Genomic DNA, 114289 nt, shown 5'->3' with positions numbered 1-114289 from the left:
GGTAGACGTTCGGTGTGAGGAAGTAGTTGCCCTTGAGGCCCGCGAGGGCGTCTGCCCACGTTGCCGAGTCGTTTCTCTCAACGCCGCCGAGCAGTCCTCCGCTGAACGAGATCGTCGTCTCCGTCGACCAGAGCCGGACCGCGCCCACGACGTCGAGCCGACCATTCGGTCCGTCAATTACCGAATACCCCGCGCCGATCAATCCAGCGAAGGTTTTCGATGTCACCTCGATGTCGTCTGCGACGACGCCGTTCGGTGTGGTCGCAGAATTCGAGAGCTTGGTGTACATGATGTCGCTGAAGATCGAGTAGCGGTCGTATCTGGCTTCTCCGACAGCCATCGCCGCAAAATCGAGGTTGTCCAGGATGTCGCTGAAACGTGCGTCCACGTGCACTTGCGGCAATCCGAACTGGGCGATGTCTCCCTTCATTCCAGCCGCCCAGAAGTAAGGTGCGACAGTGATGGTCCAACCGCTCGGGGTTTCGACCGGCGTTGCGCCAGGCGCCAGCGGCGCCAACGGGTCCGCTGCATTTGCTGCACTGACAGCGATCGCCGCGCCCAAAAGACCGGCTACGAAGACTAGGTGATGTTTCATACCGTCATTCCCCTCTATGAACCGCCCCCGGTTCTGATGCTACTTTGGAAAAAGGAAGGTCATTGCAACGCGGAAGCCCAGGCCGTCCGGGCCGTTGTCAGGTGCAGCAGCCCAATATCGAACGCCGGCCGTTAGGCTGATATGCTGCTTGTCGATCGTCACCAGCTTCGAGACCGTGACGTTGATTGGCACCGCCCACGCGTCGCTCTCCCAGTCGTAGGTCGACTCGGTGTTCAGGGCGAAGGTCCAGGCGGACTTCGTGGTGTACGAGACGAAGGGCTGGAGGAATGTAGAACTGACGTCGCTGCGGTCGCTTTGCCCGGCGAACGACCAGATGTGATTTGCCAGGATACCCAAGGTCCATGGGCCATCCTGCTTCAGCAATACTGCGGTCGGACCCGCCCCCCATTTTCCGCTTCCCAGAAACGCATCGGTTGCCGTTGGAAGCAGGAAGACCGGACCAGCGCCCCAAACAATGCCGCTTTCGGTCGGCTTGGCAGGCGACAGGAAGAAGCTCTGCACCGTGTCTCCCAAACCGAACTGGGTTGCGCTCGGCCCGGCGATATCGTGCTGCGATGTAACGGGGAGGATGGTTCTGGAAATCAGGTTCCAGTCCTCGTCGATCGAGAACGGAATCACGGGCTGGATGTTTATCGTCGCCTTGTCGCCGTTTTCAGAGCCGTAACCATGGTCGTAGTTTGCCTGAAAAGGCACGCTGATAAGGGAGGCGATGGGGTTGGATAATTTTTTGGCGAGCTCTTCGCTCGATTGGGCATTCGCGCCATGCGTGCTGTATATCGACAGCAATGCTGCCAAAACGATCGGGGTGCAAGCGGAACTGGGCTTCATCGGCAACCGCCCTCCAAGCAATCGCACTGCGTCAACCTTACCGTGAATTACGGTTATCTGAACTCAAAGACAGGTAGTGGTCAACGCGATATTGACAGGGCGCGTTGCGCCATCTCCTCTTTCGCGCTTTCGGTGTGAACCTGTTGCAGGAAAACGTCACATTCGCGACGCGTTGGACACCCTGTAGAAGCGGGAGCGGCGAGGAACCTTGTCAGGCAACGGCAGCTGGAAGAGAACGGAATAGTCGCTTTACTGTCGATGCGCCTGGTGCGCACGGCTGGTCTGATCTGGCAATACCGTCGGGTACATTGGCAGTCGTGTCAGCGCGGCGGAAGGCCAGAGGCTTCCATTGCCAAAGTGATGGCGGCCTGTGCTTCAGCGGACACTGTCAGTCCGGCCTTTCTTGCTGACGCGATCATATGAGCCTGGTCTCGTGGCTGGAAATTGCGGGCGTTGAGTTCAGCTACGACGTTTGGCATGAAATCCGGGCGCATCCTCTCGAGCTGCTCACCCTCAAGCCGTGCCTCTTCGATCATACCGGCATCGGCATAGACCACGGCGGCGATTGCATGGAAAAGCGGAAACTTCTGCAAGTCGGCCCGCTGGATCTCCGCGACAGCCGTCTTGTCGTCGTGGAGCATGAAGGCCGCAAGCGCTCTCATGCCATGGTAGTAGCCGGCGCCGCCGGGGTTCAGCAGAAGCGCGCGATCCAGCAGCGCCGCGCCGCGTTGCCATTCGCCGCCCATTGCCAGCCGCGTCCCGAACTCGGCGAGCAATTCGGTGTCGTTGGGATTTGTGGAGAGGGCCTGCTCGCCGGCTTTCAAGGCCTCCTCCACCTTCGCATTGAAGAACAGCGCCGTCATCAATGCCTGCAGTGCGCGGGTGCTGCTTGGATCTAGCTGGACGGCGCGCCGGGCCGCAGCGAGACTGCGCATTATTGGGGAGGACGGGTCCGCTTTCCGGTTGAAATGGAACCGATCCTCGTCGAGGTAAATGGTCGAGAGCATCGCCCAGGCCGTGGCAAAGAACGGATGATTTAACACGGCGTCTTCCAGGCATTCCCGGACCTTGGTATGGCGTTCTGCGCTTAGCTCCGCTCTATAGGCGTAGTAGCGAAGGGTACAGGCATAGGCGCCCAGGTCGTCGGGCGGCGGGTTTGCGATATCCGCTTGCGCGATGATCCCATAGGGCTGGGCGACCGCCGTGGCAACCTTGTTCGCCACGTCCGACTGGATCACGAAAAGTTGGCGGCTGCGAAGATCCTCGTCGTAGATCTGTGACCACAGGATCGCGCCGCTGGCCGTATCCAGAAGCCGGGCCGTCACCCGCACCTTGTCGTTGGAGACCCGAACGCCTCCTGCCAGCAGGTATCGCGCGCCGAGTTCGCCACGGATCTGCATGGGTGCAACTTCGGGAGCCAGAGACTTGGAGGTCTCGCGTCCGAACACCCTGATCTCGCGGAACCGGGGAAGCGCTGTCAAGAGCTCCTCGGTCAGGCCTTGCGTGTAGAGTTCTGCGTTCGGGCCGTCACCGAGATTTGCAAATGGTGCGATCACCAGCGTGGGACCATCGGGGAGCGTCGATGTCCTGCTCGGCGGCAATGGCTGCTCGTCTTCATGGGATCTTCCGAGTGCCCAGAATCCGAGCGTGAGGCCGGCCGAAAGGCACGTGACGCAGGCCACGGCCATCATCCATGCGACCCGCGGCCCCATTCTATCCAGTGGCTGGCCTACCACGCCTTCATCAAGATTTATTTGGCTGTCGCCACGTGCGGGTATGGCTGTTTCTACCCAAAGAAACGCCGGCACATAGCCACCCTTCGGAATGGAAATCCGGATCGGATCATCTCGCCCAGCGGTGAAGTAGTAGCGCTCAAGCGAGCGGCGCAGGCGGGCGGCCTCGATGCGGACCACGGGGTCGTCCTGTGTGAATGTCTCGGTCCGATTGAACACATCGACGCCCACCGTATATCCCTTGATGCGCCCGCCGCGCCCGGCGAGAACCTCTTCGACGACGTAAGTCAGAAACGCGGCACATCGGCCAGAGCCGGGAAAATCCTTGCTCGTCAGAACCCGTTCGAGCTGTGCGCGGATTTGTTCGTTACACGGAGGCGAGCGCTTCGCTTCAGAGCTGCTCTCTGGTCCTAAAGTCTGCATGGCGGGTGCTCCCACTTTCACTACCAGAAATTTTATTAACAATTGCGAATGCAATCTAATATTTCAGGTAATCCGCGTCCATGGCCATTGTGTATGCGCGTCTTCAGATGTCAGCTGATCGCTATTTCCCGCCTGTGGCGAATCGCAACTGGCGGATGAGATCTGCAATTTGGGCGTCTTCCGGTTGAACCTGCGCATAGGTCTCGGCAAGCTTCAGCGTCTCTGGGTACCGATGGAGCTTCAGTCCGAACTGGATACCGGTCTGAAGCAGGCTGGCGTCCGTCGCGCCCCCGGCTTCGGCCTGCGCAAGAAGCGTGAATGCCTCCTGCGTACCGCCAGAGGAATCAAGGGCAATGGCGAGGGTTGTGAGATAGCGTGCATTTTCCGGAGCCAGACGAACAGCCACGCGCAGTTCGTCTATCGCCACCGATAGCGCCTGGCGTCGGACAAGGGCCAGCGCATGACCGTAACGGAGGTCGGCATTCTCGGGTGCGATCGTGATCGCCTCGGCATAGGTCTCCTCCGATCTCTGGTTCCGACCGGTCGCACGATAAAGTTCAGCAAGATTGGCCCGAGCGCCAGACAGCGCGGGATCGAGCGCTATGGCTTGCTCAAACGCCTTTTCCGAGTCCTGCGCTCGTCGCTGTCCGAACAGGAAAAGTCCGTAGCTGGTTTGAGCCTCCGCGAAGTCTGCGTTTGCATCGACGTAGGCACGCAGGTCCTTGACGGCGTCGTCAAACGAACGGCGGCTGTCGCCGAGGAACTCCATGGACGGCGTCGCGCTCAGTGCCGTTATGGCCGCTACGCGGACCGAACCGTAGCGGTCGCCGAGCAGGGTACCGACAGCTTCAAGACGCCGCTCCTGTGGGAGATCTGCAGCGGCCTTCGCAGATCCGAGGCGTAGGAGTGGATCGGTACTTCCCGCCGCTGCCTTGACGTCGGGAGCGACGTCCTGCCTAGCCACCTGCGTCATCGCGGCGATGGCACTCGCCTTTACGATGCCCGACTGCTTGTCGTCTGCAACGAGCGCTCGCAGGGCTGCGATGGATGCCGGGTCGCTTTTGGCGGCGCCCGCGAAAGCATGGGCAATGGTTGGGCGTCTCCGCCAGCCCGTGCCATACCAGCTATCCATGGTTTCCGCCGCCCATGCGTTGGTCTTACCCTCATGACAGGAGGTGCATCCATTCGGCGTGCCGTAGGTCGCAGATAGCTCTGGGCGGGGAATGACCATCGAGTGGTCGCGCCGTGGGTCCACCTTCATGTAGGTACGCTGCGGCATATGGCAGTTCACGCAGTGGCTGCCCGTCGAGCCAATCGGATGATGGGTATGGGCCGGCGTGTCGAAATTGTCGCCAGGTTTGAATTGAGCGAAGCGTTCCGGCGGCGCCTGCGTATGGCACTGGGTGCAGAGAGCGTTCCCGACAGCCTTCACAGTGCCCTCATGTGCGCTGTGACAGTCAAGACAGGTCACTCCGGCCATCGCCATCTTGCTCTGTTGGAAGGAACCATATTCGAAGACTTCGTCGCGGATCTGGCCATCGGGAAAGTAGAGGTCGGTATCGATCAATTCAGGAGAGAAGTGATCAAGGAACGCTTTTCCCGGACCAAAGCCATCAAGCATCTTCACCCTGCGCGAATGGCATCCGAAGCAGGCAGTCGCATCGAGCCTGGGCATGCCGGGATCAGGCGCGGTTTTCTGCGAGGTCTGCGAGGTCTGCCAGGCGACATGCTCGGCCGCGCCGCCATGGCAGGATTGGCAGCCGATGCTGGTTGCGACGTATGTCGACTTGTATTCGAAGGTCGTGGGATCGAAATTCACCTCTGGATCTGTCGAATGACAGTCGATGCAGGTCCGGTTCCAGCGGTAGAAAGGCCCTGTCCAGTGATAGGTGCTACCGGGCTTCGCTGCGGTTCCTTCGCCGAGCCAGAACCATTCACGCTTGTTGGTATCCCAGGCGATGTCGAGAGCCTGCAGTCGTCCGCCGCCGATGTCGACCAGATACTGCTGAAGCGGCTCATAGCCGAAGGTGTACGTGACCTTGAAATCCGCTGGCTTCCCGTCCGGGCCTTCTGTGCGAACAAAGTAGCGATCGTCACGGCGAAAAAAGTTGGCCTGGACGCCGTCGCGCTGAAATTGAACATCGTTGAAGTCGCCTCGGACGGTCCCTTCGGTTGCCGCCGCCATGGCCTTGGCGTGATTGGACTTCGCAAACGCTGCGACCTGATCGGCGTGGCAGCTCCCGCATTTTGACTCCTCGGCGAAACCCTCGTGGATGGCGATCCTTGGATCGTCAGCTTCCCGATGTTCGGCGCTGGCAGTAGCCGGCACACTGGCAATCGAGCAGACCAGGAGAACGATCCGAAGGTGTTTGGCGCGCGCGAAGATCATTCTGGCGCCTGCTGCATCTTGTTGCGAATGTCGACGATTGTCGCCGACGCGGCGGCTGCACCATTCCTGTCGTCGTTGCCGACATGGACGCTCGGCGTTGCGAACTCGATACCGCTCTTGATGAATGCCTCGCGGATCATTGCGTAGGCTTTCCTGCGGATATAGGTCTGCTGACCCGGCACGGTGGTCATCGCGAAACTCAGCACGATGCCGTAGTCACCGAATTCTTCCACGCCCTTCATCTTCAGTGGTTCGAGGAACAGAGGGCCAAGTTCTGGATCGGCCTTCAGCTCTGCACCGATGCTCTTTGCAATCTTGCGGGCCACGTTGAGATCCGTGTCGTAGGCGACGGAGATCCTGAACTTGTCGATCACCCAGTCACGGCTCATATTTTCCACCGCGCCGAGTTCTCCAAAGGGGATCGTGAACACCGGCCCGCGGTGATGGCGAAGGCGAACGGAGCGAAGGCTGAACCCTTCCACCGTTCCCTTGTAGGTCTTCGCCTGGATGTACTCGCCTACGCGGAAGGCGTCGTCCAGCATGTAAAACACCCCGCTGATGACATCCTTGACCAACGTCTGCGACCCGAAGCCGATGGCGACACCGAAAATGCCAGCCCCTGCAATAAGAGGGCCGATCTCGACGCCGAGTTGCGCAAGTATGATCAGGACTGCTGCGACACCAACAGCGACAGCGACAACGTTGCGGAAGATTGGCAGCAGCGTCCGGATTCGACCCCTTCGCGCGGCTTCCGCAGGCAGGAGTGCGGCCCCTTCGGGGGACGCCGCAAGCATCCGGGCAATCCAGGCGCGGATCAGGTGCCAGGCGAAGTCCGCCATCAGAAGCACGACGACGCTCTTTAAGAGGCCGTAGGAAATGACGGTGAGCGTCGGATCGCTGCGGGCAATCGAGTTCGGATTGAAATGCCATGTGGCAGCTATCCATCCGACAGCGGCAAGCACGACAATGGCGCGACTCCCGCGAACAACCAGTACCCGCCGAACGCTGTTGGCCTCTGACGGTATCGCCTCCAACGCAGCGCTTTCGATCGCCCTGAGAAGGCCGGGCAGAACAAGGGTGTAGACGCCCAACCAGAAGAGGCCCGTGAGGCCGACGCACCAGAGCGCCCACAAGGCAACAATGAAGATTGTAAGGCCGATCTTGGTGCGCGACGACTTTTCCGACACCGACCAAACGCTCTCAAGGGCCAGCAGCAGAAGAACGAGGGAGAAGCAGTAGGAGATGGCCGATGAAACGGACGGATCGATCAGGAGGGGACGGCTCAGCACTGCGGCGGAGACCGCTACAATGGCTCCGGCGCAAAACAGTCTTAGACGCCTGCCAACGGCGGGCCGCTCGGCGGCGAGGCCGATGATGGCTGATGCGAAGCGATACCCGACGATGGCAACAAGCGAGACGAAGAGAACGATGCGGGCGAGGGGTGGCCATTCCACGGCGAAGAACACGACGGCCATAACGCCCCCGAAAACAACCAGGGGCAGCAGGCGCCCGGCCGTCGCCGTTGCCGTTGCTCGCTGCCGCCGATAGCGGGTGAACAGAAACTCCGCAATCACGCCGATCGAGACCAGTCCGCTGAGAACGAAGAGTAAGCTGGCATATCCGCCGTTGACGACGTCCTGTCGAACGCGGGCCACCGCAGCCGAGACTTCAGCCGGTATGCGGGGGATCGCGCCGACGATGCCGCCGATCCGCACCCTTGCCTTTGCCTCCCATTTTGTGACGTCGACCTCGGTCTCCTCTGCGCGGCCCGGAGCTTGGGCCTTCTGCGTCTCAAGCCATGTGCGAACCTCTGGATCCTGGAGGAGCCTGACGAGATCATCGACCTTTTGTTGCGATGGAGGTGTCTGCGGGAAGGACGCCGTCGCCGTCACCAACAGAACAATGACTGCGAAAAGCCATCTCATGCTGATTGCTTCCTTTGAATGCTTGGCGTCGATGGGATGACGCTCTCGTGCCGATCACCTTCTTCGAACAGCGTAAAGCAGGTTTGGTGCGTTCACATTGATCTTGCGCAAGCTCGGCATCGACCCGCGGAATGCGCATGGCGATCCATCTGGCTGCTGGAACGACCGGCGTACGGGTGGCGCTCGCAGTCTGTTGGCCCGAAATGGGCTCTGCCGCATTCGATGCGGCAAAGCCCATTTTCCAGTGATCTGAGCCAACGGTCGTCTAGTTGCCAGTCGGCAGCGGAATATCGACGCCTCCGGTCTTGAGTTCCTCCCGCATCCATTGGAAACGCTGGTAGTTCGAAATTGTCAACGGTCCCGTGTAGGTCATGCTTTGCAGCTTGCGTGGCGGGTATTCCACGTAGGTCTTCATCAGGTTCTTGATCGCCTCCGAGATCGTCACCATCGTCCATGTGCGTTCGGTAAAGTTGTTCATGAAGAGATCATAGCGCTCCTGTGGATCCTGCCAGATGTCGAAAACCTGCGGAACAGTTGCAACGTATTTCTCCGGCCCCTTCCATCCGAGGTTTGAATCGACAGCAAGACCACCGGTTTGCTCGCCATTGTCGCCACGAAGGTTGAAAACGGCCTTGTAGTTGCCAACGCGTGCAGCGCCGGGCGACAGTTCGTTCTCTGTGAAGTAGAACCACTCCGTGCGAGGTGACGGTCCCGAGCCGGTCAGGACGGGGGTCATGTCATAGCTGTCGAAGATGATCGGCTTGTCTTCGCGATCCTTGTCGGGAAGAGGGATGCCACCCACGGCGGCAAACGTCGCCATCAGATCGAGGCCGCCGATGATCTCGTGGTCCTTGGAACCGGGCTTGATCTTTCCGGGCCAGACGGCGATTGCAGGAACACGGTTTCCGCCCTCGCGCACGGTCCCCTTTGTGCCGCGAAACGGAGTGTAGCCCGCGTCCGGATAGACATCCTGCCAGGCACCGTTGTCCGTCGTGTAGAAGACCAGCGTGTTCCGGTCCATTCCTGTTTCACGCAGTTTGTCCATGATCCGACCGATGCGCGTGTCGAGTTCGACGATCGAGTCGGCGTATTTGCTTTTCGACATCGATTTGTGTTCGAACTCGGGTGCCGGCATGTTCGGCTGGTGAACCTTCATGAAGTTGACGTTGATGAAGAACGGCTCGTCCGGCTTCTTGGCGGCTTCATCCAGAAAGCCCAGCGCCGCCTTCTCAACGTATCCATCAAAGAACGGGATTCCGACGACCCCTTCCTTGCCGTCGATCGTCGGCGTATCGACGTACTGTCCGTTGATCTTGAAATCTTCTGTCGCGGCCCCACCGGCCTTGCCGGACAAAGCGCCCTTTGTCACCTTCTGGAACATAGCTCGCAATTTGGGGTCCATATCAGGGAACCAGGTCGGATCGCCGTAGGTGTAGGCGTTCAGGTGGTAGAGGCCGGCATATCGCATTTCGTCGTAGCCCTGAGCGATCGGCAGTGCGTAGTCTGCTTCGCCCAGATGCCATTTTCCGGTGAAATAGGTGTGGTATCCGCCACGCTTCAACACGGACCCAAGCGTCCACTCCGCCGCCGGCAAGCCACCGCCCTGTCCCTGGAAGGCAACGGTGGTCATGCCGCTGCGGTTCGGAATTCGCCCTGTCTGCATTGCGGCGCGGCCGGGTGTGCAGCTCGGTTGCGCGTAGAACGAGAAGAAGGTCATGCCATCGTTGGCGAGCTTGTCTATGCTCGGCGTCGGCATTCCTCTGCCTTCGCCGCCGCCATAGGGGCCGAGATCGCCATAACCTGTATCGTCGGAGACGATGAACAGGATGTTCGGTTTCTTCTGGGCATCCTGAGCCTGCGCGACGCCGTTCTGACCCCACAACAACGTTGTGGCAGCAAGCGTGGCCAGGCCGTATCGAATTGATCCGCTGCTCATTCTCATTTCCTCCGTTTGCATCCGGCCGCGGAAGCGATCCGGACTTGGCTTTGACTGGATGTGACGAGCTGTGAAAGGCGGATGTTTGTAAGGCCGATGACGAAGCTTTTGCTGCATCACGGCGTCGGCCCGCGTAGCGCCCTTCAGTGTGCGGGGGTGACGGGCTGGAGTATGGCCCTTGGCGGCGCGCCGGGACAGTAACATACCGTAGGTTACAAGCGAGGAGATCTCGGCTGCCGGTGCAGGAGACGGTTGTTACGGTAACATACGATCCAGAGGGAGCCCGTTGCGCTAAGCTGCCATAATGCTGCAGGTCGTCGCCGTGAACGGCGACCGGAAGGAGCCGCCATGGAGTGCGACACCGGCTTTGCCAAATCGTGCTTTCCCAACCGCGCAACCCTGATCAACGATCTTGCCGCGCGCGACGGTGATTTTCGAGAGTTGTGCAACGACTTCGCCACAGCCGATGCATTGCGGGTCTATTGGGAGACGTCGTCAGATTTGAAGAGACACGCACGTCATGCTGAAGCCGTCGAGCTGTTGGAAAACCTTCGAGCCGAAATTCGAGGCGTGCTCGACAATGCCGCAGTCATACCCTTTCCACGGCGCCCGAAATGATGCCGATCAAGCCTGAGACAGAGCAAGTCCCCATCAAACGAAGGAGTAGTTGTCATGGTCGTTTTCATCCGCGCGTTGCTCGTCGTGCTCTGCATCCCGATGCTCGCAGGCGCACAGGATCTGCCATCGTGGAACGCCGGCACGTCGAGGCAGGCCATCATCGACTTTGTCCAGAAGACAACCAGCGAAGCCGGCCCGGCCTACATCAAGCCGGAGGAGCGCATCGCCGTCTTCGATAACGACGGCACGCTTTGGCCGGAGCAGCCGTACTACGTCCAGCTCGCCTTCGCGCTAGACCGGGTAAAGCTGCTTGCGCCCCAGCATCCCGAATGGAAGGCGAAGGAACCGTTCAAGTCGGTTTTGGCAGGAGATCTGGGAGCCGTTGCGAAAAGCGGCCCGAGGGGCGTGGCAGAACTTGTCGTGGCCACCCATGCGGGGATGACGACAACGGAGTTTGAGACGATTGTGAGCGAATGGTTTTCGACCGCCAAGCACCCGAAGACCGGGAAGCGGTTCCTCGACATGACCTATCTGCCCATGCGGGAGCTGCTCGACTATCTAAGGGCGAACGGCTTCAAGACCTACATCGTGTCAGGCGGCGGCGTCGAGTTCATGAGGCCGATCGCGCAAGCCACCTACGGCATCCCTCCGGAACAGGTGATCGGCAGCACCATCGAGACCAAGTTCGCGATTGTTGACGACGTTCCGGTGCTTAGGCGGCTCCCCAAAATCGACTTTGTCAATGACGGACCCGGAAAGCCGGTGGGCATCAACAAGTTCATCGGTCGCCGCCCGGTCTTCGTCGCCGGCAACTCGGACGGGGACTACGAAATGCTGCGCTGGACGACCGAAGGCCCGCAGCACGGCTTTGCGATGATCGTTCATCACACAGACAGCGTCCGTGAATATCAGTACGATCGGACGTCAGCATTCGGAAAACTCGACAAGGCCCTGAACGAAGCTGAGCTTCGCAACTGGCTCGTGGTCGACATGAAGGCCGACTGGAAGAACATCTGGAGTTCGGGGAATTAGGCGCAGCATCCCGCAGCGGCCCAGGTAGGGATGTCCGACCTGAGTGTCTGCCCAAGAATGGCGATGAATGCGCGGGGTTGAGTGAAGGGCGGCAATCAGATTCTTTGTATTTTGCGACAAATACGGAGAGATCAAATGGCGTGGACACCCTTCACCCGGCGTCACCATGACAGAAGCCGGATGCGCTACGCAAGTGACATGACGGATCGGGAATGGAGCATGATCGAGCCCTTCATGCCATCGCAGCCACTGCGAGGCCGCCGACGCAAGACGTCACTTCGAACGAGGCGCAATGGTCGAGGATTGCAGCTCTTGTGCCCGGTAAGGTCGGCGATCCGGGTCGCACAGGTTCGGATATCCGAAGACATCGACCATGGTGTTCATCCATTCCGAGGGCACTCTATTCGGAGCGTCGTTCGAACAGAGCGCTCTAAAACGCGTCAAGCAGAGGGGCGAGGCAGAAGTAGCATTCGACGGAATACATGGCATGGTGTCTTCCGTGAATCTCTCTGTCGTTGCTGACGCGATCTCGCAGCGGCAGGTCCGGCGTTTGGCACCCTCATCGACCCCGAGCAGCGCAGCGCCGAACGAGGGCGGGCAATCACCCGCATCGAGATTCTCGACGCATGCCGGCCTGCTATCTACCGTACCATCATACCTTCTTTGCAGGTGGTATTGTCCACGACCCATCAAGTATCGAAGGCGATTTGTCGTCGGGCCAGTAAAGCCTCATCATCAGGATGAACTTGCCCTTGGGTGATGGTAGCCAATTGGATTCCTTGTCGGTGCCGGGCGACTTGTTCTGGATGTATATGTCGATCGATCCATCGGCATTGGGCTTCAGGTCTTGTCGTGCGCTTATGGAGTACCGGTTGATCGGATTATCGACGAAGAAGTACTTTTCGTTGTACATCGTTATCGACCAAAAGCCCTTTACCGGCGGCGTCTGTCCCTTTGGAAACGTCAGGACATAGTCCTCGGACCCCGCATAGGCACGAGAAAAAAGTCCGTCCCTGGACTTGCTCGACGTCGGATAGACGGCATCCTCCGGTCGGTTCGCCCCAAGGCCGATCGCCGTAACCAGTGCCCGTTGCACATAGTTGGTCCCATAAATGCCCGTCTTGGTGGTATAGCCCCAGCCGTTTATGTCTGCGATATCGCCATCGCTGAACTTGAAGTGAAGCATGATGCGGCCGACGGCGATCTCGGGGATGCGCTTGACGAAATGGGCGTCCAGTTTGCTTTTGTCGAAATCCTTTCCGGGGACGATGCCGATTTCAGCCATCTTATCGACCATCGGTGCGTCATCCGCGGTCGGCGGGTTCGTCTTCATAAGTTCGCTAAGCAAGGTGAAGTACTCGACGGCGTCCATACGGTTCACCTGTTCGCGTACGGCCGTCTTCATGTCGATCTTCGGATCGACCTTGCCGACCGATGGCTTCCAGTCCTTGCCATAGCTGCTCAAGGGCACCAGCTTGCACGCGTCTTGCAGCTCATGAACCGCCTTGTAGTCCTCGGGCGTTCCGGTGCAGTAGATACGGCCCAGAATCCAAACGATACCGGTCGGCGATTTATACTCCGTGACACCGTCCGGAAGTTTGCCTTCCCATCCGGGTCCGGTGATCGCATATGTCTGCGATTCGCCGCCCGTCGTGCGTTTTCCGGGAACCTGGAATACTGTTGTCCAGCCGTCCAGCATCGGGAATAGGTAGTATCGATCCTTCATTTCCGGGATAGAGAGAACCCAGGGCTCCTTGCCGACATCGACGAACGCGGTCGTGTAAAGCGTATCTGCATTCGGTGCCGTTACGTCGGTGAACGACGCGTTCGGATATTCCCGGAGCTTGATGATCTGTCCCATCGGACCCTTGGTGCCGGCAACCTTGGCGACATTGGTGATGACGCGGCGGGTCATCTCCATGGTGACCAGCGGGTAGCCGTAGATGTAGGCCTCGACCGCGAGCCAGAAATCACTTTTTCCCTCAAAGGGATCGAGGAGTGGATCATCCAAGGCGTGTGCCGGTGAAAGCGAACTAGCGGCAAGCAGGCCGAGAGCGCCGATCGATGCGGTGCGACGTGTGACTTTCATATTCCCCTCCACAGAAAATGGTCTCTCCAGGGCCTGAACCGTCCCTTTGCCAATGTCAGGCTGTGTCAGCCGTGAAATTAGAACATACTAATACAACCAGATATTCAGCAGAAAGTACAACAAAAGGTTATTCTCGAATGCGCAGATCAACCGAAATCACTGCCGCGCATGCCGACGTGGCGCGTAGCAAATGCGAACTCATCGCCCGCGTATTCTTCGGGTAAAAAGTTGTTCGCTGCCCGGATCGTGGTGAGAGCGCCAGCTTTTGCCGTGACCGTGCGCGTCCTGAGGCTGGACTACACGCGTACGCTGGATCGATATCAACCTACTTGTTGCAGCCGTCAACGGCCTCTACAATCTGTCGAAGCTTTCCGTCTGGTGGCTGAGGCTGGGGATCGCGATCGAGCGCATCAAGCCAGGTCACCCGCAGCAGAACGGCCTGCATGTGTCAGGAATGGACATAAAGAAAAATGGCGCACCCGACAGGATTCGAACCTGTGACCTTTGGAATCGGAATCCAACACTCTATCCAGCTGAGCTACGGGTGCATGCCTTGGCGGTTTGAATCGCCGTCCGATGGGTGGTTCTTAGCCTAGCTTGTGGCCGGCATCAATCACCAAAATGAAAAGTCCGCCGTTCTTGTGAGCGGCGGACTTCGATGGCTGAGCATCGTTGCGTCAGAGCCGCATCATACCTGCATGGCGCCGGGGCCGGGGATGGCCTTGGGCGGGACCTTGCCGAGGATGATCATGCCGAGCACTTCGTCCTTGGTGACATCCTCGGTGCGGGCGTGGCCGACCACCTGGCCGTTCTTCATCACCGAGACGCGGTCGGCGAGGTCGAAGACGTCGTGGATGTCGTGGCTGATCAGGAAGATGCCGATGCCTTCCTTCTTCAACTGCTTGATCAGTTCGCCGACCTGCGCGGTTTCCTGCGGCCCCAGCGCTGCCGTCGGCTCGTCCATGATCAGGATGCGGGCGTTGAAGAGGATGGCGCGGGCTATCGCCACCGATTGGCGCTGGCCGCCGGAGAGCGCCTTTACCGGCTCCTTGAAGCGGCGGAAGTTGGGGTTCAGGCGCCCCATCACCTCGCGGGCCGAGGCTTCCATGGCGACGTCGTCGAGCGTGCCCCACTTGGTGCGGATTTCGCGGCCGAGATAGAGGTTGGCGGCGGCGTCGACATTGTCGGCGACGGCGAGCGTCTGGTAGATCGTCTCGATGCCGTATTTCTTGGCGTCGCGCGGGTTGCGGATGTCGGCCGGTTCGCCCTCGATCAGGATCTCGCCGCTGTCGCGCTTGTAGGCGCCGGAGAGGATCTTGATCAGCGTCGATTTGCCGGCGCCATTATGGCCGAGAAGGGCGACGACTTCGCCGGGGTAGAGGTCGATGGAGGCATTGTCGACGGCGTGGATGCCGCCGAACGAGATCGAGATGTTCTTCAGCTCGACGAGCGGCGCATTGCTGGCCTTGGTCTCGTTCTGGGGAGTGCGTTGATCAGTCATGTCAGGACTCCTCTTACTTGGCACGCGAGCGATAGACGGTGTCGAGCCAGACGGCGACGACCAGCACCGCGCCGACGACGACGCTTTGCAGCGGCGTGTCGACATGGGCAAGCACCATGCCGGACTGGAGGGACTGCATCACGAGCGCGCCGAGCATGGCGCCGGCAATGGTGCCGGTGCCGCCCGCAAGCGACGTGCCGCCGATAACGGCTGCAGCGATCGTATAAAGTTCGTCAAGCGTGCCCTGGGAATTGGTGGCGGCGTTGAGGCGGGCGGTGGAGATGGCGGCGGCAATCGCCGCGAGGATGCCCATCAGCGCGAAGATGCGAACGGTCACCCAGCGGGTCTTGATGCCGGCGAGTTCTGCCGCCTCAGGATTGCCGCCGATGGCGAAGACATAGCGGCCGAAGCGCAGCCGGGTGGCGATGAAGGTCATGACGATGCCGACGACGATGGCGATCAGCACCGGCACGGCGAGGCCGTAGGGGATATCGAGGCCGGTGTCCGGCCACGGGATGTTGTTGGTCTCGGCGTATTTCTTGGCGATGTTGATCGGCCAGTAGTAGCTGTTGGCGATCCAGATGGCGCCGAGGATGAGCACGCAGGAGAGGCCGGAGAGAAAATACTCGGCCCAGACCGGACGGCGGGGGAAGCCGAAGCGCTTGCGCTGGTGGCGCGAGTTGACGATGCTGCCGATGACGAACAGACAGGCGACGATGCCGACCACCCAGCTCCAGGTGGCGCCGATCGAGCCTTCTGCGCCGCCGCCCATGATGCGGAACGTCTGGTTCATCGGGGCGACCGTCTGGCCGCTGGTGACCAGCCATGTGGCGCCGCGCCAGACGAGCAGGCCGCCGAGCGTGACGATGAAGGAGGGCACGTTCAGGAAGGCGATGATGACGCCCTGGAAGGTACCGATCAGGCCGCCGGCGATGATGCCGACGAGCAGCGTGATCACCCAGGTGAAGGGGCTGTCGAAGCCGATGAACTCGGGCAGGATCTTTGCCTGGGTGACGCCCATCACCATGCCGCAGAGGCCGAGCACCGAGCCGACCGAGAGGTCGATGTTGCGGGTGACGATGATCAGCACCATGCCCGTGGTCATGATGGCGATGTCTGTCGTCTGGACCGAGAGGTTCCAGAGATTGCGCGGTGTTAGAAACAAGCCGCCGGTGATGATGTGAAAGCCGATCCAGATGATGACCAGCGCGCCGATCATGCCGAGAAGGCGGGTGTCGATTTCGGTGGCGCGGAAGAAGCGGGTGATGGGACTGCTCTCCGCCACGCTGGGTCCGCTTGAAGATGTGGATTTTACCATTTCGGGCATGGGGTGCCGTTTCCCTGCTGTTGGGTCGCCAGTGCTGGCGGTCTTGCCGCGGCATCGATGCGATGCTGCGCATTCTGTGCTCTTGGCCGGCTGTGTTCTTCGCCGGATGTGTTCGTGGCCGGATGTCTGGCCGTATTGGCAGCCGTGTCGCTGTCGGGGTCATCGCGATGGCGCTATCAAGGGGTGATGCCACCGCGATGGTCCGATGACTGCGATGCGGATCGGCGTCAGGCGCTGCAAGGGTCAAACCGCTGCAGCGCCTGATTTTATGCCGTCAGACTGTCGATCAATCGCAAGCCTTTGTCGTGCCGGCCTTGACGCCCTGGCAAGCTTCAGCCTTGCTGATCCACTTGGCGTCGATGACGACGTCGAGGTTGTCCTTGGTGATCGGCAGCGGCTTCAGGAAGACCGATTCCATGGCAACCTTCTTGGCGCCGCCACTGAAGGTCTGGACGCCTTCGATTTCGGTCATCTTCTTGCCACCGGCGAGATCAAGAGCGATTTCGGCGGCACGCTTGCCGAGTTCGCGACTGTCCTTCCAGACTGAAACCGTCTGGGTGCCGAGCGCGACGCGGTTCAGCGCTGCCTTGTCGGCGTCCTGGCCGGAGACCGGAACGGAGCCGGCGAGGCCCTGGGCGTCGAGGGCGGCAATGGCGCCACCGGCGGTGCCGTCGTTGGCCGCAACAACAGCATCGACCTTGTTGTTGTTGGCGGTCAGGAACTGTTCCATGTTGCGCTGGGCATTTTCAGGCAGCCAGCCGTCGGTGTAGGCTTCGCCGACGTTCTTGATCTTGCCAGCGTCGATGGCGGGCTTCAGCACTTCCATGGCGCCTGCAAACAGGAAGTCGGCGTTCGGATCGGTGGACGAGCCCTTGATGAAGACGTAGTTGCCTTCAGGCTTGACCTTGAACACGCCCTGAGCCTGCAGACGACCGACTTCCTTGTTGTCGAAGGTCAGGTAGAAGGCGGCAGGGTTTTCGATCAGGCGGTCGTAACCAACGACCGGGATACCTTCAGCGGCAGCCTTTTCGATGGCCGGGCCGATGGCGTCGCTGTCCTGGGCGAGAATGATCAGCGCGTTGGCACCCTGGGAAATCAGCGATTCGACGTCGGTCAGCTGCTTTGCGGCAGAGGACTGTGCGTCGGCGGAAATGTACTTGGCGCCCTTGGCTTCCAGTGCCTTCTTGATGGCGGCTTCGTCGGTTTTCCAGCGCTCCTCCTGGAAATTCGACCAAGACACGCCGACGACGAGATCGGCAGCCATGGCAGCGGTATGCACGCTCACAAGGATGGCCGCGCCGGCCATCAGCTTCAACATATAATTCATTTCATCCTCCCGAATGGATAGCGGCCAGCCCCAGCCAGTGGTTCCTCCGGCCGCCGCGATTTGCTGTCGGGAAAGGTTTTCATTATTTTCTCGACAGTCGAGAAATTAAGTGTCAGAGAATTTTTCAACTGTCAACACTGCACTACCGGCTAAGTGGTTCGCACCTGAAAGTTGCCGGAGATGTCGTGTGAACGAGGGTGGGATGCACGCAGGGATAGGGCGGCCTTTATGCTGACCAAGTCGAGTACGGAGCTGGTGCGGCAACGCAACAGCGTGCTGGTGCTTGCCGCCCTGCGCCGGCATGGCGCGCTGGCCCATACTCAACTTTCTGATTTCACAGCGCTTTCCTCCGCGACGATTTCCGCCATCACGGCCGACCTCGAAAAGGCTGAGGTGATCGAGAAATCCGAGCAGCAGGCGGCCAGCGGGCGAGGGCGGCCACGGGTCCAGTTCCGGCAACGGCGCGATTGCGGCTATCTGATCGTCGTCATCATTTCGTCGGATGGCGTGCAATATTCGCTGGTGGATTATGCCGGCACGCTGATCGACCGGTTCAGCGAGGAGCGGTCGCACGATCCGGACGGCGCGACACAGTTCGTGGTTGCGGTGCGCGAGGGGCTGGAGCGCATTCTCAGCCGGTCGCGGATCGCCCGCGACAAGATCATGCTGATCTCGATCAGCAGCAAGGGGCTGGTCAGTTCGAACGAGGCGGTGCTGATGTGGTCGCCGATCTTCGGCAGCGACCGGATCGATTTCGAAGCCGTGCTCAGGCCCGACTGGCCGACCAAGATCATTCTGGACAACGAGACCCTGCTGGTCGCGGCAGCGCTGGGCGCCCGCGAGGAGGCGAACAATCCGGACGGGCTGCGTTCGCTGACGGCGCTTTCGCTCGGACATAGCATCGGTCTCGGCATTGTCCGGAAGACGGGGCCGGGCGAGCGGGAGATCTCAGCGCCCAATTTCGGGCACATGCTGCATGTTGCCGGTGGCGGTCTGTGTCGATGCGGCAGCAGGGGCTGCATCGAGGCCTATGCGGGGTTCTACGCGATCCTGCGCATGGCCTTCGAGGTGCCGCTCGACACCATCCCGGCAAAGTTTGTACCGGTCAGCGAGCTCGACAAGATCGCCGCAAGGGCGCGGCAGGGGCATCGCATGTCGGCCTTCGCCTTCCGGCAGGCGGGGGTGGCGCTCGGCAACGGCTTGTCGCGCCTGCTCAGCCTCACCGAGCGCATGCCCGTGGCGATCACCGGGCAGGGGACGCGCTACTATGATCTGCTGCGTCAGGGGATCGAGGAAGGGCTTGCGCAGTCGCATATGGTGCGGATGGAGGGAATGCCGGAGCTGCGCATCGTGTTCGACGAGCAGCTGCTGGTGTTCGAGGGCCATCTGAACCGGGCGCTGTCGGTGATCGACAGCGATATCGTCCAAGCCGGGCTCGGCTGAGCAAAGGGGGGCAGGCAGTTGCGGTCAGACCGCAGGCGCCCGGCGTCTGGTCAGCATCCGGCCGACCTTCTGGCCCTGCATCTCGATGAACCGGTGACCGATTGCCGAGAGCGCGTAGACGATCGGGATGGTGATGGCGATCGACAGCAGGAAGCGCTGGAAATCGCTGATCGAATGTCCATAGGCCTGCATCAACTGGGCGATGACCGGCTGCATGATCAGCAGATGGATCAGATAGGCGCCGAACGACAGTTCGCCGAGCTCATGGCAGAAGCGGTTGCCCATGAAGTCCGAGATGCGGTTCAGCGGACCGGCGAGCGGCCTCGGCAGGTGGGCGTGGAAGATCAGCGCGAAGAAGGCAGTGACAAGCCCGAGCCGGACGATTTCGCGCAGCAGCGTCATGCCGCCGCCGATCGGTATCGCGACAAACATGAGCGCCAGAAGATAGTGCACGAAAGCCCGCTCACGGCTGGTGTTCAATGCGGCCGCCAGCAGCATTCCGGCCGCAAAGACGTGCATCTTCAGCGGCAGGAAGGCCGGCATCGGGAAGTTGATGCCGGCGATGCGGATGGCGGTTGCGAACAGCACGCCGGCGACGACGATACCGACGCTGCCGCGCAGCCAGCCCAGTCTCTGAACGAAAAGCATCAGGAACGGCAGAACGGCATAGAACTGCATTTCCAGGCTGATGCTCCAGTCCGGCAGCGGCGTGCGGAAAGCGTGGCCCGGCGACAGGCCGAACAGGAAGCTGACATGGAGCGCGATGTTTTCGAGGCTGCCGTCGAGATAGCGCTCGGGGAGTTGCGGCGTGACGTTGAGGAAATGGTCGATGACCATGCGGCTCTGGAAGATGATCGGGCCAAGCGCGATGGCGATGGCCAGTATGACGTAGTAGAGCGGCGCGATGCGGAAGAAGCGGCGCGTCCAGAAGCTCGACCATGTCGAAACCTCGGTCCAGGGCTCCCTGCTTTCGCGCAGCTGATAGTGAAACACCATCAGGAAGCCGGAGAGCATGATGAAGAGATCGACGCCGAGATCGGGATCGCCGATCAATGGAAGATGCCAGCCGGTGAGCAGCATGGCGTGGCCGACGAGCACCCATAAAGCGGCCAAACCGCGCAACCCGTCGAGACTGCCAATGCGCCCGGAAGAGCTCGATACATCCGCCATTTATTGGTTTTCCATTTCATCGGAGGTTGCCACAAATGGCCAGAAATCCGAGGGAATCCAATCATATTATTTATATAGCATACTCTGTTACACGCGCCAGACGTGCGCAAAATCTGCTAATGTACCTTCACCAGCAGGGCACTTGCGAGGCCGGCGCCACGGTCGTCTTTGTGATCGACGTGGCCGAATGTTACAGGCCGTTTTTGGCTGGGCAGGCGTGGTGACGGCGATCTGGTCGGCGCAAAAATAAGAAATGGCCGGGTCGGGGCCCGGCCATCTCATTTGCGGCTTTCGGTCGGGAGAAGGCCGTCAGCCGATCTTGATGAGCTTGCCTTCCTTGACGGACTGGAGTGCTGCGTCGGCAAGCGCCAATGCTGCGAGGCCGTCGGCGCCGGAGGGCGAAATCTTGGCACCCTTTTCGATGGCGGCGATGAAGGCTGCGATCTCGTTGGCATAGGCTTCGGTGTAGCGGGTCATGAAGAAATCGTGTAGCGGCGGGCGGGTGTAGCCTTCGCCATTGGCGACCTCGATGGAGACCGGGCGCTGGTTCTCGGCCGAGACCATGCCCTTGGAGCCGTGCACCTCGATGCGCTGGTCGTAGCCATAGGTGGCGCGGCGCGAGTTGGAGATTATTGCCTGCTTGCCTGATCTGGTCTGGAGGATGACCGAGACGCTGTCGTAATCGCCGGCTTCGCCGATCGCCTTGTCGACGAGGACGGCGGCGGTCGCGGTGACGGCGACCGGCTCTTCGCCGAGCAGGAAGCGGGCCATGTCGAAGTCATGGATGGTCATGTCGCGGAAGATGCCGCCGGAGCGCTTGATGTAATCGACGCCGGGGGCGCCTGGATCGCGCGAGGTGATCGTCACCATTTCGACGTCGCCGATGCGGCCATCGTCGATCGCCTTGCGCACGGCCATGAAATGCGGATCGAAGCGGCGGTTGAAGCCGACCATCAGCTTGCCCTTGGTCTCATCGACGACCTTGATGCAGGCCCTGACCCTGCTGACGTCGAGGTCGACGGGCTTTTCGCAGAAGATCGCCTTGCCGGCGCGCGCGAAGCGCTCGATCAGGTCGGCATGGGTGTCGGTCGGCGTGCAGATAACGACGGCGTCGATATCCTTCGCCGATTCGATCGCCTCGATGGTGCGGACGTCGCAGCCATAGGCCGATGCGATGGCATTGGCTGCCTCCGGAAATGCGTCGGCAACGGCGACCAGCGTGGCGTTCGCATCGGCGCTAACCGCCTTGGCGTGAACCTTGCCGATACGACCGGCGCCGAGAAGACCAAATCTGACTGTCATGACTTCCTCCCTTGAATTCGGCTTCCCTGAGTGCGGAATGAATGAACCGAATTTGTATCTTTGTGGAATTTTCATTCCATTTTATCTGTGCGCCGTCAAGTCTGCGGCTCTTTCACATTTTAACAAACCGTCTTAAAGACGTGTGACAGTCTTACATATGGGAATGAGATGCAGCTGATCGATCCGAGCCACCCGGCCTACCGCGCATTGTGGGTCCGCGTCCTTATCGTCGTGGTCTGCTTCGGCTGGACCTTGATGGAAGCCACCAAGGGCGATCCCTTCTGGGCAGTCCTGTCGGCCGGTGCCGGGGTTTACGCCGCCTATGTTCTGTTGTGGAGCTACAAACCGCCGGAGCCTGCGGCAGAGAAAGCCGTTGACGAGACCGAAACGCAGGACGTTTCCAAGGACGCCGAATAATCAGCGGCTCCTGCTGCGGCCCTGGCGCCTGATGGCTTCATCGATCAGCAGGTTGGCGATCGTCATGCGCTTGTTGGCGTTGTCGCGAAACAGCGGATGGACGCCGTCGGGGTGATTGGCCTTTGCGAAGCTGCGACGCTTGTCGCCGAGGCTCTGGACCGTGTCGCTGGCTGAAATGGCGAGTTCGGCGGCGATGTCGTCTGCTGCGGTGCGGGCGAGATGGGCGGGCATCACCGGTTCAGGTTCGGGCTCCGGTTCGGGTGGGACAGGGGCGTGCTCAACCGGCGTCGGCGCTGCCTCGACTTCCAGATTGTCGATATATGCCTGGCCCGGCTGCGCCGAGGGGGCGGAAACGCCTTCCATGACATCGAAGGCGAGGGTGGTGGTGAAGCCGGGGACGCGATGCGACGCAGGGGTAGCATCTTCCGACAGATCCTCGTCTTCCTCTTTCAGACGATTGAGGACCGACTGGAACACCGATTGCCCGAACAGCATGGACGCCTCCCTTTCGCGAAGGCGCATAAGATCCGATCAAGATGGCGCGGAGCTTGTCAAGATGGCGCGGGCTTGTCAGCCATCGCCCGACTGTCCGCGCCGCCTGACTGCGTCAACCGCCGCCCTTGTTGCTTTCCGCCAGCACCAGATCGTAAAGCAGCCGGGCGCTCGGCGGCAGGGCGCGCTCTCTCGCGGTAATCAGGCTGTACGGCCGGACATTGATCTCGAAGTCGATCGGCAGCACGCGGACATCGGAAGCGCGCGAGCGCTGCGTTGCCAGGAAGTGGGCGACGTCGATGGCGATCGGGGCGATCGCGTCGGTCTGGCAGATGATCGCGCAGGTGAGCAGCAGCGACGAGGTGTTGACGATGTTTTCAGGCAGCGCCACGCCGCGCGACAGGAACAGATCCTCGACCGTCCGGCGCAGCAGCGTTCCCGGTGGCTGAAACACCCAGTCGTATTCGGTGAGGTCGGAAAGACTGGCGGTCCCCTTCTTGAGCAAAGGGTGGCCGCTGCGCACGATCAGGCAGGCGCGCTCGACGCCGATCTCCTGCACCTGAAAGAGACGGGGGTTGAGGTCGTCGGGGATGCGGCTGATGATGAAATCGTGGCGGGCAGCCAGAAGCTCGCGCGCCAGCACGTTGCTGGTCTCGACCTGGATGTTGACCTCGATGCCGGGGAGCGCCGTTCGGATCTCCTTGATGGCCGGAACGACGAGGCTCATGGCCGGCGCGGTGACGGCGCCGATATAGACCGATCCGCCCTTGCCGGTGCGCAGTTCGGCGATCTCGCGGCTTGCCTCGCGCAGCTCCAGCATGATCTTGCGCGCACGTCTGGCGAGTGCCTCGCCGAAGGTGGTCAGGACCACGCCGCGGGCGACGCGCTCGTAGAGCGGCGTCTTCACGATCGTCTCCATTTCCGACAGCATTCGCGATGCAGCGGGCTGGGAAATGTTCAGCGCCTCGGCAGCGGCCGAAATCTGGCCGCTATCTTCGATTGCGACGATCATGCGCAGGTGATTCAGCTTAAGTCCCGCCCGTAAAAGGCCGTCATCCCCAAAAATGTCTGTGTGTATATCCACGTTGTCTAATGCCGTATGCCCTGAATTAATCGTCATGGTTGCAGCCTCCCCACTGCGTTCCATCAAAAGTAATACTTTTTAACGATATACCAAATTTGTTATGCCTTTTGCCAGTTATTCTATTTGACAGTTATAGGAATCCATACCAGTTTGCCGCCGTGCGCTGGTTGGCACACAACACGTGTGAGGGCGTGGAGGAGACCTACTTCGTTTCTCACCATCTGAAGTATCATCCAATACGGAACCTGCCACAGTTTCGGGGCGGGCGAGGAGTCGCTCGCGTATTTATTTAACTTAGGGAGAGAGAGATGAAATCCATTATCTCATTGATGGCAGCGGCCGCCTTCGGCGTCGCTTCGTTCGTAATGCCGGCTATTGCAGCCGACAAGGGAACCGTCGGCATTGCCATGCCTACCAAGTCGTCCGCCCGCTGGATCGACGACGGTAACAACATCGTCAAGCAGCTCCAGGACGCCGGTTACACCACCGACCTGCAGTACGCTGACGACGACATTCCGAACCAGCTGTCTCAGATCGAGAACATGGTCACCAAGGGCGCGAAGGTTCTCGTCATTGCCGCTATCGACGGCACGACGCTTTCCGACGTTCTCCAGAAGGCCCATGACGCAGGCATCAAGGTCATCGCTTATGACCGTCTGATCCGCGATTCCGGCAACGTCGATTATTACGCGACGTTCGACAACTTCAAGGTCGGCGTTCTGCAGGCTGGTTCCATCGTTGACGCGCTCGGCCTCAAGGATGGCAAGGGCCCGTTCAACATCGAGCTTTTCGGTGGTTCGCCTGACGACAACAACGCCTTCTTCTTCTACGACGGCGCAATGTCGGTTCTCCAGCCTTACATCGACAGCGGCAAGCTTGTCGTAAAGTCCGGCCAGGTTGGCATGGACAAGGTCGGTACGCTGCGTTGGGACCCGGCAACGGCCCAGGCTCGTATGGATAACCTGCTCTCCGCCAACTACACCGACGCCAAGGTCGATGCCGTTCTGTCGCCTTACGACGGTCTGTCCATCGGCATCATCTCGTCGCTGAAGGGCGTCGGCTACGGTACGCCTGATCAGCCGCTGCCAGTCGTATCCGGCCAGGACGCTGAAGTTCCTTCGGTCAAGTCGATCATCGCTGGCGAACAGCACTCGACGATCTTCAAGGACACCCGTGACCTCGCAAAGGTTACCGTCGGCATGGTCAACGCGCTGATGGAAGGCAAGGAGCCTGAAGTCAACGACACCAAGACCTACGACAACGGCGTCAAGGTCATTCCTTCGTACCTGCTCACTCCAGTTGCTGTCGACAAGACCAACTACGAGAAGATCCTCGTCGAAGGCGGTTACTACAAGGCTGACCAGCTGAAGTAATCTGTTCCAAGTCGGCCGAAACCCGCATCTTGCGGGTTTCGGTCTTCAATTTTATGATCGTCACGCCGAGTTTCCGGTCGCTGGCGTTGGATATTGACTATGGACAATATAATCCTCGAAATGCGGAACATCACCAAGACGTTCCCGGGCGTGAAAGCGCTGGAGAATGTGAACCTCAAGGTTCGGCAGGGTGAAATCCATGCTTTGGTGGGGGAAAATGGGGCCGGCAAGTCGACCCTGATGAAAGTTCTTTCCGGTGTTTACCCAGCCGGATCCTATGACGGTGAAATCGCCTACGAAGGTGACGTGCGTAACTTCAAGGCCCTGAAGGACAGTGAAGAAATCGGCATCGTCATCATCCACCAGGAGCTGGCGCTGGTGCCGCACCTGTCGATCGGCGAAAACATCTTCCTCGGCAACGAGAATGCCAGCAACGGCATCATCAGCTGGGAACAGACCTTCAACAAGACCAAGACGCTCCTCGCCAAGGTGGGCTTGCGTGAATCGCCCAACACGCTGGTGACGGATATCGGCGTTGGCAAGCAGCAGCTGGTCGAGATCGCCAAGGCATTGTCAAAGAGCGTGAAGCTCCTGATCCTCGACGAGCCGACCGCGTCTCTCAACGAAAAGGATTCCGATGCGCTGCTGAATCTCCTGATCGAGTTCCGCAACCAGGGCATCACGTCGATCATCATTTCTCACAAGCTGAACGAGATCCGCAAGGTCGCCGACCAGATCACCGTTCTGCGTGACGGCATGACCGTGAAGACACTCGACTGTCGCACCGATGAGATCAGCGAAGACGTGATCATCAAGAACATGGTGGGCCGCGATCTGGCTGACCGTTATCCGCCGCGCTCCGTGCCGATCGGCGAGACGATCCTCGAGGTCAAGAACTGGAACGCCTTCCACCAGCAGCACCGCGATCGCCAGGTGCTGCACGACATCAACGTCACCGTCCGCAAGGGCGAAGTGGTCGGCATTGCCGGCCTGATGGGTGCCGGCCGAACCGAATTTGCGATGAGCGTGTTCGGCAAGTCCTATGGCCACAAGATCACCGGTGAAGTGCTGGTCAACGGCAAGGCCGTCGATACCAGCACCGTGCGCAAGGCGATCGATTCAGGCCTTGCCTACGTCACCGAAGACCGCAAGCATCTCGGTCTGGTGCTCAACGACAACATCATGCACAACACGTCGCTTGCCAATCTGGCCGGCATTTCCAAGAACGATATCATCGACGATATCAAGGAAATGCGGGTTGCGACCGACTACCGATCGAAGCTTCGCATCCGCTCTTCGGGTGTGTTCCAGGAAACGGTCAATCTCTCCGGCGGCAACCAGCAGAAGGTCGTGCTGTCGAAGTGGCTGTTCTCCGATCCGGAGGTGCTGATCCTCGACGAACCGACGCGCGGTATCGATGTCGGTGCAAAATACGAAATTTATACTATCATCAACCAGCTTGCCGCCGATGGAAAAGGCGTTCTGATGATCTCATCGGAAATGCCTGAACTGCTCGGTACGTGCGACCGCATTTACGTCATGAATGAAGGACGCATCGTCGCCGAACTGCCGAAGGGAGAAGCAAGCCAGGAAACGATCATGCGCGCTATCATGCGTTCAGGGGAGAAGAAGTAATGACGCCGGTCAACCAAACAACCGAGGAAAGCAACGTCGTATCCGTTACCGACTACATCCGCGGTAACATTCGCGAATACGGCATGCTGATTGCGCTGGTCGCAATCATGGTGTTCTTCCAGTTCTACACCGGCGGCATCCTGTTCAAGCCGGTCAACCTGACGAACCTCGTCCTGCAGAACTCGTTCATCGTCATCATGGCGCTGGGCATGTTGCTGGTCATCGTCGCCGGGCATATCGACCTTTCGGTCGGCTCGATCGTCGCCTTCGTCGGCGCGCTGGCCGCCATCTTCACCGTCTCCTGGGGCATGAACTACTGGCTCGCGGCACTGATCTGCCTGGCTGTCGGCGGCATGATCGGCGCGGCGCAGGGCTATTTCATCGCCTATCACCGCATTCCGTCGTTCATCGTCACGCTTGCCGGCATGCTGGTGTTCCGCGGCCTGACGCTGACGGTGCTGAACGGCAAGAACATCGGACCGTTTCCGAAGGAATTCCAGGTCATCAGCACTGGCTTCCTGCCGGGCGACATGATCGACATCGCCGGTACGCCGGTTCAGTCGACCTCGATGATCCTGACCATCATCCTGCCGATCGTCCTGTTCTACCTCGCCTGGCGCCGCCGCAAGGTCAACGAGAGCCACGGCATCGATGTCGAGCCGACGAGCTTCTTCATCATCCAGAACATCATCGTTTCATTGGCGATCCTGTGGATCGGCTACCTGCTGTCGAGCTATCGCGGCCTGCCGAACGTTCTCGTCGTCATGCTGGTGCTGATCGCGATCTACGCCTTCGTCACCCGCAAGACCACCATCGGTCGTCGCATCTACGCTCTCGGCGGCAATGAGAAGGCCACCAAGCTCTCTGGTATCAACACCGAGCGCTTGAGCTTCCTGACGTTCGTCAACATGGGCGTTCTGGCCGGTCTGGCCGGCATGATCATCGCGCTGCGCCTCAACTCGGCAACGCCGAAGGCCGGCGTCGGCTTCGAGCTCGACGTCATCGCGGCCTGCTTCATCGGCGGTGCTTCGGCATCCGGCGGCGTTGGCAAGATCACCGGTGCCGTCATCGGCGCGTTCATCATGGGTGTGATGAACAACGGCATGTCGATCGTCGGTCTCGGCATCGACTTCCAGCAGATGGTCAAGGGCCTCGTGCTTCTCGCCGCCGTCTTCTTCGACGTCTACAACAAGAACAAGGGCTAAGCGCGAGAGCGCCGGCCATGAATTCGCAGTCACATGAACCAACCAATCCGGCTCCTTCGGGAGCCGGAACGGCGGAGCATACTCCGCGTTATCGAAAAGGATGAAGACCGTGCTTATTTCGCAGATCAAGGGTTCGAACGGAGAGATCATCGTCGCCGTGCGCGAGCCGGGCGGTGCCGCGAAAGCCGTCAATAACGCCGGCAGCGTCTATGCGCTGGCCATGGAAGCCGCAAACGCCGGCAAGTCGCTGGTTTCGGTCATCGAAGCGCATGGCCTCGGCGATGCGGTCGACCTCGACACCGCCTATGCAGAGAGCCGCTTCCTGCCGCCGATGACGCATCCGGATGCGGCCCACCTGCATCTGACGGGCACGGGCCTGACGCATCTCGGATCGGCGGCAACGCGCGACAGCATGCACAAGAAGACCTCCGAGGCGGCCGAGGAAACGCTGACCGACTCGATGAAGATGTTCAAGATGGGCCTTGAGAACGGCAAGCCGAAGGCCGGCGAAAAGGGCGTCCAGCCCGAGTGGTTCTACAAGGGCAACGGTTACGGTTCGGCGGCTCCCGGCGCGCCGCTGGTGTCGCCGTCCTTCGCGCTCGATGGTGGCGAAGAGCCCGAGATGGCCGGCATCTATGTGATCGCGGAAGACGGCACGCCGTTCCGCATCGGCTTTGCGCTGTCGAACGAGTTTTCCGACCACGTCACCGAGCGGATCAACTATCTCTACCTCGCGCATTCCAAGCTGCGCCCGGCGAGCTTCGGCCCCGAGATCCGCATCGGTGCGGCGCCCGACGACATTCGCGGCACATCGCGCATCAAGCGCGGCGACAAGGTGATCTTCGAAAAACCGTTCCTGTCGGGTGAAGCGAACATGTCGCACACCTTTGCGAACCTCGAATACCACCACTTCAAATACGGCCTGTTCCGGGTGCCCGGCGACGTTCACGTTCACATGTTCGGCACGGCGACGCTGTCGTTTGCCGATGGCATCAAGGCGGAAGAGGGCGATGTGTTCGAAATCGAAGTCGCCGAATTCGGCTTGCCGCTGCGCAATCCGCTGAAGATCGACGCCGAAGCAGAGATCGTCGTCAAGCAGCTGTAAAAATCTTATGGCCCGGCGGCCTTTGCGGCTGGGCCATTGTTTCATAAGCGGTAAAGGAGGCTTGTTGAGCCCATGACCATTTATCAGAACCTGATCGCCGGCGAATGGATCGGCTCGGACGCGACGAAGAACATCAATCCGTCCGACACCAACGAAGTCGTCGGTCTCTATGCCGACGGTTCCGCCGAAGACACCAAGAACGCCATTGCCGCCGCCAAAGCCGCATTCCCGGCCTGGTCGCGCTCCGGCATCTGGGAGCGCCACGTCATCCTGAAAAAGACCGGCGACGAGATCATGGCCCGCAAGGACGAGCTCGGCGCTCTCCTGGCGCGCGAAGAAGGTAAGACCCTGCCGGAAGCGATCGGCGAGACGATCCGCGCTTCGCAGATCTTCGAATTCTTCGCAGGCGAAGTGCTGCGCCTTGCCGGCGAGGTCATTCCGTCGGTGCGTCCGAATGTCGGTGTGGAGATCACCCGCGACCCGTTGGGTGTCATCGGCATCATCACGCCGTGGAACTTCCCGATCGCCATTCCGGCCTGGAAGATCGCGCCGGCGCTTTGCTACGGCAACACGATCGTCTTCAAGCCGGCCGAACTGGTTCCGGGCTGCTCGTGGGCAATCGTCGATATCCTCCACCGCGCCGGCCTGCCGAAGGGCGTGCTCAACCTCGTCATGGGCAAGGGCTCTGTCGTCGGTCAGGTCATGCTCGACAGCCCTGATGTTTCCGGCATCACGTTTACCGGCTCCACCGGCACCGGCAAGCGTGTCGCTGCCGCCTCGATCGAGCATAACCGCAAGTTCCAGCTGGAAATGGGCGGCAAGAACCCGATGGTCGTCCTCGACGACGCCGATCTGACCGTTGCTGTCGAAGCGGCCGCCAATTCCGGCTTCTTCTCGACCGGCCAGCGCTGCACGGCCTCGTCGCGCCTGATCGTCACCGAAGGCATCCACGACAAGTTCGTTGCGGCGCTCACCGAGAAGCTGAAAACGATCGTCGTCGACAACGCCATGAAGCCCGGCACCCATGTCGGTCCCGTGGTCGACGAGCGGCAGTTGAAAACCGATACCGATTACATCGAGATCGGCAAAAAGGAAGGCGCTAAGCTTGCCTTCGGCGGTGAGCTGATCACCCGCGACACCCCCGGCTTCTACCTGCAGCCGACGCTGTTTACCGAAGCGACCAACCAGATGCGGATTTCGCGCGAGGAAATCTTCGGACCTGTGGTCTCGCTCATCCGGGTGAAGGACTATGAAGAGGCGCTTGCCACCGCCAACGACACGCCGTTCGGCCTGTCTTCCGGTATCGCGACCACCAGCCTCAAGCATGCGACGCACTTCAAGCGCAATGCCGAAGCCGGCATGGTGATGGTCAACCTGCCGACGGCAGGCGTAGACTTTCACGTTCCGTTCGGTGGCCGCAAGGGCTCGTCCTACGGTCCGCGCGAGCAAGGAAAATACGCCGCCGAGTTCTACACATCGGTCAAGACCAGCTACACGCTGGCCTGACGAACAACTGGCGATCCGGGTCGTCGCGAGGGCGGCTCGGCGCTTCTGAAGGACAGAGACAATGTTTAAGAAAGCGGAATGGCCGCGCAAGCTGAGGTCGCAGGAATGGTACGGCGGCACCAGCCGTGACGTCATCTATCACCGCGGCTGGATGAAGAACCAGGGTTACCCGCACGACCTGTTCGACGGACGCCCTGTCATCGGCATCCTCAACACCTGGTCGGATATGACGCCGTGCAACGGCCATCTGCGCGAGCTTGCCGAAAAGGTGAAGGCCGGGGTATGGGAGGCTGGCGGCTTCCCGATGGAAGTGCCGGTGTTCTCGGCTTCGGAAAACACGTTCCGCCCGACCGCGATGATGTATCGCAACCTCGCGGCTCTAGCGATCGAGGAAACGATCCGCGGCCAGCCGATGGATGGCTGCGTGCTGTTGGTCGGTTGCGACAAGACCACGCCGTCGCTGATCATGGCGGCGGCCTCCGTCGATCTGCCATCGATCGTCGTCACCGGCGGGCCGATGCTGAACGGCTATTTCCGCGGCGAGCGCGTCGGCTCCGGCACGCATCTGTGGAAATTCTCCGAGATGGTGAAGGCAGGCGAGATGACGCAGGAGGAATTCCTCGAGGCGGAAGCCTCGATGAGCCGTTCGTCCGGGACCTGCAACACCATGGGGACCGCGTCCACCATGGCCTCGATGGCCGAAGCGCTGGGCATGGCACTGTCCGGCAATGCCGCGATCCCAGGCGTCGATAGCCGCCGCAAGGTGATGGCACAGATGACCGGTCGCCGGATCGTGCAGATGGTCAAGGACGACCTGAAGCCATCCGACATCATGACCAAGGACGCCTTCGAGAACGCCATCCGCACCAATGCGGCGATCGGCGGATCGACCAACGCCGTCATCCATCTGCTCGCCATGGCCGGCCGCGTCGGCATCGACCTGACGCTCGACGATTGGGATCGCTGTGGCCGCGAGGTGCCGACCATCGTCAACCTGATGCCGTCGGGCAAGTACCTGATGGAAGAGTTCTTCTATGCGGGCGGCCTGCCTGTCGTGATCAAGCGTCTCGGCGAGGCAGGTCTGCTGCACAAGGATGCGCTGACGGTCTCCGGCGAAACCATGTGGAACGAGGTCAAGGACGTCGTCAACTGGAACGAGGACGTCATCCTGCCGACTGAAAAGGCATTGACGCAATCGGGCGGCATCGTCGTCGTGCGCGGCAACCTGGCGCCGAAGGGTGCGGTGCTGAAGCCTTCGGCTGCCTCTCCGCATCTGCTGTCGCATCGCGGCCGGGCCGTGGTGTTCGAGGACATCGACGACTACAAGGCGAAGATCAACGATGACAATCTCGACATCGACGAGACCTGCATCATGGTCATGAAGAACTGTGGTCCGAAGGGCTATCCTGGCATGGCCGAAGTCGGCAACATGGGCCTTCCGCCCAAGGTGCTGAAGAAGGGCATTACCGACATGGTGCGCATCTCCGATGCCCGCATGTCCGGCACTGCCTACGGCACCGTCGTGCTGCACACCTCGCCGGAAGCCGCCGTCGGTGGCCCGCTCGCTGTCGTCAAGAACGGCGACATGATCGAGCTCGACGTGCCGAACCGCCGCTTGCATCTCGACATTTCCGACGAGGAACTGGCGCGCCGTCTGGCCGAATGGCAGCCGCATCACGACCTGCCGACGTCCGGCTATGCCTTCCTGCACCAGCAGCACGTCGAAGGTGCCGATACCGGGGCCGACCTCGACTTCCTCAAGGGATGTCGCGGCAACGCAGTGGGCAAGGACAGCCACTAAGGCGCTGTTGCTACATGATTTTTACGAGAGGCGGGGCGAAAGCTCCGCCTTTTGGTTTTTGGCGTTTGACGTTTGTCTGGGCGGGGGCTGGATGCCGAAATCGATGTTATCGTTAAAAATTTAGTAATGTTGTGCTAAGCTCGCACTCAAGGCAGACAATGACGAGGCGAACGATGCGGCAACCCTCTCCGAAGATTACCCACGACGCCGACGGAACGGACGCCGAAAACAATCGTCAGCTGGTGAACCTTCTTCTGGAAAACGCCCAGCGGGAAACCGGGGCGGAGACAGCAGGCCTTGTCGAGGATGATCGGCCAGTCCGTCATTCGGTTCTGGAAATTGCCGTCCTCATTTGCTTCGTTCCGCTATATTGGGCCTATTCATTGGCAACCCGCGGGGTGGAAACGGACGAGCGCGCATTATAGCCGTCGGTGTTTTATCTGACGCCGGTCATGCGCCGCGCTCGAAAACGCAGAGCCGGCAGCTCTGTTGCGCTCAGTGAGTTGCGCACGCTACATCCCCGTTGACGCCCGCAACGACAAGAGGCGAGGGAGGGCATAATTCTTTCCAAATCTCACCCCGCCTTCGGAACGAAACCGATCCGCCTTTCGTTATCGCGACAGGAGAACGCCATGCCTGGAGTGCGGAAACTGATTGTGCTGAGTGCGTTCAATATCGACGATCAGGGCATGCTGGTGCATGCCTTCGAGCCACGCCGGATGAAGGGCGAGGACACCGCGGTTTATGTCGCGGAGACCATGGTCAATGATTATGCCGGCGTCGTCGTCTGGAGCCGCGAGGCCAATGTTGCAATCGGCGAGCAAGGACCGTCGATTATTCTATTTCAGTCGGGACAAGTGCCGGAATTCGACTAGAGTGCCGGTGCGATAACTTTTCGTCGCGACGGACGAGGGCAGAATGACCGTTTATTCCGTCAGGCATATCACGCACTACACATACAAGCGGCCGGTGGAATTCGGCCAGCACCGCGTGCTGTTTCGGCCGCGCGACAGCTTCGACCAGCGCCTGCTGGATGCGACGATGGTGATCGTGCCGCAACCGGCACAGGTGCGCTGGATTCATGACGTGTTCGGCAATTGCATCGCGCTGGTCGATATGGCTGGACCGTCAGATCATCTTAGATTCGAGACCAACATCCGGCTCGATCATACGCCCGAGGTGCCCATCCATTTCGAGATGGACAGCGAGGCGCTGACCTATCCTTTCTCCTACGACGAGGAGGAGTTGCCCGATCTCAGATGCACGATCGCCCGCTATTACGACGATCCCGACGGCGTGGTGGCGCATTGGGCGCAGCAGTTTGTTGGTGCCGGCGGCGCGGGGCAAACGGGGCACATCCTGATGACGCTCTGCTTTTCGATCCGCCAGAGCTTTGCCTATGCGCGGCGTGTCGAGCGGGGAACGCAGACGCCGATCCAGACGCTGCAGCGTCGTCAGGGGACCTGTCGCGACTTTGCACTGTTGATGATCGAGGCGGCGCGCTCGCTCGGTTTCGCCGCCCGTTTCGTGACAGGCTATATCTACGTGCCGGATCGCGATGGGTCTCAGACGCTTGGCGGCGGCTCCACCCACGCCTGGTGCCAGGTTTATCTGCCGGGCGCCGGCTGGGTCGAGTTCGATCCGACCAACGGCATCGTCGGCAACAAGGATTTGATCCGTGTCGGCGTCGCGCGCGATCCACGTCAGGCTATCCCGCTGTGGGGCAGCTATGATGGCGAGGCGGAGGATTTCGGCGACATGGCCGTGCAGGTGAATGTGACGACAGAACCGTGAGCGCATCACAGGCTTTGGCGGCGTGGAACTCATCGTTTCGATCAGCGTTCCCTGAGAGCCTGCCAATATCCGAGGCGCTGCTTTGCAAAAGGGAACACCATGAAGATCCACGCTGGTTTCACGATAGGCTACGACTGTGTGCAGCCAACGCCGATGCTTCTTGTCCTGAATATCCACCCCTCGCGGCGGGTCGATCTTTTGACCGATCAGGTTCTATCGTTCAACCAGCCGATCGATGCCTGGGGCTACACCGATAGCTTCGGCAATGCCTGCACCCGGATCGTCGCACCGGCGGGACTGACGACGATCTCGACCGAATTCGACATCTACGACAGCGGCCAGCCCGATGTCGTGCCCTTCAACGCCGCGCAGCACGAGATCAAGGATCTGCCCGACGACGTGCTGGTGTTCCTGCTCGGTAGCCGCTATTGCGACACCGACCGGCTGGCGGATTTTGCCTGGGCGCAATTTTCGAACACGCCGCAAGGCTGGGCGCGGGTGCAGGCGATCGCCGACTTCGTGCACGGCCATATCCGCTTCGACTATATGAATGCCGATCTCCTGCGCACCGCGCATGGCGGCTACACCGACCGCACCGGCGTGTGCCGCGATTTCGCGCATCTGGCGATCACGCTCTGCCGTTGCATGAACATACCGGCGCGTTACTGCACCGGGTATCTTGGTGATATCGGGGTTCCCAGAGATCCGGCGCCGATGGATTTCAGCGCCTGGTTCGAGGTCTATCTCGGCGGCCACTGGCATACGGTGGATGCGAGACACAACATGCCGCGTATCGGCCGCATCCTGATGGCGACCGGTCGCGATGCCACCGACGTCGCCTTGTCCACGGCGTTCGGCCCGGCAACGCTTTCGCAGTTCGACGTCGTGACCGACGAGATTGTTGCGGTCGGAAACGAGATGATGAGTGGCTGACGCCCATTTTGGCTAACCACTCCTGACAATTGGCAATTGTATTCTCTGCAGCGAGCGGTGAGTGCAGCATGGCGGATGCCAACAGCAGGTTTTCGGTGCGGAACGCCGTTTTCTAGGCCCTTGCCACGTCTCGAAAAACATATCGTATCAGTGTCTTATAGTGGTGCTTTCGGCGCTCGCCGATTTCGGCCAACGCGAATGCGATGCAGAGAACACCCAAGGTGCCGGCGATGCCATAGGCGGGGGAGCGATCCAGCGACATTGCCTTTGCCAGCACGAAAAGCGGTTCATTCGTCAGGTAGAGGGTGAAACTGGCGCCGGCGACCCATCTGACGGCATTGGCAGCGCGGGCCGGCACAAAATCAAGATTTTGAAAGACACGGCTGAAGCTGAAGATGTTCAACGCTGCAATCAGCGCGATGACTGTGTAGTACAGCAGACTTTCGGCGCAGCTTGCAAAACCCTGCCATATGAAGATCGGGTGTTTGAGGTCGTGCAGGGAAAGCTTGGCAACCGCGTATAGCACCGGCGTGGCAAGGAAAATCGCAAGGCAGTAGCGAGGCGAAAAGCGTGAGCTGGTTATGCGATAGGTTATCGCTCCCAGCAGCCAGAGAAGCGAGAAAGCGACGATCTTTGGCCCGATGAGAAGCGCGAAGGCCAGCGTCAGGAGCGGTGCGATGCGCCTGGGTGCAAACACGAAGACACCGGCGGCAATGTAGTAGGAGACCTCAAAGCCAAGCGACCAATAGGCTTCGTTCGTGCCGAAGACCACGTGCCCATACCAGTATTCGCTGGTGAAGGTCAGCGCCCGCAATAGATCCGCAGCATAGTCGTCGTTGTAGAACGGAATGCTTTGATAAAGGCCGGGATTGATTGCCATGCCCCAATGGTCGGCAACGTAAGTTGCGAGAAGAGCGACCACAACAACCGAGGATATGCGGACGATGCGCGCAAATGCATAGGAGCGCCAGTCGTTTTCCTTGGTCGCCAGCACGTACTGAATCACAAAGCCCGAAAGGACAAAGAAGACGGCTACGGCCTCATCGCCGTTGCTTGCAACAGATGCCGGCATTCCGGGAAGAAGAAATCCCTGGGCGTGAGAAATAAAGACCGCAAGCGCGGCGATTGCTCTAAGAAAATCCAGGTAAAGAGACAGGCCTTTGTTCAATATGTCACCTGCAATTTCTGTTAATACAGATTAATATTGATGTATCGTGTCGTTGTAAATATAAATAATACTTATGATTGAAATGCAGTCTGGCCGTCTTGTTGCTTTCAGCCTATGCCAAACGCTGCTGACGATCGGATAGACATTGTTTGACGAGCCGAAGTCGGTATAGGCATGCATCGCCGTTCTGCGTCGCGCAACAGGAATGTTCCGAGTTGCCGGGTTGAACGGCAACTCGAAACTCTTGAGAGTTCCGAAAAACGATGTTCCGGGCAGAAGCCGGGTCTCAGCTCTGGCTCTGCGTCTGCCCCTGATCGGCCACCTTGACGATGACCTCGAGCTTTTCGCCCGGCATGCCGATGCGCATGCCGGAGACCGGGGCTGCGTCCTTGTAGCAGAGGCCGGAAGCGACCCGGACATAGCGGTCATCCGGGCAAATCTCGTTGGCAGGATCGAAGCCGACCCAGCCGAGGCCAGGGATGTGGGCTTCGGCCCAGGCGTGGGTTGCCGCCTGCTCGATCTTTTCTTCCATCATCAGATAGCCGGAGATGTAGCGGGCGGGAACGCCGAGTGCGTGGGCGGCCGCGACGAAGATATGGGCGTGGTCCTGGCAGACGCCGGTCTTCTTTTCCAAAGCCTGTTCGGCGGTGGTTTCGACGTCGCTGGTGCCCGGCTGATAGTTCACCGTTTCGTGGATCGCCGTCATCAGCGCATGCATGCGGCCGAGTTCGGTGTCGCCGGTGACACCCTTGATCAACTCGCGTGTGAGCTTGCCGGGCTTGGTCTTCGGCGTGTCGCGCAGGAAGAGCCAGAGGGGGCAGAAGCCGGTGTGCGGGCCGATGACGCCGTTGCGGTCCTCTGTCTCGACTTCGCCTTCGGCGACGATCCGCGTCACCTGCTGCTCGCCCTGTAGCGAGACGAGGTTGACGTGGTTGCCGAACTGATCGTCGTATTCGACCTCGGGCTTGGCGCCCTCGACATGCAGCGACCAGTTCAGCACGGTCTGGCCGGGAACCGTCGGCGGCGTCAGCCGCAGGCGTTGCAGCGAGAAGGCGGTCGGTTCGTCGTAGCGGTATTCGGTGACGTGGCTAATCTTCAGTTTCATGTCTGGACCCGCCTATACGTAGAACCGGTAACCATCGGAAATTTCCTGTCCGAGCTGGTTGTTGCGTGAGACGAACTCCTCGAGGAACTCATGCAGGCCCTGATCCATGATGTCCTTGATCGCCCGGGTCTTCAGCGACTGGCGGATTGCCTCCGCCGTCTTGTGGGCCGGCAGCTGCTCGCCGTAATCCGTGGCGAGGTAGCCGAGCTCGCTGGTGATCTTCTCGTAGCAATAGGCGAGAGATCGCGGCATCTGGCCGTTGAGGATCAGGAAGTCGGCGATGTTCATGGCCCTGTACTCGCCGTCATAGGCCCAGCTGTAGGAGCGGTGGGCGGAGACGGAGCGCAGGATCGATTCCCACTGCACATTGTCGATCGAGGTGCCGACGGCGGAGACAGCCGGCAGCAACACGTAGTATTTGACGTCGAGAATGCGGCTGGTGTTGTCGGCACGCTCGATGAAGGTGCCGATGCGGGCGAAGTTGTAGAGTTCGTTGCGCAGCATCGAGCCGTGCAGCGCGCCGCGGATGAGGCCGGCGCGATGCTTGATGACGTCGATCGCCTGCGGCAGATCGGCCGGCTTCAGCCGCTTCGACAGCAGGTCCTTGAGCTCGATCCAGAACTCGTTGGTGGCTTCCCAGGTTTCGCGGGTCAGCGCCGTGCGGACCATGCGGGCGTTGTTGCGGCCGGAATCGACGCAGGACATGACACTCGACGGATTGGAGCGATCACGCAGCAGGTAGTCGATGGCGTCGGCCGCCGTCAGCTTGCTATGGCCTTCGTCATAGGCTTCGCGCACGCCCGCACTTTGCAGCACGCCGTCCCAATTGTCGTCATTGCCGTTGCTTCTGGTCAGCGACATGCGGATGCCGGCGTCGATCAGGCGCGCGATGTTTTCGGCGCGCTCGATGTAGCGGAACATCCAGTAGAGGCCGTTTGCAGTTCTTCCGAGCATCAGTCCTCCAATACCCAGGTATCTTTTGTGCCGCCGCCCTGGCTTGAGTTGACCACGAGCGAGCCCTGTTTCAGTGCCACGCGCGTCAACCCGCCCGGGATGATCTGGACCTTGTCTGATACCAGCACATAGGGGCGAAGATCGACGTGGCGCGGCGCAATGCCCTTGTTGACGAGGATCGGCACTGTCGATAGCGACAGCGTCGGCTGGGCGATATAGTTGCTCGGCTTGGCCTTCAGCTTGTCGGCGAAATCGGCGCGCTCCTTCTTGGAAGCGGTCGGGCCAACCAGCATGCCGTAGCCGCCGGAGCCGTGGACTTCCTTGACGACCAGCTCTTCGAGGTGTTCCAGCACATATTTCAGGCTGGAGGCTTCCGAACAGCGCCAGGTCGGCACGTTTTCCAGCAGCGCCTTGCGGCCGGTGTAGAACTCGACGATCTCGGGCATGTAGGAATAGATCGCCTTGTCGTCGCAGATGCCGGTGCCGGGTGCGTTGGCAATGGTGATGTTGCCGGAGCGATAGACGTCCATGATGCCGGGGATGCCGAGGGCCGAATCCGAGCGGAAGGTCAGCGGATCGAGGAAGTCGTCGTCGACGCGGCGATAAAGCACGTCGATCGCCTCATAGCCGCGGGTGGTGCGCATCTTCACCTTGCCGTCGATGACGCGCAGGTCCGAGCCCTCGACAAGCTCGACACCCATCGTGTCGGCGAGGAACGAGTGTTCGTAGTAGGCGGAGTTGTAGATGCCGGGTGTCAGCACCGCGACGCGCGGCTTGCCCTTGCAGCCGGGAGGGGCAAGCGAGGCGAGGCTCTGGCGCAGCAGATAGGGATAGTCCTCGACCGGGCGAACCTTGTTCTCGTGAAACAGTTCCGGGAACATGTGCATCATCGTTTCGCGGTTTTCCAGCATGTAGCTGACACCGGACGGCGTGCGCGCATTGTCCTCCAGAACGTAGAACTGATCCTCGCCGGTGCGCACGATATCGGTGCCGACGATGTGGGTGTAGACGCCACCGGGCGGCCGGAAGCCGATCATTTCCGGCAGGAAGGTGACGTTGTTTTCGATCAGCTGGCGCGGAATGCGGCCGGCGCGGATGATTTCCTGCTTGTGATAGATGTCGTCGAGAAAGGCGTTGAGGGCGATCACCCGCTGTTCGATGCCCTGTGCGAGCTTGCGCCATTCGCGACCGGAGATGACGCGGGGGATGATATCGAAGGGAATGAGCTTTTCGGAGGAGTCTTCGTGGCCATAGACAGCGAAGGTGATTCCGGTCTTGCGAAAGATGTTTTCCGCGTCCCGGGACTTGGCAATCAGGTGGGCGCGATCCTGGCTATTGTACCACTCAAAGTATTTTTCATATGGCGGTCGCGGACTTTCGTCCCCGGTGATCATTTCATCAAATGCCAAAGGTGTGGCTCCCCTTTTTTCTTCATTTGAGTACAACGCAGTGAGCAATGCAAGAACCATGCTCAGTTCGGGACGAAGATTCGTAAAATGGTGTCTATCCGACAAAACAGCCGAAAAACTAAGCATTTACCAGGAAGTAGCGTCGGCCCCGAATAGGGCAATTGCTTCGCGGCGCTTAAAACGTGAGCACATGATTATTTTGCGCGCGTGGGGCGATTCATTTTCGAGCGAAGGCGTTTTTCATTCGCTCGCCGGCCAGGTTAATTAAACCTTAAATAGATGTCGCAGTGTCGCTTTTGAAAGGGCGACACTCGACAATAGAAAACGGCGGGATCTCTCCCGCCGTCGTTACGCTTCCAGTGCGAAAAGGCTTATGCGCGTTCGCGGCGCTGGCCGCCGTTGCCGCCGCGCGATGGGCCACCGCGGCGCTGGCCGCCGTTGCCTTCACGACGTTCGCCACGCTCACCGCCGCCGGCATTGGCCTGCGCGCCGCGGTCTTCACCGGGCTTGCGGGCCGGACGACCCTGGGCATTGCGGGGGGCGGTGCGGGCACCGGCACCGGGGTGGTGACGGTTTGCGTCGCCGCCATTGGCGTTGCCGCCATGCGGCTGCGGGCGCTGTGGCTTGCGGGCAGGGCCACCTGCACCGCGGAAGTCCGACGTTGCGACCAGATCGTTGTCAGGACCGGTAGCCGGTGCTGCTTCGCCACGGCGCTGGCCGCGGAAGTCTTCGTTGCGGGCCGACATCGGCTGGCGCTCCGGACGCGGACGGCGCTCGGGACGACCGCGACCTTCGCTACGGCCTTCGCCGCTACGAGCTTCACCACCACGACCTTCGCCACGACCCTCGCCACGACCCTCGCCACCACGGCCCTGGCCGCGGTTTGCGCCGCCACCATTGTTGGCGCGCTTCGGCGTTGCGTTCATGTTGGCAGGCGCTTCGCCGCTGGCAACGGCGATGTTGATGCTCATCAGGCGCTCGATATCGCGCAGCAGGCGCGTTTCGTCGGGCGCGCAGAAGGCAATCGCGATGCCGTCACGACCGGCACGGGCCGTACGGCCGATGCGGTGGACATAGGCTTCGGCAACTTCCGGCAGGTCGTAGTTGTAGACGTGGCTGACGGCCGGGATGTCGATGCCGCGGGCGGCAACGTCGGTGGCGATCAGCGTCTTGATGTCACCGTCCTTGAAGGCCTTCAAGGCGCGCTCGCGCTGGCCCTGGCTCTTGTTGCCGTGGATCGAGGCAACCGAATAACCGACGGTTTCCAGGTGCTTCATCAGCTTCTCGGCGCCATGCTTGGTGCGCAGGAAGACGATGGAGCGGCCATCCGGGTTTTGGCTGAGCGACTTCTTCAGGAGGTCGGTCTTGTCGTTCTTGCCGTTGACGAAGTGAACATACTGTTCGACCTTGTCGGCAGCCTTGCCCGGAGGCGTCACTTCGACCTTGACCGGATCGGTCAGGAAGTCGGCAGCCAGATCGGCAATCGCCTTCGGCATGGTGGCCGAAAACAGCATGGTCTGGCGCTTCTTCGGCACCATCTTCGAAATCTTGCGCAGGTCGTGCACGAAACCGAGGTCGAGCATCTGGTCGGCTTCGTCCAGCACGAGGTAGCGCACGGCCGTCAGGCCGATGGCGCGACGGTTGACGAGGTCGAGCAGGCGGCCGGGCGTGGCCACGAGAATGTCGGTGCCCTTTTCAAGCTGCAGCTGCTGCTTGTTGATCGAGACGCCGCCAACGACGACGTTGATGCGCAGGTGCGACTTGCGCAGGAAGGTCTTCAGGTTCATGGCGATCTGGTTGACCAGTTCGCGGGTCGGCGCCAGGATCAGCGTACGGGTGGTACGGTTGTCGGGGCGGCGTTCTTCCGGGATCAGCTTTTCGATGAGCGGCAGGCCGAAAGCGGCCGTCTTGCCGGTGCCTGTCTGGGCGAGGCCGATGAGGTCACGGCCTTCGAGGAGAAGCGGGATCGCCTTTTCCTGGATAGGGGTCGGCGTTTCGATGCCGAGCTGGAACAGTGTAGCGACGATCGGCTTGGAAATGCCAAGCGATTCAAAATTGGTCAAGTCATAACCTTTTTAGGGCGCGCCAAAACAAAATCGCCGAAACGCGGGCTGCGGTCCGGTGTTGTTCTGGCGTCAAGCACCCCGCGTGAAGTGGGAACTTGTCTTGTTGGAAAAACTTTCCAGCGCTTCTGCCGCGTCTTGGGATGCGGTCTATACGAAATGCGCTTTTGTCCTTCTTCCTGCATCCTATTTGCTGGCAGGGGCACGCTCACGCGGCGGCCGGAAGGTGAAAGCTGACCTGCATTTGGTCTAGTTCGGCGGGAAAGTCAAGTGTGTGATCTGAAAAGCCGGAGTGGATCGCGGCCCGCAGCGTCCATAAGAGCAGACGACGGCCCGGCACGCGGTCTTCCGCGAGGTTGGTCAGCATCCCGAATTTCATATGCCGCGGCGCTCAGGCAACCGTGCCTGAGGCGTCCCGTTCGCGGATGCGCTAAACCTCGAAATTCGCAGGATTATTTTCGTCGCGGAGCCGTTCATGGTTAATGCGTTGTTAAAGCCCTTTCGGCTATGGTCGAACGGTTGGCAATTTGCCTGATGTTTTCATAGCGGAGCAGTATTCTTGGCGTCAAACGGGGACCTTCTCGAACTGGCATGCCGCCGGATCGCGGATCTGGAGAACCCGGCCTATGTCAAGAACAGCGAACTGCGCTACGTCGCAGTCAACCAGGCCTATGCCGATTTCTTCGCGAAAGAGATCTCCGATTTCATCGGACGGCGCAGCCGCGAACTCTTCGATCGCCCGGAGGAACAGGACCGCGAGGACAAGGAGCGCCGCGCACTGGTGTTCGGAACCGAGGAAAGCGCGCTCTGCTTCGACGCCACCGGCGATGCGCATGACCGGGTGCGGATCGAGAGCTTTGCGCTGTCGGACGAGCGGATCTATGTGCTCGGACTGTTCGAAACGGAGAACCGCGCGGTGCGGTCGATGCGGCGCCTGGCGCGGCCGCCGATCGGGAATGCTGCGGATGGCGAACTGCTGCGTGACATTATCGAAGCGCTGCCGGTTGCGGCCTTCGCGCGCGACGAAAATCACCGGCTGATCTATGCGAATGCCAGTTACGAGGCCCTGACCGGGCTGCCGCTTGCCGATGCGCTCGGGAAGACGGAGCGGGAGATGTTCGGCGCCGCCGCCGGGGAAATGGTCAGCAAAGGCCATGTCGAGGCGCTACAGAGCGGCGCCGCCCGCGATATCGAGAGCCTCGTGCCTGGGCCGGGCGGCAAGGTTTACCCGATCCTCGCCCAGGTGAACCGGATCGATAGAGCCGACGGCAAGCATTATACGGTGGGGTCGTTCTCCGACATTTCCATTCTCAGGGAACGCGAGAAGCAGCTCATCGCGGCGCAGGCCCACACTGAAATCCTGCATCGTGACATGGCGAAGGTGTTGAATTCCCTGCCGGTCGGCGTTCTCATCCTGGAGAGCGACCTGACGATCCTCTACGGCAACCGGGCCTTCTACATCATCTCCGACCTGCCGGAGGGTCTTTTCGATGGCCGCAGCTTCGCGGAACTCGTCGATTACAACCATACACTGGGGCGCTATCCGCCCGGGGTCACGTCCGAGGAAATCCTGGTGCGGCGTACCGAACAGTTCCGCTCCGATCAACCGGCAGCAGCCGAGATCAACTGGGGCGACACGTTCCTGCTGGTTGATAGCCGCAGGATCTCCGCCGACCGCATCCTGCTGAGCTACACCGATATCTCGGCGATCCGCCTGCACGAGCGGGAAATCCACGCAACACGCAAGGCGCTGGAAAACCTTGGCGAGCTGATGGGTGACGCCACGCATGCGATGTCGCAGGGGCTGCTGGTCCTGCAGGATGACGAAATCCTGCTGAGCAACGACGCGCTGGCCGGAATGCTCGACCTGTCACCCGAGAGCGTCGAGATCGGCCGAAACTGGCGGGAGCTGCTGTCCTATTGCGGCATGCGCGGTGATTTTCCTGCCGATCCCGATCTCGTGGTCGCCGACCTCTTGCAAAGCCTTGCCGATGGCCCATCTGCGTCGCACCTGTTTCACGTTCCCGATGGCCGCTGGGTGCAGATGGACGTCACCGTCAGCGAACGCCTGCACTGGGTGGCGCTGTTTACCGATATCTCGGCGATGAAGATCCGCGAAGGCGATCTGGAGGGCCTGCTGGCGCGGGCGGAAGTCGCCGATCGGGTGAAATCTGAATTCCTGGCGAATATGAGCCATGAAATCCGCACACCGATGAACGGCGTTCTCGGGATGGCCGAACTGCTGGCGAGGTCCAATCTCGATACGCGCCAGAAGACCTTCGTCGATATCATCGCCAAATCCGGCAATGCGCTGATGACCATCATCAACGACATTCTCGACTTCTCGAAGATCGATTCCGGGCAGATGACGTTGCGCCGCGTGACCTTCGATCCGGTCGAGGCGGTGGAAGACGTGGTGACGTTGCTGTCGTCGCTGGCCGCCGAAAAGAGCATCGAGCTGCTGGTTCGTGCCGTGCCCGGACTGCCCGGCGCCATCATCGGCGATGCCGGCCGCTTCCGGCAGATCGTCACCAACCTGGTCGGCAATGCCGTCAAATTTACAGAGCGCGGTCATGTGCTGGTCGAGATCGATTATGTGGCGGGCGCTGCCGACGAAATCATGGCGACGCTGCGGATCGAAGATACCGGTATCGGCATGCCCAGGGACCGGCTGGAGTCGATCTTCGGCAAGTTCTCGCAGATCGATTCCTCATCGACGCGGCGCCACGAGGGCACCGGCCTCGGGCTCGCGATCACCGCGGGTCTGGTCGATCTGTTCGGCGGCTATATCGAGGTCGATAGCGACGTCGGCAAAGGGTCGGTCTTCACCGTCACCCTGCCGTTTGCCGTCGGCGCAGCCAGGGCCGAGCCGCGGCCGCTGCCGATCAATGTTCGCGGCGCGCGCATCCTCGTCATCGACGACAATGCGGTCAACCGGCAGATACTGACGGAACAGCTGATGCTTTGGGGCTTCGATGGTGCGGCTGCCGAAGACGGCGTGGAAGGCCTTGCGATCCTCGAGGAATCTCATGCGCTCGGCGTCGCGCTGGACGCGCTGGTCCTCGATTACCAGATCCCCGGGATGAACGGTGCCGATATCGCGCGCCTGCTCCGCGCCGACGAACGCTTCAGCGAGCTGCCGATCATCTTCCTGACGTCGATGGATATTGCAGGCGCCGAGAAGGAGTTTGCGGCGCTCAACGGCGAGGCGCATCTGATGAAGCCGGCGCGGGCGAACGTGCTGCGCAACACCATCGTCGATGTGGTCAGGACCAACAGGATCCGGCTGGCGCCGGCGCATAGCGCCTCGCGGCCGATCGTCGAGGCGCAGCCTGAACCGGATATCGCGGCCGAGCCGATCAACGGCCGCCCGCTGCCGTCCTTCATCGACGTTCTCGTCGCGGAAGACAACGACGTCAACCAGATCGTCTTTACCCAGATATTGCAGGCGACAGGGCTGAATTTCCTCGTCGTCAACAATGGCCGGGAAGCCGTCGATGCCTGGGAGACCTATACGCCGCGGATCATCATGATGGATGTGTCGATGCCGGTCATGAACGGTCACGACGCAGCACGCACCATCCGCGAGCTCGAGCGCGGGCAGGGCCATCGGGTGCCGATCATCGGCGTTACCGCGCATGCGCTCGATGTGGATCGCGACCTCTGTCTCGATGCCGGCATGGATGACTACATGGCCAAGCCGATCAGTCCCGAACTCCTGGAAGAGAAGATCGCCCTATGGCTCGGCAAGGAGGAGCGGGCCACGGGCCGCTTCGGGCTCTAGAGCCTTTCCGGGCTATATTGAAGCATTCTGTTGGCTCAAACGGAGTCGGATGGTCGCCCGGCTGGCGCGCGTCGTAGCCCAAGCATACGGCCAAGCCGGCCGGGCGATCAGACGGCCCGTTTCAGCCAACCCCGGTGGTTTGCTTGCAAACCAGCGAGGGCCGGGCATCTTTCCGCCAGGATCAAAGGCGATCGGCTCGGACGTACCAGGGGTATGCCCTTCGCCAATCGCCTTTGCCCCGACGAAAACCTGCTCCGGCAGAATGCTTCAATATAACCCGGAAAGGCTCTAAGCCGGCTTGACACCGCACAGCATCTCGCGCTTGCCGGCAAATCCCGGTCGGCGTTCGACGGTGAAGCCGGCTGCGCCGAGGTTTCGCCTGACGAAGCCGGCAGCTGCGTAGGTTGCGAAAGTGCCTGATGCGACTGTCTTTTCGCAAACGAGGCGCATCAGTTCTTCCGACCACATGTCGGCATTTTTCGATGGTGCGAAGCCATCCAAGTACCAGGCGTCGAAATCTGGCCGCGCCGCTGCCACGCCATCGCGTGCACGACCGCAGACGACGCTGAGCGTGGTCTGTTCGTCGAGCTTCAGAGAGACGGTGCCTTCGGGCTGGTCGGGCCATGCGGCCGTCAATGCTGTGCGCTCGGCATCGATCTCCGACCAGTGCGACAAGGCGCGATCGATCTCGTCGCGTTGCATCGGGTAGAGTTCGAAGGAGATGAAGTGCAACTGCTGGCCGTCCGTGCGCTGCTTTTTCCACTGTCGCCAAGTCTCTGCGAAGTTCAGGCCGGTGCCGAAGCCGAGTTCGCCGATCCGGAAACTGTCCTTGTCGCGCCAGCGTTCAGGCAGGCCGTTGCCGGCCAGGAAGACATGGCCGCATTCGAGGCGGCCGTCTGTCTGGCAATAAAAGTGGTCGCCAAAGGCCGGCGAATAAGGCATATCGCCATCGCGCCATTCAAGCGGCTGGTTCGTTATGCCAATCTGATCGGGATCGATATCTGTCATGCCCACAGCCGATAGTCCGGCCTTGCCTTCGGGTCAATCGTCGGCAGCATTGTTGATCGTCGGCGGCGGGATCATGGGCCTCTGGGCGGCGGTTTTCGCCGAGCGGATGGGGATCGATACGATGCTGATCGATGCCGGCACTCTCGGCCAGGGCGCCAGCGCCGGGCTGATCGGCGCGCTGATGCCGCACACGCCGGATCAGTGGAACGCCAAGAAGCAGTTCCAGTTCGAGGCACTGGTGGCGCTGGAGCCTGAAATCGCAAGGCTTGAGGCTGAGACCGGTCTATCGACGGGCTATCGCCGTTCGGGACGTCTGATCCCGCTGCCGAAGCCGCATCTGCGCCAGATCGCCATCGACCGTGCGGCTGATGCCGACGTTCACTGGCAGTCTGGTGAGCGGCGTTTTCACTGGAACGTGGTTGACGCGCCGTCTGTCGTCGGCTGGCCGGACGCATCGGGCATCGAGGGCGGTTTCGTCCATGATACCCTGGCCGGACGGGTGGCGCCACGGTCGCTGGTGGCGGTGCTCGTCGCATTCGTTCGCAACGCCAGACATGTGCGGGTGATCGAGAATTCAGTCGTGGCCGAGATTGATTTCGAGCGCTGTACGGCTATGACCGAACGTGGCTCCATTGCCTTCGGACATTGCATCATCGCTGCCGGCCATCAGTCGTTTCCGATGCTTGCGCGCCATACCGATGGCCTGACGCAGCCGCTGGGCCAACCGGTCAAGGGTCAGTCGGCCTTGCTGAAAGCGGATGTCGATCCGTCGCTGCCGACGATCTTTCGCGACGGGCTCTATGTCATTGCGCATGAGGGAGGGCATGTGGCGATCGGCAGCACCAGCGAGAACCGCTTCGACGAACCCTATTCGACGGACGAGCAGCTCGACGTGCTGGTGGCAAAGGGGCGGGTGCTGGTGCCCATGCTTGCCGACGCGCCGGTGATCGAGCGCTGGGCCGGTTTGCGCCCGAAGGCGATCGATCGCGACCCGATGATCGGACCGCATCCTGTACATGCCAATCTGCTGGCGCTGACCGGTGGCTTCAAGGTTAGTTTCGGGCTGGCGCATCGGTTGGCCGAGGCTGTGGTGACGATGGCGGCGGGCGGTGCCGTGCCGTTTGCGGTGCCCGAAAGCTTCCTTTTGGCCAGTCACATTCGCGTGGCTTCACGTTAAACGTGAATTAGCTTTTGCTGCCTTTCGTCAATCTGTCATGCAAATCGCCTATCTGCTTGCAAAACGGCAGCGCGCTCCCGAGTCGCGCGCCCGATGCCGACGGAGATATTGCATGCGCTACGCCATCTGTTTCACGCCTGCTGCGAATGATCCGCTGTCGCATGCGGCCGCCAACTGGCTTGGCCGCAACGTGTTCTCGGGCGAGATGGTCGAGCCGACGGCGATCCGCGGCTTGAGCATCCACGAGGTCGCGTTCCATACGGCGGTGCCGCGGCGCTATGGCTTTCACGGCGCGCTGAAGGCGCCTTTCCGGCTGGCAGCCGAGGTGTCGGAGGCGCAACTTTTGCGGGATCTGATGCGCTTCTGCGGCACGCTGACGCCATTTCACATCCAGCGGCTCGAGGTTGCCCGCACCGGCGGCTGCTATAGTCTGGTGCCGTCGCTGCCCTGTGACCGCGTCCAGTATCTGGCGTCGGCAATCGTGCAGCAGTTCGATGGTTTTCGTGCGCCGCTCAGCGATGCCGATATCGAGCGCAGCGATCCGGATGGTCTGTCGGCTGCGCAGTTCGCCAATCTGCATCGCTGGGGAAGCCCTTACGTGATGGACGAGTTCCGCTTCCACATGCCGTTGACGGGGCCTGTCAGCCTCGCCGACATGCCGCGGATCGAGCATACGCTGCGCAGCCTGTTCGAGCCGGTGCTGACAGAACCCGTGAAGATATCAAACGTGGCGCTGATGATGGAAGAGGGCAATGGCGGGCCATTCCGGGTGCATTCGCTGCACCCGATGGGCAAGGTCAGCGCGCGGCGCGAGCGGGTTGCCGTTCCGGCGTAAGAGATTGTGCCATAAAGGCAAAAGCCTGTTGCGCACTTTCCGTCTCGACATTCCGCCCCCGGGTGCTACCGTTCGCCGACTTTCTGGAAGGTGATTTCATGGTATCCGAGACTTATCCGCGCGATCTCGTTGGCTACGGCCGCAACACGCCCGATCCGAAATGGCCCGGCGATGCGCGCATCGCGGTGCAGTTCGTGATCAATTACGAGGAGGGCGGCGAAAGCTCGATCCTCGATGGCGATCCGGCCTCGGAGAACCTGCTGTCTGAGATCGTCGGCGGTGCGGCGTGGCCCGGCCAGCGCAACCTCAACATGGAATCGATCTACGAATACGGCTCGCGCGCCGGCTTCTGGCGGCTGTGGCGGATGTTCACCGAGCTCAAGGTGCAGGCGACCGTCTACGGGGTGACGATGGCGATGGCCCGCAACCCCGAGGCGGTAGCGGCGATGAAGGAAGCCGGCTGGGAAATCGCCAGCCACGGCTATCGCTGGCTCGAATACAAGGACTTTTCGGAGGATCTGGAGCGCAAGCATATCCAGGAAGCGGTACGGCTGCACACCGAGCTGACCGGCGAGCGCCCCTACGGCATGTACCAGGGCAAGCCATCCGACAACACGCTGCGGCTGGTGCAGGAGGAGGGCGGGTTTCTCTATTCCTCCGATAGCTACGCCGACGATCTGCCCTATTGGGTCAACGGCGTCGATGGCAAGCCGTTCCTGATCATTCCCTACACGCTCGAAACCAACGACATGCGTTTCGCGACGCCGCAGGGCTTTAATTCCGGCGATCAGTTCTTCAGCTATCTCAAGGATGCGTTCGATACGCTCTATCAGGAAGGCAAGGAGGGTAGCGCCAAGATGCTGTCGATCGGGCTGCATTGCCGCCTCGTCGGACGGCCGGGGCGGGCGGCGGCGTTGAAGCGCTTCATGGAATATGTGCTGACGCACGACAAGGTGTGGATACCGCGCCGCATCGAGATTGCCGAGCACTGGCATGCGCATCACAAGCCGGAGACAACGGGATGATCAAGCGCGACGAATTCATCTCCCGCTTCGGCGGCGTGTTCGAGCATTCGCCGTTCATTGCCGAGCGGGCCTATGACGACGGCTTCGTCGGCGACAAGCTGGATGTCGACCGGGTTCACGCGCCGCTGGTGGCAATCTTTCGGGCGGCGAGCCCGCAGGAGCGGCTCGGCGTGCTGCGCGCGCATCCGGATCTGGCCGGGCGGCTGGCAATCGCGGGCGAGCTGACCGAGGATAGCAGGAAGGAACAGGCGGGCGCCGGTCTCGATCGGCTGAGCACCGAGGAGCATGCACGCTTTACCGCGCTCAACACCGCTTATGTCGAGAAATTCGGCTTTCCGTTCATCATCGCGGTGAAGGGGCTGAACAAGGACGATATTCTTGCAGCCTTCGAAAAGCGGCTCGAAAACAGCCGCGAGGCGGAATTCGAGACGGCGACAGCGCAGGTAGAGCGGATCGCGCTTCTTCGGCTGCAGGCCCTGCTGCCGGCGCGTTGAGCCGGAAATGCAGGCAACTTTTCTGTTTCGCATCCCCGGCTTATAGTTGCGGCATAGGAGTTCGAGCGCGATGAAGCCATCGGAAGTGCTGGAAAAGAACAGGCAAGCGATCCGCGAGGCGACACATCGCTTCAACGCGACGAACCCGCGCGTGTTCGGCTCGGTGGCACGCGGCGAGGATCGGGTGGACAGCGATCTCGATATTCTGGTCGATACGCTGCCGGGGAGTACGTTGCTGACATTGGGCGGCCTGCAGGATGCGCTTGAGCAGATGATGCTCGGGACGTCGATACATCTGCTGACCCCCGGCGATTTTCCGGAGAATGTTCGCGGTCGTGTGCTTGGGGAAGCAAAGCCCATATGAGCCCGGAGCGCATTCCCTATCTTCTGGATCGCATGGGGCAGGCTGCGGCTGACGCCCACGCGATGATCGATAATGTCAGCGAGGAAGAATTCCTGGCGAATCTGATTCTGCAGCGCGCCGTCGGCATGAGCCTGCTCATGGCTTCGGAGATCGCGTCGCAGGTTTTCAAGGCGCATCCCGAATTTGCTTCCGAACACCCTGAGTTTCCGTGGGAAGCGATGCGCGGCATGCGCAACCGTATCGCTCATGGATACTTCGATATCGACCTCGAAAAAGTCTGGGCAACCGCCAGGGATGATGTGCCTGTGCTGTTGACGTCGCTTGCAACGATCCGCAATTGGCGGATGCAAGGCGAATAGCGCATTGGCGGCGGCGCCATTGGTGGCACTTTTCTGTTTTGCATCCGTGGCTTATAGTTGCGGCACAGGAGTTCGAGCGCGATGAAACCATCTGAGGTGCTGGAGAAGAACAGGCAGGCGATCCGCGAGGCGACGAAACGCTTCAATGCGGCGAACCCCCGCGTGTTCGGCTCGGTGGCGCGTGGCGAGGATCGGGTGGACAGCGATCTCGATATTCTGGTCGATACGCTGCCGGGGACGACGCTGTTTGATCTTGGTGGGTTACTGGAGGAGTTGAAGGGTATGATGCACGGGACGGATATCCATCTCATGGTGCCAGGTGACTTTCCCGAAAGAGTGCGTTCGCGTGTTCTTGGAGAGGCCAAGCCAATATGAACTCAGACTGGCTCCGATCCTATCTTGATCAAATGCAGCAGGCGGCCGTGGAGATCGGCGAATTCATCAACGGAGCAAGTCGGGATGATTTTCTCAAGGACGTGCTGAAGCAGCGTGCCGTCGGCATGAATCTGCTGATGATCGGCGAAGTGGTCACGCGACTGATGGATGAGTTCCCGGAGATCGTCGCCGAGCATCCCGAATTGCCCTGGATGAAGATCAAGGGCATGCGCAACCGGATCGCGCATGGTTATTTCAATATCGATCTCGACACCATCTGGGATACCGCAACGACGGCTATCCCTGAATTGATCGAAACGTTGCAGATTTTGCGCCATTGGCGCATACAGGGCGAATAGACGTGACAGATTTTCTCGACATCCAGCCGCTGACCAAGGTTGCCTTCGCGCCGTTCGGCGAGGTCATCGAAGCCGATCCGGCAACGATGCGGTATATCAACAATGGCACGACCGAGCGTTTTCATGCGCTTGCAGCGGCAGATGTGACGGGCGAGGGCGCCACGGTGATCATCAACCTGTTTCGCGGACAGCCGCGCAGCTTTCCCTACGAGGTGGGCATGATGGAGCGGCATCCGCTTGGCAGCCAGAGCTTTTCGCCGATCTCCGGCGGGCCGTTTCTGGTCGTCGTCTCGCAAGACGACGCCGGTCGGCCGGGCCGGCCGCAGGTGTTTCTGGCGCGGGGCGATCAGGGCGTGAACTACCGTCGCAATGTCTGGCACCATCCGTTGATGTCGCTTGGCGCGGTCAGTGATTTCCTGGTTGTCGATCGCGACGGGCCGGGGAATAATCTGGAGGAATTCTTCTTCGACACCCCCTTCCTCATCAGCGAGCCAGCCTTATGACCGGACTGACCACCCATGTTCTCGACACCGCCTCCGGCAAGCCTGCCGAAGGGCTGAAGATCGAACTGTTCCATATCGAGGGCGACACCCGCCAGCTTCTGAAGGTGGTGACCACCAATGCGGATGGCCGTGTCGATGGCGGGCCGATGCTGGCCGGCGAAAACTTCAGGGCCGGAACCTATGAGCTGATGTTCCATGCCGGCGATTACCTGCGCGGCACCGGGGCGGCGCTGCCGCATCCGGCATTCCTCGATCTGGTGCCGATCCGGTTCGGGATCGCTGACGAGGCGGCGCATTACCATGTGCCGTTGCTGATCTCGCCGTACGGCTATTCGACCTATCGCGGGAGTTGACCGATGCGTTTTGCCGCGATCGCCGATGTCCACGGCAATCATCTGGCGCTCGAGGCGGTGCTTGCCGATATCGCCGCACAGAGGATCACAGAGATCGTCAATCTCGGCGATTGCCTGAGCGGGCCGCTCGAAGCGGGAAAGACGGCCGATCTGCTGATGGCGCTGAATGCGATGACGGTGCGGGGCAATCACGACCGTTACCTGATCGATAGCGCCGAGGACGCAATGCCGTCCTGGGAGCGACATGCCTATTCGCAGCTATCGGCTCGCCATCTCGACTGGCTGCGCGGCCTGCCGTTCTCCGCGGTCTATCGCGATGCGGTCTATCTCTGCCATGCGACGCCTGAACATGACGAGACCTATTGGCTGGAGGCCGTTTCGCCGGATGGACATGTCTTCCTGAAGCCGCTCGAAGAGATCGAGGCGATGGCGAATGGAATCGACTTCCCGCTGATCCTCTGTGGCCACAGCCACATCCCGCGCGTGGTTCGGCTTGGCGACAACAGGCTGATCGTCAATCCCGGCAGCGTCGGTTGCCCTGCCTATAGCGATGATACGCCCTACGACCACAAGGTCGAGACGGGGCACCCGCTGGCGTCTTACTGTGTCCTCGAGAAGAGCGCTGCCGGATGGATGCCCTCCTTCCGCACTGTCGCCTATGATCATATGGCGATGTCGCGGCTGGCAGAGGAAAACGCCCGCCCGGATTGGGCAGGCGCGCTGGCGACGGGGTCGGTGCGGTAGGGTCCGATTGATTGATGTTAGACGCGACTTGTACTATATATCGTACAGGTCTTTTGTGGGGAGCTCATCATGCGCACGGTTATGTTTTCCAAAGCGAGGAGCGAACTCGCCAGCCTTCTCGATGAAGTCTCGCAAGACCGCGTTGCCGTGGAGATTGTCAGGCGCGACAAGCCTTCTGCGATCTTGATCGACAAAGACGAATACGAAGGCATGATGGAAACGTTGCATGTGCTGTCGACGCCTGCCAATGCGGCGCGACTGATGGAAGCGATGGAGGATGTCAGGCAAGGCAGAGATCTTGTTTATCACGACCTGATCGAGCCCGAGTGACCGCCACATGATGCTTTCCTGGCACCAGCGCGGCTGGAACGACTATATGTACTGGCAGGAAAACGATCGCAAGATCCTCGGACGTATCAACGAGCTTATACGCGATACGATGCGGCATCCTTTCGAGGGGCTCGGCAAGCCTGAGCCTTTGCGCAATCAGCTGAAAGGCTTTTGGTCGCGGCGCATCAGCCAGGAGCATCGATTGATCTATTCAGTCGAAGGGGATGGCGAGCGTCAGACACTCACCATCCTGCAGTGCCGCTTCCACTACTGATCAGCTTTCGATCACTGCCGCCCGGCAATGATCGACGAGTTGACGTCGTTGATGTCGCGCTTGCCGCAAAGGGCCATGGTGATATCCATCTCCTTGCGCAGGATGCTGAGCGCCAGCGAGACGCCGTCCTTGCCCATGGCGCCGAGGCCGTAGAGGAAGGGGCGGCCGATATAGGTCCCCTTGGCGCCCAGCGCCACGGCTTTCAGAATGTCCTGGCCGGAGCGGATGCCGCCGTCCAGATGGATTTCGATCTTGTCGCCGACGGCATCGACGATCGAAGGCAGGACGCCGATCGAGGATGGGGCGCCGTCGAGCTGGCGGCCGCCATGGTTGGAGACAATGATGGCGTCGGCGCCGGTTTCGGCGGCCGATCTTGCATCCTCGACGTCGCAAATGCCCTTGATGATCAGCGGGCCGCCCCATTTTTCCTTGATCCAGGCAACGTCAGCCCATGAGAGCTGCGGGTCGAACTGTTCCGCCGTCCAGGACGACAGCGAGGAGAGGTCGGAAACGTTCTTGGCGTGACCGACGATATTGCCGAAGGAGCGGTGCTTGGTCTGTAGCATGTCGAGGCACCAGAAGGGGCGCGTTGCCATCTGCCAGATGTGCTTCGGGGTGAATTTCGGGGGGGCCGAGAGGCCGTTGCGCAGGTCCTTGTGGCGCTGGCCGAGCACTTGCAGGTCGGCCGTCAGCACCAGCGCCGAGCACTTGGCGGCCTTGGCGCGGTTGATCAGGTTGAGGACGAAGTCCTTGTCCTTCATCACGTAGAGCTGGAACCAGAAGGGCTTTGTCGTCACCGAGGCGACGTCCTCGATCGAGCAGATGCTCATCGTGGACAGCGTGAAGGGAACGCCCGCCTCTTCGGCGGCGCGGGCTGCCAGCATTTCGCCGTCGGCGTGCTGCATGCCGGTCATGCCGGTCGGGGCCAGTGCCACCGGCATCGACACCTTCTGGCCGACCATGGTCGTCTCGAGCGTGCGGTTGGTCATATCGACGAGGACGCGCTGGCGCAGCTGGATCTTGGCAAAATCGCTCTCGTTGGCGCGATAGGTCTGCTCGGTCCAGGCGCCTGAGTCGGCGTAGTCGAAGAACATTTTCGGGACACGACGTCTTGCCAGGGTCTTAAGGTCTGCGATGGTCAGCGGCTTTGGCATGGCGTCGATTTTCCTCATGAATCTTCCCAATACCTAGCATATCCGGGCCGTCCTGCCAGTCGTTTGCGCGGCGACGCCGGCCCATTTTTAATTTTTGATTGCGCGGCTCCCAACAAGTCTGGAGCAAGCTACGTTGTCTTATGGTGGCGCGAATTGCTTCACGCTCGAAAGGCACCTATGGAAGACGATCGCTACACCTATTACGCCACACTTGTGCACCACGTCAGGTCAACGATAGAGGCCATTCAGAACCTCGAATATTCGAAGTGTTTCGATCGGGATTACCTGGAGCATACCCTCATTCCGGCGCTGGGCCTGAACAATGAGTACCTGAGCCAGCAGCCCAAGGAACTGGGGCCATATTACGGGACCGGCCTGCACCTGTGGCAGTATCCGTCACAGCTCGCAGACTATCTCGTCTGGCTTTCGCTGAACGGCAAGGGCGTCAAGCGCTATATGGAGATCGGTTGCCGCTGGGGCGGTACGTTCATCGTCGTCAGCGAATGGCTCAAGAAGATCGGCGCCGAACTCGAGCTGTCGATTGCCGTCGATCCGGTGGACGCGACGCCTTTCATCAAAGAATACATTGCGATCTCCAGCACGCCGGTCGTCTATCTCAATGATTACTCGACGTCCAAGAGTGTGATCGAATATCAACGCATGGCCAAGCCGGACATGGTGTTCATCGACGGAGACCACTCGATGCCCGGCGTCATGTTCGATCATGGTCTGGTGCGGCGGAGCGCAAACATCATCGTGCACCACGACATCGCCTCCTTCGCCTGCCCGCCGACGGTGGCTTTCTGGAATTATGCGCGCGAAGCGGAAGAGAATTTCGAATGCTTCGAATTCGTCAGCCAGTATGAATCTGTGGCGGGAAACTTCCTCGGCATCGGTGCGATGAAGCGGATCTAAGGTTCCGATTTCTGCGAAACGGATGGCGGCAAATGCCGCCATCGCTTATTCTCGCGAATCGCTGTCGTCGCGGCTAGCGCCGGATGCGGCGGACGTCCGTGACGCGGCCGTTGCGGCTGTCCAGCGCGATCTCGAACCGCTGGTTTCCCCGCCATCCGCGATAGACGAAAGTGCGGCCGCGGCAATCGACGCGCCTGACATCGCGGAAACCGCGGTCGCGGATGCGCCGCTCGCCTTCTCGGCAGCTGATTGGCCGGCCATGGTTGAGGTTCGAGCCGACATTGATGTTGATGGTGACGGCGTAGGCCGGTGCGGGAACTGCAAGCGGTGTTGCCAGCAGGCAGAAAAGCAGCCCGAGGGTGGTGGCCGTGTTGTTGCGCAATGCTTCCTCCATGAAATCGATCGCAGCGGCGTGTGGGCGTTCGGCATTCGTTGCAGGCAGTCGATGAGATTGCGGCACTTGGAAAGAGACAGTCGCGACGGGTGATAGAAATATGTCAGAGGCAATGGACGAGCGGCAGCTTGATAGCGGATGTCGTGTCTCGGTAAATTCTTTCGACCCTGTAATTGCCTGCTATTGTTGCAATCTTTTCCACTCATACACGTCCGCATTATCGCGATCAAGCATCGGCATCGCCCGCGACTGCAATCGTGATATCCGCCGCCAATTTCGGCGGCGGACCGATTTGGCTGCGAGCAAGCGGCTCTAGTCGGTCGCTGCGGCGAGGATCTTGCCGCCGTTCTGCTCCTGCACCAGGATGGCGCGCTTCAGATTGCCCTTGGATGCGGGGATCGGCAGGTTGAAGGGCTTGCCGCTCCATGTGCCGAGATGTGTCAGTGCGTGCACGACATGGGCATGCGGCAAGGTTTCGCCGGCGTTTTCGCCTCTGGCTACCGGCACTTCGACGGTGCCAGGGGCGTAGCGGACCAGCCAGACGTCGGCAGCTCTTGCGTGACCGCCGGTTCCGTCGAGGGCGGCCATATCTTTCGACAGTGTGATAGCCGGGCCGGTGAATTCAGGCTCGGCCGCGATGGTGCTGCGGAGGTCCTTCAGGTCATAGCCGACGGTGGAAAGGTGACCGTTGATGACCATTTGCGGCGTGAACGGGCTAGACTGGTTCAGCGCCGGCTCATAGGTCACTTGCCGTTCGGTGAATTCGGGCTTTCCGAAAATATCCTTCCAGCCGAGATAGTCCCAGTAGGTCACGGAGAAGCTGAGCGCGAGCACGTTCGGATCGGTGCTCAGCTTGACCAGGTTGGCGTTGGCCGGCGGGCAAGACGAGCAGCCCTGGCTGGTGAACAGTTCCACCACGGTCGGCGATTGCGCCGCGGATGCCGGCGCCGCAATTATGGGTGCCAGGCCCAGGATGGCGGTCGCGATGGTCAGGCCGGATGCGATTGTATGCTTCATTGCGTTTCTCCCAGATGGTCTGCCTCTGGAGCCAGTTCGCAATCGCTTCGAGCTTTGTTACAGCCGTCACGGCTTCGTGACCTATGGCCGATCGGCACCGGGTGTGACGCAGACGCCAACGGCGCGAGCAGACTCCCACGCCATCCGCGCATTCTCCAATTAATTTCGCCGACGCTGTAACAAAGCCAGCCGGTGCCCCGTAGTCGCTGTTGAACGTGATATAACCGGACATCGAGCACGATCATGGCGACACTCGACGACTACACAGACACACCGCCGGCAAGCCCGACCAAGACCTTCATCCGTCGCCATTCCGTGGTGACGCGGATCACGCACTGGATCAACGTCCTCTGTCTGAGCCTGCTTTTGATGAGCGGTCTGCAGATCTTCAATGCGCATCCGTCGCTCTACTGGGGACAGTACGGTGCCGATGCCGATCCTTCGTGGCTGTCGATCGGGGCTGTCGAGGAGGGTGACAGCACCCGTGGCGTGCTCACCGTCGGCAGTCTGCAGGTCAACACCACGGGCATTCTCGGCGTGTCGGGCAGCGGTGACGATGCGGCGGCGCGGGGCTTTCCTGCCTGGGCGACCGTCCCCAGCTATCAGGATCTCGCCACCGGTCGGCGCTGGCATTTCTTCTTCGCCTGGCTGTTCGTCATCAACGGTTCAATCTATGCGCTCTATGGCTTTGTGCGCGGGCATTTCCGTCGCGACCTGGCGCCGACCGCCGAGGAAATCTCGCCACGGCATTTGCGCCAGGAGATCGCCGACCACGCCCGGCTGCGTTTCCCCAAGGGCGAAAAGGCGCGCCATTACAATGCGCTGCAGAAGCTCACCTATCTGATCGTGATCTTCGTGATGTTGCCGCTGATGCTGGCGACGGGGCTGACCATGTCGCCCGGTATCGATGCCGGCTATCCGTTCCTGCTCGATGTCTTCGGCGGGCGGCAATCGGCGCGGTCGATCCATTTCATCTGCGCCTGGTCGATCGTCGCCTTCGTCATCGTCCATGTCGCGATGGTGATCCTGTCGGGCCTCTGGAACAACATGCGCTCGATGATCACCGGTCGCTATGCGATCGAAACCGAGAGAGGCAGCAAATGACCTTCTCCATCACCCGCCGCCGTCTGCTGGTTGGATCTGCCGCCAGCCTCGGTGCCATCGGTCTTACCGGCTGCGACGACGTTGCCCAGAATTCGAATGTCCAGAACGTGCTTGAGATGGCCGAGAAGTTGACCATGCGCGGCCAGCGGCTGCTGGTGTCGAAGGACAAGCTGGCGCGCGAGTTTTCGGAGGCCGATATCTCGCCGATGTTCAAGGCGAACGGCTCGACGGCACCCGACAGCGAAGACTATGCGCGGATGACCGAAAACGGCTTTGCCGATTGGCGGCTGAAGATCGATGGACTGGTCGAGCGTCCCGTCGCGCTGTCGCTGGCCGATCTCAAGACGCTGCCGTCGCGCACGCAGATCACCCGCCACGACTGCGTCGAAGGATGGAGCGCCATCGGCAAGTGGACGGGCACGCCTTTGGGGGCGCTGCTGCAGAGCACCGGGCTGAAGCCGACCGCGCGCTATGCGGTGTTCCACTGTGCCGACCAGCTCGAGCAGACGATGGACGGTAGCGGCACCTATTACGAGAGCATCGACCTGATCGATGCCTTTCACCCGCAGACGATCCTTGCCTACCAGATGAACGGCAAGGATCTGGAGGTGGCGCATGGCGCGCCGCTGCGGCTCCGGGTCGAGCGGCACCTTGGCTACAAGCACGCAAAATATCTGATGAGAATCGAGATCAAGGACAGCTTTGCCGGCCTGTGGGGCGGCAAGGGCGGGTTCTGGGAAGATCGCGGCTACGAATGGTACGCCGGGATATAGAAGGTCTGAAACGGGCAATCATGCCCATCTGGAGGAGAAGACTATGTTGAAAATCACGCTCGCAGCCATCGCGCTCACAGCCGTATCGTCTATGCCGGTGTTTGCCGCAGAAACGATGATGATGGCGAAATGCGACGATGCATCGATGATGAAGATGCAGACGCAGGTCGATGGCATGAGCGATCCGATGATGAAGGAAAAGAAGGAAATGGCGTCCAAGGAAATGATGATGGCCCATGATTCCATGAAGGCCAAGAAGATGGACGACTGCAAGATGCACATGGACAACGCCATGAAGAGCATGGGCAAGATGTGACATTCACCAAATGAAACAGGCGGCCGATGGGGCCGCCTGTTTCATGACTGGTTCAACCGGCAGCCGATGGCTGCCGGTTTTTCTTTGCCTGGGGCCGGTCTCAGAACTCTTCCCAGCTCTGCGCGGCTGCCGCGGACGAACCGCCGCCGAAGGCGCCGGCGATCTTGCGGCCGAGCGCACGGGCGGGCGATGGTGCCGGCCGTGAGGCCGAGGATGCCACCTGTGCCGGTGCCGATGTGCTTTTGCCGCCACCCTGTCCGAGGTTGAAGCGGGCCAGCAGCTCGTTCAGCGATGCCGCTTCCTTGGCAAGGCTATGGCTTGCCGCGGTGGACTGCTCGACCATGGCGGCGTTCTGCTGCGTGCCCTGGTCCATGGTGTTGACGGCGGTGTTGATCTCCTGCAGTCCGATGGACTGTTCGCGCGAGGATTCGACGATGGCGTTGACGTGGCGGTTGATCTCGTGAACCTCGGCAACGATCACTTCCAGTGCCTTGCCGGTCTCGCCGACCAGCGACACGCCGGAGCGGACATGCTCGCCTGATGTGTTGATCAGCGCCTTGATTTCCTTGGCGGCCTTGGCGGACCGCTGGGCCAGTTCGCGGACTTCCTGGGCGACGACGGCAAAGCCCTTGCCGGCTTCACCAGCGCGCGCTGCCTCGACACCGGCGTTCAGAGCAAGCAGGTTGGTCTGGAAGGCGATCTCGTCGATCACACCGATGATGTTGGTGATCTCGCCCGAGGACTTCTCGATCTCGTTCATGGCGGTCACGGCCTGGCGCACGACGGCGCCGGAGCGTTCTGCACCATCACGCGCCTTGCCGACGAGGTTGCCGACTTCTTCGGCGCGCTTGCTGGAATCCTTGACCGTGGTGGTGATCTGTTCCAGCGCTGCGGCAGTTTCCTCGACGGAGGCGGCCTGCTGCTCGGTGCGCTTGGAGAGGTCGTCGGCGGCCGAGCGGATCTCGTTGGCACCGGAATCGATGCCGCGGGCGTTCTGGCCGACGGCGCGCAGCGTATCCTGCAGATTGCCGGCAGAGCTGTTGAAATTGGCGCGCAGTGCGTCGAGGTGGGCAACGAAGGCGGTGTCGATGCGATAGGCGACGTCGCCGTCGGCGAGGCGATCGAGCGCCTTGGCAAGCTGATCGACGGCGAACTGCGTGTCGGTGGCTTCCTTGGCCTTCTGGGCTTCGCGTTCGATGCGTTCGCGTTCCGACATGCTGCGGTTGGCGTCGGCTTCCTGTTCAAGCCGCTGGCGCTCGATGGCGTTGTCACGGAAGATTGCGACGGCAGCGGCCATCTGGCCGACTTCGTCGCGGCGGTCCTGTCCATCGACGGCTGCGGTGGTCTGGCCCTGGGCCAGCGTCCCCATCCGTTCGCGCAGGCGGGCGATCGGGGTGGTGATGCCCTTGGCGGCAACGATCAGCGAGGCCAGGATGCCGAGCGCGAAGGCAAGGCCGGCAACGCTGAGCGAGGTGATGATCGTCGAGTTGGTCTGGTCCGAAAGTCCATCGCTCTTCCCGGCAACCTCGGCCACCAGCTGGTCGAGTGTGCGCGAGACGTCGTCCGTCAGCGGTGAAATCAGGGCATCGGCCTTCACCAGCATGGCCTTGGCCTGTGCGTCCTGATTTGCTTGTCCCAGCTCGACAGCCTGGTCAGTCAGCGCAACGACCTCCTTGACTTTGGCAGCAAGGGCATCAACGGCTGCAGTCTGCTCGGGAACATTTGCTTTGACTCTGTCAAGCCGCATGAACAGTCTGGTTCTGCTGTCCTGATAAAAAGCCATGATCGACTTGAACTCAGGAGCATCACCGGAATAAGCCAGCGTCTGATAGGCGCCATAGCCGATCGCCACGAGGTTTCGGCTGACGCGGGCCATGTCGACCGTCGCCACGTTATCCGTCGCGATGAAATCGGAATAGTCGTTGTCGGCGGCCTTGTAGCTGTTGGCGACGAAGCCGATGGCGCCGATGCCGACAATGCAGAGCGGCAAGATCAGCGATAGTATCTTTGTGCGAATGCTCGCATTCTTGAGAAACGACATTTTCCCTCGCGGTGGGTCGAAACAGGGGGCACGACGCGGCCGACGTCGCGATGAGTTCAGACCCATCAAACGAGGTATCCGTGCTGCGCTGGTTAAAGCGGACATGATTTGGGACATGGCAGATGGCCTGTGCCATCATGGCGACCGGTCGAAATTCTGCTAAAGAAAACCCATAAATTCTTATGGTTTAAATACAATTAAGACCGGGGGCTCAGCCGCCATAAACGGCTCTCCACAGCATCAAAGAGCCACTTTTGCCGCCACGCCCGCCACATAGGTCTCGACGATCGCCCGGTCGTCGCCCATCGTCTGCAGCAGGAACAGTTCTTCCGGCAGCGTCTTCACCACTTCCATCTTCAGCGCCATGGCAGGTGTTGCCGCAGCATCGAGGATGACGATATCGGCGTCGGTGCCGACGTCTAGCGTGCCGATCCTGTCGGCCAGCGATAGCGACAAAGCGTTGCCGAGGGTCATGTAATAGTAGCTGTCCAGCGGGTTCAGGCGCTCGCCGAGCAATTGCTGGATCTTGTAGGCCTCGTCCATGGTGCGCAGCATCGAATAGCTCGAGCCGCCGCCTATATCGGTGGCGACGCCGATCCTGACCGGCTTGTCGCGACGGGCGAGCGCCTTCAGCGGGAACAGGCCGGAGCCGAGGAAGAGGTTGGAGGTCGGGCAGTGGACGGCGATCGATCCCGCCTCGCTCATTGCGTCGGCCTCGCGCTCGGAGAGGTGGATGGCGTGGCCGAACAGCGTCCTGTCGCCGAGCAGGCCGTAGCGCGCGTAAATATCGGTGTAGTCGATGGCTTCAGGGTAAAGCTCGCAGGTGAACTTTATCTCGTCGTGGTTTTCGGAAAGATGTGTCTGGATGTGCAGGTCGGGGAATTCGCCGGCGAGCGCCTGCGTCGCTTCCATCTGGGCGGGCGTCGAGGTGATGGCGAAGCGCGGGGTGATGGCGACGTGGTTGCGGCCCTTGCCGTGCCAGTCGGCGATGACGGAGCGGGTTTCGTCGTAGCCCATCTGCGGGGTGTCGAGCAGGCCCTGCGGGGCGTTGCGGTCCATCATCACCTTGCCGCCGACCATGCGCATGTTGCGTTTCATCGCCTCGGCAAAGTAAGCATCGGCCGAGGTCTTGTGGACGGAGCAGTAGCCGACCGCCGTGGTCGTGCCGTGGCGGATCAGCTCGTCGTAGAAGTGGGTGGCGATGCGGTTCGCATGGGCGCTTTCGACGAAACGGCATTCCTCGGGGAAGGTGTAGGTGTTCAGCCATTCCAGGAGGTTGGCGGCATAAGAGGCGATCACCTGCATCTGCGGGAAATGCAGGTGCATGTCGATGAAGCCGGGCATGATCAGATGCGGGCGGTGATCGATTTCGACGACATCGGCGGGCGCGTTTGCCTTCACGTCGGCATAGGGGCCGATGGCGGTGATCAGCCCGTTGTCGATCAGCAGGCCGCCGTCGCTCTCGTAGAGGTAGCTCTGCGTGTCATCAAGGCTCTGAGGCGCGCGCTTGAACGACAGCAGGCGTCCGCGCAGAAGTGTCGGTGTCATTCTGTTTTGCTTTCCACGGCGCTTTCGAACCAGGCGACGAGCAGCTTGCGTTCATCCGGTGTGATGTCGGTGACGTTGCCGGGCGGCATGGCGTGGCTGCGACCGGCCTGGATATAGATCTCGCGGGCATGGGCGGCAATCTCGGCGTCGTTTTCGAGGATCACGTTTTTCGGTGGCCGCGCCAACCCCTCGTAGACGGGTTCACCGGCGTGGCACATCGAACAGCGCGTGCCGACCAGCTGCTTGACGGCGGGGAAGTGCGGATCGCCGGCGAAACGCTGGAAGGCAGGTGCGACCGTGTCTGCTGCCGCATCCTTGTCGCCCGAGAGCACCTTCGGCACGGTCGACAGCCACATGATCAGGATGAACAGGATGACGGTGGCGAGCCAGGTCCAGGTCGGGCGACCCTTTCTGGCATGGGTGGTGTTGAACCAGTGGCGGATGGTGACGCCCATCAGGAAGACCAGCGCGGCGATCACCCAGTTATAGGCGGTGCCGAAGGCCAGCGGATAGTGGTTCGACAGCATGAAGAAGATGACGGGCAGCGTTAGGTAGTTGTTGTGCAGCGAGCGCTGCTTGGCGATGGCGCCATATTTCGCATCCGGGGTGCGGGCGGCGATCAGGTCGGCGACGACGATCTTCTGGTTGGGGATGATGATCATGAAGACGTTGGCCGACATGATCGTCGCCGTGAAGGCGCCCAGATGCAGGAAGGCGGCGCGGCCGGTGAACAGCTGCGTATAGCCCCAGCCCATGAACACCAGCACCGCATAGAGCACCGCCATCAGGCCCCAGGTGTTCCGGCCGATCGGCGACTTGCAGAGCAGGTCATAGACCAGCCAGCCGACGGCCAGCGAGGCGAGCGAAATCAGGATCGCCGTGGGGGCATTGACGTCGAGGACGTGGCGATCGATCAGGAACAGATCGGCGCCGCCGTAATAGACGATACAGAGCATCAGGAAGCCGGACAGCCAGGTGAAATAGCTTTCGTACTTGAACCAGGTCAGGTGCTCGGGCATCTGCGCCGGCGCCACCAGATATTTCTGGATATGATAGAAGCCACCACCATGGACCTGCCATTCCTCGCCATAGGCGCCGACAGGAAGATGGGCGCGCTTCACCAGGCCGAGATCGAGCGCGATGAAATAGAAGGACGAGCCGATCCAGGCGACCGCAGTGATGACGTGGAACCAGCGTGCCGCAAAAGCCAGCCATTCCCACGCTATGGCGTATTCGTACATAGAGTTCCCCTGTTCTTCCTCCGATTCAGCACATTGCAAAATGTTGAGCCCGGAGGGAAGGGGAAAGACGTCATTCTACACTCTTCCCCAGAATGATCTTGGGATGAGTTCACTGCCGTTTCAGTCGGCGTTCGCATCACCATAATATTGCTGAAATCCTCACTATCCTGAGCCTGCGCGTGGCGCAGACAGAGCGACGCCAGCCGCTGCAATATTATTCATTCAAAATTTAGCATCGCTTGAAATGTCAGGACTCGGTTACAGTTTTGTTTCAGGCCGTCGGGGTATGATGCGGACCGCATCGGCGTGGCGGCGCATTCGTCGACGGAGAAGATGCCAATGCGCAGTATTCTTGTGTTTGTGATGATTGCCTTTGCCTCCTTAGCGCATGCCCATGACGCACCTTCCGGCTGGAGTTACGAGCCGTATTGCTGCAATGGCGACGCGCACACCGGCGATTGCCAGATGATCCCGCCGAAGAGCGTTGCTGTGACGCCGGGCGGCTATCGGGTGACCCTGGTGCCGGGCGATCACCGGCTTGTCACCCATGCCCACATCTTCCTGCTGCCGATGACCCGGGCGCTGAAATCGGGCGATGGCGACTACCACCTCTGCCTGTTTCCCAACGAGGATACGCCGCGCTGTTTCTATGCGCCGGAGATGGGATACTGAGGCTTCAAGGTCTCGTCCCCCTTGATTTCGTTGAGGATCCAGTTGCGGAAGGCCTTGATCTTGGGGACGTTGCGGCGGCCCTCGGCATAGACAAGCCAGTAGCCGCGGCCATCCCTGCAGGTCATTTCGAACGGCTGGTAGAGCCGGCCCTGCGCCAGCTCGTCGCCGTAGAAGGCCGGCGTCAGGATCGCGACACCCTGTCCGGCCACGGCAGCGCTCGCTTCGAAAGTCTGTGAGCCATACTGGCTGCGCGGTCGCGTTTCGAGGCCGCGGGTCTCTACGCCAGCGGCCGCAAGCCATTGATGCCACCAGGGGTCGCTCGGCCCGATGATCGGCAGCTTCAACAGATCTTCCGGCCTATGAATGCCGCCGACGCTCTCTGCGAGTTTCGGGCTCAGCATCGGCGAGAAATCGGTCTCCATCAGCCGGTCGGCCGACAGCCCGCGCCAGTCGCCGGTGCCGGAGCGGATGGCAACATCGACGGGTTCCCTGGTGAAATCGATCAGCGTCTCCGATGTCGACAGCCTGACGGCGATGGCCGGATGGGCCAGCTGGAACGAGCCGAGATGGCGTGCCAGCCAGTGCGAGGCAAAGGTGGCGATGGTGTTGATCAACAGCGTCGATTGCACGTCGCCGCGAGCCTCGGCCATCGCCTCGTTGAGCAGCGAGAAGGCCTCCGTCACCTTCGGCTGCAATTGCTCGCCGGCGTCGGTCAGGCTGATCTGGCGTGGGCGGCGCAGGAAGAGCGGCTCGCCGATGTTCTCCTCCAGCAGCTTTATCTGGTAGCTGACGGCCGTCTGCGTCATGCCGAGCTCTTCGCCGGCCCTGGTGAAGCTGCCGAGGCGGGCGACCGCCTCGAAGACGCGCAGCGCGTTCAACGGGACCTGCTTCGACAGTTTCATGGATAAGCTCTCTTTATGCATGCCTGCAATCGTTCGATTGGAATTCCAGCATTTTGAGGGCCAGACTGCAAGCCATGAGATCAGATTATCGAGGTGACGTCATGGCCTGTGCCGCTCTTGAAGAGCCCAAGAAAGCAAGTGTTTCAACGCGGCCGCAATGGCTGTCGAGCCTTTGCCGCCGGCTTGCCTGGCGGCTGGCGCGGCCGGACCGTCTGGATCTCGAGGGCATGCCGGATCGGGTCAAGCGGGACCTTGGCTTCCTGGACGGGCGCGACCCGTTCTACGAGGCGGAGCCCCGGCGATAGGCTGCCAGCGCCGTCAGGATTTCGGCGGCCGTCATGGCGGCGATGACTTCGGGGCGCTTGTCGCGGACGGATGTGCCGCCGATGGGCAGTGTCAGCCGCTCGGTCCACCTTCTTTCGCCATTGCCCTCGCGCACCAGCCAGTTGGCGAAGGTGGCGCGTTTGGTGGCGGAGCCGATCATGCCGGTGTAGGCCAGATCGGTGCGGGCGAGCGCCTCGCGGGCAATCAGGAAATCGAGCGCGTGGTCATGGGTGAGGATCACCACGACGGCGCCTTCAGGCATGTCGTTTACCAGCGCTTCCGGCATCGCCACAAGACGGGTTCTGGTCTCTGGTGGCAGATTTTCCAGTTCGTCCTGTCGGGTCTCGATGACGGTCACCGCAAGGGGCAGCGGGGCGAGGGCCGCGGCCAGCGCGCGGCCGACATGACCGGCGCCGAACAGGTAGATCTCCGGCCGGTGCTCGCCTTCGCGATTGCGTTCCAGTTCGGCGGCGATCACGTCGGTGACCGTTCGGAACCGCAACTGCGTGCGGCCACCGCAGCACTGGCCGATCTCGGGGCCAAGCGGGATGTCCATGCTGTCAGCGCCGCCCGAACCGTTCAGGATCTGGCGGGCGTTGTGGATCGCCATGAACTCGAACTGGCCACCGCCGATGGTGCCCCAGATGGTGTCGGCCGCGACCAGCATGAAGGTGCCGGCTTCGCGCGGGGTGGAGCCCTGGGTGGCGGTGATGTCGATGAGGACGGTTGCCGGGTGGGCGGCGAGGAACTGGGTGAGGGTGGTCATGGGATCGGCCGGTTGTTTGGTCGAGCCCGCGGCGCCCCCTCATCTGCCTGCCGGCATCTTCTCCCCGTTGGGGAGAAGGGGCTTGTGGCCGATGCCGTGCCCCTTGCTCCCTCTTCTCCCCAACGGGGAGAAGGTAGCCCGAAGGGTTCAGGTGCAACATGTGCACCGCGGATGAGGGGGCCTTGATTCGAAGGTGCCGTCATCGATTATCCTCAAACCGAACGATCGCAGGATAGAATCTCAACAGGTCATCTCTTGCGAAGATGCGTCCCTCTTCGTCCGTTTCGTCATGTCGTAGCCGTCGTGCCTGCGTCGTCTTGCCCGGCTTGCGTTTGGTGATGCCTGTTGGAGACGACATGCGTGCAGCCCCCTTCAGCTCTCGCATCCCTGATACGCCGGACGGCCCCCTGCTCATGCTCACACCAGCTTCATCCGCTCGACCGCCATCAGCACCCGCTCGGGCGTTGCCGGTGCGTCCAGCCGCGGGCAGACCTTGTAGTCGGCGACGCTGGCGACTGCCATCGACAGCGCTTCCAGCACCGATATCGCCAGCATGAAGGGCGGTTCGCCGACGGCCTTGGAGCGGCCGATGGTGGGTTCGGCGTTTTCGGACCACTCGGCCAGCCTGACGTTGAAGATCTTCGGGCGGTCGGAGGCGAGCGGGATCTTGTAGGTCGATGGCGCGTGGGTGCGCAGCCGCCCCTTGGCGTCCCACCAGAGCTCCTCGGTGGTCAGCCAGCCCATGCCCTGGACGAAGGCGCCCTCGACCTGGCCGATGTCGATGGCCGGGTTCAGCGAGCGGCCGACATCGTGGAGGATGTCGGTGCGGTCGATCAGATATTCGCCAGTCAGCGTGTCGATCGACACTTCGGTGCAGGAGGCGCCGTAGGAGTAGTAGTAAAACGGCGTGCCGCGGCCGGCGGCGCGGTCCCAGTGGATCTTCGGGGTCTTGTAGAAGCCGGCGGCCGAAAGCTGCACGCGGCCGAAATAGGCCTGCTTGATGAAATCGGGGAACGGGATTTCGCGATTGCCGACACGGACACGGTTCGGCAGGAAGGCGATGTCGGTGACCGGAACCTCCCACTTTTCGGCGGCAAAAGCGACGAGACGTTCCTTGATCTGGCGGGCGGCATCATAGGCAGCCATGCCGTTGAGATCGGTGCCGGAGGAGGCGGCCGTGGCCGAGGTGTTCGGCACCTTGCCTGTCGTCGTCGCGGTGATCTTCACATGGTCGATATCGACCTGGAAGCTGTCGGCCAGCACCTGCGCCACCTTGGTGTAGAGCCCCTGGCCCATTTCGGTGCCGCCGTGGTTCAGGTGGATCGAGCCATCCGAATAGACATGAACGAGGGCGCCGGCCTGGTTGAAGGCCGTCAACGTGAAGGAGATGCCGAATTTGACCGGCGTCAGGGCAATGCCCTTCTTGATGTAGCGGCTGTCGCGGTTGAAGGCGATGATCGCGGCGCGGCGGGCCTGATAGTCGGCGCTTTCTTCCAGTTCGCCGACGATGCGCTCCAGAATGCTGTCCTCGACCTCCTGGTGATAGGGGGTGAGGGTGCGGCCGGAGCCGGGCTGGCCGTAGAAATTCAGCTTGCGGACCTCGAGCGGGTCCTTGCCGACGGCATAGGCAATCTCCTCGATGAAGCGCTCGCCACCGACCATGCCCTGCGGTCCACCGAAGCCTCGGAAGGCGGTGTTGGAGACGGTGTGGGTCTTCAGCGGCTTCGAGGTCAGGTAGACATGCGGGTAGAAATAGCTGCTGTCGGCGTGGAACAGGGCGCGGTCGGTGACCGGGCCCGACAGGTCGGACGAGAAGCCACAGCGGGCCGCATAGGTGGCATCGACCGCGTGGATACGGCCGTCGTCGTCGAAGCCGAGTTCGTAGTCGACCAAGAAGTCGTGGCGCTTGCCTGTCGCTGCCATGTCCTCGTCGCGGTCGGGGCGGAACTTGATCGCCCGCTTCAGCTTCTTGGCGGCGATGGCGGCGAGTGCCGCAAACTGGTTGCCCTGGGTTTCCTTGCCGCCGAAACCGCCGCCCATGCGGCGCACGTTGACCGTGACCGCGTTGGATGGAATGTCGAGCACGTGGCCGACGATATGCTGGATCTCGCTCGGGTGCTGGGTGGACGACCAGACGGTGACGTCGTCATCCTCGCCGGGGATGGCCATGGCGATGTGGCTCTCGAGGTAGAAATGCTCCTGGCCGCCGATCCGCATCTGTCCTTTCAGCCGGCGCTTTGCATTGGCCATCTCCGCCTTGGCTTCGCCGCGCTGCAGCGTCATCGGGCTGGTGACCAGCGCGCCGCCATTTTCAAGCGCGCCGTCGATATCGCTCCAGTGCGGGAGATCGCGGTATTCGATCTTCGCCTTGCGGGCGGCGCGGCGCGCAATGTCGCGGCTTTCGGCAATGACGGCGAAGATCGGCTGCTGGTGGAATTCCACCCTGGTTTCGGCGAGCAGCGGCTCGTCATGGCTGCCGTTGGAGCTGACGTCGTTGATCCCGGGAACGTCCTTGCTGGTGAACACCCAGACGACGCCGGGCGTGGCTGCGACGGCCGAGAGGTCCATGCTGACGATCTCGGCATGGGCGCGGTCGGAGAGGCCGAGCGCGCCGTGCAGCAGGTCGGCTGGTTCCGGCAGGTCGTCGATATAGTCGGCGGCGCCGGTGACGTGCTTGTGGGCGCTGTCGTGGCGCTGGTTGGCGTGCATCGCGCCCGTGATGACGAATTTCGGATCGGGGAAGGCAGACTTGTCCATCAGAGTTTGCCTCCTGTGGTGGGGGATGAATGATGGTTGAGGTTGGTGGGTAGGGTGGTCGCTGGCATGGTGCCGTGCCGCCCCCTCATCCGCCCTGCGGGCACCTTCTCCCCGTTGGGTAGAAGGGGGAGACTACGGCTGTCGCTGGTCCAAACTTTAGACACTATAGCCTTCGGCGCTGTTTGCCTGTGCCCACACCACGAGTCTCTTCTCCCCAGCGGGGAGAAGGTGGCGGCAGCCGGATGAGGGGGCTGGCTTGCGCAAGCGTCCAAGATCGTCATCATCACGCCACCTCCTCGAACCGCCGCAATTCCGCCGGCGTTCCAGAGGTCTCAAGATAGAACCGCGTCAGCAGGTTCTTCGCCGTCAGTTGTCGGTATTCCGCCGTGGCACGCCAGTCGTTGAGCGGCTGGTAATCGACATCGAAGGCGTCACGCGCGGCCTTGATCGTTGCCTCGGTCCACGGCCGGCCCAGCAACTCGCTCTCGACGGCGCGAGCGCGCTTCGGGGTGCCGGCCATGCCGCCGAAGGCGATGCGGATGTCGTTGACGTCGCCCTGTTCGTCGAGCGTCAGGTAGAAGGCGCCGAGGACGGCGGTGATGTCCTCGTCGCGGCGCTTGGTGATCTTGTAGACGGCGAATTTGGTGTCTTCGGCCGGGTATGGAACGAACAGGCCTTCGACGAATTCGCCGGGGCGGCGGTCCTGCTTGCCGTAGTCGATGAAGTAATCCTCAAGCCGCAGCATCCGCGTGCCCTGCGTGGAGCGCAGCTTGACGGTGGCGCCGAGGGCGATCAGTGGTGGCGGGCTGTCGCCGATCGGCGAGCCGTTGGCGATGTTGCCGCCGATCGTGCCCATGTTGCGCACCTGCTCGCCGCCGATGCGGTCGATCAGCCGGCCGAGCGTCGGCACTTTGCCGGCGATGGTCTCGAAGGCGCGGGTATAGGTGACACCGGCGCCGATGGTGAAGCCGCCTTCGCCAGCCGTGATGGTCTGCAGTTCGGACAGGTGGTTGATGAAGACGACGGGGTTCAGCGCCCGCATCTGCTTGGTCACCCACAGACCGACATCGGTGGAGCCGGCAACGACGGTGGCGTTCGGTTCGTCGGCGAGTATGCGGGCCAGCGCCTCCTCGGAACCCGGGATCAGCAGGCGCTCGTCGCCTGATGTGATCGAGATGGTGCTCGACGGCTGCATTGCCCAGAGCCGGGCCACCACCTCTGAGCGGGTGCGCTCCAGCGGGTCGAACAGGGCGCTCGGGCGCGTCCGGCTGACCTGCTCGGCGGCCTTGACGATCGGCTCGTAGCCGGTGCAGCGACAGAGATTGCCCTGCAGCGCCTTTTCGATCTCCGGGCGGCCGGGATTGCTGTTGGCCAGCCACAGCCCATAGAGCGACATCACGAAGCCGGGGGTGCAGAAGCCGCATTGCGAACCGTGACAATCGACCATCGCCTGCTGCACCGGATGCAGCGTGCCGTCCTTGGAGGCCAGATGCTCGACGGTGACGACATGGGTGGCGTTCAGCGAGCCGACGAAGCGGATGCAGGCATTGACGGATTCATAGTGCAACTTGCCGTCGATCAGGCGGCCGACGAGAACGGTGCAGGCGCCGCAGTCGCCCTCGGCGCATCCTTCCTTGGTGCCGGTCAGCCGGCGCTTCAACCGCAGAAAATCGAGAAGCGTCTCGGTCGGCCTGACATTTCCAAGCGAAATGTCTTCGCCATTGAGGATGAAGCGGATGCAGTCGTTCATGTCGTTCCCTGTTTTTTGTCCTTATTTGAAATGGTTATGCCGCCGTCCAGCCACCGTCAATCGAGATATGCGTGCCGGTGACCTGTCTTGCGTCGTCGCTGGCGAGATAGAGCGCCAGTGCGCCGATCTCTTCCGCCTTGACGAATTCATGCGTCGGCTGGGCCTTCAGGATGACTTCGGTCTTGACCTGTTCCTCGGTCATGCCACGGGCCCTGGCGGTATCCGGGATCTGCTTTTCGACCAGTGGCGTCAGCACGTATCCCGGGCAAATCGCATTCACCGTCACGCCCGACTCGGCAAGCTCCAGCGCTGCCGTTTTCGTCAGGCCCAATATACCATGCTTTGCCGCGACATAGGCAGATTTGAACGGCGAGGCGACCAGCGCATGCGCCGAGGCGATGTTGATGATGCGGCCGTGTTTCTTCGCCTTCATCAGCGGAATGGTCGAACGCATGGTGAGGAAGGCGCTGGAGAGATTGATTGCGATGATCTGGTCCCACTTGTCGATCGGGAAATCCTCGATCTTCTCGACATGCTGGATGCCGGCATTGTTGACCAGCACGTCGACCGTGCCGAAGGTTTTGGCAGCCGTCTCGATCAGGTCGGCAATCTCGGCGGGCCTGGTCATGTCGGCCGGATGATGGATGACGCCGGCCTTCGAGATCGATTCAAGTCGGGCGACTATCGCCTTGATTTCTTCGGGTTTTCCGAAGCCGTTGATGACGAGGTTGTCGCCCTTGCCGGCAAAGGCCGCGGCGATCGCCAGCCCGATGCCGCTGGTGGATCCGGTGACGACGACTGTTCTGGCCATGACTTCCTCCGTCTCGTGGTGCTGTAACGCCGTTGTGCGAGCCTAGTCCGAAAGCGGCGGGGCTGGCAATCGGGGTGAGGCGGCGCGCCTGCGCCCTTGTCTCGGGGAGCCAATCACGTCGCGCGGATGCAGCGGCGGCAGATCCTCGGGACAAGCCCGAGGAAGACGGAGGAGAGGGCGATCACCTTACCTAAGCAATTGAAAGAAAGACGTTTCCTCTTGTTCCGCGTCATCCTCGGCCTCGTGCCGACGATCTAACCACGGCGCCCGGAATTCAACGTTGAGGTTGTCCGGACGCGCCGCGAGGAAGACGCAGGAAGGCAAGAAATTTCACTTTAATTTCTTTTCACATTCGTTTTGCTGGATTATTCATTCGTTCAAAGCAGTCGAGGGAGGAAGACTATGGCGGGATATGTTCTGGCGATCGACCAGGGGACGACATCGACGCGGGCGATCGTGTTCGATGGCGAGATGAAGATCGCCGGTGCCGGCCAGAAGGAGTTCAAGCAGATCTATCCGCGCTCCGGCTGGGTCGAGCACGATCCGGAGGAGATCTGGGACTCGGTGCTCTCGACCATCAAGATGGCAATCCGCGAGGCGAAGATCACTGCCAAGGATATCGCCGCCCTCGGCATTACCAACCAGCGCGAGACCGTCGTCGTCTGGGAGCGCGACAGCGGCAAGCCGATCCACAATGCGATCGTCTGGCAGGACCGGCGCACGGCTGGCAATTGCGACAAGCTGAAGAAGCAGGAGCTGGAAAAGACCTTTACCAAGAAGACCGGGCTGCTGCTCGATCCCTATTTTTCAGGCACCAAACTCTCCTGGATGCTTGCCAATGTGAAGGGCGCGCGGGCGCGTGCCGCCAAGGGCGAGCTCTGCTTCGGCACCATCGACACCTTCCTGATCTGGCGGCTGACCGGCGGCAAGAGCTTTGCCACCGATGCCACCAATGCGTCGCGGACGCTGATGTACAACATTGCCGAAAACCGCTGGGACAAGGACCTGCTGGAGATTCTCCGGGTTCCATCCGCCATGCTGCCGGAGGTGAAGGATTGCGCTGACGACTTCGGCGTCACCGAGCCTGATATCCTCGGCGCTGCCATCCCGATTCTCGGGGTGGCCGGCGACCAGCATGCGGCGACGATCGGGCAGGCCTGCTTCGAGCCGGGGATGATGAAATCGACCTATGGCACGGGCTGCTTTGCGGTGCTCAACACCGGTACCGACATGGTGCGCTCGAAGAACCGGCTGCTGACCACCATCGCCTACCGGCTGAACGGCGAGACCACCTATGCGCTGGAGGGGTCGATCTTCATTGCCGGTGCTGCCGTGCAATGGCTGCGCGATGGGCTGGGGATCATCGACAGCGCCTCGAAGACTGGGGAACTGGCGGAAGCAGCCGATCCGACGCAGGAGGTCTATCTGGTGCCGGCCTTCACCGGGCTCGGGGCGCCGCACTGGGATGCCAATGCGCGGGGCGCGATCTTTGGGCTGACGCGCAACAGCGGGCCGCGGGAGTTTGCCCGCGCCGCGCTGGAAGCGGTCTGCTACCAGTCGCGCGACCTGCTGGACGCGATGCACAAGGACTGGAAGGGCGGCGTCGAGGAGACGGTGCTGCGCGTCGATGGCGGCATGGTGGCGTCCGACTGGACGATGCAGCGGCTGGCCGACATTCTCGACGCGCCGGTCGATCGGCCTGACATCCTGGAGACCACGGCGCTGGGGGCCGCGTGGCTTGCCGGCAGCCGGGCGGGGGTGTGGCCCGACAAGGCGGGCTTTGCCAAAAGCTGGAAACGCAACAACCGCTTCGAGCCCGTCATGGACGAGAAGACAAGGGCGGCGAAACTGAAGGGCTGGCGCAGTGCCGTGAAGCGGACGCTGAGCGAGGGGTAGAGGCCGGACTTTCGTTTTGCCGCTGTGACGCTAGTTTTCCCGTATCGGAGCGGAGGGTGGGCGCATGGTGGCGATGACGGTCGAGTTGCGGAATGTCGAGGGGACGGAGGCCGCGATGGGCTGGGCCGGCGGGCATACGATTGTGATCGATCGGCCTGAGGGCCGGGCGGGCGGCAAGGGATTGGGGTTCAATGGCGGCCAGTTGCTGGCGCTGTCGCTCGGCGGCTGCTTCTGCAACGATCTTCGCTATACGGCTGACGAGATGGGCGTCGTGCTTGGCAGGATTGCGGTGTCTGTAACCATCGAACTCGACGGCAGCCCTTTGCTGGCAAGGGCGATGATCATGCGGGTGGATTGCGAAAAGGCCGATGGATCGAGCGCGCGCGATGTCATCGAGAGGGCCAAGGCAAGTTGCATGGTCAGCAACTCGCTCCAGCGCGGTATTGCGGTCAGCATTGAGACTGTGGCCTGATTGGCACGATGCCTTGGCTGGCCCCGGGCGGGCCCTTGGGCTGTGCCTGACGTCAGGCGGCGACCGCCCGCCGTTGCCGCTGCATCGGCGGCGTGTAAAGCCAGGCTGCGCCGCCGCGATCGGCCGCGGCCTTGATGGCGAGCGACAGGCCGATCGCAACGGCGCAGATCAGCGGTGCGGTCAGATAACCCATTGCAGCGCTGCCGCCGACACGTGCTGCGACACCTGCGACCAGCAGCGAGACGATCATGACGTGGGTGACGTAGACAGGCAGCGTGTTGCGACCGAAATAGCTGAAGGCGTGCCGCGCCGGCTGCAACCGCGATATCAGCACTGAAGTGCCGCACAGCCAGGCAAGGCCGGCGATCGAGGACAGCATTGCCCAACTGCCCTTGTCGATTGCCTGCAGGCGCCAGCGCAGGACGTAGAGCGCTGAAAACAACAGGAAGCCGCCAAGGGCCATCAGCACCGGACGCCGGGTGACGACCGTAACCACCGACTTGCCGTACCAGCATCCGAACAGGAAGAAGACGAAATACTGCAGCACGTTGCGATGGGTGAAAAGATCGATTTGCAAATGCTCGCCGAAGGTCAGCAGCGAGATGATGGCGGCGATGGCGATCGTCGTTGCGTGGTGGATGGCGGAGAGCAGCTTGGTGGCGATCATGAAGATGGCCAGCGCCCAGATGAACCAGATGCCGGTGTTCGGCGCCCACCACATTTGCAGCAGCTGATAGGGATCGCTGCCTTCGGTCGGAACAAGCACATTGGTCTGGACATAGCGGAAGAACAGCCAGCGGGCCGTGCCCCAGATGGCGAACAGATAGACGAGCAGCCATATCTTGCGAACCAGGAAGTCGCGCCATGGCGCCTTCATGGCGGAGGCGGCGAGAAAGCCGGAAACCGAAAAGAACAGCGGCATGCGGATCGGCGTCATGATGCCGCTGATGCGGGTGTAGACGTCCGGCGCGATGGCGTGGAAGTCATGATACAGGAGCGTGTGGTAAATCACGACGAGGATGATCGACATGCCCTTGGCGATATCCAGCCACTCGATACGATCCTTCTGCTGCATGGTCGGCCGCCCCTTCGATTTTGCGCTGCAGCATCATACACAGATACTTTGCGGCGAAAACTAGGGGTAGCAGAAAATTCACTGCGCCATCCTCGATTGCCGTCGTTGCGATGCGGCCCTGGCGCGCGCTGTGAAAGCCGCAACCGGGGAAGACAAATCTACTTTAGCCCTCTGTAATTTTTGCTGCGTCCTGTCGGCTGTCGCGTTACTCCTTCGTCATTGAGGAAGAGGAGTGAGAGATGCTTTACGCGATCCTTTGTTATGCCAATGAAGAGACGGTTTTCTCCTGGACCAAGGAGGAGGAGGACGCCGTGATGGCGAAGCTGCAGGCGGTGCAGGAGCCGATCGCCAAGGCGGGCAAGCTCGGGCCGGTCGGGCGGCTGATGCCGACGACGACGGCGACGACGGTGCGCAAGGGCAGAGAAGAGCCGCTGGTGCTCGACGGGCCGTTTGCCGAAACCAAGGAAGCGCTGCTCGGCTTCTACGTGGTCGATTTCGACACGCTGGACGAGGCTGTGGCCTTTTCCAAGGCGCTGTCGTCGGTCAATCCCGGCTCGTCATCCTATGAAATTCGGCCGTTCTACGTCTTCAGGCCCGGAGAAACCCCGACATGACAGACATTGCCTGGATCGACGTGACGCTGTCTTCGGCCCGGCCGAAGGCGCTTGGCGCGCTGCTCCGATATTTTCGCGATCTCGATATCGCCGAAGAGGCCTTTCAGGAGGCCTGTCTGCGCGCCATCCGCACCTGGCCGGAGAAAGGCCCGCCGCGCGATCCGACGGCATGGCTGATCTTCGTCGGCCGCAACAGCGGTATCGATGCGATGCGCAAGCGCTCGAAGACGCAGGCGCTGCCCGACGAGGAGCTGATCTCCGATACCGGGGACGCCGAGAGCGATATCGCCGAGCGGCTGGACGATTCCAACTACCGTGACGATATCCTGCGGCTGCTGTTCATCTGCTGCCATCCCGACCTGCCGGCGACGCAGCAGATCGCGCTGGCGCTGCGTATCGTCTCCGGGCTGTCGGTGCAGCAGATCGCGCGGGCCTTTCTGGTCGGCGACAGTGCCATGGAGCAGCGGATCACCCGGGCCAAGGCGCGTGTCGCCAAGGCCGGTGTGCCGTTCGAAACGCCGGATGCGACTGAAAGAGCCGAGCGGTTGCAGATCGTCAGCACGATGATCTATCTGGTGTTCAACGAGGGGTACAGCCAGGCGGATCCGAAGCATGAGGCCTGCGCCTTCAGCGACGAGGCGATCCGGCTCGGGCGGCTGTTGCTGCGGATCTTTCCCGGCGAGCCGGAGATCATGGGGTTGCTGGCGTTGATGCTGTTACAGGTCTCCCGGCGCGCGGCGCGCTTCACCGGTAACAACGAGATCGTGCTGCTCGAGGATCAGGATCGGTCGCGCTGGAACCGCGAGCTGATCAACGAGGCGCTGGCGCTGCTCGACAAGGCGATCCGCCATCGGCAGCCCGGGACCTACCAGTGTCAGGCGGCGATCGCGGCGCTGCATTCGCGCGCCAGGCGCGCCGAGGACACCGACTGGGAAGAGATCGAGCTGCTCTACCGGGCGCTGGAGCGCATCCAGCCTTCGCCTGTGATCACGCTCAACCGGGCGGTTGCTGTGTCGAAGCTCAGGGGGCCGGAAGAGGCGTTGCGGCTGGTGGAGACGCTGGGAGAAAAGCTCGACGGCTACTTCTATTATCACGGCCTGCGTGGCGGGCTACTCAAGCAGATCGGCCGGGCGCGGGAGGCGCGCGAGGCGTTCGATCGCGCCATTGCGCTCGCCCATTCGGCGGCCGAGGCTGCGCATATCCGCATGCAGATCGACGGCCTGCAGATGATGGCGGCAACGCCCGCTGCGAAATAAGTCCTGGAAAAATCTTGCCTGTTGTCGGATCGGCGGTACATCCGACGTCCTTGTAGAAAGCTTGGTAACAGGCTGGATACAAACGGGTTTTTATCAACAGGAGATAGCAGACATGACATCCGAACACGAACTGGTTCTGGTCCGCGAATTCGATGCGCCGCGCGAGAAGATCTTCAAGGCCTGGACCGATCCGGTGTTGATGAAGGAGTGGTTCGTGCCGCGCCCCTGGACGATTGCCGATGCCACGCTCGACGTGCGGCCCGGCGGCGCCAATGTGATCGTCATGCGCAGCCCCGAGGGCCAGGAGTTTCCGAACCGCGGCGTCTATCTCGAAGTGATCGAGAACGAGAAGCTGGTGTTCACCGACGCCTATACCAGCGCCTGGGTGCCGTCGGAAAAGCCGTTCATGACCGCCACCGTGCTGCTCGGAGACCTCGGAAATGACAGGACGAAATACACGGCGACGGCGGCGCACTGGACCGCCGAGGACAAGAAGACCCACGAGCAGATGGGTTTTCACGAGGGCTGGGGCAAATGTGCCGACCAGCTCGCCGAGCTGCTGGCCCGGATGTGACCAGGACATGAATTGACGAGTCCGAACAGGGGGATGGAGTGATGTCCGCAGTTGTTGAATCAAGCGCCGTTCGGCCGCGCTGGCAGGCCATCTTGGGCAGGGTGATGAGCGGCCTGCTCGTCGCCTTCCTCGTCTTCGACGGGGCGATCAAGATGGTGCCGATCGCGCCGGTGACCGAGACGCTGATGGGGCTCGGCTATTCCGGGGACCCGACGCTTGCCCGCAGCATTGGCGTCGTCACGCTCGCCTGCGCGCTGCTTTACGCCATTCCGCGCACTTCGGTGCTCGGCGCCATCCTGCTCACCGGCCTGCTCGGCGGGGCGATTGCCACGCATCTGAGGGTGGGGAGCCCGGTGTTTTCGCATCTGCTGTTCGGCGTCTATCTCGGGCTGATGGCCTGGGGCGGGCTCTATCTGCGCTCCGAGGCGGTTCGTAAAATGATTCCGTTGCGGCTCTGAAGGCATTGAAATCGGAGTCGGATTTGGCAGTGCCCATCTGGCATTTGGAAGTGATTGTTTGATGTAGTAACGTAGCTACAAAGAGGTGTTGCCATGACCGTGATCAGCAGCCGCGAATTCAACCAGAATCGAAGCAGCGCCGTCCGGGCGACCAAGGACGGGCCTGTCATCATCATCAATCGGGGCCGGCCGGCCTATGTGTTGATGACGGTGGACGAGTACCGGAAGATCACCAAGCAGGAAGGGTCGATCGGCGATGCCTTCTATGTGCCGGGTGCCGACGAGATCGAATTCGAGATCCCGAAGCTCGACGATACCGGTATCAAGCCTGTCGATTTTTCCTGATGTATCTTCTCGACACCAACGTCGTCTCCGAACTGCGAAAGCTGCGCAACGGCAAAGCTGACCCGGCCTTTGATGCCTGGTTCGGCGGTGTCGCACTCGATGTGGTGCAACCCCTGGGACGGCCCGAAATAGCCTGCCCATCAAGTTTATCGAACGATCCGTTCTAGAATTTGTCATTGCGCGCCTTCTGCGCCATCCTTATCTGCAAAGCCAGTCATTGAACGGGATGCAGACCATGGAACTGGGCCTTTACACCTTCGCCGACGTCAACCCCAATCCGACCAGGAGCAAAGGTGCGGAAGGGGCCGAGCGGCTGAAGCATCTGATCGAGGAGATCGAACTCGCCGATCAGGTGGGGCTCGATGTCTTCGGGCTCGGCGAGCATCACCGGCCGGATTATGCGGCGTCAGCCCCTGCGGTGGCGCTGGCAGCGGCCGCGGTGAAAACGAAGAACATCCGGCTGACGAGTGCGGTGACGGTGCTGAGCTCCGACGATCCGGTCCGGGTGTTTCAGCAATTCTCGACGCTCGATCTTCTCTCCAACGGCCGCGCCGAGATCATGGCCGGTCGGGGGTCGTTCATCGAATCCTTCCCGCTGTTCGGCTACAAGCTTGAGGATTACGACCAGCTGTTCGAGGAAAAGCTCGATCTGCTTTTGGCGCTGCGCGATGGCGAGGTGGTCAACTGGTCGGGCGAGATGCGGCCGGCGATCAATGGTCGCGGCGTCTATCCGCAGCCGTTTCAAGAGCCCTTGCCGATCTGGATCGCCGTTGGCGGCACGCCGCAATCGGTGGCGCGCGCCGGCGCTCTCGGGCTGCCGGTGGCGCTGGCGATCATCGGCGGCGAGCCGCACCGGTTTGCACCGCTGTTCGATCTCTACCGCGAGGCGGCGCGCCGGGCCGGGCAGGACCAGGCGAAGCTGAAGACTAGCATCAACGTCCACGGCTTCATTGCCGATACCACCGAGGCGGCCGCCGACCAGTTCTATGGTCCTCAGGCCGAGGTGATGAACCGGATCGGGCGCGAGCGCGGCTGGGGGCCAACCAACCGGGCGCATTTCGATGCGTCGCGGGGGCCGAACGGTGCGCTGTTCGTCGGCGATCCCGAGGTGGTGGCCGAAAAGATCATTGCCCATCACGCTCTGTTCAAGAACGACCGCTTCCTGCTGCAGATGGCAATCGGCCTGATGCCGCACGAGCAGATCATGCGCGGCATCGAGCTCTACGGTACGAAAGTCGCGCCGATCGTCAGAAAGGCATTGACTGAAAGCAGCGAAGGCGCGAAAGCCAGCGCCTAAAGCACGAGCATGATGGCGTAAAGGATGAGTTGGATTTCCGTCGGCCTCGTGTTCTCCTGATGAAGCGAGAGCCGGCCGACCGGCCACCAGACGAGGCCGGAAACGGAATTTCATGATTATCGAGACCGAAGACGAGTTGCTCAAGCTGAAGGAAATCGGCCGCATCTGCGCCAATGCCATGCAGATCATGGCAGCGGCGCTGGAGCCGGGGATTACCACGCTTGAGCTCGACGAGATCGGCCGCAAGGTGCTGGAAAGTTCAGGCGCCCGCTCGGCGCCGGAGTTCTGCTATCAGTTTCCAGGTGCCACCTGCATCAGCGTCAACGAGGAAATCGCCCACGGTATTCCAGGTCCCCGGATCATCAAGCCAGGCGACCTCGTCAATATCGACGTATCTGCAGAAAAGGACGGGTTCTTTTCCGATACCGGCGCCTCGTTCGTGGTGCCGCCATCGAAATCGAAGATCGACAAGCTCTGCCGCGATGGCAAGCGGGCGCTTTGGGTCGGTCTCAATCAGGTGAAAGCAGACGAGCCGCTGGCCAAGATCGGCCAGGCGATCGGTGCCTTCGCGGCGAAGAACCGCTATACGCTGGTGGCCAACCTCGCCAGCCACGGCGTCGGCCGTTCGCTGCATGAGGAGCCGGGCGAACTATCGACATGGCCGGATCCATCCGAAAAGCGGATCATGACCGATGGGCTGGTGTTTACCGTCGAGCCGTTCCTGTCGCTGGGCGCGACATGGGCGGAAGGTGGCGACGATGCATGGACGCTCTATGGCGATCCGCAGGCGCCGACGGTGCAGTACGAACACACCGTGGTGGCGACCCGCAACGGGCCGCTGATCCTGACGCTGGCCGACGGCCAGTCATAGGCGCCGGTTCGGCAGGGTCTTATCTTACGATATGATTTGGAAGGGTTACCCACCCCGGGATGCCGGGGTGAGGGTGGCTGCGTGCAGCCTTCATCCTACGCTTGTCAGGCTCAATCTCTTTTGCCCGACTGCAGGATGTCCGCGGCGGCGCGCTCCAGGATGCCGGCGATGCGCTTGGCTTCTTCCTTCGACCAGGGGTAGCGCAGCCGCAGCGCCGATTTCAGCAGCATGCGGGCGGCGGCGACTTCGGTCTTGTCTTCGGGGAAGGGCTCTTCCTCGCGGTCTCCGCCACGGCTTTCCGGATCGAAGATGCGGCGCACATGCGCCATCTTCTCGCCGATGCGTTCCAGCTTTCCGAGTGTCATTTCAATCATCGAACTGTTCTCCTCGACCAGTTTGCGGCCGCTGTCGGTGATGCGGTAGAGCTTCTTTGTGCCTTCGCTCTCGACATCGGCGAGGCCGGTTTCTTCCAGATAGGTCAGTGCGGGATAGATGACGCCGGGGCTCGGCACGTAGAAGCCGCCGGAGCGCTCCTCCAGCAACTTGATCATCTCGTAGCCGTGGCGCGGCTGTTCGGCCAATAGCGCCAGGATCACCAGCTGCAGGTCGCCGGCCGCAAATTTCCGCCCCATGCGAAAACCGCCGCCGCCCATCATTCCACCTCTAAATCCTCTCATCGATCACTCCTTATGATGTATCGTTGATTATGTCGTAAAACATATATCGTAAGATAATTGATTTCAAGAGTGAGGTCGAGAATTCCTGAAATTGATCAGTCGATCAGAAATTCTTGATTGTGAGTTCAATCTTGCGCCGCCATAAGCGAGGAATGTTGGCTCGCAATGACACCGCCCCCGCAAACCTGTTCCTGACGGCGCTTGCCGGGATGATCGCCATGGCGGCGGCGATGGGCTTCGGGCGGTTTTCCTACACGCCGATCCTGCCGGGGATGATGAGCGGGGTGCCGCTGTCGGCAGCGGACGCCGGTTTCATCGCCTCTGCCAATTTCGTCGGCTATCTGGTCGGTGCGGTGCTCGCCGCCTACGGCTGGGCGGCGGGACGCGAGCGCAAGGTGGCACTGTCGGCGCTTGCTGCTACCGCCGTTCTGCTGGCCGCGATGGCGATGACCAGTTCGGTGACGATCTTTGCCGCCATCCGTTTTCTCGCCGGCCTCGCCAGCGCATTCGCGATGATCTTCACCTCGTCGATCGTGCTTAGTCATGGGGCTGCTGCCGGCAACGACCACGTGCAGTCGGCGCATTTCGGTGGGCCGGGGGCGGGGATTGCACTGTCGTCGATCATGGTGATGCTGATCGGACTGTTTTACCACGGTAGCCCGGTCGCCTGGCAGGCCGACTGGATCGGCGGCGCGATCTATTCCGCCATCAGTTTCGTCGCCGTCTGGCTGCTGCTGCCATCGGGCCCGGTCGCCACGGCGCAAACCGGCAAGGAGCCCGCCATCGTCTGGAGCCGGCCGATGCTGCTGGTCACCGCCTCCTACGGCCTGTTCGGCTTCGGTTATGTCATCACCGCCACCTTCCTCGTTACCATCGCCCGGATGGCGGGAGTGGGGCAGATGGTGGAATTTCTCTGCTGGCTGATCGTCGGCCTGACGTCGGCCGTTGCGCTGTTTCTTTGGAAGCCGCTGGTCAGGCCGCTCGGCCTCGGTGGCATTTACGTTGCGGCGCTCTTGGTCGAAGCCATCGGCGTGCTGGCGACCGTGATGCTGCCGCATGCGGTGGCGCCGCTGATCGGCGGTGCGTTGTTCGGCGCCACCTTCCTGGCGATCACCGCCTACGGTCTGCAGATCGGCCGCAAGCTTTCGCCCGCCAGCCCGCGCCGGGCATTCGCGATGATGACGGCGGCGTTCGGGCTCGGCCAGATCGTCGGGCCGGTCGTTGCCGGCTGGATGGCGGAGCGGACTGGAACCTTCACGGCGCCGACCTATGTTGCGGCGGCAGCGCTCGTCGTGTGCGCGGCGCTGGTGATGCCTGTCATCAAGAAGATCTCCTAACTGGTTACAATTGCGTAAGAATGCGGTCAGGCCATTGCCGCACTCTCCGAACTACCGTAGTTTTCGGCGCAATCGCTCTTTGAGAGCTTCCGAAGACACAAGTTCAGGAAAGCAACGCCCCCCGTGTTTTTATCCTATTTCCCGAAGCCGAAACTGTTCTTCACATCAGCCGTGGTTTGGGCGCTGCTTGGCGTTCTCCTCTGGTATTTTGGCGGCTCCAGCCTCGGCTCCGTCATCGGCCTGCCGCCGCTGTCGGCTGGCGAAGAGAGCCCTATCGGCGTCTCGGTGTTCTGGTCGACGCCATTCCTCTGGTTCTACATCTACTACATCGTCTTCGTCGCGCTGTTTGCCGGCTTCTGGTTCACCTACAGCCCGCATCGCTGGCAAATGTGGTCGGTGCTTGGCTCGGCGCTGATCATCTTCAACACCTATTTCTCGGTGCAGGTCAGCGTCGCCATCAATGCCTGGTACGGTCCGTTCTACGACCTGATCCAGCAGGCGCTGGCGAAGACGGCACCGGTCACGGCTGCGCAGCTCTATCTCGGCATGCTCGGCTTTGCCGGCATTGCCTTCATCGCGATCACCGTCGGCGTACTCAACCTGTTCTTCGTCAGCCACTGGATCTTCCGTTGGCGTACGGCAATGAACGAATACTACATGACGCACTGGCCGAAGCTCCGTCATATCGAAGGCGCCTCCCAGCGTGTTCAGGAAGATACGATGCGCTTTTCATCGACGGTTGAAAGCCTCGGTGTCAGCCTCGTCAGCTCGGTCATGACGCTGATTGCCTTCCTGCCGGTGCTGTTCAAGATCGGTGCCAACATCACCGAACTGCCGCTGATCGGCAATGTGCCGCACGCGCTGGTCTGGGCGGCACTGTTCTGGTCGATCTTCGGCACTGTGTTCCTCGGTCTCGTCGGCATCAAGCTGCCGGGCCTGGAGTTCCGCAACCAGCGCGTCGAGGCCTCCTATCGCAAGGAACTCGTCTACGGCGAGGACCATGCCGACCGCGCCACGCCGCCGACGGTTGCCGAGCTGTTCGCCAATGTGCGCCGCAACTACTTCCGGCTCTATTTCCACTACATGTATTTCAACGTCGCACGTATCTTCTACCTGCAGGCCGACAATCTGTTCAGCCTGATCGTACTGGTGCCGTCGATCGTTGCCGGCAAGCTGACGCTCGGCCTGTTGACGCAGATCAACAACGTCTTCGATCAGGTCCGCGGCTCGTTCCAGTATCTCGTCAATTCGTGGACGACGATCGTCGAGCTGCTGTCGATCTACAAGCGCCTTCGCACCTTCGAATCGGCCATCGACGGCGAACCGCTGCCGGATATCGACCAGCGCTATCTCGAGCGCGAGGCGGGCGTGGTTCAGGCCGACGGCTGATTGCTTGTTCGATTTGAAATGACCGAGCGCCGCGCATTTTTGATGCGCGGCGTTTTCGTTTGCACGCCGAATACCGCGCGCGGAGCTTGGCTCGGCGACGGCTGGCCTTCGTAAAACGGGAAGGGCAGGCATGGGTTTCGGTGGTGTGGGTGTCAGGCTTTCTGCCTGCCCGGTTGCTTGGGCTTCCGGTTTGGCTGGTCCGGCAGGAACGGCTCCCGGATCAGTCTTGCCGGAGAATCCTTCGCCCTGACGGCGTCGGATCCACCTTTGCAACCATCTTCGCACGCCGGATTTCGAGCGGTAGAGTTCCCGGTTCGCGACCCGGCTCCCTGTGCGATGACGGGGTCAGTATGGGGCGGGCTCCGTGTGGTGGGGATGAAAATGCATGGTGGTTCTGGGTAGGGTATTGAAATAGTTGGGGGATTTGTTTTTGGAGGGGATTGTCGTGCCCGTGAGGTCTCCGGGTGGTATGGCGCCGGGTGCGGATATCCGCGGTTGGCGTTTTGCCACGGCAAAACGCCAACGACGTCAGCCGGTAGCCCCGATCAACCCTGAAATCCGCATCACAACCCCGATGCCGGCTGCTGCTGCAGCTTGCCGCGGGCCTTGATCAGCGGGATCGCTTGCGAATAGCTGACGCAGGCGACGTCCTGGCGGTGGCAGACGTCGCTCACCAATCTGTCCAGCGCCCGCCAGTAGGCACCGCCGTTCATCTCGACGAAGTGGAAGCCGAGCTGCAGGGGGATGCGGGGGCCTCTATATTGCTGGTCGAAGGCGTCCTTGAAGGCCGAGTAGGCGCGGTCTTCGAATTCCCTGGTGTCGGCCTTGTCTTCCTCGCCCTTGGAGTGGCGGACGAAGAGGTTGTAGTCCATGCCGATGATCGGCTTTTCGCGCGGGCCTTCGGGGATCAGCGGCAGGCCGAAGCGGATGATGCCGGCTTCCTCGACCGGCATGGCCGGGCCCTTGGTGACGAGGCTGGCGTCATACGTGAAGCCGGCCTTCTTTTCGGCGGTGATCATGTCGGCGCCTGATGTGGCCGAGAGATAGGGCGCGCGAAAACCGTGGATGCCGTGATCGACCAGATCCTGCCAGCCCTTCGGCTCTTCGAGATCGACGCCCTTCCAGGCGTTCTTCAGGGTCGTGTGGAAGGTCGCGTATTCTGCAGACCAGTCGGCTGCGCTCCACTGCCGGCCGTCGAAATGGCCGCAGGCGTGGCTGGAGATGTCATGACCTTCGAGATGGGCGTGCCAGATGTTGCCGAGGCGCTCGCGGATCTCGTCGTCGCTCTGGGCAAAGCCGATGTTGGAGCGACCCTGCTTCTGGTGCGGGGCCTGGTAGGCCTTCTTGGCGGTCTGGTTCATCAGGAAGGTGCAGGAGAGAAAATAGGTGAAGTGGGCGCCGTTCCTGGCGGCCATCTCGCGGCTTTTTTGCCAGAGCGCGTTGTCGTGGGCGCCGTCGAAGGAAATCATCACCAGTTGCTTGGGCTTGCCCGCCGCATCGTTGGCCGTGCTGCCGGCCGTATTGCCGGGCGCGCTGTCAGCCGCATGGGCGGCGACCGACGTCAGCAGTGAAAGGGAAATGGAAAGGGAGATGTGGAGAAAAGAACGAGACATGGACACCGCGACAATTTGTTTCGGGCTTTTCTGTTCCAGAATTAAGGCGAAGCTGCGGTCTCGCTGGCATTTTGCCGCGGGCAAAGCTAAGCCTGTTCAATATTCAAATCAGGAATTTAGCCATGGCCTTGCTTGTCTTAAGCCTCATCCTCTTCATCGGCCTGCATCTGATCCGGGTGATCGCGCCGGGTTTTCGCCAGCAGATGATCGACACGCTCGGCAAGCCGGTCTGGGGCGCCGTCCACGGCATTCTCAGCATCGGCACGCTGCTGTTCCTCGCCTATGCCTTCAACCAGGCGCGCGGCATGTACGGCACCCTCTACGAGCCGCCGGTGTGGATGGCGCATCTGACCATCACGCTGATGCTGATCGCATCGATCTGTCTGGTGGCCGGCGTCCTGCCCGCCGGTCATATCCGCGCCAAGCTGAAGTTTCCGGTGCTGGTGGCAATCAAGCTCTGGGCGCTGTCGCATCTGCTTGCCAATGGCGAGCCGGAGGCGGTGGTGCTGTTCGTGGCGTTTCTGGCCTGGGCCGTGCTGCTCCGGATATCGATGAAGCAGCGCCTGCGCCGCGGCGAAATCACCCTGCCGGTGTTCGTCTCGGCGAAGTACGATCTCTATGCCGTGGTCATCGGCATCGTGCTCTGGGGGCTGATCATCTGGAAGCTGCACGAACTGGTGATCGGGATTGCGCCAATCGTTATGGGATGATTCTTTCACATCCCCCTTACAACTGGTGCAAAATCGGGTAGAAGGCCCCGACAATGTGCGTGCAACCCGCATGACGATGCATATCTGCGCCGGAGACGAGAATGGCATTCAACGACGACAGCTTCATTCGTGAAGTCAACGAGGAACTGAGGACCGACCAGATGAAGGGCGCCTGGCGCCGGTTCGGGCTGTACCTGGTTGTGCTCGCCGTCCTGATCGTGCTCGGTACCGTCGGCTACAAGGTCTATGAATACTGGGACAACAACCAGTCGTCCGGTACCGGCGACCAGTTCATCGCCGCCATGAAGCTTGCCGACGAGAACAAGGGCGACGAGGCGCTTGCTGCCCTCGAAAAGCTGGAGAAGGAAGGTCATGGCGACTATCCGATCCTGGCCCGCCTTCGTGCCGCCTCCGTGCTTGTCCAGAAGGGCGACGCGGCCGGTGCCGTTGCCGCCTTCGACGTGATCGGCAAGGACGCCAAGGCGCCTGCTGCCATTCGCGACGCCGCCCGGATGCGTGCCGCATGGCTGCTGATCGAGAATGGCACCTATGAGCAGGTGTCGGCCCAGGTCGAGGAAATGGCTGTCCCGTCCAATGCATTCCGCCACTCCGCTCGCGAAGCGCTCGGCCTTGCCGCCTACAAGGCCGGCAACATGGCTCAGGCCCGCCAGTGGTACCAGGCGATCGCCGACGATGCGCAAAGCCCGCGCAATGTTGCCAATCGCGCCCAGATGATGCTTGATAATATCACCGCATCCGGCAAGGCGCCCGCCGCACAGGGCTGAGTTTAAGGAATTTCAATGAGCTTCACGGTCGCGATCGTTGGTCGCCCGAATGTCGGCAAGTCTACCCTTTTCAACCGCCTGGTTGGGAAGAAGCTTGCGCTTGTCGATGACACGCCCGGCGTCACCCGCGACCGCCGCCCCGGCGACGCGCGGCTCATGGGTCTGCATTTCACCATCATCGATACCGCAGGTCTCGAAAAGGCCGATGCCGAGAGCCTGCAGGGCCGGATGCGCGCCCAGACGGAAGCGGCGATCGACGAGGCGGATCTGTCGCTGTTCGTGGTCGATGCCAAGTACGGCCTGACGCCGGTCGACAAGGAACTGGCGGAGATGCTGCGGCGTCGCGGCAAGCCTGTGGTGCTGGTCGCCAACAAGTCGGAAGCCAAGGGCTCCGATGGCGGTTTCTATGATGCCTACACGATCGGCCTCGGCGAGCCGGTGCCGATCTCGGCCGAACACGGCCAGGGCATGCTCGACCTGCGCGACGCGATCGTCGAGGCGATCGGCGAGGAGCGCGCCTACGCCAAGGACAACGAAGACGTTGCCGTGACCAATGTCGATCTTCCGCAGGAGATGGAAGACGACGAGGATTACGAGCCCGAATACGACGACACCAAGCCGCTGCGCGTGGCGATCATCGGTCGCCCGAATGCCGGCAAGTCGACGCTGATCAACCGCTTCCTCGGTGAGGACCGCCTGCTGACGGGTCCCGAAGCAGGCATTACCCGCGACAGCATCTCGGTCGAATGGGACTGGCGTGGCCGCACCATCAAGATGTTCGACACGGCGGGCATGCGCCGCAAGGCACGCGTCACCGAGAAGCTGGAGAAGCTTTCCGTGGCCGACTCGCTGCGCTCGATCCGCTTTGCCGAAACCGTGGTCATCGTCTTCGATGCGACCATTCCCTTCGAAAAGCAGGATCTGCAGCTGGCCGATCTGGTGCTCCGCGAAGGCCGCGCCGCCGTGCTCGCCTTCAACAAGTGGGACCTGATCGAGGACCAGCAGGCGGTGCTTGCCGATCTGCGCGAAAAGACCGAACGCTTGCTGCCGCAGGCGCGCGGCCTGCGCGCCGTGCCGATCTCCGGCCAGACCGGCCGCGGGCTCGACAAGCTGATGCAGGCGATCATCGACACCGACATGGTGTGGAACAAGCGCATCTCGACCGCCAAGCTCAACCGCTGGCTCGATTCGGTGACGACGCTGCATCCGCCACCCGCCGTCTCCGGCCGCCGCCTGAAGCTCAAGTACATGACGCAGGTCAAGGCTCGTCCGCCGGCCTTCATGATTTCGTGCACGCGCGCCGACTCGTTGCCGGAATCCTACACGCGCTACCTGATCAACAGCCTGCGCACGGATTTCGACATGCCGAGCGTTCCGATCCGCATTCACTATCGCGAGAAGGAAAATCCTTACGAATCGAAGAGCGGTGGCCGCAGGCGCCCCAACAACGATCGTTAAGTGAGAAAGCTGGTGCCGCCTGCGGGCGGTGCCTGCCGCTGGTCGGGCATCTGAGATTTTTCTCTGCCGGATCGGCCGGCCACGCTTCAAGCGCCGAAGTAGTAAATCGGTTCTCGCGTCAATTCGCCGTTGCCGATGTGGCCGTAAACGTCTTTTCCAAGTATCCAGTAAGTAATCGCCTGCGTCTCCATGGAGAAAATATAGTCTCCTGAGACCCAGTGCTGCGCCTTGCTGCCCGAGATTGGGTACAGATGTTCGCCGGCCTGGTACATGACCGCCTTGTGCGAATTCGAATCGTATAAATAACGTTCGTCAGCCATCTCGTGCCCTGATTCTATTTCCTGAGAATCTCACGAAGGCTTTGGTTTGTCTAATAATCCTGTTTTAATATATATGACTATTTTTGGGTAAGACGGCATTTCGATCTGGAGGGCAGTGCCTGATATCGCGGCAGTCGCAAAAATGCAGTGCCGGTGTCGGGGATGTCGGTCGCCGAACGTCTTGAAAGAATGGGAACCGAGCGCCATGCTGCGGCGCGGGCCTGACGGATTGTTCGGACAGGGAGGATGCGGGATCATGAGCTATTCCGATCGTGGGGCCTATCGTTGGGTGATCGTCGGGGCCGGCGCCCTGATGACCTGCGTGGCGCTGGGGGCGATGTTCTCGCTGGCGATCTTTCAGGAGCCGATCGCGCTCGACACCGGCTGGTCGCATATCGGCATTGCCAGCGCGATGACGCTGAACTTCATCGTCATGGGTTTCGGCGGCTTCTTCTGGGGCGCTGCCAGCGACCGTTTCGGGCCGCGCATCGTGGTGCTGATCGGCGCGGCGTTGCTCGGGCTGGCGCTGGTGCTTTCCAGCCGGGCCGGTACGCTGCTGCAGTTCCAGTTGGCCTACGGTGTGCTCGTGGGGCTTGCGGCCAGCACATTCTTCGCGCCGATGATTGCCGCCACCACGGCATGGTTCGACGAGAACCGCGGACTTGCCGTATCGCTCGTCTCGGCCGGCATGGGGGTGGCGCCGATGACCATCTCGCCGTTCGCCCGTTGGCTGATCTCGGCCTATGACTGGCGCACGGCGATGCTGATCATCGGCATCGGTGCCTGGGTGCTGCTGGTGCCGGCGGCATTGCTGGTTCGGCGTGCGCCCGAGGCTGACGGCGATGCGGCCGCCGCGGAGATGCCTGCCGACCGGGCTGCTGCACCACTGTCGCAAGTGTTTCGCTCGCCGCAGTTCATCGTGCTCGGGCTGACCTTCTTTGCCTGCTGCGCGGCGCATTCGGGGCCGATCTTCCACATGGTCAGCTATGCGACGATCTGCGGCGTGGCGCCGATGGCAGCGGTCAGCATCTACAGCGTCGAGGGGCTGGCGGGGCTCGGCGGCCGGCTGGTCTATGGGACGCTTGCCGACCGGATCGGGGTTAAGCCGGTGCTGGTCGGCGGGCTGCTAATTCAAGCGGTGGTGCTGATGGGCTATCTGTTCGTCAGCAAGCTCGGCGAATTCTACATGCTGGCGCTCGTCTTCGGCAGCGCCTATGGCGGGGTGATGCCGCTCTATGCGGTACTGGCGCGCGAGTATTTCGGGCCGAAGATCATCGGCACGGTGTTCGGCGCGGCCACCATGCTCTCCAGCCTCGGCATGGCCTTCGGGCCGCTGATCGGCGGCTGGATCTTCGACCGTTTCGGCAATTATTCGTGGCTGTTCATCGGCTCTGCGATGGTGGGCCTGGGCGCGGCGGCGATTGCGCTGGCGTTTCCGGCGCTGCCGGGTGAACGCGGGCGACAGGCGCTGGGCGCTGCGGAGTGATGATGAGTTTGTCCACGCAGGGCGTTGGCTGCTTGCCGCCATTTTGAGAGCGCGCTGGAAGTGCCGAAGGAATGCTGTCGGCTCCCCTGCGCCATTCATCTCTACCCTCATACCTGTGCTCGTCACAGGTATCCAGCGCAGGCTGGATCCCCGCCACAAGGGCGAGGATCAGGGAGGGTTTGGGAGTTTGCCGCGAACGATCTGTCGTTGGGAGACTTAAGAGTTCGCCGTCAACGTCGTCGCCGTCTCCACGTCGCCAAGCCGCTTGTTGCGCGGCAGCGACTTCGAGGCGTATTGCCAGGCCTTCTTCCACTTCGGGGTGATGACGCCGTTGGCGGCGCGGATGTTGGTGATGAACTGCTGGGTGGCGGCTTCCCAGGAATATTGCGTGGCGAGTTCGCGGGCCTTTTCGCGTGACGCGGAGAGTGCCGCCAGGCAGGCCTTGCGCAGGTCCGCGTCAAGGGCACCGACCTCGCTGTCCTCGCCGATGATATCGAGCGGGCCGGTGACCGGGTAGGCGGCGACGGGGACGCCGGAGGCCAGCGCCTCGAGGATGGTGTTGCCGAAGGTGTCGGTCAGCGACGGGAAGACGAAGACATCGGCCTGGGCGTAGATGGCGGCCAGCTCCTGGCCGATCTTGAGGCCGGTGAAATGCACATCAGGGTAGCGCCTTTCGAGTTCGGCGCGGGCCGGGCCATCGCCGACCACCACCTTCGCGCCTGGCAGATCGAGATCGAGAAAGGCCGGCAGGTTCTTTTCCAGCGCGACGCGGCCGACCGTCATGTAGATCGGGCGGGCCAAACCGAAAGGCTTGTCTTCCAGCTCTGCGGGATGGAACTGGTTGGCGTCAATGCCGCGGCTCCAGGGCATCAGGTTGCGGATGCCTTTTTCCGAGAGTTCGCGCGCAAGGCTCGGCGTCGCCACCATGCAGCCGGCGCCGGAGTTGTGGAACCACTTGACGAAGGCGTAGAGCCAACTCTTCGGGATCGGCAGCCGGGCGGCGACATATTCGGGGAAGCGGGTGTGATAGCTGGTGGAGAACGGCATGCGGTTCTTCAGGCACCAGCGCCGCGCCGTCAGCCCGAGCGGGCCTTCGGTGGCGATATGGACATAGGAGGGCCGGTGCTTCTCGATCGCGCGGGCAACGCTGCGGTAGCCGGCGATCGACAGGCGGATCTCGGGATAGGTGGGGCAGGGAATGCTGTGGAAGCCCTGCGGCGTCACCATCGCCACCTCGACGCCGATCTTTACCAGCTCGCGATTGGTGTTTTCGATCGAGCGGACGACGCCGTTGATCTGCGGGTGCCAGGCATCGCTGACGATGACGAGCCGCTCCGGCTTTTCGAGCGGCAAGGTGCCAAGCGGAGAGGTGGCGCTCTCGCCGTCAGTGATATCAGGCAGACGTTGCAGCATGTTCCGACTTCCATCCGCGCCGATTTCCGGATGATGGCGCCAAGCTCCGGGCGGGCGCCGGCCGACCGATTCCCACGCCAACATTGTCGCTGGTCTCGATGATGGAAATATTACAGGCCGGCGGTGCAGCCTGATACGTGCGTTGTCGCTATCCTTGGTTGCGTGCGATTTGTTGTCTGCAACTGAAAACTTGATATCCCTTGGCGAGGTCAGGGGAACGGTTCATGTCAAAACAGTTGCGGGTGCTTGCACTGCTTGCGGCCACGGCTTTGGCCGGCTGCGCCAGTGTCGATGCCGGGGATATTCAGCAGTTCGGGGCGGCGACGACGGCGGTGGCCGAGGCGGCGCGAAGCACTGGTGCGATGAAGCGGACGATGGATGAGCGGCTCGTTATTGAGCAGGAATCCTATCTGTTCACACGGGGCGATGCTCCATACGCATTTCCGCCACCTATAGCCAAACATTCTGTTGTCGATGAGCAATGGAACCAGCGTATCGCATTCGCACAGGCTCTTTCAGAGTATGGGCAGGCGCTTGCGAAGGCTGCAGCAGGTGTTGCCGGCGATGATCTCGGAGGTGCCGTTGCCAAACTGCAGGCTGCAGTTACCACGACTGCGCCCAAGCTCGCAGAGAACGCGACGTTCAAGCCGATTTTGAATGGTGCCGGCCTCGTTGCTCGCAAGGCGATCACGGAGATCGAATACCGCAGGATTCAGAGGATAGTCGCAAAGGCGCATCCTTCCATTGTGAAGGGGCGGGCGTTGTTGGCGCAGGACTTCAGTGTCATGGCCGATAATATCAAGGCGACCTACGTGCCATGGCTGAAACAACAGTACGGATCTTTGGAACGGATACACGGTGACGGTCAGAATGGTGGGTCTGCTGCTGGCGAAAGATATTTCGCGTATCGCGCGTTCCTGAAAGATCGACTTGAGATGGAGGCAGCCGTCGCACCGTTTCTTTCGCCAAAACCCGGACAGAAGCGTGGCTATGAGGTGCTTCTCGACACGCTTGTTGCCGCTCACAAGCAGCTGGCTGAAGAAAAGCCCAATCCCATGACCTTGGCACGCTTTATCGAAGCGGCGAAAGAACTGCAGTCGGCAATTGAACCATTCCTGTCCGCGAAAGGATGACAATGACCAGTTATAGGACTTCCTACGAGCGTATCAGCAGGGGAATGGAAAGGTCAACGGATGCGAGTATCGACGCGAAGACTGGAGAGGACGCAGCCTGGTTCGTCGATCGGACGAGGAAGTTCAAGGCGGAGCTCGATGCACTAACGGTTGCCAGGCTCAAGACAAGCGCTGATCAGTATGCGGCCATCACAGCTGGTATGCGGGATTCGAAGAAGGAATTGGAAGATGTGGTGAAAGACATCGAGAATATGGTCAAGACCGCGGAAATCGCCTCGAAGGTTGCCGCCGCGTTCACCAAAATCATTGCCCTTCTCTAAATCTCTCCCTCAAATCCCCAGCTTGCTCTTCGCCACCAGCGCCCCATGCTCGCTGACCACGCGTGCCGCCACCTTGGCCGCAAATCGGGCAGCCGCCGTGGCGTCGCTGGTCTCGAGGTAGCGGGCGAGGAAGGCGCCGTTGAAGCTGTCGCCGGCGCTTGTGGTGTCGATCACCTGCTCGACCTTTTCGGCGGGCACGAAGCTTTCGCTGCCGCCGAAATTGAGGGTGGCGCCGTCGGCACCGTTCTTGACCACGATGTCGTGGACGCCGAGCGCCCGGTAGCGCTCTATGGTCGCTTCGATCGAGCCATCGCCGAAATGGGCGGCCTCGTCGTCGAAGCTCGGCAGCACCAGAGAGGCGGCGCGTGCGCCTTCGCTGATGGTTGCGTGCATTTCGTCATAGCCGGACCACAGGCGCGGACGGATGTTGGGGTCGAAGGCGACGAGCTTGCCGGATGCCTTGGCGCGGCGGGCTTCGGCCAGCAGCGTGTCGGCATCGTCGCGCGAGAGGATGGCAAGCGTGATGCCGGAGAAATAGATGACGTCGGCGCTTTCGATCGCCTGGCGCAGAAAATCCGGATCGGCGGCAAGCTGGCGGGCCGCGGAGTTCTCGCGCCAGTAGCTGAAGGAGCGTTCGCCGTCGCGCAGGCTGATCATGTAGAGGCCGGGGGATTTGCCCTTGATGCGGCGGATTCGGCTGGTGCCGATGCCGGCTTCCTGGAAGAAGGCGAGCATCTCGTCGGACATGGCGTCGTCGCCGAGCGCGGTGCAGTAATCGACCGCCCATTGTGCGGAGAAGCAGGCGCGGGCATACCATGCGGTGTTCAGCGTATCGCCGGCAAAACCCTTGCGCAGCAGACCGGCACCGGCCTGCGACAGCTCCACCATGCACTCCCCGATCGACAGAAAACGTCCACTCACCGTTGGCCTCCCTGATTTTCCGCGTCTGCCTGATACGCGCAGAGCAGCGCGCTGACAAGCGCGGAGTGGCTGCCATTTGCCGCAAGCAGGATGGCGGCGTAGGCTTGGGCTGATGATGGCGAGGGGATATCCGATGACGACGCGCTTATGGCTGGCTGCAGCAGCGCTGCTGGTTCTGCCGCTTGCCGGCAATCCCGCCCTTGCCAGCAATCCCGCCGTTGCCGGCAGGGATGGCGGTCACAGGCAAGGTCAGTCCTGCCAGGCGCTGCTCGGCAAATGGCGGCAGGCGGGCGACAATCATCATATGCGCAAGGCAATGAACAAGCAGGACAAGATCGCGCGCAAGATGGCAAAGCGCGATTGCCCGGTTCCGATGCGCTGACTTGCCTTGCCTGGCCGGGTCGCAAAAAGACGTGACTGCGGTTGTCTTTTGTCTGCAGCCCTTTAGTCTCGGCAATCGAGACAATGGCGCAAGGACGGACGACAGATGGTATTGCAGACAAGCGGGAATGCGGATTGGTGGCGGGGTGCCGTTGTCTATCAGGTCTATCCACGGTCGTTCCAGGACACCAATGGCGACGGGCTCGGTGATCTCAAGGGGATCACCCGCAAGCTTCCCTATATCGCCAGCCTCGGCGTCGATGCGATCTGGCTGTCGCCGTTCTTCAAGTCGCCGATGGCCGATATGGGCTACGACGTCTCCGACTATTGCGACGTCGATCCGATCTTCGGGACGATTGCCGATTTCGACGAGATGATGGTGGCGGCGAAGGCGCTCGGTATCAAGGTGATCATCGACCAGGTGATTTCGCACACGGCCGATGTTCACCCGTGGTTCGTCGAGAGCCGTTCGAGCCGCACCAACCCGAAAGCCGACTGGTATGTCTGGGCCGATCCGAAGCCGGATGGGACAGCCCCGAACAACTGGCTGTCGATCTTCGGCGGGCCGGGCTGGGAGTGGGACGGGGTGCGCCGGCAGTATTACCAGCACAATTTCCTCACCTCGCAGCCGGACCTGAATTTCCATAATGTCGTGGTGCAGGACGCGCTGCTGAAGACGGCAAAATTCTGGCTCGACCGTGGTGTCGATGGCTTCCGGCTGGACACGGTGAACTACTATTTCTGCGACAAGCTGTTGCGCGACAACCCTCCGCACGAGCCGGATGCCAGCGATGGCGGGCTGGATGCACCCGATACCAATCCCTACGGGATGCAGAACCACCTCTACGACAAGACGCAGCCGGAGAACACCGTCTTCCTGCAGCGGTTCCGCGCACTGCTCGATCGCTACGAGCGGCGCGCCACGGTTGGCGAGGTGGGCGATGGTGCGCGGTCGCTGAAGACGGTGGCCGCCTATACGACCGGCGGTGACAAGTTGCACATGTGCTACACGTTCGACCTGCTGGGGCCGGAGTTTACCGCGTCCCACATCCGCGGCTGCGTCGATGCCTTCCAGAAGGTGGTGACCGACGGCTGGGTGTGCTGGGCGTTTTCCAACCACGATGTCGAGCGCCATGCCAGCCGCTTCGCCAGGACGGAAGCAGAGCGGCCTGATGTCGCCAAGCTGGCCATCTCGGTGCTTTCGGCGCTGCGCGGCTCGATCTGCCTCTACCAGGGCGAGGAGCTTGGCCTGCCTGAGGCGGAACTCAGCTTCGAGGATCTGCGCGACCCCTACGGCATCCGCTTCTGGCCGGCCTTCAAGGGGCGTGACGGATGCCGCACGCCGATGCCCTGGGAGGCGGCCAAGGCGCATGCGGGCTTCACGACGGCCGACAAATCCTGGCTGCCGGTGCCCTATGAGCAGGCGGCGCTCTCCGTCGATGTGCAGGAAAGCGACCAAGGCTCGGTGCTGCACCACTATCGCCAGGCGCTCGCCTTCCGCAAGGCGCATCCGGCACTGCTCGACGGGGCGATGACGTTTCTCGAGACCGACCAGGACCTGCTGGTGTTCACCCGCAAGAAGGGTGCGGAAACGTTGCTGTTCGTGTTCAACCTGACGCGCGAGCCGGCGGAGTTTGCCTTGCCGAAGGGGATGGTGCTTGGCGCGCCGGTGGCGATGCCGGGTGCATCAGGCGTGGCTGCAGGCGGCGTGGTGAGGCTCGCGGCGCTTGACGCGTTTTGCGGAATGGTTTCCTAATCGACGATTGGTTGGCTTTTCCAACAACCTGCCGTGGTTTGCCAGGTTTCCTGGGCGCTCCGGCAGGTCATGAGTGGTGCCGGCTATCGGCCCTGCGCCGCACCGGCGCTGCGGAACCCGCGTCGCTGACACGGCAAGGCGCCGAAGGCCCTTCCGGTTGGATCTGACTGCCGGACGCATAACAGCCGAAGGACAGATGCCCTGCCGCACCACTTTTGTCGTCCAGGAAGACGTCACGCCGACAATCGGCAAAAAATTCAAATTAAACTCGGTAATTTAGAAGTTTAACTAAGTTTAAATTAGTTATAGCCCAAATCTATTAGGGTTATCGATTGCTCCATGAAGGGGCATTTTCATCTTTCTTTGCAAAACGATCACAGTCGCGGCGGCGGAGGACGCGTCATGTTTTGCGGGATCTTATTGGTAGATGCACGGGGCATTATGTCTTTCCTACAGAACGCAAAAATCCGCACCAAAATCCTTTCTCTCATCATTCCTGTCTGCGCCATTGGCGTTGGTGGCGTTGCCGTCATCGCAAGCAACTACAAGGCAGCAGACACGCAATATAACGAGTTCATTTCCAACGACGGCGTCGCTACAACAGAAATGGCGCGATCGACAACGTCGCTGGTTGCCGCGTCCTACAGCGCCTATCAGGCGGTGACCTATGCCGGCGGTTCGGCTGATCAAGCCGTGATCAAGAAGGCCTATGACGATGCGAAGAAAGTCCTTTTCGAACGCCTCGACAAAGCCAGAGAACTGACATCGGAAAATGACGCGGTCATCAGCAAGTTTGCCGACAACGCCAAAGCGATCTTCGTTTTGTCCGACAACGCGATGGCCCTCAATGCCGAGGGGCGTGTCGATGAGGCCAAGGCCCTTCTGGCAAAGTCCGACCCGTTGGTCGCCTCATGGCGCAACGATGCCAAGAACATCAACAATGAACTGACCGTCGGTCTTGCCGAGCGGACCAAAGTCATCGGCGAGCAGACGAACAGCACGATCTTGAACACGCTGGTCGCGCTCGGTGTGCTGTTCCTCGCCGGCATCGTGCTGTCGCTGTTCGTCTCCGCCCGCGGCATTACCGGCCCGATCGATCGGCTTCGTGTGCGGATGATATCGCTTGCCAATGGCGAAACGCAGCAGGAGATCTCCGGTCTCGGCCGCAAGGATGAAGTTGGACAGATGGCCGATGCGGTTGCCGTCTTCCGCGACAATGCGCATGAGCGCGTTCGTCTGGAACAGGAAGCCAACGACAATCGCAGCATGTCCGAAAAAGAGCGCATCGAACGCGATTCCCAGCGCGCCAAGGATTCGGCCGATACCAAGTTTGCGGTCGATAGCCTGGCCCAGGGGCTGCTGAACCTTGCAGAAGGCAATGTTGCCTACCGTATCGCCCAGCCTTTCGTTGCCAATCTCGATGAAGTTCGCGGCAATTTCAACAATTCCGCGGATCGACTGCAGGCTGCTCTGACGCGCGTCGCGCAAAATGCACGGGCCATCGATTCCGGTGCAAACGAGATTCGCTCGGCTGCCGACGACCTTGCCAAGAGAACCGAACAGCAGGCGGCTTCGGTCGAAGAGACGGCTGCGGCACTCGAACAGATCACCACGACCGTCAAGGACTCGACCCGCCGTGCCCAGGAGGCCGGCGTGCTGGTTGCCCGTGCCCGCGATGGTGCGGAGCAGTCCGGCGATGTCGTTCGCAAGGCCGTGATCGCGATGGAGCAGATCGAGAAGTCGTCCGGCGAGATCAGCAACATCATCAGCGTGATCGACGAAATCGCCTTCCAGACCAACCTCCTGGCACTCAACGCCGGTGTCGAAGCGGCGCGTGCCGGGGAAGCGGGCAAGGGCTTTGCCGTGGTTGCCCAGGAAGTGCGTGAACTGGCGCAGCGCTCGGCAAACGCTGCCAAGGACATCAAGGGGTTGATCACGACGTCGAACGTTCAGGTTCAATCGGGCGTCAGCCTGGTCAGCGATACGGGCCGTGCGCTCGAAGGGATCATCTCGGAAGTGCAGGAAATCAACCGGCATGTTCTCGCCATTGTTGAAGCCGCACAGGAGCAGTCAACGGGCCTGCAGCAGATCAACACTGCGGTGAACCAGATGGATCAGGACACGCAGAAGAACGCCGCAATGGTCGAAGAATCCACGGCTGCCAGCCATGGTCTTGCCCAGGAAGCGGCGTCGCTGAACCAGCTTCTCGCCCAGTTCAAGCTGGCGTCCGGTCACGAGGCAACCACGCGCGTTGCATCCGGCCGCGACAGGCCTGCCGCATCGCCGGCGCGGGCGCTCGGCCGCAAGGTGGCAAGCGCATTCTCCGGAAATGCAGCACTGGCAACGAAGACGGAATCCTGGGAAGAATTCTGATCTCATTTGTCTCTGCTGACGACTTGCGCCGGGAGGATACGTTCTCCCGGCGTTTTCATGTCGGCATGGTTTTCGCCGCTTATATGGGTCCTCACCCGATCAGCGCAAACTTGTCGACATCCACCATTCCCATGTCGGAAATCTTCAGATGCGGGATGACCGGCAGCGGCAGGAAGGCGACCTGGAGGAAGGGTTCTTCGAGTTGCGTTCCAAGGGCATAGGCGGCTTTCCTCAACTCGTGCAGCGTGTCGCGGACCACTTCGTAGGGCTCGAGGCTCATCAGGCCGGCGATCGGCAGTGCGATCTCGCCGGTGACCTTGCCGTCCTCGACGACGACGAAGCCGCCCTTGATTTCGCCCAGCCGATTGGCGGCCATCGCCATGTCGTCTTCGGAGACACCGACGACGCAGATGTTGTGGCTGTCATGGCCGACGGTGGAGGCAATCGCCCCTTTCTTCAGGCCGAAGCCCTGCACGAAGCCGTTGGCGTGGTTGCCGTTCTTGCCGTGGCGCTCGATGACGGCGACCTTGATGATGTCGTTGCCGAGATCCACCGCACTCTGGTTGCCCTTGACCGGCAGCCGGTAGCGGCGGTGCTCGGTGATGATCTTGCCCGGCATGACGCCGATCACGGGCGTTTCGCCATCGGCGACAGGCACGCCGAAATGGGCGGCGTTAACGGGGCGGGCCTTGACGCTGTCGAGGCCGACGGGGGCCACTTGCCTGCGGGTGGCGAAGAGTTCCGGCGTCACCTTGCGGCCGGCTGCAAAGACGGTTTCGGCCTTGCAGTTCTCAAGGCTGTCGACGATCACGAGGTCGGCGCGCCAGCCCGGCGCCACGAGGCCGCGGTCGCGCAGGCCGAAGGCGCGGGCGGCCGAGATCGAGGCGGCGCGGTAGACGGCGAGCGGCTCGACGCCATGCTTGATTGATGTGCGGATCATGTAGTCGAGGTGGCCCTGCTCGGCGATGTCGAGCGGGTTGCGGTCGTCGGTGCAGAGCGCCAGATAGGGCGACAGGCGCTCGGTGATAATCGACATCAGCGCGTGCAGATCCTTGGAGACGGAGCCTTCGCGCACCAGGATGTGCATGCCCTTGCGGATCTTTTCCAGCGCTTCCTCCGCGGTGGTGCATTCGTGTTCGGTGCGGATGCCGGCTGAGAGGTAGCCGTTGAGGTCGTTGCCGCGCAAGAGCGGCGCGTGGCCATCGATGTGATCGCCCTGGAAGGCCTCGAGCTTGGCCATGCAGATCGGATCCTTGTGGATCACGCCCGGAAAATTCATGAACTCGGCCAGCCCGATCACCTTCTCATGGTCGCGAAACGGCAGGAGCTTTTCGATCGGCAGGTCGGCGCCGGAGGTTTCGAGATGGGTGGCGGGGACGCAGGAGGAGAGCTGGACGCGGATATCCATGATCGTTTCCAGCGACGAATCGAGGAAATACTGGATGCCTTCGCTGCCGAGCACATTGGCGATCTCGTGGGGGTCGCAGATGACCGTGGTGACGCCGTAGGGCAGCACGCAGCGGTCGAATTCATGCGGGGTGACCAGCGAGCTCTCGATATGCAGGTGGGTGTCGATGAAGCCGGGCACGACGATCTTGCCCGAGATGTCGATCTCGTTCTTGCCGACATAATCGCCGCAGGTGCCGACGATGCGGTCGCCTGAGATGGCGATGTCGGATTGAACCAGTTCGCCGGTGACGAGATCGAAGAACCGGCCGCCCTTGAGCACGATGTCGGCCGGCGTGCGGCCGGTGCCCTGATCGATGAGGTGTTCAAGTCTGGTCATGTGCGGGCGCCCTGATGTGTTGTCGTGTGTCTCTGGTCCTGGCGGCCACTTTAGAGAGGCGGGGGCTGCATGGGAAGGCGCCGGGAGGTGTTGTGCCCGGTCTATCCGATGTCGGGTCTATCCCGTGTTGCGTCTATCCCGTCTTGCCAAGTGCTGAAAGCAGCGCGTGGATCTGGTGGTTCAGGGCCTGGAACTCGACAAGGGTCATGCCGGAGCGGCCAAGCAGCGTCTCGCCGAGGCATTTGCTGCGAGCAAGCATGTCACGGCCGGCCTGGGTCAGGAAGACGTTGACCTGGCGCTCGTCGAGCGTCGAGCGGCGGCGTTCGAGGAGGCCCGCCTGTTCGAGGCGCTTGACCGGCGGGGTGATGGTGCTTGATTCCAGCGACAGCCTTTCGGCGATGGCGCCGACCGTGGCGCCGTCCTGCTCGCCAAGCACGTTCAGCACCAGATATTGCGGATAGGTGATGCCCATCTCATCGAGCATTGGCTTGTAGGTGCGGTTGATCGCAAGTCCTGCCGTATAGAGCGAGAAGCACAGCTGATCGTCCAATGGCAGGTTGGTGCCGGATGCAGGTGGCTGTGCAGCGTGTTCCTGATCGGTCATGTGCGGCTCCTTCTGTCTGTGCGACCATCAATAGCATAAAAAAGATATCGCGATAATCTTTTTCGTAGACAGGGAAATTTGATCTGCTAAGAGTATGTTTATCGCGATATCAAATATCGCGGCAACAAATGGAGATAACAATGACCGATGACATCAGAAATGCAACGAGACGGCATGTTGTCGTCGCCGGGCTCGGTCTTGCTGCCGGTGCTGCAGCCGCCACGTTTGCCCATTCCGCACAGGCTGCCGGCCAGACGCATGCCGCAGGCGCTACCCAGAAAAATGCTCACTCAACCGGAAAGGATCAGAAGGCCATGACCAGCAGCTTCATCACGACCAAGGACGGCACGCAGATCTTCTACAAGGATTGGGGCACAGGTCAGCCGATCGTGTTCCACCACGGCTGGCCGCTCAGCGCCGACGACTGGGATGCGCAGATGCTTTATTTCCTCGGCAAGGGATACCGGGTTATCGCCCATGACCGTCGCGGCCATGGCCGTTCCAGTCAGACGGGGTTCGGCAACGACATGGACACCTACGCGGCCGATATGGCCGAGCTTGCCGAACATCTGGATCTGAAGAATGCGATCCATGTCGGCCATTCGACCGGCGGCGGCGAAGTCACCCGTTATGTCGGCAATTATGCGAGCCGCGGCCGCATTGCCAAGGCAGTGCTGATCGGCGCCATTCCGCCGGTGATGCTGAAGTCCGAGAAGAACCCTGGCGGCCTGCCGCTCGAGGTGTTCGACAGCTTCCGTACGGGACTTGCTGCCAACCGCGCGCAGTTCTATCGCGATATCCCCGAGGGTCCGTTCTACGGCTTCAACCGGGCGGGCGCCAAGGTCTCGCAGGGCGTGATCGACAACTGGTGGCGGCAGGGGATGATGGGCAGCGCCAAGGACCAGTATGATTGCATCGCGGCGTTTTCAGAAACCGATTTCACCGAGGACCTGAAGAAGATCCAGGTGCCGGTTCTGGTCCTGCATGGCAGCGACGATCAGATCGTGCCGATTGCCGACTCGGCACCGCTTTCGGCCAAGTTGCTGAAGAACGGCACGCTGAAGGTCTATGATGGCCTGCCGCACGGCATGGCGACAACGCATGCCGACGTCATCAACGCCGATCTGCTGGCATTCTTCCAGGCCTGATCGCGGCTGAGTGTGCCGCAGGCCAAATCCATACATTCACAAACGAAAGCCGGGCGCCTGCGAGGGCGCCCGGTCTGTATTTCAGCGCAGAGGTCGTGGCTTATTCGGCCGGGACGATCTTGCCGGCTTCCCACTTGTAGAGCGCGAAGCTCTGCGAGGAGAGGTCGCCGGTCTCGCCGTAGGTGAGCTTGCCGATGGCGGTGGAAACAGGTTCGCCAGCCTTGAGCGCGGTTGCGACGGCTTCCGAGTCTTCGGCACTGCCGGCCTTCTCGATGCCGGCCTTGATGACTTCGACGGCAGCATAGGCATTGAGCGTGAAGGCTTCGGCAGGAATGCCCTTGGCCTTCAGCGCGTCGGCGGCAGCCTTGGAATCCGGGCTCTTGGTGGCGTCCGTGGCGTTGGTGAAGATGGTGCCGGCAGCCGCTTCGTTGCCGATGTTCCAGAATTCGCTGTTCGACAGGCCATCGCCGCCGATGATGGTGGCGTTGACGGCGAGGTCATGCAGCTGGCGGGCCAGCAGGCCGCCTTCCGGGTGGTAGCCGCCGAAATAGACGACATCGACCTTCTCGGCCTTCAGGCGGGTGGTCAGCGCGCTGAAATCCTTGTCGCCCGGGCTCAGTGCATCGTCGAACACTTCGGTGATGCCACCGGCGTTCAGCGTTGCCTTGAAGCTGTCGGCGAGGCCCTTACCGTAGGCGCCCTTGTCGTTGATGATGGCGACGCGCTTGTCCTTGAAGTTTTTCAGGACAAAGTTGGCGGCGACTTCGGCCTGCTGGTCGTCGCGACCGCAGGTGCGCAGCACGTTGGGCAGGCCGCGCTTGGTGAGGTCGGGGGCGGTGGCGGTCGGGGTGACCATCAGCACGCCGTTTTCGGCGAAGACGTCGGAGGCTGGAATGGCAACGCCCGAGGTGACAGGGCCGACCACGAAGCGGATACCGTCTCCGACCAGCTGGTTGGCAGCCGATACGCCCTGCTTGGGTTCGCCGGCGTCGTCGGCATATTTCAGGATAACTTGTTCGCCGAGAATGCCGCCATTCTTGTTGATCTCGTCCACGGCGGTCTGTGCGCCGTTCTTCACCTGGTCGCCATAGGCGGCCACAGGGCCGGTCAGCGGCGCGATCAGGCCGATGGTGATGTCTGCATGGGCAAGTGGCGCAAAGGCGAGGGAGGCGACCAGCGTCGCGCCCGACAATGTTTTCAGGTTCATGTTCAGTCTCCTTGGATGGGTCTTCGACCCGCGACGTCTCTGCCGCGACGGCCAATCCAGGTCGCACAACACCCCTTGCGGGAATGCGCCAAAAGACGACGGACTGCGCGCGGCATCTGCACCGGCTGCCATGTTTGGCTTCGGCAGGTGCATGGCAAGTTTATTAGGAATTTCGCCGCGATTAGGCAAGAAGATAGAAAACTGGCGGTCATTTTTGAGGAATTTCGCGATGCATTACGCCGGATTGACGATTTCTCATCGAGAATTGACGATTGCGGTTTTGCGAGCCCACGTATCGGGCTGAAAGACCGGACGAAGCGCGGCGAGAGCCCTTCAAAGCAAAGCTCGCACATGAAAAAGACCGGCAAATTCTCATTCGCCGGTCGGTCAAAATTAAGTGGTGCTAAAATGAATAGTCGCTCCTCAAGGAGCGGCTCAAATGAATGTGGGGACTGGTATCAGGCTGCAGACTTGGCGCGAACAGGCTCGGCGTAGATCTGTGTCAGTGTTTCGAGGATGCGGATAACCTGGTCGGATGTGCTCGAGTAGTAGATCGTCTGCGCATCGCGACGGGTCTTGACGAGCTTCTGTGCGCGCAGCTTCGAAAGATGCTGGGACAGGGCCGACTGGCTGAGGCCGACTTCGGTGGCCAGAGCGCCAACGGGGATTTCACCCTTGACCAGATTACAGAGAATGAGCAGTCTCTTGGGATTGGCCATGGCGGACAATAATGCAGCTGCAACAGTTGCGTGAGCGGTTAAATCGATTGTGTCCATAATCATCTTCCCATGAGAAACAGATTTCTAAAAACGATGCGCCTGCCTGAAAATGACCGACGGTGAAAAGTAGCAAGACGGGCTCAAGATTGTATATAGCTAAATTTCAGGTATTGAGTATTTCATGTTAGATATATGTGAACAAAGCTCATCGAGTGTCTGCGCAGTGGTATCGAACTCATGCCGCAGCATCAAATCGCCCGAAATCATATCAAAACCAGCGCAATCCACTCCACTTATTCGCCATTTGGGGCCATCTCTACCCTTGAGAGCAACGGCTGTTCGCCTGGCCAGGAGGGGGTCGGAGGCTACTAGATCTCGCACTACCGCCTCGGCGGACGATGCCAAGATTTCGTTGGCAGGTGAGTCTATCAGCAGGTCATTGCCGGTCAGAAGATAGGCCCGTCCGAAGCCGCCGTTGAGGCTGGCATTCTCCGGTATCAAGCGGAAAAATCGAAAATCAGGGAAGTCGATATAGAGCTTGGCCTTGGCATGACGGCTGAGGAAACGGGTCCTTATGCGGGCGTGGACAGGGCTGTCGCGCTCCACCGCTTCGGCACGGCATTGTGTCGTCAGCCGGGCATAGGCCAGCGGATCGCCCTTGCCGGGTTCGCCGGTGAGCAGCGACGCGCGGGCATCGGCATCAAGGGCACGCGTGTGGGCCGAGAGCCCCGATACGAGGATGACGGGGACGCCATCGATATCGGTGCCGAGGAGGACGCGGCTGGCGAAGGGGAAGCCGGTCTGCGGGTCGAGCACCGCGATTGCGGCGTAGCGGGCGGAGCGGAGAAGGATGCGCGCAAGCTTGCGCGCCCCTTCGTCCGTTTCCCTGATGACAGAAGCCTGATCTTTCATGTCCACTTTCTGGCGGAAGCGGAGGACCAGATCAAGCCTGTTCCTTGTTGCGATGCTGGGTCAACCCGGCGACGACATCTTGAGCGGAGATCGTGCCGATGATGGCGCCATTCTCGACCACGCCGATGGTTCCCGGCTGGCGGGAGAGGGCATCGAGGATATCGATCAGCGGGGTCTCGGCCTTGGCAGTGGCAGAAACGCTGGCGCCGATAGCGGCGTCGCCGAGGCCCGCCTGCATCACGTCCTTGGCGGTCAGCATGCTGATCGGGTTCATGTGCTGGACGAAATCCGCGACATACTGGTCGGCCGGGTTCTTGACGATATCCTGCGGCGTGCCGCACTGGATGATGCGGCCGCCTTCCATGATGGCGATGCGATTGCCGATGCGGAAGGCTTCGTCGAGATCGTGGCTGACAAACAGGATGGTTTTCTTCAGGCGGCGCTGGAACTCGAGGAGTTCGTCCTGCAGACGGGTGCGGATCAGTGGATCAAGGGCCGAGAAGGGCTCGTCCATCAGCAAGATCGGGGCGCCGGTGGCAAAGGCGCGGGCGAGGCCGACGCGCTGCTGCATGCCGCCCGAGAGCTCGTTGACCTTGCGGTCGGCCCACTTCGTCAGGTTGACCAGTTCGAGTTGTTCGGCAACGCGCTGCTTGCGCTCAGGCTCCGGCATGCCGGCCAGTTCGAGGCCGAAGCCGACATTGTCGGCGACGGTGCGCCAGGGCAGCAGCGCGAACTGCTGGAACACCATCGAGACGGTGTGCATGCGCAGATCGCGCAGGCCCTTGGCGCTGGTCTTGTAAGGGTTGACCGGGCCGGTCGCGGTGGAAACGGTGACTTCGCCGCGCACGACAGGGGCAAGCCCGTTGACGGCGCGCAGCAGGGTCGATTTTCCGGAGCCGGAGAGGCCCATGAGGACGAGGATTTCGCCTTCCTGGATTTCGAGCGAGGCGTCGGCGACCCCAAGTACGAGGCCGGTTTCGGCGCCGATCTCGTCGCGGGTCTTGCCCTGGTCGGCAAGCGCCAGCGCACGCTCCGGCTTGTCGCCGAAGACGATGCTGACATTATCGAAGCGAACCGCACTCATGCTCCGTCTCCTTCACCCGCCACGCGGAACATTCGGTCGAGGATGATCGCCAGGATGACGATGCAGAGGCCTGCCTCGAAGCCCTTGGCGACGTTGACGGTATTCAGGGCGCGAACCACGGGCACGCCGAGGCCGTCGGCGCCGACGAGGGCGGCGATGACCACCATCGACAGCGACAGCATGATCGTCTGCGTCAGGCCGGCCATGATCTGCGGCATCGCATAGGGAAGCTCGACCTTGCGCAGCACCTGCATCGGCGTGGCGCCGAAGGATTCGGCCGCCTCGACCAGCGAGGGCGGTGTGGAGATGATGCCGAGGCGGGTCAGGCGGATCGGGGCGGGGATCGCGAAGATGACGGTTGCGATCAGGCCGGGGACCATGCCGAGGCCGAAAAGGATAAGCGCTGGAATCAGATAGACGAATGTCGGAATGGTCTGCATCAAGTCGAGAATGGGCCGCAGCACGGAGTTGACCCAGGAGCGGCGGGCGGCGGCAATGCCGAGCGGAATGCCGACGAGCATGCTGACGAAGGTCGAGGCAAGCACCAGCGCCAGCGTCGATGTGGTTTCCTTCCAGTAGCCCTGGTTCATGATGAACAGCAGCCCGAGACAGGTGAAGATTGCCACGACAAAGGAGCGGCGCAGGAGATAGGCGATCGCGGTGATGCCGAGGATGACGATCAGCGGATGCGGCTTCTGCAGGATGAAAAGGATCCCGTCGATGACGTGCGACAGGACGAAGGCGAGCTGGTTGAAGAACCAGTCGGCATTTGTGGTGAGCCAATCCACGAAGGCTTTCGCCCAGGGACCGATGGGGATTTTAAAGTCGGTGATCCAGTTCAAGGGCGTGCCTATCCAGAAAGAACAACAACAGGAGCGACGATAGCGAGTGCGGGGCGGCCAAGGCCACCCCGCTGTTCGTTATCAGAGGCCGAGGCTTTTCTTGACGGCAGCAAGGCCGTCACCGGAGCCGTCGAGCGTCTTGACGCCGGCCAGCCACGGTTCGATTGCCGTCGGATTGGCCTTCAGCCATTCCGTTGCAGCCTTTTCAGGCTCTTCGCCGTCGTTCAGGATCTTGCCCATGATCTGGTTTTCCATCGGCAGAGAGAAAACCATGTTCTTGAGCATGGTGCCGACGTTCGGGCAATCGGCGGTATAGCCTGCACGGACGTTGGTGAACACCTTGGCGCCGCCGAAGTCAGGACCGAAAACATCGTCGCCACCGGTGAGATAGGTGAGCTTGAAGTTCTCGTTCATCGGATGCGGTGCCCAGCCGAGGAAGACGACGGCCTTGCCGGCCTTTTCGGCGCGGGCGACCTGCGCCAGCATGCCCTGCTCGGAGGATTCAACCACCTCCATGCCCTTCATGCCGAAGGTGTCCTTCTCGATCAGGTCCATGACGAGGCGGTTGCCGTCATTGCCCGGCTCGATGCCGTAGATCTTGCCGTCAAGGTCTTCCTTGTGGGCGGCAATATCCTTGAAGTCCTTGATACCGAGTTCAGCGCCCTTGGCGTTGGTCGCCAATGTGTATTTCGCGCCTGTCAGGTTGGGGCCGAAGGATTCCACCGACTTGTCGTCGATGAACGGACGAACGTCCTTTTCCTGCGTCGGCATCCAGTTACCAAGGAAGATGTCGATGTCCTTGTTCTTCAGCGACTGGTAGGTGACCGGTACGGAGAGAACCTTGACGTCGGGGGTGTAGCCGAGACCCTTGAGGATCACGGATGCGGTGGCTGTGGTGGCGGTAATGTCCGTCCAGCCAACGTCCGACAACCGGACCGCGGAGCAGCTGGCGGGATCTGCAGAAAATGCGGCGGTTGCGACAGAGAGAGCGGCAACTGCAGTGGCAGTGATCAGTTTGAATGCGCTTGTCGTTTTCATTTATTGACTCCCAGTCTTACGTTCCCAAGCCAATCACCAATAGCGGAGTTTTACAAGCGACCTCATTGCGTTTGCGCCGCATTGCGGTATCCGATTGCGACGTGCAGCATTTTAAGCGAATGCTTGGATTTCCTGGGTTTTCTCAGGTTTTTGAAGGGATTTGTCGGGAATTTTCTGTGATTAACGAAATGCGGGGCTTTTCTTCGCTCTTTCGAGCTCCCAAGAAGCAGAAATAGGGAGAAAGCGATGGCAAAGCTCTATTTCAACTACTCGACGATGAATGCCGGCAAATCGACGATGCTGTTGCAGGCCGCCTATAATTACGAAGAACGCGGCATGCGCGCGCTGCTTTTGATAGCGGCCTTCGACGAGCGCGCGGGCAAGGGCATCATCGGTTCGCGCATCGGGCTCCAGGCCAGTGCGGTCGCCTTCGAGCAGGAGGCCGATCTGCTGGCGTTGATTACCGAGCTCAGCGGTTCCGGCGAGCCGATTGCCTGCATCTTCGTCGATGAGGCACACTTCATGACGCGCCAGCATGTCTGGCAGCTGGCCCGCGTGGTCGATCGCCTCAACATCCCCGTCATGGTCTACGGGTTGAGAACGGATTTCCAGGGCAAGCTGTTTCCGGCCTCGCAGGAACTAATGGCGATTGCCGACGAGATGCGGGAAGTCCGCACCATCTGCCATTGCGGCCGCAAGGCGACGATGGTGGTGCGGCTCGACGCCGGCGGCAATGTTGCAAGGGAAGGGGCGCAGATCGAGGTTGGCGGCAACGAGAAATATGTTTCGCTGTGCCGGCGTCATTGGGATGACGCGATGAACGGCGAATGGACTGCGGAACGCGCCTAGCGCTGGGGGCGTATCTCATGCATTGCAGCTGTTTTCTTTGTCGAAACGAAAGGCTAGTTTGAGGCCATTCGATTCCCGGGGAAGTTCGGTGCGCAAGCCTGTCTCGTTTGACACCATAATCAATGCCGCCGGCGTCCTGGCTGAAGAGCTGCCGACGCGGGTGTCTGCCTGTGTCGAATTCATCGGTGCGTTCGCGCGAAGCCCCGCTGACATCGGAGACGAGCGCTTTCTGGTCGAAAACGAGCGCTTTCAGAGTGCTGCGGCGGATGCCGGCAATCTGGCCGACCTGCTTGCCGAACTGGTTGCCAACCTCGATCTGATGACCGTCAGGGTTTCCGCGGATCTGGACAGTTTTCGCGGGCTGACGGCAACGGAGCGGTTTATCGGACATTTTTCGCGCCAGCGGATGTGGCGTCGCCACAGCAGCCGGGTCCGGGCGGCGCCCGTCGTCGAGCGGTTGCGCGACCTGATGGACAAGTCCGATCGACTTGCCGGGTTGATCTCACGCTACCGAACGGTTTCGCTGTCGGCTCACAAGCGCGCGGAGCGGCAACTCGTCGATATCGTCGAGCGCCGCCGCAGGCTGGTGGATCAGGTCGATATCGCCCGTATCCGCATCAAGGAGCTCAATGCCAAGGCGCTGACGACGCAGGGCCGGATCGGCGTCTACGGCAGCAAGGCCGAATGGGAGCGGATGGAGCAGGAGCGCCAGGCGCTGAAAGCGCAGGCAAACGAGGTTTCCGGCCAGGAGCACGAATTGCGCGACGAAAGCCAGCGCAGGGAGCGCTTCATCGGCATCTTCCAACTGCTGGTGGATTGCCTCAACGCTCAGGTTGGCAAATGCAACACGCTGATGCGCAAGCTGATGATCGACACGGAAGAGCGGCTGCTGATCTATCAGGCGCAGGTCGATACCGACATTCCGGGCTCGAAAGTCCAGATCTCGTCGGAACTGTTTCCCAATATCGCCGATGCGATTGTTCTGTTCGAACGCGAGATGCTGCTGCCGCAGGAGATCGAGCACCGCAAGCGTGCCGCGGATGCGCAGTTCGGCGAAAGGTTTGCGGCCTTTGCACCTTCATCGGAAGACGAGGCAGGAGCGCCGCTGATCGACACGACGAAAATCTCGTCGCGACTGCGGTTGCGGATGTTACGTCCATAACATCGGCTGAAGAAACAATAATATCAGCATGATGTTGCCGTTTGGCAGCCGAGCACATATCTGATGGCTGATTGTATACTCGCCTCTTGCCGCATGGGAGCAGATGATGCTTGACGGAATCTCCGGTTTTTTCAGATCGATCGGCCGGACGATTGGTCGTTGGGCACGGCTTTTCGTCGCATGGGCCTTCTGGCCGTTCATGGCGGCGCGCGGCTGGTATGTGCAGCGCAGCTGGATGGTGCGGCTGCCGGTACTCGGTTTTCTGGCGCTGATGGTGGCGCTCTACGGCTACTTCTTCTGGCAGACGCAAGCGTGGACGGGCTTCAATCCTTCCTTTGTCGATCAATACCGGCTTGCCGAGCGCAAGGTTCCTGCCGGACAGGAACTGCCGGTCGCCGAAGGGGCTGCTGCACCGGCTGCCAAAGTATGCCAGCGCTCGGCGATCGTCGATGTGACCGCCGATCTCACCGACTTCAACGTCAACCAGAATGCGTGGATTTCCTCCATGCTGCTGTATCGCCTCGGCTTTTTCGGGATCGACTGGGATCACACGCCTTTCCTCGACAACAAGGCTTCCTTCCAGCGTGGCGTGAACCAGGCCGTGCGCCGTACCGCCGTCGAACTGGTCGATTCACTTGGCCGCGTGCGCGGCACGTCGGGCATCAACAACGACCTGCAGAAGGCGCGCGGCAACCTGCAGTTCGACGAGTATAGCTGGTATTTCGGGCTCGATCCGTTCGGTCCGAAGACACCGACGCCGAGCTACTATCGCTCGGCGATCGAAAGCCTTCGCAAGTTCAACACCGACCTTGCCAGCTGCAACGCCGTATTCGACAGCCGCGCCGACAACCTGATCCAGTTCATCGACCGTATCGCCAACGATCTCGGCAGCACCTCCGACATGCTGGCGGAACGGTCCGCGAACCACGCCCGCGGCTGGTTCGACACGCGTGCGGATGATCGCTTCTGGTTCGCCTACGGCCAGCTTTACGGCTATTATGCCATCCTCGCTGCAGCCCAGTCGGACTTTTCGCGGGTCGTGGCGGAGCGCAATCTCGGAGCGCTTTACGGCGCCACCAATGCACAGTTCCAGTCGGCCTTGCGGATCCAGCCAGCGATCATCTCGAATGGGCGCGAGGATGGCTGGATCATGCCGAGCCATCTGGCGACCATGGGCTTCTACATGTTGAGAGTGCGCTCGAACCTGGTGGAAATGCGCGCCGTGCTGGGCCGCTAGGGCGGTTCGGCTGGCAGGTCTGTTGGACCGCCTGGCGTCCGTCAGGCGATCAGCTTGTAGCGGATCGCCTTGGCGACCAGCTGGGTGCGGTTGACGCAATCCAGCTTCTTTATGGCGCTGGTCATATAGGCGTTCACGGTGTGGTCAGACAGTGACAGGATCTGGCCGATCTCGATCGAGGTCTTGCCCTGCGATGTCCAGCGCACGACTTCGCGCTCACGCGCAGACAAAGGCGGGTACTCGGTGGTTTTGGACGATTTCACCAGATTGAAGGCGTCCAGTGCATGCAGCATGACCATGGTCAGCTCGTTGATCTCGGTTGGTCCGAGCGGTGCGCGGGTGCCTGCGAACCAGAAGAGCAGCCGGTGTCCGTCGGCGGCGTGGACAGGAAGGGCAACACCGACTTGCATGCCGAAGGTTCTTTGCAATTCCTGCAGCTCGGCGGGAAACACACTGCCCTTGTCGCTGAGGTTCCACGTTCTCGGTATGACCGAGCTTGAAACGCCGCTGGAGAATAGCGGCAGCTGCATGAAACGCGCACGATCGAACTGGTTCACATAGGCTGTCGGAAGATTGGTTTCGATCAGCAGGGACTTGATCAGGAAACTTTCGGCGGTCGGGGCATCCATCAGCGTGGCGTGCTTGAAGCCGAATGCCTCGGCGGAGCGGATCAGCGCCTGAGCAAAAGCCGCCCTGGTCTTTACCGCAGTCATCTCGGCCGTCAGTACGGACTGTCTTTCCGAGGTAGTTACGTAAGACATCAACGAGTCCCTGTCTGCCTACATTTCGGATGATAAGATATCGTCTCTGATATATTTGCTAGTGACAATTGTTGCGACGCACAGTGATTAAATTACGGTGTTATAATTTAATCACAAAATATCCCCGCTGAGTTGTTTTCAAGCGGTTTCGAAATCAACCGATGGGCGACGGCCTGCTGCTTTGTTGCGCAGGCCGCAACGATATAAGGCAATGGCTGTCTACGGTAGGTTGCGGAGGCCTGTGCAGGCGAATCATCGTTGCTCTAGATCTTCGACGTATCCTTGGTCTTCTTCATCAGTTGTTCGAGAAAGCCGAGCATGACGGCGGAGACGACAAAAGCGAGATGCATCGCTGTGAGCCACATGATCTTGCCATCCGTGAACCGGTCGGAATTCAGGAAGACCTGCAGCAGGTGGATGGAGGAGATGGCGACGATCGAGGAGGCAACCTTGATCTTCAGGCTGCCAGCGTCGAGCTTGCCGATGAAGGAGACATCGGCCTCGGTTTCGTCGAAGCGACTGACGAAATTCTCATAGCCCGAGATCATCACCATGACGACCAGGCTGGCAACCAGTGCCGCGTCTATCAGGCCGAGCATGGCAAGGATCATCTCGCCCTCGTCATAGGTGAAGACGTTGATCGTGACCTTGTAGAACTTGTAGCCGAAGGACACGGCATAGACGGCGAGCGACATGGCGAGGCCGAGATAGAAGACGACAAGGAGCCACCGGCTGGAAAGGATGATGCGCTCGACGATGAGCTCGAGTGATTTCATGGCTTGTCCCCGCGAATGCTTGATCAATGGATCGGTGATAGAGGCAGGGCCGGTCTGCGCGCAACTGCCGGGGTGGCAAACTTTCGGTATATTTCGCGACTCCATTGAAATAAATGTGGCGACGAGTGGACGAAAAGAGGCTGAGAGCGGCATGACCGAGTATAAGACCGACATCGAAATTGCGCGTGCCGCAACGAAAAAGCCGATCTATGAGATCGGCGACAAGCTCGGCATTCCTGCTTCGCAACTGTCTCCCTATGGGCATGACAAGGCGAAGATCAGCGCCGAGTTCACCGCCGGGCTATCGCACAGGCCAGACGGCAAGCTCATTCTCGTCACCGCCATCAACCCGACGCCAGCCGGCGAGGGCAAGACGACGACGACGGTGGGGCTCGGAGACGGCCTCAACCGGATCGGACAGAAGGCCGTGATCTGCGTGCGCGAGCCTTCGCTCGGCCCATGCTTCGGCATCAAGGGCGGGGCTGCTGGCGGCGGCTATGCGCAGGTGGTGCCGATGGAGGACATCAACCTCCACTTCACCGGCGATTTTCATGCGATCACCTCGGCGCACAATCTGCTGGCGGCGATGATCGACAATCATATCTACTGGGGCAATGCGCTGGATATCGACGTGCGCCGCGTCAGCTGGCGCCGCGCCATGGATATGAACGACCGGGCGCTGCGCGAGATCGTCGCTTCGCTCGGCGGCGTCTCCAACGGGTTTCCGCGCGAGGGCGGGTTCGACATCACGGTCGCGTCGGAGGTGATGGCGATCCTCTGCCTGGCCTCCGATCTCGAAGACCTCGAAGAGCGGCTCGGTAACATCATCATCGGCTACCGTTTCGACAAGACGCCGGTGTTTGCCCGCGATCTCAAGGCCGATGGCGCCATGGCGGTGCTTTTGAAAGATGCGATGCAGCCGAACCTGGTGCAGACGCTGGAGAACAATCCGGCGCTTGTGCATGGCGGGCCGTTTGCCAATATCGCCCATGGCTGCAACTCGGTGATCGCCACCAAGACGGCGTTGAAGCTTGCCGATTACGTGGTGACGGAAGCCGGCTT

107 protein-coding genes, 1 tRNA gene and 1 pseudogene (2 of these 109 cut by a window edge) are annotated in these 114289 nt (G+C 61.1%); 60 read left to right on the top strand and 49 right to left on the bottom strand.

Annotated features, from left to right (window positions below):
• The 6 genes from GVL52_RS15120 to GVL52_RS15095 all read right to left on the bottom strand — a co-directional run.
• Positions 1–595: the 5' portion of a hypothetical protein gene (locus GVL52_RS15120; RefSeq protein WP_160008479.1), read on the bottom strand. 197 nt of this gene lie to the left of the window's left edge; 595 of the gene's 792 nt are visible here — the first part of the coding sequence; it begins with the start codon at positions 593–595; the stop codon falls past the left edge of the window.
• A 39-nt stretch (positions 596–634) separates the two neighbouring features.
• Positions 635–1444 carry a transporter gene (locus tag GVL52_RS15115; RefSeq protein WP_160008477.1) on the bottom strand — a complete coding sequence of 270 codons (810 nt, stop codon included), beginning with the start codon at positions 1442–1444 and terminating at the stop codon, positions 635–637.
• 320 nt (positions 1445–1764) lie between these two features.
• Positions 1765–3600: an adenylate cyclase gene (locus tag GVL52_RS15110; RefSeq protein ID WP_160008513.1), complete on the bottom strand. Its 1836-nt coding sequence runs from the start codon at positions 3598–3600 to the stop codon at positions 1765–1767.
• 121 nt (positions 3601–3721) lie between these two features.
• Positions 3722–5989 (bottom strand): multiheme c-type cytochrome, encoded by a 2268-nt coding sequence (locus tag GVL52_RS15105; RefSeq protein ID WP_160008475.1) that lies wholly within the window; start codon positions 5987–5989, stop codon positions 3722–3724.
• Positions 5986–7914, bottom strand: coding sequence for a mechanosensitive ion channel family protein (locus tag GVL52_RS15100; RefSeq protein ID WP_160008473.1), 1929 nt, complete (start codon positions 7912–7914; stop codon positions 5986–5988). The genes GVL52_RS15105 and GVL52_RS15100 overlap by 4 nt, the downstream gene beginning before the upstream one ends.
• Before the next feature lie 265 nt (positions 7915–8179).
• Entirely contained in the window at positions 8180–9850 is a 1671-nt protein-coding gene (locus GVL52_RS15095) for an arylsulfatase (protein ID WP_160008471.1), read from the bottom strand.
• A 348-nt stretch (positions 9851–10198) separates the two neighbouring features.
• Between GVL52_RS15095 and GVL52_RS15090 the strand changes: the two genes are divergently transcribed.
• The 3 genes and pseudogenes from GVL52_RS15090 to GVL52_RS30900 form a co-directional block, all read left to right on the top strand.
• Positions 10199–10468 (top strand): hypothetical protein, encoded by a 270-nt coding sequence (locus tag GVL52_RS15090; protein WP_160008469.1) that lies wholly within the window; start codon positions 10199–10201, stop codon positions 10466–10468.
• 54 nt (positions 10469–10522) lie between these two features.
• Positions 10523–11500 (top strand): HAD family phosphatase, encoded by a 978-nt coding sequence (locus GVL52_RS15085; RefSeq protein WP_160008467.1) that lies wholly within the window; start codon positions 10523–10525, stop codon positions 11498–11500.
• A gap of 135 nt (positions 11501–11635) precedes the next feature.
• Positions 11636–11782: pseudogene (locus tag GVL52_RS30900) on the top strand (transposase); the annotation flags it as partial.
• A 370-nt stretch (positions 11783–12152) separates the two neighbouring features.
• Here GVL52_RS30900 and GVL52_RS15080 read toward each other — a convergent pair.
• The 5 genes from GVL52_RS15080 to xylF all read right to left on the bottom strand — a co-directional run bounded on the left by GVL52_RS15080 (position 12153) and on the right by xylF (position 17744).
• The gene (locus tag GVL52_RS15080; RefSeq protein WP_160008465.1) at positions 12153–13589 is read right to left on the bottom strand and encodes a DUF1254 domain-containing protein; all 1437 of its coding nucleotides are present in this window, start codon (positions 13587–13589) and stop codon (positions 12153–12155) included.
• Positions 13590–14060: 471 nt separating this feature from the next.
• A tRNA-Arg gene (locus GVL52_RS15075) sits at positions 14061–14137 on the bottom strand.
• A gap of 140 nt (positions 14138–14277) precedes the next feature.
• Positions 14278–15090, bottom strand: a complete 813-nt coding sequence (locus GVL52_RS15070; RefSeq protein WP_160008463.1) for an ATP-binding cassette domain-containing protein — start codon at positions 15088–15090, stop codon at positions 14278–14280.
• A 13-nt stretch (positions 15091–15103) separates the two neighbouring features.
• Positions 15104–16417: a sugar ABC transporter permease gene (locus GVL52_RS15065; protein WP_160008461.1), complete on the bottom strand. Its 1314-nt coding sequence runs from the start codon at positions 16415–16417 to the stop codon at positions 15104–15106.
• Between the two features lie 286 nt (positions 16418–16703).
• On the bottom strand, positions 16704–17744 hold the full coding sequence (xylF, locus tag GVL52_RS15060) for a D-xylose ABC transporter substrate-binding protein (protein WP_160008459.1): 1041 nt from the start codon (positions 17742–17744) through the stop codon (positions 16704–16706).
• Between the two features lie 228 nt (positions 17745–17972).
• Between xylF and GVL52_RS15055 the strand changes: the two genes are divergently transcribed.
• Complete coding sequence (locus GVL52_RS15055) at positions 17973–19187, top strand: ROK family protein (protein ID WP_160008457.1); 1215 nt, start codon at positions 17973–17975, stop codon at positions 19185–19187.
• A gap of 24 nt (positions 19188–19211) precedes the next feature.
• Here GVL52_RS15055 and GVL52_RS15050 read toward each other — a convergent pair whose 3' ends face one another.
• Positions 19212–20357: an acyltransferase gene (locus tag GVL52_RS15050; protein WP_160008455.1), complete on the bottom strand. Its 1146-nt coding sequence runs from the start codon at positions 20355–20357 to the stop codon at positions 19212–19214.
• Between the two features lie 309 nt (positions 20358–20666).
• Positions 20667–21659 carry an inositol 2-dehydrogenase gene (gene iolG, locus GVL52_RS15045; protein ID WP_160008453.1) on the bottom strand — a complete coding sequence of 331 codons (993 nt, stop codon included), beginning with the start codon at positions 21657–21659 and terminating at the stop codon, positions 20667–20669.
• A 168-nt stretch (positions 21660–21827) separates the two neighbouring features.
• Between iolG and GVL52_RS15040 the strand changes: the two genes are divergently transcribed.
• Positions 21828–22076: a hypothetical protein gene (locus GVL52_RS15040; RefSeq protein WP_160008451.1), complete on the top strand. Its 249-nt coding sequence runs from the start codon at positions 21828–21830 to the stop codon at positions 22074–22076.
• Here the strand turns inward: GVL52_RS15040 and GVL52_RS15035 are convergent, their stop codons facing one another.
• Both GVL52_RS15035 and GVL52_RS15030 read right to left on the bottom strand, forming a co-directional pair.
• Positions 22077–22571 (bottom strand): hypothetical protein, encoded by a 495-nt coding sequence (locus tag GVL52_RS15035; RefSeq protein ID WP_160008449.1) that lies wholly within the window; start codon positions 22569–22571, stop codon positions 22077–22079. It lies immediately after the preceding gene.
• A gap of 112 nt (positions 22572–22683) precedes the next feature.
• Positions 22684–23688 (bottom strand): LysR family transcriptional regulator, encoded by a 1005-nt coding sequence (locus GVL52_RS15030; protein WP_160008447.1) that lies wholly within the window; start codon positions 23686–23688, stop codon positions 22684–22686.
• A 272-nt stretch (positions 23689–23960) separates the two neighbouring features.
• Between GVL52_RS15030 and chvE the strand changes: the two genes are divergently transcribed.
• The 9 genes from chvE (at position 23961) to GVL52_RS14985 (ending at position 35004) form a co-directional block, all read left to right on the top strand.
• Positions 23961–25025, top strand: coding sequence for a multiple monosaccharide ABC transporter substrate-binding protein (gene chvE / locus GVL52_RS15025; protein ID WP_160008445.1), 1065 nt, complete (start codon positions 23961–23963; stop codon positions 25023–25025).
• A 99-nt stretch (positions 25026–25124) separates the two neighbouring features.
• Positions 25125–26660: a multiple monosaccharide ABC transporter ATP-binding protein gene (gene mmsA, locus GVL52_RS15020; RefSeq protein ID WP_160008443.1), complete on the top strand. Its 1536-nt coding sequence runs from the start codon at positions 25125–25127 to the stop codon at positions 26658–26660.
• Positions 26660–27865, top strand: a complete 1206-nt coding sequence (mmsB, locus tag GVL52_RS15015; RefSeq protein ID WP_160008441.1) for a multiple monosaccharide ABC transporter permease — start codon at positions 26660–26662, stop codon at positions 27863–27865. Before mmsA ends, mmsB begins: the two co-directional genes overlap by 1 nt.
• A 109-nt stretch (positions 27866–27974) precedes the next feature.
• On the top strand, positions 27975–28970 hold the full coding sequence (gene araD1 / locus GVL52_RS15010; protein WP_200847826.1) for an AraD1 family protein: 996 nt from the start codon (positions 27975–27977) through the stop codon (positions 28968–28970).
• Between the two features lie 72 nt (positions 28971–29042).
• On the top strand, positions 29043–30476 hold the full coding sequence (locus GVL52_RS15005) for an aldehyde dehydrogenase family protein (RefSeq protein WP_160008437.1): 1434 nt from the start codon (positions 29043–29045) through the stop codon (positions 30474–30476).
• A 61-nt stretch (positions 30477–30537) separates the two neighbouring features.
• Positions 30538–32277: an L-arabinonate dehydratase gene (gene araD, locus GVL52_RS15000; RefSeq protein WP_160008435.1), complete on the top strand. Its 1740-nt coding sequence runs from the start codon at positions 30538–30540 to the stop codon at positions 32275–32277.
• Positions 32278–32909: 632 nt separating this feature from the next.
• On the top strand, positions 32910–33152 hold the full coding sequence (locus tag GVL52_RS14995) for a hypothetical protein (RefSeq protein WP_160008433.1): 243 nt from the start codon (positions 32910–32912) through the stop codon (positions 33150–33152).
• A gap of 43 nt (positions 33153–33195) precedes the next feature.
• A complete protein-coding gene (locus GVL52_RS14990; protein WP_160008431.1) occupies positions 33196–34071 on the top strand; it encodes a transglutaminase family protein in 876 nt (291 codons plus the stop codon).
• A 99-nt stretch (positions 34072–34170) separates the two neighbouring features.
• A complete protein-coding gene (locus tag GVL52_RS14985) occupies positions 34171–35004 on the top strand; it encodes a transglutaminase family protein (protein ID WP_160008429.1) in 834 nt (277 codons plus the stop codon).
• 112 nt (positions 35005–35116) lie between these two features.
• On the opposite strand, the gene GVL52_RS14980 is transcribed toward GVL52_RS14985, so the two are convergent.
• From GVL52_RS14980 to GVL52_RS14955, 6 genes are all read right to left on the bottom strand, one after another.
• Complete coding sequence (locus GVL52_RS14980) at positions 35117–36172, bottom strand: acyltransferase (protein WP_160008427.1); 1056 nt, start codon at positions 36170–36172, stop codon at positions 35117–35119.
• Positions 36173–36458: 286 nt separating this feature from the next.
• Complete coding sequence (locus GVL52_RS14975) at positions 36459–37277, bottom strand: transglutaminase family protein (RefSeq protein WP_160008425.1); 819 nt, start codon at positions 37275–37277, stop codon at positions 36459–36461.
• Between the two features lie 12 nt (positions 37278–37289).
• Positions 37290–38231: an alpha-E domain-containing protein gene (locus tag GVL52_RS14970; RefSeq protein ID WP_160008423.1), complete on the bottom strand. Its 942-nt coding sequence runs from the start codon at positions 38229–38231 to the stop codon at positions 37290–37292.
• Positions 38231–39640, bottom strand: coding sequence for a circularly permuted type 2 ATP-grasp protein (locus GVL52_RS14965; protein ID WP_160008421.1), 1410 nt, complete (start codon positions 39638–39640; stop codon positions 38231–38233). The genes GVL52_RS14970 and GVL52_RS14965 overlap by 1 nt, the downstream gene beginning before the upstream one ends.
• A 371-nt stretch (positions 39641–40011) precedes the next feature.
• Positions 40012–41703 (bottom strand): DEAD/DEAH box helicase, encoded by a 1692-nt coding sequence (locus GVL52_RS14960; protein WP_160008419.1) that lies wholly within the window; start codon positions 41701–41703, stop codon positions 40012–40014.
• A 208-nt stretch (positions 41704–41911) separates the two neighbouring features.
• Positions 41912–42070, bottom strand: coding sequence for a hypothetical protein (locus GVL52_RS14955; RefSeq protein WP_160008417.1), 159 nt, complete (start codon positions 42068–42070; stop codon positions 41912–41914).
• A 192-nt stretch (positions 42071–42262) separates the two neighbouring features.
• Here GVL52_RS14955 and GVL52_RS14950 point away from each other — a divergent pair, with 192 nt between their 5' ends.
• The gene (locus GVL52_RS14950; protein WP_160008415.1) at positions 42263–45487 is read left to right on the top strand and encodes a response regulator; all 3225 of its coding nucleotides are present in this window, start codon (positions 42263–42265) and stop codon (positions 45485–45487) included.
• A gap of 288 nt (positions 45488–45775) precedes the next feature.
• Here the strand turns inward: GVL52_RS14950 and mnmD are convergent, their stop codons facing one another.
• Positions 45776–46495, bottom strand: coding sequence for a tRNA (5-methylaminomethyl-2-thiouridine)(34)-methyltransferase MnmD (gene mnmD, locus GVL52_RS14940; RefSeq protein ID WP_160008413.1), 720 nt, complete (start codon positions 46493–46495; stop codon positions 45776–45778).
• Between mnmD and GVL52_RS14935 the strand changes: the two genes are divergently transcribed.
• The 13 genes from GVL52_RS14935 (at position 46494) to GVL52_RS14875 (ending at position 53687) form a co-directional block, all read left to right on the top strand.
• Positions 46494–47672 (top strand): FAD-binding oxidoreductase, encoded by a 1179-nt coding sequence (locus GVL52_RS14935; protein ID WP_160008411.1) that lies wholly within the window; start codon positions 46494–46496, stop codon positions 47670–47672. The two genes, mnmD and GVL52_RS14935, sit on opposite strands and share 2 nt — an antisense overlap.
• 112 nt (positions 47673–47784) lie before the next feature.
• Positions 47785–48507: a DUF1045 domain-containing protein gene (locus tag GVL52_RS14930; RefSeq protein ID WP_160008409.1), complete on the top strand. Its 723-nt coding sequence runs from the start codon at positions 47785–47787 to the stop codon at positions 48505–48507.
• Between the two features lie 98 nt (positions 48508–48605).
• Positions 48606–49532, top strand: coding sequence for an allantoinase PuuE (gene puuE / locus GVL52_RS14925; protein WP_160008407.1), 927 nt, complete (start codon positions 48606–48608; stop codon positions 49530–49532).
• A complete protein-coding gene (gene uraD, locus GVL52_RS14920; RefSeq protein ID WP_160008405.1) occupies positions 49529–50026 on the top strand; it encodes a 2-oxo-4-hydroxy-4-carboxy-5-ureidoimidazoline decarboxylase in 498 nt (165 codons plus the stop codon). Before puuE ends, uraD begins: the two co-directional genes overlap by 4 nt.
• A gap of 70 nt (positions 50027–50096) precedes the next feature.
• A complete protein-coding gene (locus GVL52_RS14915) occupies positions 50097–50390 on the top strand; it encodes a nucleotidyltransferase family protein (protein ID WP_160008403.1) in 294 nt (97 codons plus the stop codon).
• Positions 50387–50749, top strand: coding sequence for a DUF86 domain-containing protein (locus GVL52_RS14910; protein ID WP_160008401.1), 363 nt, complete (start codon positions 50387–50389; stop codon positions 50747–50749). Before GVL52_RS14915 ends, GVL52_RS14910 begins: the two co-directional genes overlap by 4 nt.
• An 81-nt stretch (positions 50750–50830) precedes the next feature.
• On the top strand, positions 50831–51124 hold the full coding sequence (locus tag GVL52_RS14905; protein ID WP_160008399.1) for a nucleotidyltransferase family protein: 294 nt from the start codon (positions 50831–50833) through the stop codon (positions 51122–51124).
• On the top strand, positions 51121–51483 hold the full coding sequence (locus GVL52_RS14900) for a DUF86 domain-containing protein (RefSeq protein ID WP_160008397.1): 363 nt from the start codon (positions 51121–51123) through the stop codon (positions 51481–51483). The genes GVL52_RS14905 and GVL52_RS14900 overlap by 4 nt, the downstream gene beginning before the upstream one ends.
• 2 nt (positions 51484–51485) lie before the next feature.
• Positions 51486–51986 carry an ureidoglycolate lyase gene (locus GVL52_RS14895; protein ID WP_160008395.1) on the top strand — a complete coding sequence of 167 codons (501 nt, stop codon included), beginning with the start codon at positions 51486–51488 and terminating at the stop codon, positions 51984–51986.
• Complete coding sequence (gene uraH, locus GVL52_RS14890; RefSeq protein WP_160008393.1) at positions 51983–52339, top strand: hydroxyisourate hydrolase; 357 nt, start codon at positions 51983–51985, stop codon at positions 52337–52339. The genes GVL52_RS14895 and uraH overlap by 4 nt, the downstream gene beginning before the upstream one ends.
• A 3-nt stretch (positions 52340–52342) precedes the next feature.
• A complete protein-coding gene (locus tag GVL52_RS14885; protein WP_160008391.1) occupies positions 52343–53083 on the top strand; it encodes a metallophosphoesterase in 741 nt (246 codons plus the stop codon).
• Between the two features lie 69 nt (positions 53084–53152).
• Positions 53153–53413, top strand: coding sequence for a type II toxin-antitoxin system Phd/YefM family antitoxin (locus GVL52_RS14880; protein ID WP_160008389.1), 261 nt, complete (start codon positions 53153–53155; stop codon positions 53411–53413).
• A gap of 7 nt (positions 53414–53420) precedes the next feature.
• Complete coding sequence (locus GVL52_RS14875) at positions 53421–53687, top strand: Txe/YoeB family addiction module toxin (protein WP_160008387.1); 267 nt, start codon at positions 53421–53423, stop codon at positions 53685–53687.
• A gap of 11 nt (positions 53688–53698) precedes the next feature.
• On the opposite strand, the gene GVL52_RS14870 is transcribed toward GVL52_RS14875, so the two are convergent.
• A complete protein-coding gene (locus GVL52_RS14870) occupies positions 53699–54841 on the bottom strand; it encodes an alpha-hydroxy acid oxidase (protein ID WP_160008511.1) in 1143 nt (380 codons plus the stop codon).
• A gap of 177 nt (positions 54842–55018) precedes the next feature.
• Here GVL52_RS14870 and GVL52_RS14865 point away from each other — a divergent pair, with 177 nt between their 5' ends.
• Positions 55019–55756, top strand: coding sequence for a hypothetical protein (locus tag GVL52_RS14865; RefSeq protein ID WP_160008385.1), 738 nt, complete (start codon positions 55019–55021; stop codon positions 55754–55756).
• A gap of 73 nt (positions 55757–55829) precedes the next feature.
• Here GVL52_RS14865 and GVL52_RS14860 read toward each other — a convergent pair whose 3' ends face one another.
• Positions 55830–56138, bottom strand: coding sequence for a hypothetical protein (locus GVL52_RS14860; protein ID WP_244619177.1), 309 nt, complete (start codon positions 56136–56138; stop codon positions 55830–55832).
• A 324-nt stretch (positions 56139–56462) separates the two neighbouring features.
• Positions 56463–57167 (bottom strand): thioredoxin family protein, encoded by a 705-nt coding sequence (locus GVL52_RS14855; protein WP_160008381.1) that lies wholly within the window; start codon positions 57165–57167, stop codon positions 56463–56465.
• 243 nt (positions 57168–57410) lie between these two features.
• Here GVL52_RS14855 and GVL52_RS14850 point away from each other — a divergent pair, with 243 nt between their 5' ends.
• From GVL52_RS14850 to GVL52_RS14840, 3 genes are read left to right on the top strand one after another with little or no spacing between them, the layout of a single operon-like run.
• A complete protein-coding gene (locus GVL52_RS14850) occupies positions 57411–58271 on the top strand; it encodes a cytochrome b/b6 domain-containing protein (RefSeq protein ID WP_160008379.1) in 861 nt (286 codons plus the stop codon).
• A complete protein-coding gene (locus GVL52_RS14845) occupies positions 58268–59044 on the top strand; it encodes a molybdopterin-binding protein (protein ID WP_160008377.1) in 777 nt (258 codons plus the stop codon). The genes GVL52_RS14850 and GVL52_RS14845 overlap by 4 nt, the downstream gene beginning before the upstream one ends.
• Positions 59045–59087: 43 nt before the next feature.
• Positions 59088–59360: a hypothetical protein gene (locus GVL52_RS14840; RefSeq protein ID WP_160008375.1), complete on the top strand. Its 273-nt coding sequence runs from the start codon at positions 59088–59090 to the stop codon at positions 59358–59360.
• Between the two features lie 100 nt (positions 59361–59460).
• On the opposite strand, the gene GVL52_RS14835 is transcribed toward GVL52_RS14840, so the two are convergent.
• The 3 genes from GVL52_RS14835 to GVL52_RS14825 all read right to left on the bottom strand — a co-directional run bounded on the left by GVL52_RS14835 (position 59461) and on the right by GVL52_RS14825 (position 64190).
• Positions 59461–61401, bottom strand: a complete 1941-nt coding sequence (locus GVL52_RS14835) for a methyl-accepting chemotaxis protein (protein ID WP_160008373.1) — start codon at positions 61399–61401, stop codon at positions 59461–59463.
• Between the two features lie 240 nt (positions 61402–61641).
• The gene (gene guaD / locus GVL52_RS14830; RefSeq protein WP_160008371.1) at positions 61642–62949 is read right to left on the bottom strand and encodes a guanine deaminase; all 1308 of its coding nucleotides are present in this window, start codon (positions 62947–62949) and stop codon (positions 61642–61644) included.
• Complete coding sequence (locus GVL52_RS14825) at positions 62946–64190, bottom strand: urate hydroxylase PuuD (protein ID WP_160008369.1); 1245 nt, start codon at positions 64188–64190, stop codon at positions 62946–62948. Before GVL52_RS14825 ends, guaD begins: the two co-directional genes overlap by 4 nt.
• 339 nt (positions 64191–64529) lie before the next feature.
• Here GVL52_RS14825 and GVL52_RS14820 point away from each other — a divergent pair, with 339 nt between their 5' ends.
• Complete coding sequence (locus GVL52_RS14820) at positions 64530–64862, top strand: hypothetical protein (RefSeq protein WP_160008367.1); 333 nt, start codon at positions 64530–64532, stop codon at positions 64860–64862.
• Here GVL52_RS14820 and GVL52_RS14815 read toward each other — a convergent pair.
• The gene (locus GVL52_RS14815) at positions 64838–65764 is read right to left on the bottom strand and encodes a LysR substrate-binding domain-containing protein (RefSeq protein ID WP_160008365.1); all 927 of its coding nucleotides are present in this window, start codon (positions 65762–65764) and stop codon (positions 64838–64840) included. The genes GVL52_RS14820 and GVL52_RS14815 overlap by 25 nt on opposite strands.
• 101 nt (positions 65765–65865) lie before the next feature.
• Here GVL52_RS14815 and GVL52_RS30895 point away from each other — a divergent pair, with 101 nt between their 5' ends.
• A complete protein-coding gene (locus GVL52_RS30895) occupies positions 65866–66069 on the top strand; it encodes a hypothetical protein (protein ID WP_160008363.1) in 204 nt (67 codons plus the stop codon).
• On the opposite strand, the gene xdhC is transcribed toward GVL52_RS30895, so the two are convergent.
• The 4 genes from xdhC to GVL52_RS14790 form a co-directional block, all read right to left on the bottom strand.
• Entirely contained in the window at positions 66045–66854 is an 810-nt protein-coding gene (xdhC, locus tag GVL52_RS14805; protein ID WP_160008361.1) for a xanthine dehydrogenase accessory protein XdhC, read from the bottom strand. The genes GVL52_RS30895 and xdhC overlap by 25 nt on opposite strands.
• Before the next feature lie 417 nt (positions 66855–67271).
• A complete protein-coding gene (gene xdhB, locus GVL52_RS14800; protein ID WP_160008359.1) occupies positions 67272–69611 on the bottom strand; it encodes a xanthine dehydrogenase molybdopterin binding subunit in 2340 nt (779 codons plus the stop codon).
• Between the two features lie 283 nt (positions 69612–69894).
• Entirely contained in the window at positions 69895–71361 is a 1467-nt protein-coding gene (xdhA, locus tag GVL52_RS14795; protein WP_160008357.1) for a xanthine dehydrogenase small subunit, read from the bottom strand.
• A gap of 34 nt (positions 71362–71395) precedes the next feature.
• Positions 71396–72172 carry a 3-hydroxybutyrate dehydrogenase gene (locus GVL52_RS14790; RefSeq protein ID WP_160008355.1) on the bottom strand — a complete coding sequence of 259 codons (777 nt, stop codon included), beginning with the start codon at positions 72170–72172 and terminating at the stop codon, positions 71396–71398.
• A gap of 402 nt (positions 72173–72574) precedes the next feature.
• Between GVL52_RS14790 and glpK the strand changes: the two genes are divergently transcribed.
• Both glpK and GVL52_RS14780 read left to right on the top strand, forming a co-directional pair.
• Entirely contained in the window at positions 72575–74068 is a 1494-nt protein-coding gene (glpK, locus tag GVL52_RS14785; protein WP_160008353.1) for a glycerol kinase GlpK, read from the top strand.
• Positions 74069–74132: 64 nt separating this feature from the next.
• Complete coding sequence (locus tag GVL52_RS14780; RefSeq protein ID WP_160008351.1) at positions 74133–74540, top strand: OsmC family protein; 408 nt, start codon at positions 74133–74135, stop codon at positions 74538–74540.
• A 52-nt stretch (positions 74541–74592) separates the two neighbouring features.
• Here the strand turns inward: GVL52_RS14780 and GVL52_RS14775 are convergent, their stop codons facing one another.
• The gene (locus GVL52_RS14775) at positions 74593–75615 is read right to left on the bottom strand and encodes an acyltransferase (protein ID WP_160008349.1); all 1023 of its coding nucleotides are present in this window, start codon (positions 75613–75615) and stop codon (positions 74593–74595) included.
• Positions 75616–75854: 239 nt separating this feature from the next.
• Here GVL52_RS14775 and GVL52_RS14770 point away from each other — a divergent pair, with 239 nt between their 5' ends.
• From GVL52_RS14770 to map, 8 genes are all read left to right on the top strand, one after another.
• Positions 75855–76229: a YciI family protein gene (locus GVL52_RS14770; protein ID WP_160008347.1), complete on the top strand. Its 375-nt coding sequence runs from the start codon at positions 75855–75857 to the stop codon at positions 76227–76229.
• The gene (locus GVL52_RS14765; RefSeq protein ID WP_160008345.1) at positions 76226–77485 is read left to right on the top strand and encodes an RNA polymerase sigma factor; all 1260 of its coding nucleotides are present in this window, start codon (positions 76226–76228) and stop codon (positions 77483–77485) included. The genes GVL52_RS14770 and GVL52_RS14765 overlap by 4 nt, the downstream gene beginning before the upstream one ends.
• 112 nt (positions 77486–77597) lie before the next feature.
• On the top strand, positions 77598–78059 hold the full coding sequence (locus GVL52_RS14760) for an SRPBCC family protein (protein ID WP_160008343.1): 462 nt from the start codon (positions 77598–77600) through the stop codon (positions 78057–78059).
• 41 nt (positions 78060–78100) lie between these two features.
• Positions 78101–78517 carry a DoxX family protein gene (locus GVL52_RS14755; protein WP_160008341.1) on the top strand — a complete coding sequence of 139 codons (417 nt, stop codon included), beginning with the start codon at positions 78101–78103 and terminating at the stop codon, positions 78515–78517.
• 93 nt (positions 78518–78610) lie between these two features.
• On the top strand, positions 78611–78862 hold the full coding sequence (locus GVL52_RS14750; protein WP_160008339.1) for a type II toxin-antitoxin system Phd/YefM family antitoxin: 252 nt from the start codon (positions 78611–78613) through the stop codon (positions 78860–78862).
• Positions 78862–79029 carry a hypothetical protein gene (locus tag GVL52_RS14745; protein ID WP_160008337.1) on the top strand — a complete coding sequence of 56 codons (168 nt, stop codon included), beginning with the start codon at positions 78862–78864 and terminating at the stop codon, positions 79027–79029. The genes GVL52_RS14750 and GVL52_RS14745 overlap by 1 nt, the downstream gene beginning before the upstream one ends.
• 68 nt (positions 79030–79097) lie before the next feature.
• Positions 79098–80159, top strand: a complete 1062-nt coding sequence (locus GVL52_RS14740; protein ID WP_160008335.1) for an LLM class flavin-dependent oxidoreductase — start codon at positions 79098–79100, stop codon at positions 80157–80159.
• Positions 80160–80271: 112 nt separating this feature from the next.
• Positions 80272–81030: a type I methionyl aminopeptidase gene (map, locus tag GVL52_RS14735; RefSeq protein WP_160008333.1), complete on the top strand. Its 759-nt coding sequence runs from the start codon at positions 80272–80274 to the stop codon at positions 81028–81030.
• A gap of 110 nt (positions 81031–81140) precedes the next feature.
• On the opposite strand, the gene GVL52_RS14730 is transcribed toward map, so the two are convergent.
• Positions 81141–81707, bottom strand: coding sequence for a PadR family transcriptional regulator (locus GVL52_RS14730; RefSeq protein ID WP_160008331.1), 567 nt, complete (start codon positions 81705–81707; stop codon positions 81141–81143).
• A gap of 152 nt (positions 81708–81859) precedes the next feature.
• On the opposite strand from GVL52_RS14730, the gene GVL52_RS14725 reads away from it, so the two are divergent.
• Together GVL52_RS14725 and sbmA are read left to right on the top strand one after the other, a co-directional pair.
• A complete protein-coding gene (locus GVL52_RS14725; protein ID WP_200847824.1) occupies positions 81860–83044 on the top strand; it encodes a YbfB/YjiJ family MFS transporter in 1185 nt (394 codons plus the stop codon).
• Between the two features lie 123 nt (positions 83045–83167).
• Positions 83168–84433 carry a peptide antibiotic transporter SbmA gene (gene sbmA / locus GVL52_RS14720; RefSeq protein WP_160008329.1) on the top strand — a complete coding sequence of 422 codons (1266 nt, stop codon included), beginning with the start codon at positions 83168–83170 and terminating at the stop codon, positions 84431–84433.
• Between the two features lie 563 nt (positions 84434–84996).
• Here the strand turns inward: sbmA and GVL52_RS14715 are convergent.
• On the bottom strand, positions 84997–86046 hold the full coding sequence (locus GVL52_RS14715; protein WP_160008327.1) for a polysaccharide deacetylase: 1050 nt from the start codon (positions 86044–86046) through the stop codon (positions 84997–84999).
• 122 nt (positions 86047–86168) lie between these two features.
• Here GVL52_RS14715 and GVL52_RS14710 point away from each other — a divergent pair, with 122 nt between their 5' ends.
• The 3 genes from GVL52_RS14710 to der all read left to right on the top strand — a co-directional run bounded on the left by GVL52_RS14710 (position 86169) and on the right by der (position 88999).
• Positions 86169–86756 carry an NnrU family protein gene (locus GVL52_RS14710; protein ID WP_160008325.1) on the top strand — a complete coding sequence of 196 codons (588 nt, stop codon included), beginning with the start codon at positions 86169–86171 and terminating at the stop codon, positions 86754–86756.
• Between the two features lie 101 nt (positions 86757–86857).
• Positions 86858–87541, top strand: coding sequence for a tetratricopeptide repeat protein (locus GVL52_RS14705; RefSeq protein ID WP_160008323.1), 684 nt, complete (start codon positions 86858–86860; stop codon positions 87539–87541).
• A gap of 15 nt (positions 87542–87556) precedes the next feature.
• Positions 87557–88999 carry a ribosome biogenesis GTPase Der gene (gene der, locus GVL52_RS14700; protein WP_160008321.1) on the top strand — a complete coding sequence of 481 codons (1443 nt, stop codon included), beginning with the start codon at positions 87557–87559 and terminating at the stop codon, positions 88997–88999.
• Positions 89000–89085: 86 nt separating this feature from the next.
• Here der and GVL52_RS14695 read toward each other — a convergent pair whose 3' ends face one another.
• On the bottom strand, positions 89086–89319 hold the full coding sequence (locus GVL52_RS14695) for a hypothetical protein (protein WP_160008319.1): 234 nt from the start codon (positions 89317–89319) through the stop codon (positions 89086–89088).
• 256 nt (positions 89320–89575) lie between these two features.
• On the opposite strand from GVL52_RS14695, the gene GVL52_RS14690 reads away from it, so the two are divergent.
• Positions 89576–90805: an MFS transporter gene (locus tag GVL52_RS14690; protein WP_160008317.1), complete on the top strand. Its 1230-nt coding sequence runs from the start codon at positions 89576–89578 to the stop codon at positions 90803–90805.
• A 216-nt stretch (positions 90806–91021) separates the two neighbouring features.
• Here the strand turns inward: GVL52_RS14690 and GVL52_RS14685 are convergent, their stop codons facing one another.
• Positions 91022–92218, bottom strand: a complete 1197-nt coding sequence (locus tag GVL52_RS14685) for a glycosyltransferase family 1 protein (protein ID WP_160008315.1) — start codon at positions 92216–92218, stop codon at positions 91022–91024.
• Positions 92219–92442: 224 nt separating this feature from the next.
• On the opposite strand from GVL52_RS14685, the gene GVL52_RS14680 reads away from it, so the two are divergent.
• A complete protein-coding gene (locus GVL52_RS14680; protein WP_160008313.1) occupies positions 92443–93351 on the top strand; it encodes a hypothetical protein in 909 nt (302 codons plus the stop codon).
• Positions 93352–93395: 44 nt separating this feature from the next.
• Positions 93396–93671, top strand: a complete 276-nt coding sequence (locus GVL52_RS14675; RefSeq protein ID WP_160008311.1) for a hypothetical protein — start codon at positions 93396–93398, stop codon at positions 93669–93671.
• Positions 93672–93680: 9 nt separating this feature from the next.
• Here GVL52_RS14675 and GVL52_RS14670 read toward each other — a convergent pair whose 3' ends face one another.
• Positions 93681–94592, bottom strand: a complete 912-nt coding sequence (locus tag GVL52_RS14670) for a sugar kinase (protein WP_160008309.1) — start codon at positions 94590–94592, stop codon at positions 93681–93683.
• Between the two features lie 133 nt (positions 94593–94725).
• Here GVL52_RS14670 and GVL52_RS14665 point away from each other — a divergent pair, with 133 nt between their 5' ends.
• The 3 genes from GVL52_RS14665 (at position 94726) to GVL52_RS14655 (ending at position 99102) form a co-directional block, all read left to right on the top strand.
• Positions 94726–94974 carry a hypothetical protein gene (locus tag GVL52_RS14665; protein WP_160008307.1) on the top strand — a complete coding sequence of 83 codons (249 nt, stop codon included), beginning with the start codon at positions 94726–94728 and terminating at the stop codon, positions 94972–94974.
• Positions 94975–95079: 105 nt separating this feature from the next.
• Positions 95080–96729, top strand: coding sequence for an alpha-glucosidase (locus tag GVL52_RS14660; RefSeq protein WP_160008305.1), 1650 nt, complete (start codon positions 95080–95082; stop codon positions 96727–96729).
• A 441-nt stretch (positions 96730–97170) separates the two neighbouring features.
• Positions 97171–99102 carry a methyl-accepting chemotaxis protein gene (locus tag GVL52_RS14655; RefSeq protein ID WP_160008303.1) on the top strand — a complete coding sequence of 644 codons (1932 nt, stop codon included), beginning with the start codon at positions 97171–97173 and terminating at the stop codon, positions 99100–99102.
• Positions 99103–99193: 91 nt separating this feature from the next.
• Here the strand turns inward: GVL52_RS14655 and ade are convergent, their stop codons facing one another.
• Both ade and GVL52_RS14645 read right to left on the bottom strand, forming a co-directional pair.
• Positions 99194–100888: an adenine deaminase gene (ade, locus tag GVL52_RS14650; protein ID WP_160008301.1), complete on the bottom strand. Its 1695-nt coding sequence runs from the start codon at positions 100886–100888 to the stop codon at positions 99194–99196.
• A 133-nt stretch (positions 100889–101021) separates the two neighbouring features.
• Entirely contained in the window at positions 101022–101492 is a 471-nt protein-coding gene (locus GVL52_RS14645; protein ID WP_160008299.1) for a MarR family winged helix-turn-helix transcriptional regulator, read from the bottom strand.
• 314 nt (positions 101493–101806) lie between these two features.
• Between GVL52_RS14645 and GVL52_RS14640 the strand changes: the two genes are divergently transcribed.
• Positions 101807–102640, top strand: a complete 834-nt coding sequence (locus GVL52_RS14640; protein ID WP_160008507.1) for an alpha/beta fold hydrolase — start codon at positions 101807–101809, stop codon at positions 102638–102640.
• A gap of 100 nt (positions 102641–102740) precedes the next feature.
• Here the strand turns inward: GVL52_RS14640 and GVL52_RS14635 are convergent, their stop codons facing one another.
• From GVL52_RS14635 to GVL52_RS14610, 6 genes are all read right to left on the bottom strand, one after another.
• A complete protein-coding gene (locus GVL52_RS14635) occupies positions 102741–103847 on the bottom strand; it encodes a branched-chain amino acid ABC transporter substrate-binding protein (protein ID WP_160008297.1) in 1107 nt (368 codons plus the stop codon).
• Positions 103848–104305: 458 nt separating this feature from the next.
• Positions 104306–104623, bottom strand: coding sequence for a metalloregulator ArsR/SmtB family transcription factor (locus tag GVL52_RS14630; RefSeq protein WP_160008295.1), 318 nt, complete (start codon positions 104621–104623; stop codon positions 104306–104308).
• A 99-nt stretch (positions 104624–104722) separates the two neighbouring features.
• A complete protein-coding gene (locus tag GVL52_RS14625) occupies positions 104723–105478 on the bottom strand; it encodes a HugZ family protein (protein ID WP_160008293.1) in 756 nt (251 codons plus the stop codon).
• Positions 105479–105509: 31 nt separating this feature from the next.
• Positions 105510–106562 (bottom strand): choline ABC transporter ATP-binding protein, encoded by a 1053-nt coding sequence (choV, locus tag GVL52_RS14620; RefSeq protein WP_160008291.1) that lies wholly within the window; start codon positions 106560–106562, stop codon positions 105510–105512.
• Positions 106559–107404, bottom strand: coding sequence for a choline ABC transporter permease subunit (gene choW, locus GVL52_RS14615; protein ID WP_160008289.1), 846 nt, complete (start codon positions 107402–107404; stop codon positions 106559–106561). Before choW ends, choV begins: the two co-directional genes overlap by 4 nt.
• A gap of 81 nt (positions 107405–107485) precedes the next feature.
• Positions 107486–108442 carry a choline ABC transporter substrate-binding protein gene (locus GVL52_RS14610; RefSeq protein ID WP_160008287.1) on the bottom strand — a complete coding sequence of 319 codons (957 nt, stop codon included), beginning with the start codon at positions 108440–108442 and terminating at the stop codon, positions 107486–107488.
• Positions 108443–108688: 246 nt separating this feature from the next.
• On the opposite strand from GVL52_RS14610, the gene GVL52_RS14605 reads away from it, so the two are divergent.
• The 3 genes from GVL52_RS14605 to GVL52_RS14595 all read left to right on the top strand — a co-directional run bounded on the left by GVL52_RS14605 (position 108689) and on the right by GVL52_RS14595 (position 111690).
• Entirely contained in the window at positions 108689–109291 is a 603-nt protein-coding gene (locus GVL52_RS14605; protein ID WP_160008285.1) for a thymidine kinase, read from the top strand.
• Between the two features lie 88 nt (positions 109292–109379).
• Positions 109380–110453, top strand: coding sequence for a hypothetical protein (locus GVL52_RS14600; protein WP_160008283.1), 1074 nt, complete (start codon positions 109380–109382; stop codon positions 110451–110453).
• Between the two features lie 106 nt (positions 110454–110559).
• The gene (locus tag GVL52_RS14595; protein ID WP_160008281.1) at positions 110560–111690 is read left to right on the top strand and encodes a DUF2333 family protein; all 1131 of its coding nucleotides are present in this window, start codon (positions 110560–110562) and stop codon (positions 111688–111690) included.
• 41 nt (positions 111691–111731) lie between these two features.
• Here the strand turns inward: GVL52_RS14595 and GVL52_RS14590 are convergent, their stop codons facing one another.
• On the bottom strand, positions 111732–112451 hold the full coding sequence (locus GVL52_RS14590) for a LuxR family transcriptional regulator (RefSeq protein ID WP_160008279.1): 720 nt from the start codon (positions 112449–112451) through the stop codon (positions 111732–111734).
• Between the two features lie 263 nt (positions 112452–112714).
• Positions 112715–113227 (bottom strand): TIGR00645 family protein, encoded by a 513-nt coding sequence (locus tag GVL52_RS14585; RefSeq protein ID WP_160008277.1) that lies wholly within the window; start codon positions 113225–113227, stop codon positions 112715–112717.
• Between the two features lie 151 nt (positions 113228–113378).
• Between GVL52_RS14585 and GVL52_RS14580 the strand changes: the two genes are divergently transcribed.
• Positions 113379–114289, top strand: partial view of a formate--tetrahydrofolate ligase gene (locus GVL52_RS14580; RefSeq protein ID WP_160008275.1) — the 5' portion only. The gene runs 769 nt beyond the window's last position; the window shows 911 of its 1680 coding nt (coding positions 1–911); it begins with the start codon at positions 113379–113381; its stop codon lies off the right edge, out of view.

The sequence above is a fragment of the Rhizobium sp. 18055 genome (assembly GCF_902706285.1).
In the GTDB taxonomy this organism is placed as follows: Bacteria; Pseudomonadota; Alphaproteobacteria; order Rhizobiales; family Rhizobiaceae; genus Rhizobium.
Note: the sequence above shows the minus strand (reverse complement) of the source record. Positions and strands in the feature narration are given on the sequence as shown.

Coding starts and splice junctions, on each gene's coding strand:
- mnmD (WP_160008413.1), bottom strand. CDS start 46,495: ATGACAGATATCGATCCCGATCAGATTGGCATAACGAACCAGCCGCTT.
- map (WP_160008333.1), top strand. CDS start 80,272: ATGATTATCGAGACCGAAGACGAGTTGCTCAAGCTGAAGGAAATCGGC.
- GVL52_RS15035 (WP_160008449.1), bottom strand. CDS start 22,571: ATGCTGTTCGGGCAATCGGTGTTCCAGTCGGTCCTCAATCGTCTGAAA.
- GVL52_RS14590 (WP_160008279.1), bottom strand. CDS start 112,451: ATGTCTTACGTAACTACCTCGGAAAGACAGTCCGTACTGACGGCCGAG.
- GVL52_RS14910 (WP_160008401.1), top strand. CDS start 50,387: ATGAGCCCGGAGCGCATTCCCTATCTTCTGGATCGCATGGGGCAGGCT.
- GVL52_RS15105 (WP_160008475.1), bottom strand. CDS start 5,989: ATGATCTTCGCGCGCGCCAAACACCTTCGGATCGTTCTCCTGGTCTGC.
- mmsA (WP_160008443.1), top strand. CDS start 25,125: ATGGACAATATAATCCTCGAAATGCGGAACATCACCAAGACGTTCCCG.
- GVL52_RS15090 (WP_160008469.1), top strand. CDS start 10,199: ATGGAGTGCGACACCGGCTTTGCCAAATCGTGCTTTCCCAACCGCGCA.
- GVL52_RS14705 (WP_160008323.1), top strand. CDS start 86,858: ATGGCATTCAACGACGACAGCTTCATTCGTGAAGTCAACGAGGAACTG.
- GVL52_RS14900 (WP_160008397.1), top strand. CDS start 51,121: ATGAACTCAGACTGGCTCCGATCCTATCTTGATCAAATGCAGCAGGCG.
- GVL52_RS14870 (WP_160008511.1), bottom strand. CDS start 54,841: ATGCCAAAGCCGCTGACCATCGCAGACCTTAAGACCCTGGCAAGACGT.
- GVL52_RS14715 (WP_160008327.1), bottom strand. CDS start 86,046: ATGTCTCGTTCTTTTCTCCACATCTCCCTTTCCATTTCCCTTTCACTG.
- GVL52_RS15115 (WP_160008477.1), bottom strand. CDS start 1,444: ATGAAGCCCAGTTCCGCTTGCACCCCGATCGTTTTGGCAGCATTGCTG.
- GVL52_RS14660 (WP_160008305.1), top strand. CDS start 95,080: ATGGTATTGCAGACAAGCGGGAATGCGGATTGGTGGCGGGGTGCCGTT.
- GVL52_RS14820 (WP_160008367.1), top strand. CDS start 64,530: ATGCGCAGTATTCTTGTGTTTGTGATGATTGCCTTTGCCTCCTTAGCG.
- guaD (WP_160008371.1), bottom strand. CDS start 62,949: ATGACACCGACACTTCTGCGCGGACGCCTGCTGTCGTTCAAGCGCGCG.
- GVL52_RS14990 (WP_160008431.1), top strand. CDS start 33,196: ATGACCGTTTATTCCGTCAGGCATATCACGCACTACACATACAAGCGG.
- araD (WP_160008435.1), top strand. CDS start 30,538: ATGTTTAAGAAAGCGGAATGGCCGCGCAAGCTGAGGTCGCAGGAATGG.
- GVL52_RS14630 (WP_160008295.1), bottom strand. CDS start 104,623: ATGGACACAATCGATTTAACCGCTCACGCAACTGTTGCAGCTGCATTA.
- GVL52_RS15080 (WP_160008465.1), bottom strand. CDS start 13,589: ATGAAAGTCACACGTCGCACCGCATCGATCGGCGCTCTCGGCCTGCTT.
- GVL52_RS14770 (WP_160008347.1), top strand. CDS start 75,855: ATGCTTTACGCGATCCTTTGTTATGCCAATGAAGAGACGGTTTTCTCC.
- GVL52_RS14610 (WP_160008287.1), bottom strand. CDS start 108,442: ATGAAAACGACAAGCGCATTCAAACTGATCACTGCCACTGCAGTTGCC.
- GVL52_RS14880 (WP_160008389.1), top strand. CDS start 53,153: ATGCGCACGGTTATGTTTTCCAAAGCGAGGAGCGAACTCGCCAGCCTT.
- GVL52_RS14595 (WP_160008281.1), top strand. CDS start 110,560: ATGCTTGACGGAATCTCCGGTTTTTTCAGATCGATCGGCCGGACGATT.
- GVL52_RS14765 (WP_160008345.1), top strand. CDS start 76,226: ATGACAGACATTGCCTGGATCGACGTGACGCTGTCTTCGGCCCGGCCG.
- GVL52_RS14915 (WP_160008403.1), top strand. CDS start 50,097: ATGAAGCCATCGGAAGTGCTGGAAAAGAACAGGCAAGCGATCCGCGAG.
- GVL52_RS14975 (WP_160008425.1), bottom strand. CDS start 37,277: ATGAAACTGAAGATTAGCCACGTCACCGAATACCGCTACGACGAACCG.
- GVL52_RS15050 (WP_160008455.1), bottom strand. CDS start 20,357: ATGGCGGATGTATCGAGCTCTTCCGGGCGCATTGGCAGTCTCGACGGG.
- GVL52_RS15110 (WP_160008513.1), bottom strand. CDS start 3,600: ATGCAGACTTTAGGACCAGAGAGCAGCTCTGAAGCGAAGCGCTCGCCT.
- GVL52_RS14930 (WP_160008409.1), top strand. CDS start 47,785: ATGCGCTACGCCATCTGTTTCACGCCTGCTGCGAATGATCCGCTGTCG.
- GVL52_RS15095 (WP_160008471.1), bottom strand. CDS start 9,850: ATGAGCAGCGGATCAATTCGATACGGCCTGGCCACGCTTGCTGCCACA.
- GVL52_RS14755 (WP_160008341.1), top strand. CDS start 78,101: ATGTCCGCAGTTGTTGAATCAAGCGCCGTTCGGCCGCGCTGGCAGGCC.
- GVL52_RS14690 (WP_160008317.1), top strand. CDS start 89,576: ATGAGCTATTCCGATCGTGGGGCCTATCGTTGGGTGATCGTCGGGGCC.
- GVL52_RS14790 (WP_160008355.1), bottom strand. CDS start 72,172: ATGGCCAGAACAGTCGTCGTCACCGGATCCACCAGCGGCATCGGGCTG.
- GVL52_RS14675 (WP_160008311.1), top strand. CDS start 93,396: ATGGAAAGGTCAACGGATGCGAGTATCGACGCGAAGACTGGAGAGGAC.
- GVL52_RS14885 (WP_160008391.1), top strand. CDS start 52,343: ATGCGTTTTGCCGCGATCGCCGATGTCCACGGCAATCATCTGGCGCTC.
- puuE (WP_160008407.1), top strand. CDS start 48,606: ATGGTATCCGAGACTTATCCGCGCGATCTCGTTGGCTACGGCCGCAAC.
- GVL52_RS14680 (WP_160008313.1), top strand. CDS start 92,443: ATGTCAAAACAGTTGCGGGTGCTTGCACTGCTTGCGGCCACGGCTTTG.
- GVL52_RS14640 (WP_160008507.1), top strand. CDS start 101,807: ATGACCAGCAGCTTCATCACGACCAAGGACGGCACGCAGATCTTCTAC.
- GVL52_RS14760 (WP_160008343.1), top strand. CDS start 77,598: ATGACATCCGAACACGAACTGGTTCTGGTCCGCGAATTCGATGCGCCG.
- GVL52_RS15065 (WP_160008461.1), bottom strand. CDS start 16,417: ATGCCCGAAATGGTAAAATCCACATCTTCAAGCGGACCCAGCGTGGCG.
- der (WP_160008321.1), top strand. CDS start 87,557: ATGAGCTTCACGGTCGCGATCGTTGGTCGCCCGAATGTCGGCAAGTCT.
- GVL52_RS15100 (WP_160008473.1), bottom strand. CDS start 7,914: ATGAGATGGCTTTTCGCAGTCATTGTTCTGTTGGTGACGGCGACGGCG.
- xdhA (WP_160008357.1), bottom strand. CDS start 71,361: ATGAACGACTGCATCCGCTTCATCCTCAATGGCGAAGACATTTCGCTT.
- GVL52_RS14995 (WP_160008433.1), top strand. CDS start 32,910: ATGCCTGGAGTGCGGAAACTGATTGTGCTGAGTGCGTTCAATATCGAC.
- GVL52_RS14845 (WP_160008377.1), top strand. CDS start 58,268: ATGACCTTCTCCATCACCCGCCGCCGTCTGCTGGTTGGATCTGCCGCC.
- iolG (WP_160008453.1), bottom strand. CDS start 21,659: ATGACAGTCAGATTTGGTCTTCTCGGCGCCGGTCGTATCGGCAAGGTT.
- GVL52_RS15070 (WP_160008463.1), bottom strand. CDS start 15,090: ATGACTGATCAACGCACTCCCCAGAACGAGACCAAGGCCAGCAATGCG.
- GVL52_RS14905 (WP_160008399.1), top strand. CDS start 50,831: ATGAAACCATCTGAGGTGCTGGAGAAGAACAGGCAGGCGATCCGCGAG.
- GVL52_RS14970 (WP_160008423.1), bottom strand. CDS start 38,231: ATGCTCGGAAGAACTGCAAACGGCCTCTACTGGATGTTCCGCTACATC.
- GVL52_RS14655 (WP_160008303.1), top strand. CDS start 97,171: ATGTCTTTCCTACAGAACGCAAAAATCCGCACCAAAATCCTTTCTCTC.
- GVL52_RS14730 (WP_160008331.1), bottom strand. CDS start 81,707: ATGAGAGGATTTAGAGGTGGAATGATGGGCGGCGGCGGTTTTCGCATG.
- xdhB (WP_160008359.1), bottom strand. CDS start 69,611: ATGGACAAGTCTGCCTTCCCCGATCCGAAATTCGTCATCACGGGCGCG.
- uraH (WP_160008393.1), top strand. CDS start 51,983: ATGACCGGACTGACCACCCATGTTCTCGACACCGCCTCCGGCAAGCCT.
- glpK (WP_160008353.1), top strand. CDS start 72,575: ATGGCGGGATATGTTCTGGCGATCGACCAGGGGACGACATCGACGCGG.
- GVL52_RS14645 (WP_160008299.1), bottom strand. CDS start 101,492: ATGACCGATCAGGAACACGCTGCACAGCCACCTGCATCCGGCACCAAC.
- GVL52_RS15005 (WP_160008437.1), top strand. CDS start 29,043: ATGACCATTTATCAGAACCTGATCGCCGGCGAATGGATCGGCTCGGAC.
- GVL52_RS14745 (WP_160008337.1), top strand. CDS start 78,862: ATGTATCTTCTCGACACCAACGTCGTCTCCGAACTGCGAAAGCTGCGC.
- GVL52_RS14710 (WP_160008325.1), top strand. CDS start 86,169: ATGGCCTTGCTTGTCTTAAGCCTCATCCTCTTCATCGGCCTGCATCTG.
- chvE (WP_160008445.1), top strand. CDS start 23,961: ATGAAATCCATTATCTCATTGATGGCAGCGGCCGCCTTCGGCGTCGCT.
- GVL52_RS14605 (WP_160008285.1), top strand. CDS start 108,689: ATGGCAAAGCTCTATTTCAACTACTCGACGATGAATGCCGGCAAATCG.
- GVL52_RS14955 (WP_160008417.1), bottom strand. CDS start 42,070: ATGCTGACCAACCTCGCGGAAGACCGCGTGCCGGGCCGTCGTCTGCTC.
- GVL52_RS15040 (WP_160008451.1), top strand. CDS start 21,828: ATGCAGCTGATCGATCCGAGCCACCCGGCCTACCGCGCATTGTGGGTC.
- ade (WP_160008301.1), bottom strand. CDS start 100,888: ATGACCAGACTTGAACACCTCATCGATCAGGGCACCGGCCGCACGCCG.
- GVL52_RS14725 (WP_200847824.1), top strand. CDS start 81,860: ATGTTGGCTCGCAATGACACCGCCCCCGCAAACCTGTTCCTGACGGCG.
- GVL52_RS14775 (WP_160008349.1), bottom strand. CDS start 75,615: ATGCAGCAGAAGGATCGTATCGAGTGGCTGGATATCGCCAAGGGCATG.
- xylF (WP_160008459.1), bottom strand. CDS start 17,744: ATGAATTATATGTTGAAGCTGATGGCCGGCGCGGCCATCCTTGTGAGC.
- GVL52_RS14875 (WP_160008387.1), top strand. CDS start 53,421: ATGATGCTTTCCTGGCACCAGCGCGGCTGGAACGACTATATGTACTGG.
- GVL52_RS14815 (WP_160008365.1), bottom strand. CDS start 65,764: ATGAAACTGTCGAAGCAGGTCCCGTTGAACGCGCTGCGCGTCTTCGAG.
- uraD (WP_160008405.1), top strand. CDS start 49,529: ATGATCAAGCGCGACGAATTCATCTCCCGCTTCGGCGGCGTGTTCGAG.
- GVL52_RS14840 (WP_160008375.1), top strand. CDS start 59,088: ATGTTGAAAATCACGCTCGCAGCCATCGCGCTCACAGCCGTATCGTCT.
- mmsB (WP_160008441.1), top strand. CDS start 26,660: ATGACGCCGGTCAACCAAACAACCGAGGAAAGCAACGTCGTATCCGTT.
- GVL52_RS14855 (WP_160008381.1), bottom strand. CDS start 57,167: ATGAAGCATACAATCGCATCCGGCCTGACCATCGCGACCGCCATCCTG.
- GVL52_RS14780 (WP_160008351.1), top strand. CDS start 74,133: ATGGTGGCGATGACGGTCGAGTTGCGGAATGTCGAGGGGACGGAGGCC.
- GVL52_RS14685 (WP_160008315.1), bottom strand. CDS start 92,218: ATGCTGCAACGTCTGCCTGATATCACTGACGGCGAGAGCGCCACCTCT.
- GVL52_RS14695 (WP_160008319.1), bottom strand. CDS start 89,319: ATGGCTGACGAACGTTATTTATACGATTCGAATTCGCACAAGGCGGTC.
- GVL52_RS14635 (WP_160008297.1), bottom strand. CDS start 103,847: ATGAACCTGAAAACATTGTCGGGCGCGACGCTGGTCGCCTCCCTCGCC.
- GVL52_RS14625 (WP_160008293.1), bottom strand. CDS start 105,478: ATGAAAGATCAGGCTTCTGTCATCAGGGAAACGGACGAAGGGGCGCGC.
- GVL52_RS30895 (WP_160008363.1), top strand. CDS start 65,866: ATGGCCTGTGCCGCTCTTGAAGAGCCCAAGAAAGCAAGTGTTTCAACG.
- GVL52_RS15030 (WP_160008447.1), bottom strand. CDS start 23,688: ATGACGATTAATTCAGGGCATACGGCATTAGACAACGTGGATATACAC.
- GVL52_RS14985 (WP_160008429.1), top strand. CDS start 34,171: ATGAAGATCCACGCTGGTTTCACGATAGGCTACGACTGTGTGCAGCCA.
- GVL52_RS14750 (WP_160008339.1), top strand. CDS start 78,611: ATGACCGTGATCAGCAGCCGCGAATTCAACCAGAATCGAAGCAGCGCC.
- GVL52_RS14665 (WP_160008307.1), top strand. CDS start 94,726: ATGACGACGCGCTTATGGCTGGCTGCAGCAGCGCTGCTGGTTCTGCCG.
- GVL52_RS14825 (WP_160008369.1), bottom strand. CDS start 64,190: ATGTACGAATACGCCATAGCGTGGGAATGGCTGGCTTTTGCGGCACGC.
- GVL52_RS14935 (WP_160008411.1), top strand. CDS start 46,494: ATGCCCACAGCCGATAGTCCGGCCTTGCCTTCGGGTCAATCGTCGGCA.
- xdhC (WP_160008361.1), bottom strand. CDS start 66,854: ATGACCACCCTCACCCAGTTCCTCGCCGCCCACCCGGCAACCGTCCTC.
- GVL52_RS14850 (WP_160008379.1), top strand. CDS start 57,411: ATGGCGACACTCGACGACTACACAGACACACCGCCGGCAAGCCCGACC.
- GVL52_RS14740 (WP_160008335.1), top strand. CDS start 79,098: ATGGAACTGGGCCTTTACACCTTCGCCGACGTCAACCCCAATCCGACC.
- GVL52_RS14585 (WP_160008277.1), bottom strand. CDS start 113,227: ATGAAATCACTCGAGCTCATCGTCGAGCGCATCATCCTTTCCAGCCGG.
- GVL52_RS15085 (WP_160008467.1), top strand. CDS start 10,523: ATGGTCGTTTTCATCCGCGCGTTGCTCGTCGTGCTCTGCATCCCGATG.
- GVL52_RS14835 (WP_160008373.1), bottom strand. CDS start 61,401: ATGTCGTTTCTCAAGAATGCGAGCATTCGCACAAAGATACTATCGCTG.
- choV (WP_160008291.1), bottom strand. CDS start 106,562: ATGAGTGCGGTTCGCTTCGATAATGTCAGCATCGTCTTCGGCGACAAG.
- GVL52_RS15055 (WP_160008457.1), top strand. CDS start 17,973: ATGCTGACCAAGTCGAGTACGGAGCTGGTGCGGCAACGCAACAGCGTG.
- GVL52_RS14865 (WP_160008385.1), top strand. CDS start 55,019: ATGGAAGACGATCGCTACACCTATTACGCCACACTTGTGCACCACGTC.